Source organism: Stenotrophomonas sp. SMYL86 (genome assembly GCF_036320025.1).
Taxonomy (GTDB): domain Bacteria; phylum Pseudomonadota; class Gammaproteobacteria; order Xanthomonadales; family Xanthomonadaceae; genus Stenotrophomonas; species Stenotrophomonas maltophilia_A.
Genome location: NZ_JAWIRU010000007.1, coordinates 1 through 104789, shown reverse-complemented (window position 1 = coordinate 104789; position 104789 = coordinate 1). Strand labels below are relative to the sequence as shown.

136 protein-coding genes, 5 tRNA genes, 1 pseudogene and 1 riboswitch (1 of these 143 running past the window's edge) are annotated in these 104789 nt (G+C 66.0%); of the genes and pseudogenes, 79 read left to right on the top strand and 63 right to left on the bottom strand.

Features of this window, described 5'->3' with window-relative positions:
• Window positions 1-843: the 3' portion of a glycoside hydrolase family 18 protein gene (locus tag V3B64_RS10065; RefSeq protein WP_329914085.1), read on the top strand. 348 nt of this gene lie to the left of the window's left edge; 843 of the gene's 1191 nt are visible here — the last part of the coding sequence; the start codon falls outside the window, past its left edge; it ends in the stop codon at window positions 841-843.
• A gap of 100 nt (window positions 844-943) precedes the next feature.
• Window positions 944-1336, top strand: coding sequence for a VOC family protein (locus tag V3B64_RS10060; protein WP_032128655.1), 393 nt, complete (start codon window positions 944-946; stop codon window positions 1334-1336).
• A 129-nt stretch (window positions 1337-1465) separates the two neighbouring features.
• Here V3B64_RS10060 and V3B64_RS10055 read toward each other — a convergent pair whose 3' ends face one another.
• Genes V3B64_RS10055 through V3B64_RS10045 form a run of 3 tightly spaced genes read right to left on the bottom strand, consistent with a single transcriptional unit; the run spans window position 1466 to window position 3595 of the window.
• The gene (locus V3B64_RS10055; protein ID WP_049401220.1) at window positions 1466-3025 is read right to left on the bottom strand and encodes a PepSY-associated TM helix domain-containing protein; all 1560 of its coding nucleotides are present in this window, start codon (window positions 3023-3025) and stop codon (window positions 1466-1468) included.
• Window positions 3026-3035: 10 nt separating this feature from the next.
• The gene (locus V3B64_RS10050) at window positions 3036-3299 is read right to left on the bottom strand and encodes a hypothetical protein (RefSeq protein WP_153855896.1); all 264 of its coding nucleotides are present in this window, start codon (window positions 3297-3299) and stop codon (window positions 3036-3038) included.
• A complete protein-coding gene (locus V3B64_RS10045) occupies window positions 3299-3595 on the bottom strand; it encodes a hypothetical protein (protein ID WP_005410439.1) in 297 nt (98 codons plus the stop codon). Before V3B64_RS10045 ends, V3B64_RS10050 begins: the two co-directional genes overlap by 1 nt.
• 429 nt (window positions 3596-4024) lie before the next feature.
• On the opposite strand from V3B64_RS10045, the gene thrS reads away from it, so the two are divergent.
• The 11 genes from thrS (at window position 4025) to V3B64_RS09990 (ending at window position 12473) form a co-directional block, all read left to right on the top strand.
• Complete coding sequence (gene thrS, locus V3B64_RS10040; RefSeq protein ID WP_329914084.1) at window positions 4025-5926, top strand: threonine--tRNA ligase; 1902 nt, start codon at window positions 4025-4027, stop codon at window positions 5924-5926.
• Window positions 5927-5989: 63 nt separating this feature from the next.
• The gene (gene infC / locus V3B64_RS10035) at window positions 5990-6517 is read left to right on the top strand and encodes a translation initiation factor IF-3 (RefSeq protein WP_074725076.1); all 528 of its coding nucleotides are present in this window, start codon (window positions 5990-5992) and stop codon (window positions 6515-6517) included.
• Between the two features lie 266 nt (window positions 6518-6783).
• Window positions 6784-6981 (top strand): 50S ribosomal protein L35, encoded by a 198-nt coding sequence (gene rpmI / locus V3B64_RS10030; protein WP_005410436.1) that lies wholly within the window; start codon window positions 6784-6786, stop codon window positions 6979-6981.
• A gap of 11 nt (window positions 6982-6992) precedes the next feature.
• Window positions 6993-7352, top strand: a complete 360-nt coding sequence (gene rplT, locus V3B64_RS10025; protein ID WP_006380762.1) for a 50S ribosomal protein L20 — start codon at window positions 6993-6995, stop codon at window positions 7350-7352.
• A gap of 193 nt (window positions 7353-7545) precedes the next feature.
• A complete protein-coding gene (locus tag V3B64_RS10020; RefSeq protein WP_005417865.1) occupies window positions 7546-8541 on the top strand; it encodes a phenylalanine--tRNA ligase subunit alpha in 996 nt (331 codons plus the stop codon).
• Between the two features lie 85 nt (window positions 8542-8626).
• Window positions 8627-11008 carry a phenylalanine--tRNA ligase subunit beta gene (gene pheT / locus V3B64_RS10015; protein ID WP_329914083.1) on the top strand — a complete coding sequence of 794 codons (2382 nt, stop codon included), beginning with the start codon at window positions 8627-8629 and terminating at the stop codon, window positions 11006-11008.
• Window positions 11009-11035: 27 nt separating this feature from the next.
• A complete protein-coding gene (locus V3B64_RS10010) occupies window positions 11036-11335 on the top strand; it encodes an integration host factor subunit alpha (protein WP_005410432.1) in 300 nt (99 codons plus the stop codon).
• The gene (locus V3B64_RS10005) at window positions 11316-11672 is read left to right on the top strand and encodes a MerR family transcriptional regulator (protein ID WP_005410431.1); all 357 of its coding nucleotides are present in this window, start codon (window positions 11316-11318) and stop codon (window positions 11670-11672) included. The genes V3B64_RS10010 and V3B64_RS10005 overlap by 20 nt, the downstream gene beginning before the upstream one ends.
• A 68-nt stretch (window positions 11673-11740) precedes the next feature.
• Window positions 11741-11817, top strand: a tRNA-Pro gene (locus tag V3B64_RS10000).
• 117 nt (window positions 11818-11934) lie between these two features.
• Window positions 11935-12135 carry a hypothetical protein gene (locus V3B64_RS09995; protein WP_014037933.1) on the top strand — a complete coding sequence of 67 codons (201 nt, stop codon included), beginning with the start codon at window positions 11935-11937 and terminating at the stop codon, window positions 12133-12135.
• Entirely contained in the window at window positions 12132-12473 is a 342-nt protein-coding gene (locus tag V3B64_RS09990; protein WP_049401215.1) for a phosphotyrosine protein phosphatase, read from the top strand. The genes V3B64_RS09995 and V3B64_RS09990 overlap by 4 nt, the downstream gene beginning before the upstream one ends.
• On the opposite strand, the gene V3B64_RS09985 is transcribed toward V3B64_RS09990, so the two are convergent.
• Together V3B64_RS09985 and V3B64_RS09980 are read right to left on the bottom strand one after the other, a co-directional pair.
• On the bottom strand, window positions 12452-12889 hold the full coding sequence (locus V3B64_RS09985) for a GNAT family N-acetyltransferase (RefSeq protein ID WP_329914082.1): 438 nt from the start codon (window positions 12887-12889) through the stop codon (window positions 12452-12454). The two genes, V3B64_RS09990 and V3B64_RS09985, sit on opposite strands and share 22 nt — an antisense overlap.
• A gap of 85 nt (window positions 12890-12974) precedes the next feature.
• Window positions 12975-13484: a DUF3011 domain-containing protein gene (locus V3B64_RS09980; RefSeq protein WP_125894326.1), complete on the bottom strand. Its 510-nt coding sequence runs from the start codon at window positions 13482-13484 to the stop codon at window positions 12975-12977.
• A gap of 240 nt (window positions 13485-13724) precedes the next feature.
• Here V3B64_RS09980 and V3B64_RS09975 point away from each other — a divergent pair, with 240 nt between their 5' ends.
• Complete coding sequence (locus tag V3B64_RS09975) at window positions 13725-14120, top strand: hypothetical protein (RefSeq protein WP_012511691.1); 396 nt, start codon at window positions 13725-13727, stop codon at window positions 14118-14120.
• A 24-nt stretch (window positions 14121-14144) separates the two neighbouring features.
• On the opposite strand, the gene V3B64_RS09970 is transcribed toward V3B64_RS09975, so the two are convergent.
• The gene (locus tag V3B64_RS09970) at window positions 14145-14837 is read right to left on the bottom strand and encodes an aspartate/glutamate racemase family protein (RefSeq protein ID WP_049423866.1); all 693 of its coding nucleotides are present in this window, start codon (window positions 14835-14837) and stop codon (window positions 14145-14147) included.
• An 86-nt stretch (window positions 14838-14923) separates the two neighbouring features.
• On the opposite strand from V3B64_RS09970, the gene V3B64_RS09965 reads away from it, so the two are divergent.
• From V3B64_RS09965 to V3B64_RS09945, 5 genes are all read left to right on the top strand, one after another.
• Window positions 14924-15235 (top strand): metalloregulator ArsR/SmtB family transcription factor, encoded by a 312-nt coding sequence (locus V3B64_RS09965; protein ID WP_042358872.1) that lies wholly within the window; start codon window positions 14924-14926, stop codon window positions 15233-15235.
• A complete protein-coding gene (locus V3B64_RS09960; RefSeq protein ID WP_121504555.1) occupies window positions 15235-15585 on the top strand; it encodes a polyketide cyclase in 351 nt (116 codons plus the stop codon). Before V3B64_RS09965 ends, V3B64_RS09960 begins: the two co-directional genes overlap by 1 nt.
• Before the next feature lie 37 nt (window positions 15586-15622).
• Window positions 15623-16231 carry an ATP-dependent Clp protease proteolytic subunit gene (locus V3B64_RS09955; RefSeq protein WP_032128666.1) on the top strand — a complete coding sequence of 203 codons (609 nt, stop codon included), beginning with the start codon at window positions 15623-15625 and terminating at the stop codon, window positions 16229-16231.
• A 98-nt stretch (window positions 16232-16329) separates the two neighbouring features.
• Complete coding sequence (locus V3B64_RS09950; RefSeq protein WP_032128667.1) at window positions 16330-16971, top strand: LysE family translocator; 642 nt, start codon at window positions 16330-16332, stop codon at window positions 16969-16971.
• Between the two features lie 94 nt (window positions 16972-17065).
• Window positions 17066-17239, top strand: coding sequence for a DUF1328 domain-containing protein (locus V3B64_RS09945; protein ID WP_006380555.1), 174 nt, complete (start codon window positions 17066-17068; stop codon window positions 17237-17239).
• A gap of 22 nt (window positions 17240-17261) precedes the next feature.
• On the opposite strand, the gene V3B64_RS09940 is transcribed toward V3B64_RS09945, so the two are convergent.
• The 4 genes from V3B64_RS09940 to V3B64_RS09925 all read right to left on the bottom strand — a co-directional run bounded on the left by V3B64_RS09940 (window position 17262) and on the right by V3B64_RS09925 (window position 18797).
• Window positions 17262-17594 carry an SMR family transporter gene (locus tag V3B64_RS09940; RefSeq protein WP_005410423.1) on the bottom strand — a complete coding sequence of 111 codons (333 nt, stop codon included), beginning with the start codon at window positions 17592-17594 and terminating at the stop codon, window positions 17262-17264.
• Window positions 17595-17607: 13 nt separating this feature from the next.
• Window positions 17608-18180, bottom strand: a complete 573-nt coding sequence (locus V3B64_RS09935; protein WP_121504554.1) for a TetR/AcrR family transcriptional regulator — start codon at window positions 18178-18180, stop codon at window positions 17608-17610.
• An 86-nt stretch (window positions 18181-18266) separates the two neighbouring features.
• Window positions 18267-18500, bottom strand: coding sequence for a DUF1653 domain-containing protein (locus tag V3B64_RS09930; RefSeq protein WP_032128669.1), 234 nt, complete (start codon window positions 18498-18500; stop codon window positions 18267-18269).
• Window positions 18501-18512: 12 nt separating this feature from the next.
• Complete coding sequence (locus tag V3B64_RS09925) at window positions 18513-18797, bottom strand: hypothetical protein (RefSeq protein ID WP_071229150.1); 285 nt, start codon at window positions 18795-18797, stop codon at window positions 18513-18515.
• Between the two features lie 404 nt (window positions 18798-19201).
• Between V3B64_RS09925 and V3B64_RS09920 the strand changes: the two genes are divergently transcribed.
• The 3 genes from V3B64_RS09920 to V3B64_RS09910 all read left to right on the top strand — a co-directional run bounded on the left by V3B64_RS09920 (window position 19202) and on the right by V3B64_RS09910 (window position 20475).
• Window positions 19202-19408, top strand: coding sequence for a hypothetical protein (locus V3B64_RS09920; RefSeq protein WP_049423877.1), 207 nt, complete (start codon window positions 19202-19204; stop codon window positions 19406-19408).
• A 132-nt stretch (window positions 19409-19540) separates the two neighbouring features.
• A complete protein-coding gene (locus V3B64_RS09915; protein WP_049401711.1) occupies window positions 19541-20104 on the top strand; it encodes a DUF3011 domain-containing protein in 564 nt (187 codons plus the stop codon).
• Window positions 20105-20271: 167 nt separating this feature from the next.
• Window positions 20272-20475: a hypothetical protein gene (locus V3B64_RS09910; protein WP_005417823.1), complete on the top strand. Its 204-nt coding sequence runs from the start codon at window positions 20272-20274 to the stop codon at window positions 20473-20475.
• Between the two features lie 152 nt (window positions 20476-20627).
• Here V3B64_RS09910 and dxs read toward each other — a convergent pair whose 3' ends face one another.
• From dxs to V3B64_RS09870, 8 genes are all read right to left on the bottom strand, one after another.
• Window positions 20628-22535: a 1-deoxy-D-xylulose-5-phosphate synthase gene (gene dxs / locus V3B64_RS09905; RefSeq protein WP_049462121.1), complete on the bottom strand. Its 1908-nt coding sequence runs from the start codon at window positions 22533-22535 to the stop codon at window positions 20628-20630.
• Window positions 22536-22640: 105 nt separating this feature from the next.
• Complete coding sequence (locus V3B64_RS09900) at window positions 22641-23306, bottom strand: HNH endonuclease (RefSeq protein WP_019336875.1); 666 nt, start codon at window positions 23304-23306, stop codon at window positions 22641-22643.
• A gap of 476 nt (window positions 23307-23782) precedes the next feature.
• The gene (locus V3B64_RS09895) at window positions 23783-25573 is read right to left on the bottom strand and encodes an acyl-CoA dehydrogenase C-terminal domain-containing protein (RefSeq protein WP_329914081.1); all 1791 of its coding nucleotides are present in this window, start codon (window positions 25571-25573) and stop codon (window positions 23783-23785) included.
• A 65-nt stretch (window positions 25574-25638) separates the two neighbouring features.
• Window positions 25639-26115, bottom strand: coding sequence for an LEA type 2 family protein (locus V3B64_RS09890; RefSeq protein ID WP_049401709.1), 477 nt, complete (start codon window positions 26113-26115; stop codon window positions 25639-25641).
• Window positions 26116-26277: 162 nt separating this feature from the next.
• Entirely contained in the window at window positions 26278-26829 is a 552-nt protein-coding gene (locus tag V3B64_RS09885) for a lipocalin family protein (RefSeq protein WP_329914080.1), read from the bottom strand.
• Window positions 26830-26925: 96 nt separating this feature from the next.
• Window positions 26926-27501: a hypothetical protein gene (locus tag V3B64_RS09880; protein ID WP_107432594.1), complete on the bottom strand. Its 576-nt coding sequence runs from the start codon at window positions 27499-27501 to the stop codon at window positions 26926-26928.
• Between the two features lie 100 nt (window positions 27502-27601).
• A tRNA-Phe gene (locus V3B64_RS09875) sits at window positions 27602-27677 on the bottom strand.
• A gap of 73 nt (window positions 27678-27750) precedes the next feature.
• Window positions 27751-27826, bottom strand: a tRNA-Phe gene (locus tag V3B64_RS09870).
• Between the two features lie 334 nt (window positions 27827-28160).
• On the opposite strand from V3B64_RS09870, the gene V3B64_RS09865 reads away from it, so the two are divergent.
• Window positions 28161-29186: an NADP-dependent oxidoreductase gene (locus tag V3B64_RS09865; protein ID WP_285302356.1), complete on the top strand. Its 1026-nt coding sequence runs from the start codon at window positions 28161-28163 to the stop codon at window positions 29184-29186.
• 73 nt (window positions 29187-29259) lie between these two features.
• Here V3B64_RS09865 and V3B64_RS09860 read toward each other — a convergent pair whose 3' ends face one another.
• Window positions 29260-30102, bottom strand: coding sequence for a methylated-DNA--[protein]-cysteine S-methyltransferase (locus V3B64_RS09860; RefSeq protein ID WP_329914079.1), 843 nt, complete (start codon window positions 30100-30102; stop codon window positions 29260-29262).
• Between the two features lie 132 nt (window positions 30103-30234).
• On the opposite strand from V3B64_RS09860, the gene V3B64_RS09855 reads away from it, so the two are divergent.
• Complete coding sequence (locus V3B64_RS09855; protein WP_285302358.1) at window positions 30235-30996, top strand: SDR family oxidoreductase; 762 nt, start codon at window positions 30235-30237, stop codon at window positions 30994-30996.
• A 6-nt stretch (window positions 30997-31002) separates the two neighbouring features.
• Here V3B64_RS09855 and V3B64_RS09850 read toward each other — a convergent pair whose 3' ends face one another.
• The gene (locus tag V3B64_RS09850) at window positions 31003-31488 is read right to left on the bottom strand and encodes a hypothetical protein (RefSeq protein ID WP_121504548.1); all 486 of its coding nucleotides are present in this window, start codon (window positions 31486-31488) and stop codon (window positions 31003-31005) included.
• A gap of 161 nt (window positions 31489-31649) precedes the next feature.
• Between V3B64_RS09850 and V3B64_RS09845 the strand changes: the two genes are divergently transcribed.
• On the top strand, window positions 31650-31820 hold the full coding sequence (locus V3B64_RS09845) for a hypothetical protein (RefSeq protein WP_165929940.1): 171 nt from the start codon (window positions 31650-31652) through the stop codon (window positions 31818-31820).
• Window positions 31821-31981: 161 nt separating this feature from the next.
• On the opposite strand, the gene V3B64_RS09840 is transcribed toward V3B64_RS09845, so the two are convergent.
• The 9 genes from V3B64_RS09840 to V3B64_RS09800 are packed head-to-tail and all read right to left on the bottom strand — an operon-like array spanning window position 31982 to window position 36638.
• The gene (locus V3B64_RS09840) at window positions 31982-32224 is read right to left on the bottom strand and encodes an AlpA family transcriptional regulator (protein WP_329914078.1); all 243 of its coding nucleotides are present in this window, start codon (window positions 32222-32224) and stop codon (window positions 31982-31984) included.
• 10 nt (window positions 32225-32234) lie between these two features.
• Window positions 32235-32543, bottom strand: a complete 309-nt coding sequence (locus tag V3B64_RS09835; RefSeq protein ID WP_329914077.1) for a hypothetical protein — start codon at window positions 32541-32543, stop codon at window positions 32235-32237.
• A complete protein-coding gene (locus V3B64_RS09830; protein WP_329914076.1) occupies window positions 32540-33127 on the bottom strand; it encodes a hypothetical protein in 588 nt (195 codons plus the stop codon). Before V3B64_RS09830 ends, V3B64_RS09835 begins: the two co-directional genes overlap by 4 nt.
• Entirely contained in the window at window positions 33124-33816 is a 693-nt protein-coding gene (locus V3B64_RS09825) for a hypothetical protein (RefSeq protein ID WP_329914075.1), read from the bottom strand. The genes V3B64_RS09830 and V3B64_RS09825 overlap by 4 nt, the downstream gene beginning before the upstream one ends.
• Window positions 33809-35251 carry a hypothetical protein gene (locus tag V3B64_RS09820; RefSeq protein WP_329914074.1) on the bottom strand — a complete coding sequence of 481 codons (1443 nt, stop codon included), beginning with the start codon at window positions 35249-35251 and terminating at the stop codon, window positions 33809-33811. The genes V3B64_RS09825 and V3B64_RS09820 overlap by 8 nt, the downstream gene beginning before the upstream one ends.
• The gene (locus tag V3B64_RS09815; RefSeq protein ID WP_329914073.1) at window positions 35248-35844 is read right to left on the bottom strand and encodes a hypothetical protein; all 597 of its coding nucleotides are present in this window, start codon (window positions 35842-35844) and stop codon (window positions 35248-35250) included. The genes V3B64_RS09820 and V3B64_RS09815 overlap by 4 nt, the downstream gene beginning before the upstream one ends.
• Window positions 35841-36188, bottom strand: a complete 348-nt coding sequence (locus V3B64_RS09810; protein ID WP_329914072.1) for a hypothetical protein — start codon at window positions 36186-36188, stop codon at window positions 35841-35843. Before V3B64_RS09810 ends, V3B64_RS09815 begins: the two co-directional genes overlap by 4 nt.
• Window positions 36181-36501, bottom strand: coding sequence for a hypothetical protein (locus V3B64_RS09805; protein ID WP_329914071.1), 321 nt, complete (start codon window positions 36499-36501; stop codon window positions 36181-36183). The genes V3B64_RS09810 and V3B64_RS09805 overlap by 8 nt, the downstream gene beginning before the upstream one ends.
• Window positions 36498-36638: a hypothetical protein gene (locus V3B64_RS09800; RefSeq protein ID WP_154583161.1), complete on the bottom strand. Its 141-nt coding sequence runs from the start codon at window positions 36636-36638 to the stop codon at window positions 36498-36500. Before V3B64_RS09800 ends, V3B64_RS09805 begins: the two co-directional genes overlap by 4 nt.
• 38 nt (window positions 36639-36676) lie before the next feature.
• Here V3B64_RS09800 and V3B64_RS09795 point away from each other — a divergent pair, with 38 nt between their 5' ends.
• The gene (locus V3B64_RS09795) at window positions 36677-37345 is read left to right on the top strand and encodes a hypothetical protein (RefSeq protein WP_329914070.1); all 669 of its coding nucleotides are present in this window, start codon (window positions 36677-36679) and stop codon (window positions 37343-37345) included.
• Window positions 37346-37368: 23 nt separating this feature from the next.
• Here V3B64_RS09795 and V3B64_RS09790 read toward each other — a convergent pair whose 3' ends face one another.
• From V3B64_RS09790 to V3B64_RS09710, 17 genes are all read right to left on the bottom strand, one after another.
• On the bottom strand, window positions 37369-37626 hold the full coding sequence (locus V3B64_RS09790; protein WP_329914069.1) for a hypothetical protein: 258 nt from the start codon (window positions 37624-37626) through the stop codon (window positions 37369-37371).
• The gene (locus V3B64_RS09785; protein WP_329914068.1) at window positions 37623-38270 is read right to left on the bottom strand and encodes a hypothetical protein; all 648 of its coding nucleotides are present in this window, start codon (window positions 38268-38270) and stop codon (window positions 37623-37625) included. Before V3B64_RS09785 ends, V3B64_RS09790 begins: the two co-directional genes overlap by 4 nt.
• The gene (locus tag V3B64_RS09780) at window positions 38267-38488 is read right to left on the bottom strand and encodes a hypothetical protein (RefSeq protein WP_329914067.1); all 222 of its coding nucleotides are present in this window, start codon (window positions 38486-38488) and stop codon (window positions 38267-38269) included. Before V3B64_RS09780 ends, V3B64_RS09785 begins: the two co-directional genes overlap by 4 nt.
• On the bottom strand, window positions 38485-38775 hold the full coding sequence (locus V3B64_RS09775; protein WP_100468187.1) for a hypothetical protein: 291 nt from the start codon (window positions 38773-38775) through the stop codon (window positions 38485-38487). Before V3B64_RS09775 ends, V3B64_RS09780 begins: the two co-directional genes overlap by 4 nt.
• Entirely contained in the window at window positions 38775-40583 is a 1809-nt protein-coding gene (locus tag V3B64_RS09770; RefSeq protein WP_329914066.1) for a lambda-exonuclease family protein, read from the bottom strand. Before V3B64_RS09770 ends, V3B64_RS09775 begins: the two co-directional genes overlap by 1 nt.
• Before the next feature lie 2 nt (window positions 40584-40585).
• Complete coding sequence (locus V3B64_RS09765) at window positions 40586-40933, bottom strand: hypothetical protein (protein WP_329914065.1); 348 nt, start codon at window positions 40931-40933, stop codon at window positions 40586-40588.
• On the bottom strand, window positions 40930-41904 hold the full coding sequence (locus tag V3B64_RS09760) for a hypothetical protein (RefSeq protein ID WP_329914064.1): 975 nt from the start codon (window positions 41902-41904) through the stop codon (window positions 40930-40932). Before V3B64_RS09760 ends, V3B64_RS09765 begins: the two co-directional genes overlap by 4 nt.
• Before the next feature lie 35 nt (window positions 41905-41939).
• Window positions 41940-42356, bottom strand: coding sequence for a hypothetical protein (locus V3B64_RS09755; protein ID WP_049402478.1), 417 nt, complete (start codon window positions 42354-42356; stop codon window positions 41940-41942).
• 267 nt (window positions 42357-42623) lie between these two features.
• Entirely contained in the window at window positions 42624-42917 is a 294-nt protein-coding gene (locus tag V3B64_RS09750) for a KTSC domain-containing protein (protein WP_312738842.1), read from the bottom strand.
• Between the two features lie 85 nt (window positions 42918-43002).
• On the bottom strand, window positions 43003-43524 hold the full coding sequence (locus V3B64_RS09745) for a hypothetical protein (protein WP_329914063.1): 522 nt from the start codon (window positions 43522-43524) through the stop codon (window positions 43003-43005).
• Between the two features lie 39 nt (window positions 43525-43563).
• Entirely contained in the window at window positions 43564-43806 is a 243-nt protein-coding gene (locus V3B64_RS09740; protein WP_329914062.1) for a hypothetical protein, read from the bottom strand.
• The gene (locus V3B64_RS09735; protein WP_329914061.1) at window positions 43803-43958 is read right to left on the bottom strand and encodes a hypothetical protein; all 156 of its coding nucleotides are present in this window, start codon (window positions 43956-43958) and stop codon (window positions 43803-43805) included. Before V3B64_RS09735 ends, V3B64_RS09740 begins: the two co-directional genes overlap by 4 nt.
• Window positions 43955-44164: a hypothetical protein gene (locus tag V3B64_RS09730; protein WP_312738846.1), complete on the bottom strand. Its 210-nt coding sequence runs from the start codon at window positions 44162-44164 to the stop codon at window positions 43955-43957. The genes V3B64_RS09735 and V3B64_RS09730 overlap by 4 nt, the downstream gene beginning before the upstream one ends.
• A complete protein-coding gene (locus V3B64_RS09725) occupies window positions 44161-44442 on the bottom strand; it encodes a hypothetical protein (protein WP_049402472.1) in 282 nt (93 codons plus the stop codon). The genes V3B64_RS09730 and V3B64_RS09725 overlap by 4 nt, the downstream gene beginning before the upstream one ends.
• A complete protein-coding gene (locus V3B64_RS09720; protein ID WP_329914060.1) occupies window positions 44439-44798 on the bottom strand; it encodes a hypothetical protein in 360 nt (119 codons plus the stop codon). The genes V3B64_RS09725 and V3B64_RS09720 overlap by 4 nt, the downstream gene beginning before the upstream one ends.
• 357 nt (window positions 44799-45155) lie before the next feature.
• Window positions 45156-45836, bottom strand: coding sequence for a hypothetical protein (locus V3B64_RS09715; RefSeq protein ID WP_329914059.1), 681 nt, complete (start codon window positions 45834-45836; stop codon window positions 45156-45158).
• A 19-nt stretch (window positions 45837-45855) separates the two neighbouring features.
• Entirely contained in the window at window positions 45856-46566 is a 711-nt protein-coding gene (locus V3B64_RS09710) for a S24 family peptidase (protein WP_329914058.1), read from the bottom strand.
• 123 nt (window positions 46567-46689) lie between these two features.
• On the opposite strand from V3B64_RS09710, the gene V3B64_RS09705 reads away from it, so the two are divergent.
• The 6 genes from V3B64_RS09705 (at window position 46690) to V3B64_RS09680 (ending at window position 50911) form a co-directional block, all read left to right on the top strand.
• Window positions 46690-46857 (top strand): hypothetical protein, encoded by a 168-nt coding sequence (locus V3B64_RS09705; protein WP_329914057.1) that lies wholly within the window; start codon window positions 46690-46692, stop codon window positions 46855-46857.
• Window positions 46858-47010: 153 nt separating this feature from the next.
• A complete protein-coding gene (locus V3B64_RS09700) occupies window positions 47011-47484 on the top strand; it encodes a phage regulatory CII family protein (RefSeq protein WP_329914056.1) in 474 nt (157 codons plus the stop codon).
• 32 nt (window positions 47485-47516) lie between these two features.
• Window positions 47517-47876 (top strand): HNH endonuclease signature motif containing protein, encoded by a 360-nt coding sequence (locus V3B64_RS09695; RefSeq protein ID WP_329914055.1) that lies wholly within the window; start codon window positions 47517-47519, stop codon window positions 47874-47876.
• The gene (locus tag V3B64_RS09690; protein ID WP_329914054.1) at window positions 47869-48804 is read left to right on the top strand and encodes a hypothetical protein; all 936 of its coding nucleotides are present in this window, start codon (window positions 47869-47871) and stop codon (window positions 48802-48804) included. The genes V3B64_RS09695 and V3B64_RS09690 overlap by 8 nt, the downstream gene beginning before the upstream one ends.
• Before the next feature lie 5 nt (window positions 48805-48809).
• The gene (gene dnaB, locus V3B64_RS09685; protein WP_329914105.1) at window positions 48810-50285 is read left to right on the top strand and encodes a replicative DNA helicase; all 1476 of its coding nucleotides are present in this window, start codon (window positions 48810-48812) and stop codon (window positions 50283-50285) included.
• Entirely contained in the window at window positions 50282-50911 is a 630-nt protein-coding gene (locus V3B64_RS09680; RefSeq protein WP_329914053.1) for a hypothetical protein, read from the top strand. The genes dnaB and V3B64_RS09680 overlap by 4 nt, the downstream gene beginning before the upstream one ends.
• 5 nt (window positions 50912-50916) lie before the next feature.
• On the opposite strand, the gene V3B64_RS09675 is transcribed toward V3B64_RS09680, so the two are convergent.
• Entirely contained in the window at window positions 50917-51519 is a 603-nt protein-coding gene (locus tag V3B64_RS09675; RefSeq protein WP_329914052.1) for a hypothetical protein, read from the bottom strand.
• Window positions 51520-51566: 47 nt separating this feature from the next.
• On the opposite strand from V3B64_RS09675, the gene V3B64_RS09670 reads away from it, so the two are divergent.
• From V3B64_RS09670 to V3B64_RS09490, 37 genes are all read left to right on the top strand, one after another.
• On the top strand, window positions 51567-51950 hold the full coding sequence (locus tag V3B64_RS09670) for a Ref family recombination enhancement nuclease (protein ID WP_329914051.1): 384 nt from the start codon (window positions 51567-51569) through the stop codon (window positions 51948-51950).
• Window positions 51932-52471 carry a hypothetical protein gene (locus V3B64_RS09665; RefSeq protein ID WP_197656570.1) on the top strand — a complete coding sequence of 180 codons (540 nt, stop codon included), beginning with the start codon at window positions 51932-51934 and terminating at the stop codon, window positions 52469-52471. The genes V3B64_RS09670 and V3B64_RS09665 overlap by 19 nt, the downstream gene beginning before the upstream one ends.
• A complete protein-coding gene (locus V3B64_RS09660; protein WP_197656571.1) occupies window positions 52468-52836 on the top strand; it encodes a hypothetical protein in 369 nt (122 codons plus the stop codon). Before V3B64_RS09665 ends, V3B64_RS09660 begins: the two co-directional genes overlap by 4 nt.
• Window positions 52833-53048, top strand: coding sequence for a hypothetical protein (locus V3B64_RS09655; protein ID WP_180868429.1), 216 nt, complete (start codon window positions 52833-52835; stop codon window positions 53046-53048). Before V3B64_RS09660 ends, V3B64_RS09655 begins: the two co-directional genes overlap by 4 nt.
• The gene (locus V3B64_RS09650) at window positions 53035-53634 is read left to right on the top strand and encodes a hypothetical protein (RefSeq protein WP_329914050.1); all 600 of its coding nucleotides are present in this window, start codon (window positions 53035-53037) and stop codon (window positions 53632-53634) included. Before V3B64_RS09655 ends, V3B64_RS09650 begins: the two co-directional genes overlap by 14 nt.
• A gap of 236 nt (window positions 53635-53870) precedes the next feature.
• Window positions 53871-53955: transfer RNA gene (locus V3B64_RS09645), tRNA-Tyr, on the top strand.
• A gap of 79 nt (window positions 53956-54034) precedes the next feature.
• The gene (locus tag V3B64_RS09640; protein WP_329914049.1) at window positions 54035-54550 is read left to right on the top strand and encodes a glycoside hydrolase family 19 protein; all 516 of its coding nucleotides are present in this window, start codon (window positions 54035-54037) and stop codon (window positions 54548-54550) included.
• Window positions 54547-54876, top strand: a complete 330-nt coding sequence (locus V3B64_RS09635) for a hypothetical protein (RefSeq protein ID WP_169410782.1) — start codon at window positions 54547-54549, stop codon at window positions 54874-54876. The genes V3B64_RS09640 and V3B64_RS09635 overlap by 4 nt, the downstream gene beginning before the upstream one ends.
• Complete coding sequence (locus tag V3B64_RS09630) at window positions 54873-55088, top strand: hypothetical protein (RefSeq protein ID WP_329914048.1); 216 nt, start codon at window positions 54873-54875, stop codon at window positions 55086-55088. The genes V3B64_RS09635 and V3B64_RS09630 overlap by 4 nt, the downstream gene beginning before the upstream one ends.
• Window position 55089: 1 nt before the next feature.
• Entirely contained in the window at window positions 55090-55233 is a 144-nt protein-coding gene (locus tag V3B64_RS09625; RefSeq protein ID WP_329914047.1) for a hypothetical protein, read from the top strand.
• Window positions 55230-55706, top strand: a complete 477-nt coding sequence (locus tag V3B64_RS09620; RefSeq protein ID WP_329914046.1) for a hypothetical protein — start codon at window positions 55230-55232, stop codon at window positions 55704-55706. Before V3B64_RS09625 ends, V3B64_RS09620 begins: the two co-directional genes overlap by 4 nt.
• On the top strand, window positions 55703-55873 hold the full coding sequence (locus V3B64_RS09615) for a hypothetical protein (RefSeq protein ID WP_197656575.1): 171 nt from the start codon (window positions 55703-55705) through the stop codon (window positions 55871-55873). The genes V3B64_RS09620 and V3B64_RS09615 overlap by 4 nt, the downstream gene beginning before the upstream one ends.
• A 3-nt stretch (window positions 55874-55876) precedes the next feature.
• Complete coding sequence (locus tag V3B64_RS09610) at window positions 55877-56365, top strand: terminase small subunit (protein WP_197656576.1); 489 nt, start codon at window positions 55877-55879, stop codon at window positions 56363-56365.
• On the top strand, window positions 56280-57809 hold the full coding sequence (gene terL, locus V3B64_RS09605) for a phage terminase large subunit (RefSeq protein ID WP_329914045.1): 1530 nt from the start codon (window positions 56280-56282) through the stop codon (window positions 57807-57809). Before V3B64_RS09610 ends, terL begins: the two co-directional genes overlap by 86 nt.
• Window positions 57809-59593 (top strand): phage portal protein, encoded by a 1785-nt coding sequence (locus V3B64_RS09600; protein ID WP_329914044.1) that lies wholly within the window; start codon window positions 57809-57811, stop codon window positions 59591-59593. The genes terL and V3B64_RS09600 overlap by 1 nt, the downstream gene beginning before the upstream one ends.
• 2 nt (window positions 59594-59595) lie before the next feature.
• Window positions 59596-60729, top strand: a complete 1134-nt coding sequence (locus V3B64_RS09595) for a DUF2213 domain-containing protein (RefSeq protein WP_329914043.1) — start codon at window positions 59596-59598, stop codon at window positions 60727-60729.
• 3 nt (window positions 60730-60732) lie between these two features.
• Entirely contained in the window at window positions 60733-61200 is a 468-nt protein-coding gene (locus V3B64_RS09590; protein WP_329914042.1) for a hypothetical protein, read from the top strand.
• Between the two features lie 12 nt (window positions 61201-61212).
• Window positions 61213-62145, top strand: a complete 933-nt coding sequence (locus V3B64_RS09585; RefSeq protein ID WP_180868410.1) for a major capsid family protein — start codon at window positions 61213-61215, stop codon at window positions 62143-62145.
• Between the two features lie 45 nt (window positions 62146-62190).
• Entirely contained in the window at window positions 62191-62778 is a 588-nt protein-coding gene (locus V3B64_RS09580) for a hypothetical protein (protein WP_329914041.1), read from the top strand.
• 3 nt (window positions 62779-62781) lie between these two features.
• A complete protein-coding gene (locus V3B64_RS09575) occupies window positions 62782-63144 on the top strand; it encodes a Gp49 family protein (protein WP_329914040.1) in 363 nt (120 codons plus the stop codon).
• Window positions 63145-63146: 2 nt separating this feature from the next.
• The gene (locus V3B64_RS09570; protein WP_329914039.1) at window positions 63147-63659 is read left to right on the top strand and encodes a DnaT-like ssDNA-binding protein; all 513 of its coding nucleotides are present in this window, start codon (window positions 63147-63149) and stop codon (window positions 63657-63659) included.
• Window positions 63659-63850, top strand: coding sequence for a hypothetical protein (locus V3B64_RS09565; RefSeq protein WP_329914038.1), 192 nt, complete (start codon window positions 63659-63661; stop codon window positions 63848-63850). The genes V3B64_RS09570 and V3B64_RS09565 overlap by 1 nt, the downstream gene beginning before the upstream one ends.
• The gene (locus V3B64_RS09560) at window positions 63847-64203 is read left to right on the top strand and encodes a hypothetical protein (RefSeq protein ID WP_329914037.1); all 357 of its coding nucleotides are present in this window, start codon (window positions 63847-63849) and stop codon (window positions 64201-64203) included. The genes V3B64_RS09565 and V3B64_RS09560 overlap by 4 nt, the downstream gene beginning before the upstream one ends.
• Before the next feature lie 56 nt (window positions 64204-64259).
• The gene (locus V3B64_RS09555) at window positions 64260-65279 is read left to right on the top strand and encodes a phage minor head protein (RefSeq protein ID WP_329914036.1); all 1020 of its coding nucleotides are present in this window, start codon (window positions 64260-64262) and stop codon (window positions 65277-65279) included.
• Window positions 65269-65694 (top strand): hypothetical protein, encoded by a 426-nt coding sequence (locus V3B64_RS09550; RefSeq protein ID WP_329914035.1) that lies wholly within the window; start codon window positions 65269-65271, stop codon window positions 65692-65694. The genes V3B64_RS09555 and V3B64_RS09550 overlap by 11 nt, the downstream gene beginning before the upstream one ends.
• Window positions 65691-66101, top strand: coding sequence for a phage tail terminator-like protein (locus V3B64_RS09545; RefSeq protein ID WP_329914034.1), 411 nt, complete (start codon window positions 65691-65693; stop codon window positions 66099-66101). Before V3B64_RS09550 ends, V3B64_RS09545 begins: the two co-directional genes overlap by 4 nt.
• 9 nt (window positions 66102-66110) lie before the next feature.
• A complete protein-coding gene (locus tag V3B64_RS09540) occupies window positions 66111-66353 on the top strand; it encodes a hypothetical protein (RefSeq protein ID WP_065183278.1) in 243 nt (80 codons plus the stop codon).
• A gap of 127 nt (window positions 66354-66480) precedes the next feature.
• Entirely contained in the window at window positions 66481-66948 is a 468-nt protein-coding gene (locus V3B64_RS09535) for a hypothetical protein (RefSeq protein WP_329914033.1), read from the top strand.
• 82 nt (window positions 66949-67030) lie between these two features.
• Window positions 67031-67330: a hypothetical protein gene (locus tag V3B64_RS09530; RefSeq protein ID WP_329914032.1), complete on the top strand. Its 300-nt coding sequence runs from the start codon at window positions 67031-67033 to the stop codon at window positions 67328-67330.
• Window positions 67331-67403: 73 nt separating this feature from the next.
• A complete protein-coding gene (locus V3B64_RS09525; protein ID WP_329914031.1) occupies window positions 67404-67796 on the top strand; it encodes a hypothetical protein in 393 nt (130 codons plus the stop codon).
• Window positions 67756-68139, top strand: a complete 384-nt coding sequence (locus V3B64_RS09520) for a hypothetical protein (RefSeq protein WP_329914030.1) — start codon at window positions 67756-67758, stop codon at window positions 68137-68139. The genes V3B64_RS09525 and V3B64_RS09520 overlap by 41 nt, the downstream gene beginning before the upstream one ends.
• Window positions 68136-71201, top strand: a complete 3066-nt coding sequence (locus V3B64_RS09515; RefSeq protein ID WP_329914029.1) for a phage tail length tape measure family protein — start codon at window positions 68136-68138, stop codon at window positions 71199-71201. Before V3B64_RS09520 ends, V3B64_RS09515 begins: the two co-directional genes overlap by 4 nt.
• A gap of 27 nt (window positions 71202-71228) precedes the next feature.
• Entirely contained in the window at window positions 71229-71693 is a 465-nt protein-coding gene (locus V3B64_RS09510) for a hypothetical protein (RefSeq protein WP_329914028.1), read from the top strand.
• A complete protein-coding gene (locus tag V3B64_RS09505) occupies window positions 71690-72169 on the top strand; it encodes a DUF1833 family protein (protein ID WP_329914027.1) in 480 nt (159 codons plus the stop codon). The genes V3B64_RS09510 and V3B64_RS09505 overlap by 4 nt, the downstream gene beginning before the upstream one ends.
• Entirely contained in the window at window positions 72169-72546 is a 378-nt protein-coding gene (locus V3B64_RS09500; RefSeq protein WP_329914026.1) for a nitrite transporter, read from the top strand. Before V3B64_RS09505 ends, V3B64_RS09500 begins: the two co-directional genes overlap by 1 nt.
• Complete coding sequence (locus V3B64_RS09495) at window positions 72543-75608, top strand: host specificity factor TipJ family phage tail protein (protein ID WP_329914025.1); 3066 nt, start codon at window positions 72543-72545, stop codon at window positions 75606-75608. Before V3B64_RS09500 ends, V3B64_RS09495 begins: the two co-directional genes overlap by 4 nt.
• 21 nt (window positions 75609-75629) lie before the next feature.
• Window positions 75630-77471: an SGNH/GDSL hydrolase family protein gene (locus V3B64_RS09490; protein ID WP_329914024.1), complete on the top strand. Its 1842-nt coding sequence runs from the start codon at window positions 75630-75632 to the stop codon at window positions 77469-77471.
• 42 nt (window positions 77472-77513) lie between these two features.
• Here V3B64_RS09490 and V3B64_RS09485 read toward each other — a convergent pair whose 3' ends face one another.
• The 3 genes from V3B64_RS09485 to V3B64_RS09475 all read right to left on the bottom strand — a co-directional run bounded on the left by V3B64_RS09485 (window position 77514) and on the right by V3B64_RS09475 (window position 78968).
• Window positions 77514-77819, bottom strand: coding sequence for a hypothetical protein (locus V3B64_RS09485; protein WP_329914023.1), 306 nt, complete (start codon window positions 77817-77819; stop codon window positions 77514-77516).
• A 62-nt stretch (window positions 77820-77881) separates the two neighbouring features.
• A complete protein-coding gene (locus tag V3B64_RS09480; RefSeq protein ID WP_329914022.1) occupies window positions 77882-78433 on the bottom strand; it encodes an SOS response-associated peptidase in 552 nt (183 codons plus the stop codon).
• Window positions 78434-78713: 280 nt separating this feature from the next.
• Window positions 78714-78968: a hypothetical protein gene (locus V3B64_RS09475; RefSeq protein ID WP_329914021.1), complete on the bottom strand. Its 255-nt coding sequence runs from the start codon at window positions 78966-78968 to the stop codon at window positions 78714-78716.
• Between the two features lie 307 nt (window positions 78969-79275).
• On the opposite strand from V3B64_RS09475, the gene V3B64_RS09470 reads away from it, so the two are divergent.
• A complete protein-coding gene (locus V3B64_RS09470) occupies window positions 79276-79779 on the top strand; it encodes a hypothetical protein (protein ID WP_329914020.1) in 504 nt (167 codons plus the stop codon).
• A gap of 3 nt (window positions 79780-79782) precedes the next feature.
• On the opposite strand, the gene V3B64_RS09465 is transcribed toward V3B64_RS09470, so the two are convergent.
• The 5 genes from V3B64_RS09465 to V3B64_RS09445 form a co-directional block, all read right to left on the bottom strand.
• Window positions 79783-80991 (bottom strand): integrase arm-type DNA-binding domain-containing protein, encoded by a 1209-nt coding sequence (locus tag V3B64_RS09465; protein ID WP_329914019.1) that lies wholly within the window; start codon window positions 80989-80991, stop codon window positions 79783-79785.
• A 156-nt stretch (window positions 80992-81147) separates the two neighbouring features.
• Window positions 81148-81223: transfer RNA gene (locus V3B64_RS09460), tRNA-Ala, on the bottom strand.
• Between the two features lie 94 nt (window positions 81224-81317).
• Window positions 81318-82250 carry an alpha/beta hydrolase gene (locus V3B64_RS09455; protein ID WP_329914018.1) on the bottom strand — a complete coding sequence of 311 codons (933 nt, stop codon included), beginning with the start codon at window positions 82248-82250 and terminating at the stop codon, window positions 81318-81320.
• A complete protein-coding gene (locus V3B64_RS09450; RefSeq protein ID WP_121505047.1) occupies window positions 82240-83133 on the bottom strand; it encodes an alpha/beta hydrolase in 894 nt (297 codons plus the stop codon). Before V3B64_RS09450 ends, V3B64_RS09455 begins: the two co-directional genes overlap by 11 nt.
• Window positions 83134-83154: 21 nt before the next feature.
• A complete protein-coding gene (locus tag V3B64_RS09445; protein WP_329893874.1) occupies window positions 83155-84210 on the bottom strand; it encodes a sugar phosphate isomerase/epimerase family protein in 1056 nt (351 codons plus the stop codon).
• Between the two features lie 101 nt (window positions 84211-84311).
• On the opposite strand from V3B64_RS09445, the gene V3B64_RS09440 reads away from it, so the two are divergent.
• On the top strand, window positions 84312-84893 hold the full coding sequence (locus V3B64_RS09440) for a TetR/AcrR family transcriptional regulator (protein ID WP_049461862.1): 582 nt from the start codon (window positions 84312-84314) through the stop codon (window positions 84891-84893).
• A gap of 180 nt (window positions 84894-85073) precedes the next feature.
• Entirely contained in the window at window positions 85074-87404 is a 2331-nt protein-coding gene (locus V3B64_RS09435; RefSeq protein ID WP_032130294.1) for a TonB-dependent receptor, read from the top strand.
• 88 nt (window positions 87405-87492) lie between these two features.
• On the opposite strand, the gene V3B64_RS09430 is transcribed toward V3B64_RS09435, so the two are convergent.
• Window positions 87493-89532: a DUF4034 domain-containing protein gene (locus tag V3B64_RS09430; protein WP_329914017.1), complete on the bottom strand. Its 2040-nt coding sequence runs from the start codon at window positions 89530-89532 to the stop codon at window positions 87493-87495.
• A 150-nt stretch (window positions 89533-89682) separates the two neighbouring features.
• Window positions 89683-90762 carry a ribonuclease D gene (gene rnd / locus V3B64_RS09425; protein ID WP_329914016.1) on the bottom strand — a complete coding sequence of 360 codons (1080 nt, stop codon included), beginning with the start codon at window positions 90760-90762 and terminating at the stop codon, window positions 89683-89685.
• 84 nt (window positions 90763-90846) lie between these two features.
• On the opposite strand from rnd, the gene V3B64_RS09420 reads away from it, so the two are divergent.
• From V3B64_RS09420 to V3B64_RS09410, 3 genes are all read left to right on the top strand, one after another.
• Window positions 90847-92733: a formylglycine-generating enzyme family protein gene (locus V3B64_RS09420; RefSeq protein WP_329914015.1), complete on the top strand. Its 1887-nt coding sequence runs from the start codon at window positions 90847-90849 to the stop codon at window positions 92731-92733.
• 89 nt (window positions 92734-92822) lie between these two features.
• The gene (locus V3B64_RS09415) at window positions 92823-93719 is read left to right on the top strand and encodes a M48 family metallopeptidase (protein WP_049401698.1); all 897 of its coding nucleotides are present in this window, start codon (window positions 92823-92825) and stop codon (window positions 93717-93719) included.
• 559 nt (window positions 93720-94278) lie between these two features.
• Window positions 94279-95232 carry a DUF1028 domain-containing protein gene (locus V3B64_RS09410; protein ID WP_329914014.1) on the top strand — a complete coding sequence of 318 codons (954 nt, stop codon included), beginning with the start codon at window positions 94279-94281 and terminating at the stop codon, window positions 95230-95232.
• 73 nt (window positions 95233-95305) lie between these two features.
• Here the strand turns inward: V3B64_RS09410 and V3B64_RS09405 are convergent, their stop codons facing one another.
• A complete protein-coding gene (locus V3B64_RS09405) occupies window positions 95306-97180 on the bottom strand; it encodes a patatin-like phospholipase family protein (RefSeq protein WP_080355338.1) in 1875 nt (624 codons plus the stop codon).
• A 127-nt stretch (window positions 97181-97307) separates the two neighbouring features.
• Window positions 97308-97523: riboswitch (cobalamin riboswitch) on the top strand.
• Between the two features lie 175 nt (window positions 97524-97698).
• On the opposite strand from V3B64_RS09405, the gene V3B64_RS09400 reads away from it, so the two are divergent.
• Window positions 97699-98370, top strand: a complete 672-nt coding sequence (locus V3B64_RS09400; RefSeq protein WP_032128203.1) for an epoxyqueuosine reductase QueH — start codon at window positions 97699-97701, stop codon at window positions 98368-98370.
• Between the two features lie 55 nt (window positions 98371-98425).
• On the top strand, window positions 98426-99052 hold the full coding sequence (pncA, locus tag V3B64_RS09395; RefSeq protein WP_032128204.1) for a bifunctional nicotinamidase/pyrazinamidase: 627 nt from the start codon (window positions 98426-98428) through the stop codon (window positions 99050-99052).
• A gap of 346 nt (window positions 99053-99398) precedes the next feature.
• Here pncA and purU read toward each other — a convergent pair whose 3' ends face one another.
• A complete protein-coding gene (gene purU / locus V3B64_RS09390; protein ID WP_032128205.1) occupies window positions 99399-100250 on the bottom strand; it encodes a formyltetrahydrofolate deformylase in 852 nt (283 codons plus the stop codon).
• 114 nt (window positions 100251-100364) lie between these two features.
• Between purU and V3B64_RS09385 the strand changes: the two genes are divergently transcribed.
• Complete coding sequence (locus V3B64_RS09385) at window positions 100365-101276, top strand: LysR family transcriptional regulator (RefSeq protein ID WP_049399772.1); 912 nt, start codon at window positions 100365-100367, stop codon at window positions 101274-101276.
• Between the two features lie 3 nt (window positions 101277-101279).
• Here the strand turns inward: V3B64_RS09385 and V3B64_RS09380 are convergent, their stop codons facing one another.
• The 3 genes from V3B64_RS09380 to V3B64_RS09370 all read right to left on the bottom strand — a co-directional run bounded on the left by V3B64_RS09380 (window position 101280) and on the right by V3B64_RS09370 (window position 103757).
• Window positions 101280-102380, bottom strand: a complete 1101-nt coding sequence (locus V3B64_RS09380) for an NADH:flavin oxidoreductase/NADH oxidase (RefSeq protein ID WP_329914013.1) — start codon at window positions 102378-102380, stop codon at window positions 101280-101282.
• Window positions 102381-102493: 113 nt separating this feature from the next.
• Window positions 102494-103300 (bottom strand): NAD-dependent protein deacetylase, encoded by an 807-nt coding sequence (locus V3B64_RS09375; RefSeq protein ID WP_121505111.1) that lies wholly within the window; start codon window positions 103298-103300, stop codon window positions 102494-102496.
• A 55-nt stretch (window positions 103301-103355) separates the two neighbouring features.
• Entirely contained in the window at window positions 103356-103757 is a 402-nt protein-coding gene (locus V3B64_RS09370) for an acyl-CoA thioesterase (RefSeq protein ID WP_004153688.1), read from the bottom strand.
• A gap of 152 nt (window positions 103758-103909) precedes the next feature.
• Between V3B64_RS09370 and V3B64_RS09365 the strand changes: the two genes are divergently transcribed.
• Window positions 103910-104545: a LysE family translocator gene (locus tag V3B64_RS09365; RefSeq protein ID WP_032128209.1), complete on the top strand. Its 636-nt coding sequence runs from the start codon at window positions 103910-103912 to the stop codon at window positions 104543-104545.
• 28 nt (window positions 104546-104573) lie between these two features.
• Here the strand turns inward: V3B64_RS09365 and V3B64_RS09360 are convergent.
• A pseudogene (locus V3B64_RS09360) lies at window positions 104574-104789 on the bottom strand (IS110 family transposase); the annotation flags it as partial.

Below are 104789 nucleotides of genomic sequence, written 5' to 3'. Positions count from 1 at the left end.
CGCCTGGTCGACTCATGCATGGCGCTGTTCTTCGATCGTCATGCTGGCAGTTTCGATGGCGTGGACATCGACTGGGAGTTCCCGGTCAGTGGCGGGCCAAAGGAGCTGGCACACCGCCCGCAGGACCGCGCCAATCTGACCCGGCTCGCGCAGGCGTTCCGCGTGGCCCTTGATGCGCATGGCCGCAAGGCGGGGCAGCCGATGCTGTTGACCGCCGCACTGGCCGCCGGTCGCCTGCAGACCGATGGCCCCTACGATCCAGCCGCAAGCTATGACCTGCCGGCGCTGGCCAAGGTGTTCGATTTCATCAACCTGATGAGCTACGACATGGGCACCGGCTTCTCGGCGGTGTCGACGTTCAATGCGCCCCTGCATGAAGTGCCAGCTGATCCGCTGGCGCCGGAACTGCGGCGCTGGAACAACGTCGCCGGCGCAGTGCAGTACTACCGCGAGCATGGTGTGCCGGCCGACAAGCTGGTGCTGGGCGTGCCGTTCTACGGGCGCGGCTTCAAGGTCACCGGCGATGCACCGGACGGTCTGTATCAGGCCTACAGCGCACCGGCCGATGCCGGCGATTGGCGGGTGATCAAGGCGCGTTATCTCGACCAGCCGGGCTGGACGAAGCACTGGCAACCACAGGCGCAGAGCCCGTGGCTGTACAACGCCGAGCAGAAGGTTTTCATCAGCTATGAAGACCCGCGCTCGATCGGCCTGCGTGCGCAGTTCGCCCGTGAGCAGGGCCTGGCCGGCGTCTTCATGTGGGAGCTGACCGGCGACGACGAACAGGCGAGCCTGCTCAACGCCATGCTGGGTCCCTGGCAGAAGGCACGCATCGGCGATTGAACCTCGCCTGGCTGCGGCGGGTCATGCCTGGCGCAATGCCGCAACGTCATCGACCCGACACCGCACACTACCGCCACGTCCGCAGCGCTACGCTGCGGGCATGATCCATCTCGAACGCCTGGACCATCTGGTCCTCACCGTCGCCGACATCGACCGCAGCTGTGATTTCTACCAGCGCGTGCTCGGCATGCAGGTCGTGCACTTCGGCGCGGGCCGCACCGCGCTGCAGTTCGGCCAGCAGAAGATCAACCTGCATCCGGCCAGCGCCCCGCTACAACCGCATGCGCTGCGGCCCATGCCGGGCAGCGCCGATCTGTGCCTGGTCACGCGCACGGCGACGACCGATGTGCTGGCCCACCTGCAGGCGCAGTCCGTTGCAGTGGAGGAGGGGCCGGTCGCACGTACTGGCGCGCTGGGGCTGATCGAATCGGTGTACTTCCGCGACCCGGATGGCAACCTGATCGAAGTGAGTCGTTACCCCGGCGAGGCATGATCCTGCTTGGGTAGCGTCGAGCTTGCTCGACGGAGCTTGGCGCGAAATCAACAGCTGTCGAGCATGCTCGACGCTACAGGGGGCGTTGCGCGTAACGGTCGGTAGCGCCGGGCCATGCCCGGCGACGGCTCAGTTGGCCCAGACGCTGTTGGGGTCGCCGTTGCGGGCGCGGCGTTGGCTGGCCACAGCCAGGCGGGCGAAGCCGAAGGCCATGGCCAGCGCGATGGCATCGACCCAGAACAGCGGCCAGTGGCCACGCGCGGCAGCACGCCACAGCCAGTCACCATTGAGCGCGCCATGCAGGATCGGCACCAGTGCGGTACTGATCGCCGCCGCCCACAGCAGTTCGCGTGCCGCCTGCGCCGGGCGTCGCAGCGCGGCCCACAGCGCACAGGCCGCCCAGCTGCCGAAGCAGGCCCAGCGGATGCCGTGGTCGACCGCGGACGGTGCCAGCCGCTCCAGCACCAGCGCGGTGACGAACGCGACCGAAATCGCAACGCACAGCCCGATGCAGACGCCGACCGTGGCCCGTGCCATGTTCACCCCGGCACGCGGTTGCTGCGGCTGGCGACGCTTGCGCCGCGATTCGATCCACAACAGGTTGCCGGAGTAGAACAGGAAGGCACCGCCAAGGCCGAGCAGGAAGTACAGCCAGACCACTACGCCGTTGCCGAACTCGCCGAAGTGCAGGGCATAGGCCGCGCTGAGCGTGGCGTGGTTGGCGTCGCGCTGGCCGGGCAGCTGCGAGGCCAGGACGTTGCCGGTGGCCACGTCCAGTGCCACCGCGCCGAGCGGGCCGAGCGTTCCGGTGGATTCGCCGGTGATCTCGATGGTGGCGTTGGCATCGCCGGCGTTGGCCAGCTTCAGGTAGGCCGGTTCGAAATTGGCCACGCCCTGTGCGCGGGCCACTTCAAGCGCGCGTGCATGCAGCACGCGCAGGCTGCCCGGCGGTGCCGGGATGCCGCTGGCGTCGCGCACAGGCGCGGTGTCCATTGCGGTCGGTACCGCCTGCAGGGCCTTGCCGTCGTAGATCAGCGGGTTGAGCAGGGCCATCTGCACGAACACCAGGCAGAGCAGGGCGCCAGTGACCGCGAACATCAGGTGGAAGGGCAGGCTGAGCACGCCGATCACGTTGTGCGCGTCCTGCCACAGTTGCTTCAGGTTGCGGCCCGGACGCAGTGCGAACAGATCACCGAACAGCTTTGGCAGGTGGATCACCAGGCCGCTGAGCAGTGCCATGCCATACAGCAGGCTGACGATGCCCATCACGTAGATGCCGGCCACCGGCAGGCCGAGGCTGTAATGCAGCTCGTTGACCAGTTCGGCCAGCCCGGTCTGTGGCGGCGTCGGGCTGCCGGCGATCTGTCCCGGCCAGGCGTAGCGCCAGCTGCCGTCATCGGCCTGCCAGTAGGCCAGTGGCTGCGGGTGTTCGGTGCCGGGGAAGGTCATGCCGACGTGGCGGCGCGCTTCCGGATGCGCGGCAAGCACGTCTTCCAGCAGGTACTGCGCGTCGTCCAGGCCGGCGGGGAGTGCGGTGGCTGCACCGGGCGTCTGCCACAGCGGCAGGTCGTGGTGGAACAGGGTCAGCGCACCCGCGTAGAAGGCCACGAACAGGCCGAAGCCGGCAACCAGGCCGACCCAGGTGTGCAGGGTGGTGAACGTGCGCAGCGTCTGCGAACTGAACTTCATGGGAAAGGTCTCATTGCACCGCGCCGGTCAGGCGCAGCAGCCCGAGCACGGCAAAGCCGGCGGCGGCGCTGCCGGCCAGCACCAGCCAGGCGCGCAGCGCGCTGCGGAAACTGAACGCCCACAGGGCGGCCAGCATCCATAGCGGGATGAAGGCGATGAGGGTCGGCACCAGCGCCCGTTGCCACGGGCCGGGCGGCAGCCACGCCAGCAGGCCGGTGACGGCGGCGGCCAGGAGGAAGCCGACCACGATGCCGGCGAAGGCGCGCGGCCACATCACGGCGACTCCGTGCCGGGGCGGTGCCAGGCCGCCAGCGCCGGCAGCAGCATGGCGGCCAGCATCCAGGTGCACAGCATCGCCACCAGGCCGGCGGCAAAACCAAGCTCGGCCATCCACAGCCACAGCGCGGCGGCAGCGGCGACCAGGCCGATCTGGCGGCCAAGGCGGCCGGCACGGCGCAGGCGCGGCCAGCGGCAGTGTGGCGAGGCGGCATAGAAGGCCAGCGCCGAGAACATCGCCGCCAGCATGCCCAGGCTGCAGAAGCCGAGCGTGGAAAGGCCGACGGTGATCATCGCGGGCGGCCAGCGTGGCAGCGGGCCGGCGAACGCGGGGCACGGGCGGGGCCGGCGGGAGCCGGTCGGAGCGGGTGGCGCATCACGGGGTCCTGGGGGAAAGCGGGCAGGCTGGCACAGGGCGGCCTGCGCCGACATGGTAATCATTGCAATTTCACGCCGCCAGCGAGGCCCATTCAGCGGACCGTACGGTAGCCCTTGGGCTTTCCGCCGGGCTGGTTTAAGATCATCGCAGAACCCTGACTGGAACAAGGTGGCCCGCGCCCAGCGCCGGCCGAGCGTGCGACATGAGCACTACCACCGCCCACTGTTGACCTGCCCCCGAAGGCCCTATGTTCCAGGCGCCCTCGCGGCGCTTTTTTATTGCCCGGGCGCCGCCCCGGGAACGCTTTCCAGCCCGCCCAGCGGGCCCCGCACGAAGCCACTGCGATGATCAACATTACTCTTCCCGACGGCAGCCGCCGCGAATTCGAAAATCCCGTCAGCGTCATGGAGGTCGCCCAGTCGATCGGCGCCGGCCTGGCCAAGGCCACCATCGCCGGTTCGGTCGATGGCGTGCTGGTCGATGCCAGCGACGTCATCGACCACGATGCCAGCCTGCGCATCATCACCGCCAAGGACGAGGAGGGCGTGGAGATCATCCGCCACTCCTGCGCCCACCTGGTCGGCCACGCCGTCAAGCAGCTGTACCCGGACGTCAAGATGGTGATCGGTCCGGTGATCGCCGAGGGCTTCTACTACGACATCTACTCCGAGCGCCCGTTCACCCCGGACGACATGGCCGCGATCGAGAAGCGCATGGGCGAGTTGATCGCCCAGGATTACGACGTCATCAAGAAGGTGACGCCGCGTGCTGAAGTGATCGAGATCTTCAAGGCCCGTGGCGAGGACTACAAGCTGCGCCTGATCGAGGACATGTCCGACGACATCCAGGCGATGGGCATGTATTACCACCAGGAATACGTGGACATGTGCCGCGGCCCGCACGTGCCGAACACGCGCTTCCTGAAGGCTTTCAAGCTGACCCGCATCTCCGGCGCCTACTGGCGCGGCGACGCGCAGAACGAGCAGCTGCAGCGCATCTACGGCACCGCCTGGGCCGACAAGAAGCAGCTCGAGGCGTACATCAAGCGCATCGAGGAAGCCGAGATGCGCGACCACCGCCGCATCGGCAAGCAGCAGGACCTGTTCCACCTGCAGGAAGAAGCGCCGGGCCTGGTGTTCTGGCACCCGAAGGGCTGGGCGCTGTGGCAGGTGGTCGAGCAGTACATGCGCAAGGTGTACCGCAAGACCGGCTACGGCGAAGTGCGCTGCCCGCAGATCCTGGACGTGAGCCTGTGGCAGAAATCCGGCCACTGGGACAACTACCAGGACGCGATGTTCTTCACCGAATCGGAGAAGCGCACCTACGCGCTCAAGCCGATGAACTGCCCGGGCCACGTGCAGGTGTTCAACCAGGGCCTGCACAGCTACCGCGACCTGCCGATCCGCTATGGTGAGTTCGGTGCCTGCCACCGCAACGAGCCGTCCGGCGCGCTGCACGGCATCCTGCGCGTGCGTGGTTTCACCCAGGACGACGGCCACGTGTTCTGCACGGAAAACCAGGTCGAGGCGGAAGTGACCGCGTTCCACCAGCAGGCGCTGGCGGTCTACCAGCACTTCGGCTTCGATGAGATCCAGGTCAAGATCGCGCTGCGCCCGGAATCGCGCCTGGGCGATGACGCCACCTGGGACAAGGCCGAGGGCGCGCTGCGCTCGGCACTGTCCAGCAATGGGGTGGAGTGGCAGGAGCTGCCGGGCGAGGGCGCCTTCTACGGCCCGAAGATCGAGTACCACCTGAAGGACGCGATCGGCCGTACCTGGCAGCTGGGCACGATGCAGGTCGACTTCATGATGCCGGGCCGCCTGGGCGCCGAGTACGTGGACGAGAACAGCCAGAAGAAGCACCCGGTCATGCTGCACCGCGCCATCGTGGGCTCGATGGAGCGCTTCCTGGGCATCCTGATCGAGCACCATGCCGGCCAGTTCCCGACCTGGCTGGCGCCGACCCAGGTGGTGGTGGCCAACATCACCGACGCCCAGGCCGACTACGTCTCGGGCGTGACCAAAACCCTTGCGGAGCAAGGCTTCCGCGTCAGCTCGGATTTGCGTAACGAGAAGATCGGCTATAAAATCCGCGAGCATACGTTGCAGCGCGTGCCCTACCTGCTGGTCATTGGTGACCGCGAGAAGGAAAATGGGGCTGTGGCGGTGCGTACGCGTTCTGGCGAAGACCTGGGCAGCATGAGCCTGCAGGCCTTCATCGAGCGGCTCCAGGCCGAGGGCGCGTAAGCAAAGGTCCGGTCCGGGGGCACAGGCACCCGGACCGGTTCGATACCCTTGGGAGAACGTAATATCAGCACCCCTGACAACAAACAGAACCGCAAGAATCAGGAAATCCGTGTGCCGCGCGTCCGCGTGATCGGCAGTGACGGAGAAATGATCGGCGTGTTGTCGCGCGACGAAGCGCTGTCCATGGCCGAAGATGAAGGCCTGGACCTGGTCGAAATCCAGCCGCAGGCCGATCCGCCGGTCTGCAAGATCATGGACTTCGGCAAGTTCAAGTTCGAAGCGCAGAAGAAGGCCAGCGAGGCCAAGAAGAAGACCAAGCAGGTCGAGATCAAGGAAGTGAAGTTCCGTCCGGTCACGGACGAGGGCGACTACCAGATCAAGCTGCGCAAGATGCGCGGGTTCCTCGAGGATGGTGACAAGATCAAGGTCAACATCCGTTTCCGTGGCCGTGAAATGAGCCACCAGGAACTGGGCCGCGAAATGGCCAACCGGATCGAGACCGATCTGGGCGAGGACATCGTCATTGAATCCCGTCCGCGCCTGGAAGGGCGTCAGATGGTCATGATGATCGCGCCGAAGAAGAAGACCTGAGGCCTGACGGGCCGCCTTCCGGGGCGCCTGGCTGAATGGTTCAGGGTAGAGGGACGCCATGGGCGTCCCTTTGCTTTTGCAGGAAGCCGGTGAATTGCCGGCGAAAGGGTTGCAGGGGCTGGTGGCAGGGCGGTTTTGCCTGTATCATGCCCGGCTCGACCCACCCAGGACGGGTCGTACGCCGATCATGGCAGGACGGAAAGAGCGGCCCAGGCCGCCGCCAGATCAGTCAGAAACCAGGGTCATATCCCATCAAGGACATTGCAATGCCCAAGATCAAGACCAACCGGGCAGCGGCCAAGCGTTTCCGCAAGACCGCCTCGGGCAAGTACAAGTGCGGCCACGCCAACCGTAGCCACATCCTCACGAAGAAAGCGACCAAGCGTAAGCGTAATCTGCGTCAGACGGGCCATGTCCGTGCAGAAGACGCAGGCCGTCTGGACCGCATGCTCCCTTACCTCTGAGGAACTGAAAAATGGCACGAGTTAAGCGTGGCGTACAGGCGCGTCGCCGCCACAAGAAGATTCTGGATCTCGCCAAGGGCTATTACAACGCCCGTCGCAAGGTCTTCCGCGTCGCCAAGCAGGCGGTCATCAAGGCACAGCAGTACGCCTACATCGGCCGTAAGCAGAAGAAGCGCAACTTCCGTTCGCTGTGGATCACCCGTATCAATGCGGCTGCCCGCATCAACGGCCTGAGCTACAGCCGCTTCATGAACGGTCTGCTGAAGGCCGGCATCACCCTGGATCGTAAGGTCCTGGCTGACATCGCCGTGCACGACGCAGCCGGCTTTACCGCGCTGGCCGAAAAGGCCAAGGGCGCGCTGGCGGCATAAGTCCTTCCCGATGCCGTAACCGTTCACTCGGAACGGTGTCAGGTCAAGGCAATGCATGGGGAAGGGCGCAAGTCCTTCCCCATTCTTTTTTGGGTCCCGGCGAGGCCATGGCGGCAGCGCGGGGACGGCGGTGGCGACAGGGGTCGGCCCTTCGCGCATCGCGATGGCAGATCGACTGGAGTTCCGGCCCCCCATGAGCGACATCCAATCCCTCACCACCCAGGCGCTGGCCGATGTGGCCGCCGCACAGAGCCCCGACGTGCTGGAACAGCTGCGCGTGGCCCTGCTTGGCAAGAGTGGCAGCATCACCTCGCAGCTCAAGCAGCTCGGCGCCCTGCCGGCCGACGAGCGCAAGGCCGCCGGTGAAGCGATCAACCAGGCCCGCGACGCGCTGACCCGCGCGCTGGGCGAGCGCAAGGCGCTGCTGGAAGACGCGGCACTGGATGCGCGCCTGGCCGCCGAAGCCATCGACATCACCCTGCCGGGCCGCAATGGCGACCGCGCCGGCCTGCATCCGATCACCCGCACCCTGGAGCGCATCACCGGCATCTTCGGCCGGCTGGGCTACGAGCTGTCGGAAGGGCCGGAGATCGAGGATGACTGGCACAACTTCGAGGCGCTGAACTTCCCGCCGCACCATCCGGCGCGTGCCATGCACGACACCTTCTACTTCGGCGACGGCCGCCTGCTGCGCACGCACACCTCGGGCGTGCAGGTGCGCTACATGGGCGACCACGCGCCGCCGCTGCGCATGATCGCCGCCGGCAAGGTGTACCGCAGCGACAGCGACCAGACCCATTCGCCGATGTTCCACCAGGTGGAAGGCCTGCTGGTGGACGAGCATTCGACCTTCGCCGACCTGAAGGGCACGCTGGCCGAGTTCGTGCGTGCGTTCTTCGAGCGCGACTTCGAGATGCGCTTCCGCCCCAGCTACTTCCCGTTCGTTGAACCGGGTGCGGAAGTGGACATCGCCTGGCAGCAGCCCGATGGCAGCACCCGCTGGCTGGAAGTGCTCGGCTGCGGCATGGTCCATCCGAACGTGCTGCGAAACGTCGGCATCGATCCGGAGCGCTACACCGGCTTCGCCTTCGGCATGGGCGTGGAGCGCTTTGCGATGTTGCGTTACGGCGTCAACGATCTGCGCGCGTTCTTCGAGAACGACGTGCGCTTCCTCAAGCAGTTCGCGTAAGCGCCGGTCCGTAGAGTCGAGCTTGCTCGACTGCTTCTAAATTCGCAGGCCCAGGCGCATGCGCCGGGCCCACCAGGGTGACACCATGAAATTCTCCGAAAACTGGCTGCGCAGCCACGTCCCGACCCGCGCTTCGCGCGATGAACTGAGTGCGGTGCTGACCGCCATCGGCCTGGAAGTGGAAGAAGTGACCGCGCTGGGCGAAGGCCTCGAGCACGTGGTCGTGGCGCGCATCGTCGACGCCGTACGCCATCCGGAAGCCGACCGCCTGCAGGTGTGCAAGGTCGATGCCGGGCAGGGCGAGCTGCTGCAGATCGTGTGCGGCGCACCGAACGCACGTCCGGGCCTGGTTGCGCCGCTGGCGATGGTCGGCGCGCAGATTGGCGAGCTGAAGATCAAGCCGGCCAAGCTGCGCGGTGTCGAGTCCAACGGCATGCTGTGCTCGGCCAGGGAGCTGGGCCTGGACAACGATGCCTCCGGCCTGCTGGAGCTGCCGGATGACGCACCGGTCGGCCAGGCTCTGGTCGAGTACCTGGGCCTGCCGGACGCCAGCATCGAGATCAAGCTGACCCCGAACCGCGCCGACTGCTTCAGCCTGCGCGGTATCGCCTACGACGTCGCCGCCGCCACCCGCAGCGACGTGCTGGATTTCACCACCGAGACGATTCCCGCCATTGGCAGCCGTGAGCTGGCCATCCAGCTCGATGCCGGCGCTGAGGCGCCGCGTTACCTGGGCCGTGTCATCGAAGGTGTCAACGCCGCTGCCAAGACGCCGTTGTGGATGGCCGAACGCCTGCGCCGCAGCGGCGTGCGCCCGGTCTCGCTGCTGGTCGACATCACCCAGTACGTGATGCTCGAGCTCGGCCAGCCGATGCATGCCTACGACCTGGGCACCCTGCAGGGCAGCATCGCCGTGCGCCGTTCGCGTGCCGGCGAGAGCCTGAAGCTGCTGGACGGCCGCGACGCCGCGCTGGACGACAGCTTCCTGGTCGTGACCGACGCCGATCGTGCGGTCGGCCTGGCCGGCCTGATGGGCGGCTTCGACACCCGCGTCACCGACGCGACCACCGCCGTGTTCCTGGAAGCCGCGCACTTCGCGCCGGCCGCGATCATGGGCCGTGGCCGCAAGCTGGGCCTGCACACCGATGCCGGCCACCGCTTCGAGCGCGGTGTCGACCCGGCACTGCCGCGTACCGCCATCGAGTACGCCACCCGCCTGGTGCTGGACCTGGCCGGCGGTACCCCGGCGCCCGTCACCGAGGCCGTGCGTGAGGCCGATCTGCCGCAGCCGGCAACCATCGTGCTGCGCCGCGCCCGCATCACCCGCGTGCTCGGCATCACCATCGAAGATGCGGAAGTGGAGCGCATCCTGCGCGCGCTGGGCATGGACGTGGTTGCCACCGCCGACGGCTGGCAGGTCACGGCGCCGAGCCGCCGCTTCGACATCGCCATCGAAGAAGACCTGATCGAAGAGCTGGCCCGCATCCACGGTTACGAGCAGATCCCGACCACGCTGCCGGGCGGCGCCTCGCGCGTGGCGATGCCGAGCGAGACCCAGCTGGACGCACTGAGCGTGCGCCGCCAGCTGATCGCCCGTGACCAGCAGGAAACCGTCAATTTCGCCTTCGTCGACGATGCGCTGCTGACCCAGTGGCAGCTGCGCGACGGCCTGGTACCGCTGGCCAACCCGCTGTCGGCCGAACTGGCGGTGATGCGCCCGTCGCTGCTGCCAGGCCTGGTCGCCACGTTGGGCCGCAACGCCGCCCGCCAGATCGGCCGCGTGCGCCTGTTCGAACTGGGCCGCGTGTTCGCCCAGCAGGCCGGCGACGGCCGGCCGGCGCCGCTGGAAACCCCGCGCGTGGCCGCTGCGGTCTGTGGTGATGCACAGGCACTGCAGTGGGGCCTGCCGGCCCGCAAGGTCGATTTCCATGACCTGAAGGGCGATCTGGAATCGCTGGCGGCTGCCAGTGGTGCGGTACTGGAGTTCCGCCCGTCGGCCCGCCCCTACGGCCACCCGGCCCGTTCGGCCGAGGTGTTCCGCGATGGCGTGGCGATCGGCTGGATCGGTCAGATCCACCCGCGTCTGGCCAAGGCAATGGACATCGAAGCCGACGTCTACGCCTTCGAACTGGACCTGGAGCCGCTGACCGCCCGCCGCTTGCCGCGTGCCGGCGAGCTGTCGCGCTTCCCGGCAGTGCGCCGCGACCTGGCATTCCTGGTGCCTGAACAGGTGGCCTGGGCCGATCTCGCGGCCACCGTCCGCCAGGCCGCTGGCCCGCTGCTGCGCGACCTGAACCTGTTCGACCGCTACGTCGGCCAGGGCGTCGAGCCGGGATTCAAGAGTCTCGCTATGGGCTTGATTTTGCAGGACAAGTCGCGCACTCTGACGGACCGCGACGTGGATGCGGTGGTGGCCGAGGCGGTCACTGCCATCGAGCGTGAACATCACGCCCGGATCCGCGGCTGAGCGGGCAGCACTCGGGGGTAGCAGGCAATGGCATTGACCAAGGCGGAGATGGCGGAAAAGCTGTTCGACGAAGTCGGTCTGAACAAGCGGGAAGCCAAGGAATTCGTCGACGCGTTTTTCGATGTGCTGCGTGAAGCATTGGAACAGGGACGTCAGGTGAAGCTGTCGGGCTTCGGTAATTTCGATCTGCGGCGCAAGAACCAGCGCCCGGGTCGCAACCCCAAGACCGGCGAGGAAATTCCGATTTCCGCCCGTACGGTGGTCACCTTCCGTCCGGGCCAGAAGCTCAAGGAGAGGGTGGAAGCTTATGCTGGATCCGGGCAGTAACCGCGAACTACCGCCGATCCCGGCCAAGCGCTACTTCACCATCGGTGAGGTCAGCGAGCTGTGCGACGTCAAGCCGCACGTCCTGCGCTACTGGGAAACCGAGTTTCCCAGCCTTGAGCCGGCCAAGCGCCGAGGCAACCGCCGCTACTACCAGCGCCACGACGTGCTGATGGTGCGGCAGATCCGCAGCCTGCTGTACGAACAGGGCTACACCATCGGTGGTGCACGCCTGCGTCTGGATGGCCCCGATGCCCGCGAGGAATCGGCGCTGAGCAACCAGATCATCAAGCAGGTGCGCATGGAGCTGGAAGAAGTGCTGCAGTTGTTGCGCCGCTGATCCCATTTCCATCGTAATCCGCTATACTTCACGGCCCGCCGCACTGGCGGGCACATCGCAGCATCAGTCGGGGCGTAGCGCAGCCTGGTAGCGCATCTGCCTGGGGGGCAGAGGGTCGTCGGTTCGAATCCGGCCGTCCCGACCACTGTGATGAATCAAGAAGCCTGCGCAGCGATGCGTGGGCTTTTTTGTGCGTGCGGTGTATGCTGCGCGCCACTCGTACTACCGCGGCTGCTGAACCCGGTACTCACGAGAACACATCATGGAATCTGCAAGAAACCGTGCCTGGCGTCGCAGCCAGGCGCGCAACCGTGGTGGCGACCGCGCCACGACCGCCTACAGCTACAAGCCCGAGAAGAACTGGAAGCTGCTGTACACGCGCGATGCCAAGCTCGCGCGCGCACGCCAGCTGGGCTTCACCTATCCGGTGCTCAGCGCCCGCCAATTGCAGGAACAGGAATGATCAACCTGCTGTTCGTCTGCAGCCGCAACCAGCTGCGCAGCCCAACCGCCGAAGCCATGTGGCGACGGCGGCCCGGCTTCACTGCGCGGTCGGCCGGCACCAGCCCGCATGCACGACGCCCCATCGGCCCGGCGGACATCCGCTGGGCCGATGTCATCTTCGTGATGGAGGCCAAGCATCAGCATCGACTGCAGGCCGCGTACGCGCGCCTGCTGGAACACAAGCGCCTGCATTGCCTGGATATCCCGGACGACTATCGCTGCATGGATCCCGTGCTGATGGATCTGCTGGACACCAAGGTGACCGCGTATCTCGATCAGCTGCCGGCAAAGCGGTAGATCAGCTCCGGGTCGCCGTCATCCAGTCCATGCACGATGCCGCTGTCGATGAAGCTCGATGCAACGAGCAGGCGCTGCATGGCGATGTTGGAGGCATTGGTCGAGGTGAACAGCTTGCGCTGTCCACGCTGTGCGATCGCGTGCCGCAGCAGTGCGGCGCCGACGCCCTGGCTGCGCCGCTCGCGCGCGACCATCAGCATTTCGACGAAGCCTTCGCCGAAGAAGTGCTCATGGAGGGTCATGTAGCCAACGATCTCGCGCTCCTGCTCGGCAACATGCACGTTGCCCCGCGCCAACCACTCGCCAATCTGTTCCGCCCGTCGAGGGTCGCTTGCCGCCACGCTGTCGAGTGCGATCAGCGCAGAGGCATCGGCGGGCGTCGCGTCGCGGACGCGCGGCGCAGTCGCAGCGGGCATGGTCGGGCTCCTGACAGGAGGGGCCAGTCTATCGGCTATGCCACAGGTGCAGTCGCACCCGCCGCAGCCAGCGCGTGCTCGGCAGTCAATACACGCGGAACTCGGCCCGGCAGCCGTCGCTGACCCACACGCCGCGTCGGTCCCAGCCCCAGTTCTGGTCCTCGATGCAGGCCGTCACCGACTTCTGCTTGACCAGGCGCACCTCGTGGCGCACACGGATACGGCATTCCTTGTCCTTCTTTTCGTAGGACTCGCAGACCAGGCGCTCGCCATCATCGTCACGGTCCCTGCCGCGGCCCGGCCAGCGTCCGCGCCCATAGCCGTCGGCGACGAACTCGGCGCGGCAGCCGTCGGTCACCCACAACGTGCGGCGGCTCTGGCCCCAGTTCTGGTTCTCCACGCAGCGGGTGACCGACAGTTGCCTGGCCAGGCGCATCGGGCCCTCGATCGGGCATTGCGCGGTCTTGTTGAACTGCGATTCGCAGCGCAGCGCCGGAATGTGATCGGTGTCGTAGTCCTGTGCGGCCACGGTGGTGGCGGCCAGCAGCAGGGCAAGGGAGGTGCCGGTGATCGTCAGCAGCAGGCGATGGGACATGTGCAGGCTCGGTGGGGATGGGGCGGCAAGAATGGCCCAGTCCGGGGCTGCCGGAACGCTTCGTTCCGAAGATGGCTCAGTGGCGGTTTAGTAGTACGCGCGGGCCCATGCAGAGGCTTACATCCCGTATCATCGCTGCACATCCGATCGCATCGGTTTACACCCTCTTACATGTCTCCCACGCCGGTCGGCACAGCCTGTGGCTGTTGTCACTGGCATGCGGCCGGCGCGTGGAGGAGGATGCGCGGACCACGACGACCACAGGGGGTTGCGTTGATCAGCAGTACCGTCATTCATCGCTCGGCCGACGCAGGTGGCGCCGAGGTGCGGGTCCTGGACACCACGTTCAAGGGCAAGCATGTGTTCATTGCCTGGGGCCTGCGCGGGCCGGAACTGACCCGCAGCGCGGACCCGGCTGCCACCGTGGCCGCACGCAAGGCGCTGCACGCGGTTGCCGGCCACAGCGAGGGGCCGCGCAGCCCGGAAGTGTTCATCGCCAACCAGTCGGCGGTGGCGATCACGGTCTATCGCCTGCTTACCGAGGCGCGCTCCGGCGATGCCATCTTTTTCCTGTGCGATTCACAGGCGGTGGTCGAGTGGCTCATCACCGCGCTGGAAGTGCAGGGCGCGGACTGATTCCGCGCTCCGGCGCGCATCGATTCACGCCAGCGCCGCGTCCACCGCAGCCCGTGCGTGCAGTGCAGTGGTATCGAACAGCGGCACTGCGCTGTCTTCCGGTCGTACCAGCAGCATGATCTCGGTACAGCCCAGGATGATGGCTTCGGCACCGCGCGCCACCAGCCTCGCGATCACGCCGGCGTAGACCTGTCGTGAGTGCTCGCTGACCACACCGGCGATCAGTTCCTGGTAGATGATGTCGTGCACGCTGCGACGATCATCGGCTTCGGGAACCAGCACCTCCAATCCGAAGCGATCCTGCAGCCGGCCGCGGTAGAAGTCCTGTTCCATGGTGAAGGCGGTACCGAGCAGGCCCACCTTGCGTGCGCCTGCCTGCACGATGGCCTGGGCGGTGGGGTCGGCGATATGCAGCAGCGGCAGTGGGCAGACCGCCTCGATGCGGTCGGCCAGCTTGTGCATGGTGTTGGTGCAGATCAACAGCAGATCGGCGCCACCGGCCTGCAGGCGCCGTGCAGCGTCGGCCATATGGTCGCCCAGCGCATTCCAGTCGCCGTCATGCTGCAGCTGCTTGATGCCGGCGAAATCCACCGACCACAGCAGCAGCTGCGCCGAATGTGCGCCACCGAGGCGCTGCCGCACGTCCTCGTTGATGAGCCGGTAATACTGCGCCGAGCTTTCCCAGCTCATGCCGCCGATCAGGCCAAGGGTCTTCATGCACAGCTCCATGCCGGGGAGCCGTCATTGCAGCACAGCCGATGCGGGAGTTGCACTACACATTAGTGATTGCTAATGTGTTGGTCATGATCGAGAACGCCCTCTTCAAAGCGCTGGCCGACCCCACCCGCCGCCACATCTTCGAAAAGCTGGCCGAGGGCGGGCAGCATGCCAGCGCGCTGCGCGAGGGCATGGCGATCAGCCAGTCTGCGATGTCCCAGCACCTGGCGGTGCTGCGCGATGCCGGGCTGGTGAGCGAACAGCGCCAAGGCCGCTTCGTCCACTACGAGGTCGATCCGCGCGGGCTGGCGCACATCGGCAACTGGCTGCAGCGCTACCGGGCCTACTGGCCCGCGCGGATGGATGCCTTGCAGGATCTGCTGAAGGAGATGGACTGATGGACGATGTTCTGAACGAAGCGGCTCCCGCGTTGGTGATGGAGCAGTGGCTGCCAGCGCCACCGGAACGGGTCTGGCGCGCACTGCGCGATCCGGCGCTGCGTGAGCGCTGGATGCCTGCGGCCGATCTTGCCGATCCGCAGCCCTGCCTGTGCGAGGAGGGGCGGGAGCTGGGGTTCCGCCTGCGCGATGCGCAGCCTCCGCATCTGCACAGCCTGGTGTGTTTCCAGCTGCGCGCGGATGACGGTGGGGGGACGGTGCTGACCATCGTGCATCGGCTCACCGACCTGCGCGCGCTGCTGCCGTTGGCCGCCAACGACGATCATCGCACCATGATGCGCGCGGCCTGAGCCGGCGCCTGGATCAAACGCTACAGGGAGCAGGCACATGCGGGACAGAATGCAGCTGATACCGATGGTGGTGGAACGCAGCGAGCGCGGTGAGCGCTCCCATGACATCTACTCGCGGCTCCTGCGCGAGCGCATCATCTTTCTCAACGGCGAAGTCGATGACACTGTGTCGGCGCTGGTCTGCGCGCAGCTGCTGTTCCTGGAATCGGAAAACCCGGAGAAGCCGATCCATCTGTACATCAACTCGCCGGGTGGAGTGATCTCCAGCGGCCTGGCGATGTACGACACCATGCAATACATCTCGGCCCCGGTGCATACGCTGTGCATGGGCACCGCGCGGTCGATGGGTTCGTTCCTGCTGATGGCCGGCGAGCCCGGTCACCGTGCGGCGTTGGCCAATGCCAGCCTGCATGTGCATCAGCCGCTGGGCGGGGTGCAGGGCCAGGCGTCGGACATCTTCATCCATGCCGAGGAAATGCAGCGCACCAAGCAGCGCATCACCCGGCTGTATGCGCAGCATTGCGGACGCAGTGTCGAGGAGGTCGAGCAGACCCTGGACCGCGATCGTTTCATGAGTGCCGAGCAGGCATGCGAATGGGGCTTGATCGATCAGGTACTGGTACGGCGCGACGCGCTCGCGGCCTGATCCTGCCTCTGTAACCACCGCATCCATGCTGCGCTGTGTGTGCCGCGCCAGGCCGGCGCACTCTATGCTGGTGGGATCTTCTGAAGTGGATGTCCGATATGGCCCTGCATACCTGGTGGTGGTTCCTCGCCACGGTGTTCGTTCTGTGTGGTACGCCGGGGCCGAACATGCTGCATATCCTCGGTCGCAGCGTCGGGCTCGGCTTTCGCGGTAGCGTGCCGGCGATGGCTGGCTGCCTGCTGGCGATGCTGCTGGTGCTGGCGGCCTCCGCAGCAGGCCTGAGTGCGCTGCTGCATTCCTCGCCGATGCTGTTTGAGGTGCTGCGCTATCTGGGCGTGGCCTATCTGGCCTGGCTGGGCCTGAAGGCATGGCGTGACAGTTGCCGGCCGGCACCACCGGTGACGGTCGATGCCGCGCTGCCGGTTGCGGCGTCGCTGGGCGCGTGGAAGGTGTTCCGTGGTGGCCTTCTGGTGGGCCTGAGCAATCCCAAGCTGCTGCTGTTCGCTGCGGCGTTCCTGCCGCAGTTCGTCGACCCGTCGCGTGGCCAGGCGCTGCAGTACAGCGTGCTGGTCGCCACCTTCGCCGGCTGCGAACTGTTCTGGTACGTGATGTATGCCGCCGGTGGCCATGGCCTGCGCCGATGGTTGGCCAAACCCTTCGCGCGGCGCTGGTTCGAGCGGCTGGTGGGCAGCGTGTTCCTGGCCTTTGCGGTGGCCCTGCTGCGTTTCCGCCCGCGCTGATTCACGCCGTGCACGCGGCCTGTTCACGACTGCCGCATCGGCTACGGCCTAGCCTGATCATCCAGTACGCAGTCCCCACGGGGAAAGGTTTGACATGATCAAGTGGGCCATCATCTTCGCCATCATCGGCGTCATTGCGGGCGTGCTCGGCTTCGGCGGCATTGCCGGCGCCGCGGTCGGCATCGCCAAGTTCCTGTTCTGGGCCGGCATCATCATCGCCGTGGTGCTGTTCCTGCTCGGCATGACCGTAGCGAAGAAGGTCAGCTAGCGTTGATCGCGCAGCAGCGTACTCAGTGTGCGCTGCTGCGCGAGAACAGATTGATCACCAGTACGCCAGCACAGATCAGGCCGATGCCGATCAACGCCGGTGCATCCAGGCGCTGCTTGAACACCACCAGCCCGATCAGCGAGATCAGCACGATGCCGACGCCGGACCAGATCGCGTAGGCGATGCCGGTCGGGATCGACTTCATGGTCATCGACAGCAGGTAGAAGCACAGTCCATAGCCGACCAGCGCGCCCAGTGTCGGCGCCAGCCGGCTCATGCCGTCGGATGCCTTCAGCAGCGACGTGGCAATTACTTCCAGCACGATGGCAGCGGCAAGGTAGAGGTAGGGATTCATTGAGCGCTCCTGCTTACTGCGGGTCGCATAGTTTCAGGGCCTGTTCGGCCATCGCCAATGCGTTGGCGCGTTCTTCCTCGTCCAGCGGTCGCCCATAGGCCGTGGCCCAGTAGCCATCGGCAGCGCAGCGCGCCGCATACAGTCGGGGATCGTTGGCTTCGCCGGCGAACTCGGCCAGCATCGCACGCTTCCAGGTACGCCAATGCGCGAGCAGGGCTGGTTCCATCAGGTTGCCCAGGGTCAGGCCGATGTCGTTGTCCTGTTCCTGCTGCAGCAGATGCTCGAAATTGGCCTGCACATAGGCGCGGCTGAAACGGCCATGCCGTTCGGGGTTTTCCTGCAGCAGGGCACGCACCCGCGCTTCGAATTCGCCGATGAGCGCTCCGATGGCTTCATCCACCAGTGCCTGCTTGCTGCTGAAATGATGGAACAGCGCACCCTTGCTGACACCGGCGGCCTGTGCGACGTCCTGCACGGTCAGCGCGGCCAGGCCATTACGGCCGATCACTTCAATGGTGGCCTGCAGCAGTGACTGGCGCACGCTGTCGGGCGCCTTGCGGCGCGAACGGGAGGGGGATGCGGACATGGCGGGAAGAAACCGACTGGACGGTACGATTGTAACGCAGGCCCGTGGTGTCACCGCGCTGCCGGCCAGGGCCGGCAGCGGAACCGTCATGCGTCGATGCGGGCGAAACGCGGCTGCGGTCCGTGTTCGCCCGGTACCTGTTCGACGAACATGGCATACGGGCGCACCCACAGGCCGCCTTCGCCATAGAGCGCGCGATACAGCACCAGTGGCTCCAGCGTCTCGCTGCTGCGGACGATATCGAGCACGTCGTACTCGCCGCCCTTGAAGTGGCGGTAGCGACCCGGGGCCAGGGTGGGTAGCGGGCTCAGCTCAGCCATGGGGTGCGCGCCTCACTTGCGTGCCGGGCTGGCCGGCTTCGCGCAGTAGGCATCGATGGCCTCGGCGGTATTGGCCAGGCCCTGTGCCTGTGCCAGTTCCCACGGGCGTTCGCAACGCTGGCTGTGCTCGCACCACTGGTAGCCGGCCGAACCAATGCATCCGTGGGCATCGCGATCGCCGCCCACCTTCGGTATCGCAGACGAGGTGGGCGCCGCATCGGCATGTGCGGCGGCGTCGTGCTGGTTGGCGCACGCGGTCAGCACCAGCAGGGCTGGAATCAGAAGAAGCGCTTTCATCGGGCGGGCTCCGTGCCTAAAGCGACAGTGTCTGTCGCAAATAGCCCTCCAGCAAGCGCTCAGTGCATGGCGGCGCGGATCAGCTCTTCAATCAGCACCAGATAGCTGGCCACGAAATAGAACTTCAGCAGCGTCCAGCGCTGCTGCGAGAAGAAGGTGCGCATGTGGAAGGGGCCCCTGTTGGTGACGGTAGTGTGAAGCTCCGTCAACTCCGTGACAAGGGTCACGGAACGCCTTCACTAAACAGCCTCAGGGATGTGAGGGTTGGGAAGCGCCCGACCGAATCCTGAGGCGTTTTCGTACAAATCTGATGGGCCATCTCCGACGCGATCGATAGCCTGAGGGTGTACTGGCACGTGGCCCTGCCGCCTGTCACCGCCTCTTTCCTTCCGCAGGAGCTTCTCATGGTCTTTACTGTCCAATGCACTGCCCGGCACTGGTCCGTGTTGCATCCGAAGGCGGGTGACGCCACCCGTTACGCCCGCGGTGCCGATGCCTTCGACGCGGCCGCTGCGCTGGCCCTCGAGCACCATCGTCGCACCGGCCAGCGCAGCACGGTCCGGGTCGAGGCGCTCGGCAGCACCGTGGATGCGCTCCATATCGGGGAGTGACGCCACCGGCCGAGGCGCAGTCAGCCACGGTTGAGTTGTTTGAATGGGGAAAAAACCGCCGTGGGGCGCCCCCCTGTGCGCCGCGCCACGAATCCCGGATGCTTGCGCCATCGTATTCATCCGGAGATTCCGATGGGCAAGGCACTCACCTGGCGCACCCTGGCCTGCACGCTGCTGCCGATGCTGGCGGCCGCAGGCGGCGCGCAGGCGCAGAGCTATGGCTACGGTTATGACGACGATCGCTATGGCGGTCGTGATGGCGGCGGCATCGTCCGCTGCGAATCGATCAAGAACCGCAGCAATGAATGCCGTCTGGAAGGCCGTGCCCGGATGATCCGCCAGTTGTCCGGTTCGCCGTGCGTGGAAGGCGAGACCTGGGGGCAATCGCGCTACGGTGTGTGGGTCACCCAGGGCTGCCGTGCCGAGTTCGTTGGCGAGTACCGCCGTGGCGGTGGCTGGGGTGGTGGCCATGGCAACGGCTGGGGCAACGGTGGCAATGGCTGGGGCGGGGGTGAGGTGATCACCTGCCATTCCAACGGCCACCGCCAGGAGTACTGTGATGCCCGCATCCGTCGTGGTGTGCGCCTGGTGCGTCAGGATTCACGCAGCGCCTGCATCGAGGGCCAGACCTGGGGCTGGAACCGTCGTGGCATCTGGGTCAGCGACGGCTGCCGGGCGCAGTTCCAGGTGAATTGAGCTCGCCCATCGAAAATCAGAATAATCTGATACAGCTCACATTTTGAACGTCGTATCTTCTGTGATCAGGGCACCCCTGCGTGCCCCTGATCCGTCGCGATGAAGTCTGCCGTAACCGGCACGCCCGTCCCGCCACCGTCGATACGCTGCCTCAAGGAGTGAGCTGCATGTTGATCCGCCTGCAATGCGAGCAACGCCAATGGCGCGTGCTGCACCCGGACCGGCCGGAACCGATCGAGTTCCGCGATGGTGCCCGGGCCTACGATTTCGCTGAAACCCTTGCACGCCTCCACTTCGTCGACACCGGGCAGCGCGCTGCGGTGCGGGTGGAGGCCAGCGGTGCGTTCGTGGAAGCGGTCAGCTACGGCTGAGGGTTGGGGTTTCCGGCCAGATCATCGTTCCGGAGCCCGCTAGCCACGCACGGCGTGGATCTACTTTGCATCTGTCTCCACGCATGGCGTGGATCGACCCCTGTTCCGCAGTAGATCCACGCCATGCGTGGATCTACTGGTGGTGACCGGCCTCAGCCTGCCGCGCTGAGCGGCGGGGTCCCGGCAGCCAGCTGCGGCCAGCGCTTGAGCACCGCCGCGCGGATGCCCGCCGCATCGATACCGGCTTCGGCCAGCAGGTCCTCACGGCTTGCGTGGTGCTGGTAACTGTCGGGCAGGCCCAGGTGCAGGATCGGGCGCAATACGCCTTCGGCGTTGAGCAGTTCGCCGACGCCGGAGCCGGCGCCGCCGGCCACCACATTGTCTTCGATTGTGACCAGGCCCTCGTGCTGGGCGGCCACGGCCAGCACCAGCTCGCGGTCCAGCGGCTTGATGAAGCGCATGTTGACCACGCTCAGGCCCAGTTCGCGGCCGACCTGTTCGGCGGCGGCCACGGTGCTGCCAAAGGCGAGCAGCGCGACGCGGCTGCCCTGCAGGCGCAGCTCGCCCTTGCCGATCGGCAGGGTCGACAGGTCGGTACCGGCGGCAACGCCGGTGCCGGTGCCGCGCGGATAGCGCACGGCAGCCGGGCCCGGATGCTGCAGGCCAGTGCTGAGCATCTGCCGGCACTCGGCTTCATTGGACGGAGCCATCACCACCAGGTTCGGCACGCAGCGCAGGAAGCTCAGGTCGAGGTTGCCGGCATGGGTGGCGCCGTCCGGACCGACCACGCCGGCGCGGTCGATCGCGAACAGCACGTCCAGGTCCTGGATGGCCACGTCATGCACCAGCTGGTCGTACGCACGCTGCAGGAAGGTCGAGTAGATCGCCACCACCGGCTTGCCACCCTGGGTGGCCATGCCGGCGGCGAGGGTGACCGCGTGCTGCTCGGCAATTGCCACGTCGAAATAGCGTTGCGGGTATTCCTTGCTGAAACGCACCAGGCCGGAGCCTTCGCGCATCGCCGGGGTGATGCCGTACAGGCGTGGCTCGGCAGCGGCGGCATCGCACAGCCAGTCGCTGAACACATCGGTGTAGGTCGGCTTCTTGGCACCGGCCTTGGCCACCAGTCCCTTGTCCGGATCGAACGGGCCGACGGCGTGGTAACCGATCTGGTCGCCTTCGGCCGGCTCGTAGCCCTTGCCCTTGGTGGTCATCACGTGCAGCAGCTTCGGGCCCTTGGAGGCGCGCAGCGTCTTCAGCGTGGACAGCAGGGCCGGCATGTCGTGGCCGTCGATAGGACCGGTGTAGTGGAAGCCCATTTCCTCGAACATCGTGGACGGCACGAACATGCCCTTCCAGTGTTCTTCCCAGCGCTTCACGAAGCGCGCCGGGTTGTTCTTCTTGTCGCCGAGGATCTTCTTGCCGCCTTCGCGCAGCGCATTGAGCGTGCGGCTGCCGGTGGCGCGGCCGAGCATCTTGGTCAGACCGCCGACCGCCTCGGAGATCGACATGTTGTTGTCGTTGAGGATCACCAGCAGGTTCGGCTCGGGCTCCATGCCACCGGCGTGCATCAGCGCTTCGAACGCCATGCCGGCGGTCATTGCGCCATCACCGATCACTGCAACGACCTGGCGGTTGTCGCCTTCGGACTGGCGGGCGATGGCCATGCCGAGTGCGGCCGAGATCGAGGTCGAGGAGTGGCCGACGCCGAAGGTGTCGTACTCGCTCTCTTCGCGCTTCGGGAACGGCGCGACGCCGTCCTTCTGCTTGACGGTGTGGATCTCGTCGCGGCGACCGGTCAGGATCTTGTGCGGGTAGGTCTGGTGACCGACGTCCCAGACCAGCTGGTCCTGCGGAGTCTGGTACAGGTAGTGCAGGGCCACTGTGAGTTCGATCACGCCCAGGCCGGCGGCGAAGTGGCCGCCGCTCTTGCCCACCGACTCGATGAGGTAGGCGCGCAGTTCGTCGGCGACCGCCCTCAATTCGGATTCGTCGAACGTGCGCAGGTCATCCGGTGTCTGGATGCGCGCGAGGCGGGGATAGCGGGCAGAGTCGATCATCATGTTCGCACTTGTTCTGAACGCCCATTTTCGCCCTCAAACGGGGGTGGGGCAAGCAAACGCCGCCGCCCGTGACAGGACGGTGAGGGTTGCATTTTCAGCGATTCAGGTGCTCAGTTTTGACCGCTTGGGCAATTGCGCCTTCAGGAAGGCCATCTGGTCGGCCAGGATGTTGCGGTTGGACAGGATCAGGTGCTCGATCCAGCTGGGCCGGTAAGGCACCGCCAGCAACGGCATTCCGGCCTGCTGGGGGGTGCGGTCGCTCTTGCGCGAGTTGCAGTGGAAGCAGGCGGTGACCACGTTTTCCCAGCAGTCCAGGCCACCCTTGGACAGCGGCATGACGTGGTCGCGGGTGAGCGTGGGGCGGTTGAACTGCTGGCCGCAGTACATGCACAGGTGTGCGTCGCGGGCGAACAGGGCCGGGTTGGTCAGGTTCGGCGTGGGGTCGATCGCGCGGGAGCGGGCGTGGCCGCGGGCGGCGATGATCGGGTGCAGGTCCATGCCGCTCTGCAGGCCGCTGAAGCGGTTGGTGCCGCCGTGGATGTGCAGGCAGGGATCGCCGAGTGTCCAGGCGACGGCTTCGCGGGCGTAGAGGCACGCCGCATCCTGCCAGGTGATCCAGTCCAGTACGCGTCCGTGGGCATCAAGCGAGAGCAGCCGGACCGAACCGGGGCGATGCAGCGTCGTGGCGTTGGGCGATGCTTCGGCGCCCGGAGCAGAAAACGGAGCTCCGGCTTCGATCAGACCCAAGCGTGTAGTGTCTGTCTCCATCGGGAGAACAGCTTATACCTGAATGTTGACGATTTGTGTATCGCCTGTCGGCGATACGCAAATCGCAACGATTCAGGTCCGCGCATTCCGCATCCCAGCCCGCCGATGGCGGGTTGGGATGCCCACGCATTCCTCCTATCCCCTGCGCCGTCGGCGCGCCCCCCCTTAACAAAGGGGGGCTCTTCTCCAGAGAGATCCCGGTGGTTTCCATCCACGCGTGGCGTGGATTTACCGTGTCGACCAAGGTCGACACCTGCCAACAGCCGAGTGAACCTGTCAGAGGCGGGGCGGTGTGGGGTGGCAGGACCGTTGGCGCCATGGATGGCGCCATCGAGCCCCCAAGGATGGGTTTACGGCGTGTCCTGCCAGGCCACACCGTCACGCCATCCCCCGGAATGCAGTTGTTGCCGTTGATGTTGCTGTTGCGGTGGCCGGCCAGCGGCCGGCACTACCGCGGGTGCCGGGCGCAGTCCGGCTCAGGCGCCGAAGCGCTCGTCGTCCATCGCCATCAGCGGGGCGGCGCCCGCCTGGATGGCGGCGGCGTGGCTGAGGGTGCGCGGCAGCACGCGGGCGAAGTAGAACCGTGCGGTCTCGCGCTTGCCCTGAGCGAAAGCGGCGCCATGCGCGCTGGCATCGGCGGCGGCCACGCTGCGGGCCCACCAGTAAGCCAGCACCACGTAACCCGAATAGAACAGGTAGTCGTAGCTGGCCGCGCCGAGTTCGTCCGGATTGGAAGCCGAACGCTGCAGCACATCCATGGTCAGCTTGCCCCATTCGGCGGCCTTGGCGCGCAGCGGGCCGATGAACTCGGCCAGCGCTTCGTTGCCCTCGTTGGCCTTGGCGAAGGCTTCGATCTCGGCCAGCATCAGCTTCAGGCCGGCGCCCTGGCTGGACGCGGTCTTGCGGCCGATCAGGTCCAGCGCCTGGATGCCGGTGGTGCCTTCATACAGCGTGGTGATGCGCGCATCGCGGGCCAGCTGCTCCATGCCGTGTTCGCGGATGTAGCCGTGGCCACCGAAGCACTGCAGGGCGTTGTAGGTGTTCTCGATGCCCCATTCGGTCTGGCAGGCCTTGGAGATCGGGGTCAGGAAGCTCACCAGGGTGTCGGCGCGCTCGCGCTCGGCGGCATCCTCGGCGTGGTGGGCGACGTCGATCAGGGTGGCGGCGTGCAGGGCCAGCAGGCGGCTGCCCTCGACCAGTGACTTCACCGTCAGCAGCATGCGGCGCACATCCGGATGGACCAGGATCGGGTCGGCCGGCTTGTCCGGGAACTTGGCGCCGCTCAGGGCGCGCGACTGCAGGCGCTCACGGCTGTACTTCAGTGCGTTCTGGTAGGCGCGCTCGGACAGGCCGATGCCCTGCAGGCCGACGCCCAGGCGCGCGGTGTTCATCATGGTGAACATGGCCTGCAGGCCCTTGTGCGGCTGGCCGACCAGGTAGCCCTGCGCACCATCGAAGTTCATCACGCAGGTGACCGACCCCTTGATGCCCATCTTGTGCTCGATCGAGCCGCAGCGCAGTGCGTTGCGCTCGCCGACGTTGCCTTCGCGGTCGACCTTGAACTTCGGGGTGACGAACAGCGAGATGCCCTTGGCACCCGGAGGGGCGTCGGGCAGCTTGGCCAGCACCAGGTGCACGATGTTGCCGGTCAGGTCGTGCTCGCCGGCAGTGATGAAGATCTTGGTGCCGGTGATCGAGTAGCTGCCATCGGCATTCGGCTCGGCCTTGGTCTTGAGCAGGCCCAGGTCGGTGCCGCAGTGCGGCTCGGTCAGGCACATGGTGCCGGTCCAGCGGCCCTCGATCAGCGGCTTCAGGAAGGCCTCGTGCTGCCAGGCCTCGCCGTGCTGCTTCAGCGCTTCGATGGCGCCGTGCGAGAGCAGCGGGAAGTTGCCCCACGCCAGGTTGGCGGCGTTGATCATCTCGTTGAGCGGCACGCCCAGGGTGTGCGGCAGGCCCTGGCCGCCCAGCTCCGGCGAGGCGGTCAGGCCAGTCCAGCCGCCATCGACGAACTGGTCGTAGGCCTGCTTGAAGCCGGGCGGGGTGGTCACTTCACCGGAGGCCTGGTCGAGTACGCAGCCGATCTCGTCGCCGACGCTGTTGAGCGGGGCCAGCACGGTGGCGCTGAAGCGGCCGGCTTCTTCCAGCACGGCATCGACCACGTCGGCGGTGGCGTCGGTGAAGCCCAGGCGGGCGAACAGGGGTTCGACCTTGAGCACATCGTGCAGGGCGAAACGGAGGTCGGAAAGCGGGGCGGTGTAGCTGCTCATCGGTACGTCTCGATTTGATCAGGGACAGGGGGAGCGGCGCCGGGCGCCGCGGCGGAAAGCGGGAGTCAGCGCAGCACGCCCGGCAGGCCCGGGGCCTGGTTGAGGGTGCTGCGGCTGCTGATGTCGAAGCTGCGCTGCTTCTTTTCCTGCGGCGTTGCTGCCACCGTTCCCTTCAGGCCATAGGCCAGGGTGCGGTTGCTGGCCAGCGCATCGGCCACCACCAGGCGTGCGGCCGAGCTGGGCACCAGATCGACCTGGATGACGTCGGCCGAGGTGCCGCCGATGGAAATGCCCGGCTTGGCCTGCAGGGTGCCGGCGTCGCTGTCGCCGACGGTCAGCGCCAGCGCGACGTCATCGAAAGTCATGGGCATGGAGCTGTAGTTCTGCAGGCGCAGGGCCACGGTCCAGTTGCCGTCGGCGCGCACGGTCAGCTGCTGCAGGCTGGCCGCCGGTTCCGAAACACGCTTGACGATGCCGTTGTTGCAGGCAACAAGGGCGAGGGTGCACAGGACGATCAAGGCGATACGGAAGCGGTGGAGCATGGGCGCAGGTCCTCTGGAGGGGTGCGTTGGATAAGCATACTACGGCGTATGGTCGTTTGGATCGCCTGTGGCGACCCGTCGCAGAGGGTAGCGCGTGAAGATGGCGGCCGGGCGTGCGCGGCGCCGGATGGCGCGCGCGTGGTGCGCCGGATGCGGCACGGTTCAGTCGGCGGGCGTATCGCGAATCGGAGCCATCAGGCGCAGTGGGCCGAGGTCGTAGCCCATCGTCTCGGCTTTCTCTTTCAACTGTTCGAACCGGGTGCGATCCATTTCCGGCAGGCGCGAGAGGATCCACAGGTACTTACGGTCCGGCTCACCGACCAACGCCCACTGATAGTCCGGGTCCAGTGCCAGGACCCAGTAGTCGGCCCAGACCAGCGGCACCCAGCTCAGCCAGTCCGGCACGAAGCGCACCTGCAACTGGCCTGGATGGCCGGCAACCGGGCGTGCAACGCCTTCAGCAACCACGCGTTCTCCGTCGCCGTTGCGGCAGGCATTGGTGACACTGATGCGGCCATCGCGGCGCAGCCCGTAGTTGGCGGTGATCTCGCCGACGCACTGCTTCTGGAACGACACCGGAAGATGCGCGATCTCGTGCCACTGGCCTGCGTAGCGGTCGATGTCCAGCGTGTCGACTGCGCGCACCGGTTCGGCGGCGATCACCGGGGAGGCGGCCAGCAGCAAGCAGGCGAGCAGGGCGGGGCGCAGAGGCATCGGCAGGCTCCAGGCAGGAGTCCTGAGCTTAGGCGAGCGGCCACGGGCGCGTGTAAAGGTTCCATGCGCCGGCACCATTGCCGTCGTCAGTTGCGGCTACTGCTCGAACGGGCGTTGACTGCGCTCGTCGCCGTCAAAGGTAAGTGTCCGCGTATGCAACGTGCCGCTGCCCATATCCCATTTGAAGGTGTCCAGCCCTCCGCCGCCAGTTCCCTTGGAATGCAGGCGTACTGCGCCGCGGGTCAGATTGTCGGTCAGCAGCAGTTGCGCGGAGCCGTCGGCGTCCACACGGAGTCCGGCCCGGTCCCGCCACCGGTCCTCGCCCTGTCCCTTCGGGGCGTCCAGAGCAAGAGCGACGCTGTTGTCCTCGAACGTGCTCAGGCCGCCTCGCTCGGCGCCGGAAGCGTCGAAAATCAGGATGCCGGCAGCGCGGCTTCGTCGCCCTTCTTCTACGCTGTCCTGGCCAATCTCCACCCGTACCACGCCGTGCTCGTCGAGTACCTGCAGCTGCCGCGTGCTCAAATGATCGACGTGTAATGGGGCATCGCGCTGCGAAAGCAGCCAGGCCGTGACTGCGGCCAAGCCAAGCAACAATACGGACAGCCCGGCAACCAGCCATTGCAGGCGACGCAGCGATTGCCGTAGTTGGGACAGGGAAGGGGTGTCATCCATGTCATCAGTGCTCCATGCAGTGAACCAAGGACGGTACTACAGAGACGGCAGGCACGATCGCGCAAAAAAAAAGACCTGCATTTCTGCAGGTCTCTGAAGATGGTGGCCGAAGACGGAATCGAACCGCCGACACGGGGATTTTCAATCCCCTGCTCTACCAACTGAGCTACTCGGCCAAATTGTGTGGCAACCGTGATCAAACCCGGTTTCCGGAAAAAAAAGACCCGCATTTCTGCAGGCCTTCGAAAGTGGTGGCCGAAGACGGAATCGAACCGCCGACACGGGGATTTTCAATCCCCTGCTCTACCAACTGAGCTACTCGGCCACATGTTTCGTTGCAGCGAGGTCGCTGCCAAGGACGCGTATATTACGGAGGTCGGCTGCCTTCGGCAAGCGTTTTGCCAAGATTTCTTCACATTGCCGTCTGCGCGCTCGCAAGTGCTTGATCCTCCGTTCTGGGGCGGGGCGTGGCCAGTCGATCATCGTCTGCGGTGGAAATCAGCAGATCGCCGCGATCGCCAAAGCTGCAAGGGCAAGGGCTGCGCCGGACCTGCGCCGGTCCGGGCGATGGAACGCTGTTTTCGTGGCCGCCATCGGGGATGGCTGCGGCGTAGTGTCGGCACTCCTTTCCTGATGCTGGCAACAGCAGAGACCTGGCCATGTCCGATCCCTCGACCACCTCCCGCATCGTGCTTGCGTCGCGTCCGCAGGGGGCGCCAAGTGCAGCCAACTTCCGCCTGGAACAGGTTGCGTTGCCGTCATTGGCCGATGGCGAGGTGCTGCTGCGCAACCGCTACCTGTCGCTGGACCCGTACATGCGTGGACGCATGGACGAGGGCCCCTCGTATGCCGCGCCGGTGGCGGTGGGCGCGGTGATGGAAGGGCAGACCGTGGCCGAGGTGCTGCAGTCCAACGCCGAGGGAGTAGCCGCAGGTGAGCTGGTGCTGGCGCCGGGGGGCTGGCAGACCCACGCGGTGCTGCCGGCCAAGGCACTGGGGCGCCGCCTGGACCCGGCCGGACTGCCGCTGAGTACCGCGCTGGGCGTGTATGGCATGCCCGGCTTCACCGCCTATTCCAGCCTGCATGAAATCGCCCGTTTGAAGCCGGGCGAGACGCTGGTGGTGGCTGCCGCGACCGGGCCGGTGGGCGCGACCGTGGCCCAGCTGGCCAAGCTGCAGGGCGCGCGCGTGGTCGCCATCGCCGGCGGCGAAGCCAAGCGTGCCTATCTGCAGACGCTGGGCGTGGACGTGGCGCTGGATCATCGCGCCGCTGATTTCGCCGCGCAGCTGCGTGCGGCGGTGCCCAGGGGTATCGACGTGTATTTCGAGAACGTAGGCGGGCACGTGCTGGATGCAGTGCTGCCGCTGCTCAACGACTTCGCCCGCATTCCGGTGTGCGGCACCATCGCCACCTACAACGAGCGGGGCGTCGAGCAGCCCGGCCCGGACCGGTTGCCCGCACTGTTCAGCCAGATCCTGCGCCAGCGCCTGACCGTGCGTGGTTTCATCGTGCACGACTTCAACCACCTGTGGCCGGAGTTCGAACGCGAGATGCCGCAATGGCTGCGCGACGGCCGCGTCCAGTACCGCGAGGATGTGGTGGAAGGGCTGGAGAATGCGCCGGATGCGTTCTTCGGGCTGTTGCAGGGGCGCAACTTCGGCAAGCTGGTGGTGAAGCTGGATTGAGGCCTTGGCGGTGTGCCGACCAAGGTCGGCACCTACGGGAAGCTGGGTGTGCCGACCAAGGTCGGCACCCACTTCAGGCAGTCGAGGCCTTTTCCCGGCGCAGCAGTTCGCGCTTGCGCGCTACGCCCCAGGCATAGCCGGACAGGTCGCCATCGCGGCGCACCACGCGGTGGCAGGGCACGGCCACCGCCAACGGATTGCTTGCGCATGCGCGTGCGACGGCACGGCTCGAGCGCGGCGCGCCGATACGCGCGGCGATATCCGCATACGAGGCAGTCTGCCCGCGCGGAATCTGCTGCAGTGCCTGCCACACCCGTTGCTGGAACGCGGTGCCACGGATATCCAGCGGCAGCGTGGCGCCTCGCGAAGGATCCTCGACCAGGCCTACGACCTGTGCCACCAGTTGCTCGTAGCCCTGGTCGGCGCCGACCAGTTCGGCTTGGCGGAAGCGTTGCTGCAACGACTGCAGCAGTGTCTCCGGATCGTCGCCGAGCAGGATCGCGACCACGCCGGTCCCGCTGCTGGCCACCAGCACGCTGCCCAGTGAGCTTTCGGCAAGCGCGAAGTGGATGACTTCGCCGCGCCCCCCTGCGCGCCATTGCTTGGGCGTCATGCCCAGCAATTTCGGTGCGTTCTCGTAGAAGCGTCCACTGGAACCGAAGCCAGCATCGTGGAAGGCGTCGGTGATGCGTTCCTGTTGTTCCAGCCCAGTGCGCAGGCGGTCGGCGCGCAGCGCGGCGGCGTACTGCTTGGGGGTCAGCCCGGTGGACTGCTTGAACAGGCGATGCAAGCGCGTCGGGCTGCAGCCAGCGATATCGGCCAGTTGCTGCAGCGAGGGTTCGTCGAGGCTGGTCTGCAGGTGGCGGCAGACCCGTTCGATGCGGTCATCGAGGGCGGTGGTGGCGGTACTGTCCATGGCCGGATTCTGGCACGTGCCGGTGCTGCGGAAACTCCGTTTCCTGCACTCACCTGTGAGGCCCGGAAACGGAGTGTTGGCGGGCCGAAGGCACGGCATCGTGGCGGCCACTTCACAACCGGTACCACGACCATGCGCCTGAACAACAAGATTGCTCTCATCACCGGTGCCAGCGCCGGTATCGGCCGCGCCAGCGCGCTGCGCTTCGCTGCCGAAGGAGCAAAGCTGGTGCTCAACGCACGGCGGCCGGAGCCGCTGCAGGCGCTGGCCGAGCAGATTCGCGCTGCCGGTGGCGAAGCCGTGGTGCACGCCGCCGACGTGGCCAACCCGGGCACGGCGCAGGCGCTGGTCGATCTGGCCCAGCAGTCATTCGGCGGCCTGGACATCGCGCTCAACAATGCCGGCATGCTCGGCCCGGGCGTGCCGGCGGCGGAGTTTCCGGTGGATGCCTGGCGCGAGGTGATGGCCACCAATCTCGACGCCGCCTTCCATGCGGCACGCGCGCAGCTGCCGGCACTGCTGGCGCGCGGCGGCGGCTCGCTGGTGTTCGTCGGTACCTTCGTCGGCCACACCGTGGGATTCCCGGGCATGGCGGCCTATGCGTCAAGCAAGGCCGGGGTGATCGGCCTGAGCCAGGTGATCGCTGCCGAATACGGTGCGCGCGGTGTGCGCAGCAACGTACTGCTGCCCGGTGGCACCGATACGGAGATGGGCCGGCAGGCCGCACCGACCGGCGATGCCCGCGACTTCGTGCGCTCGCTGCACGCACTCAAGCGCCTCGCCGAGCCGGAGGAGATCGCCAATGCGGCGCTGTTCCTGGCCAGCGATGAGAGCAGTTTCGTTACGGGCACCGCGATGCGCGTGGAGGGTGGGGTGTCGATCACCCGTACCTGAGCGCGGTCACGTGCGTGGTGAGTAGCGAATGCCGCTGCTGGCCATGAAGCCTTTCGGATCGAAACGGGCCCAGGCTTCGCCCCAGTTGAACCGGGCGCAGCCGCCGGCCAGTTTTCGCCCCAATGCCGTGGCCAAGGTGCGGCGCATGAACGCGACTTCGGCATCGATCGCTGCCTGGGTTGGCCAGCCGTCTTCCAGTGTTGCACCGGGTAGATCGACGCCCATCGTCACCATGTCGAGCTGTTGCCCGTGGAAGCACAGGCTGATGCCAGCGGGCGCACCACCCAGGCTGAGCCGGTGCAGGCTGAGCCAGTGATAGCCGGTGCCGACGTCGTGCTCCCCTCGCACCAGCGTGGCGAACGCGATACGCGCCTCATCCCGTGACAGGGTGGGGCCGATCAGTGTCGGCAGATTGCCGAGCTGGATGCTGCCGTCGGTCGCATCGAGGCGCATCGGCACGGCGTGTGCTGCGTGCTGGGCAGAAGAGGGCATGGCATACCGGTGGGCGTGGTGCCTCGGATTCTGGCTGCACGGGGGCCGCAGCGGCAAGCCAGTGCCTGCACATGACGTTGGCACAGGACTGACCTGTGGCTTACCCGGCAACCTCTAGCGTGATGGGCAACGTTGGCGTTCCGCCGGCGAGGGAGATTTCAATGAACGAGCGAGGCAAGGATCAGGACCCGAAGCAGGGCATCCAGGAAAGCCGCCAGGACAGGAAGCAGGACGACGTGGCCAAGCAGCGGCCGGGGCAGCGCGATCAACAGGTGCGCGATACGCACTCGCGCAGCCCGCAGCGCAAGGACGGCGGCGAGGAGCCGGCCTGAGCCGCGGGCGCTGAAAAGAAAAAACCCGCAGATCACGGAGATCTACGGGTTCTTCTGAATAGTGGTGGAGCCAAGGGGAATCCCGTTAAACGGCAATCCCCTTGTGCTGCAATGGTTCCGGCGCGCTGGATTGATTGGATGCCCCCAGATGTGCCCCCGCATCATGCGGCACTGGGTAGGCCGCGCCCATCTACGTTCCTTGCGTTCATTTTTGACAGAATCCACGCGTCAATTTCGTCCTCAGACCAAGCCGAGCAGTTGCCGCCGAGGTCGATTTGCGCAGGAAACTCGCCCCGGCGAATTCGGTCATAGATCGTGTTCTTGGCCAGGCCGGTGCGCGCGCTGACCTCCTTCAGACGAATCAGCTTAGGGGCTCGAGGTGTGGGGGAAGCGAAGTCGCTCATGGTTTCTCCTTCAACGGTTGGCCAGCGCCGCGCGCTGGTTCTTCGGTTTGCGCTCGGCCAGACCGAGCTGGAACTGCAGCACGTTGTCGGTCGCCTCAGGTGCAGCGGCCAGGCGCGCGCTGCGCGCGGGGCGGTTCAGGCGGCGCCACGCCTCAATGGCCTTCTCCGGATCGGCATGCTTGCTGGTCGACCTGCAGGCGCACTCAACCAGGTGGCCACCGCCGGCGGACGCGCAGCGCTTGTCGTGGATGTGGCGCGCGCGGTGGCCAGCGGCGCAGTTCGGCAACCCTTCCGGGTGGCTGATATGTTCCTGGGTCATGGCTTGTTGCACTCCTCGATGTGGGCTTCGAGCTTTTCGATCAGGAAGGTGGCTTCGGTGGCCCTGCGGCGGCGTTCGTGCGTGCTGACCGGCGCAGGGCCGGCGTCCCGGATCCACTTGAGCGGCTCAAGGAGCCAGCTCGCCTCTACCGGGAGCCGGGTGCGCGGGTCGACTTTCTGGATCAGCGGCTCACAATCCGGCCCGGCCCAATCCTCGCTGTCGCCGCAGCGGACGCACACGCGCCCTCGGAATTCGTGCAGCTTCTCCGGTTGGATCACGCGCGGGGTTTCGAATAGGGCGCGGACAACGAGCCCACGCTGGTGGGCGGCGTACACGTGCCCTGCATCGGCCTGGACCCAACAGCCTGGCGCGAAGTCGTCCTTGCGCCGGTACTCCCAGCGCACGGGCTGCGCGCTGTAGAGCGCTTTCAGGAGGGTGTCGGCCCAAGCGTGCACCTGGTTGGCGGCAACGGCGCCGCCGGCGGGATCGACACGCCGCATGGCAGCGACGACCGCAGCGACAGGCGACGATGCTTTGGTGGCCTCGACAACGGTGGCCGGGGAAATGGGCAGTGGTGCGGTCATACGAACAGGTCCAGTTGGGCCGGCAGTGCCGGCGGCGAGGGTGGGGCAGCGACGGCCAAAGGCGCGGGCCTCACGCGGATCAGGCACTCACCCTCGCCACGCATCTGCCACGGTCTGCCGGCGATGGGCACAAGGTCGTGGTAGCCACCACCACCGCCCACCCGGTCCTTGACCTTGACCTGGTAGTAGTCGCGGCCACCGAACTGCGTGTGGTGCCCGGCGCGTGGCTGCACCGAAACGACAGTGAAAATCGGGATCAAACGATGCCACTCACTGGCCCGCACTTCGTCTTCGTATTGCCACGAGCCATCCAGATGGCGGTCCATCGAGAGAACCTGGTCACCCACCGCGAAAGGCTCCAGGCTATCGACATCGCCGTGTGCCGACTTGTGGACCGGAGGGAAAAAGTCGCGGATGGCGAAGAAAAGCCCGCGGCCGTTCGCGTCAGTGAATTCGGCAATGGGGAAGTAGGCAACAGCGATGCCGCCTTCCCGCAGCAGGTAGAAGGCGGTGCCGCACGTGGTCGGCCCAGCCGCCTCATGCTTCCGCAGCGACTGGCGCGACCAGCCGCTTTCCAGCAGGTCGAGGACGACACGCTCTGCGAGATCCATTCCGATCTCCCGATGCATCACGCGTTCGCGCTGGTCGAACACGTGGACCATTGCAGCGGTGAGCAGCTGGTCAGCCATTGCCCGCCGCCTCGCTATCGACCAGATACATCTCGTGCGCAACGCGGTTGTCGGCCGTTTCCGTGCGCTCGTCGCGGTACTTAGCGCAATCGAGCCATGTCTCCATATCGGCGCGGCTGGGCTTGTGCGCTTTGGTAAAGAAGGTGTAGCCACCGCAGCACTGATAGCCATGCCAGCCACCGGCATGCGGTTCCAGGCGGATGGCGAGCGCGGACGCGCCGTCGCCGTATCGAACCAGGTCGCCCTCGCGCGGCCAGGCGTCGGTGGCGGCGGGATCACCCGGCAGCGGAGTGTCGAAATGCAGGGCGTTCTTTGCCTCCTGCTTGGCGCGGATCTTCGCCATCACGTCGGGCTGGTTGATGCGAGCCAGCTCTGCATCACCAGCTGCGTGCATGTCGATGCCCCCCACCCAGCAGTAGCCGGCAAGGGTGACCATGACGCCGCCGACTTCCTGCGCAGGCTCGCCGACCGGGCGACCGAACACGTAGTCGACCAGCGTGGGCACGCGCGCCCTGTCGTAGCCGTGGGCCTGCAGCAGCTCCAGCACCTCTTCCAGCAGGCGGTCGCCGCGCTCGGTCATGTTGCTGTAGAGCGATGGGAGGAAGCACTGGCCCATCCATTCGGCCACGCCAGCCTGGAAGCTCGGCCCCAGGTCCACGGCCTGCGCGGGCGGGGCGGTGTAGAGCGGCATGTCGAACAGGCCGCCCTTTTCGATGCGCGCCGGAATGCGAGCCCCGAAGGACGAAGTACCGTTGCGGAATTCTTCCAGCTGACCAGGATTCACCCAAGCCACCGGCTCCCCCACCGGCTGGCGGGCGGCATCAACATCCAGTTCTCCGGAATTTCCGGACGGCTGATTTGATGCCACCGGCTGGCTGGCCACAACGGTACAGGTTCGATCCTGCCCATCACGGAAACCTTGCTGATAGGCGTCGGCTTCGGACACCGGCTGGCGGGCGGCGAGCAGTGCGCGCAGCGTTTCCGCGCTCATGATCACCGGGCAGACAAGCGACTCAGGGAAGTCGTGCCCGTCCCCCTGCCAATGCCAAACCTCGCCATTGCGTATCTGCAGCGGCAGCGCGGCACGCTCGCGTAGGCCCGCCAGCACGTAGTCGCTGACCCATGTGTGCCCTTCGTACACCGGCTGGCGGGCGGCGATGGCGGCCACGGCGGCGCGCACTGCAGCACGGCGCGCGATGCCTTCAAACTGCAGCCCCTCTGCGCCAGCCGAATAGGCATCGGCCAAGATCATGTCGACCTCAGGCCAAGGCCCATCCCCCTGACCGGCCGGGGAGGGCTGGGCGGAGAGGGCGGCTTGCCATGCTGCCCATGCGATTTCGTAGGGGAATGCGGAGCCTTCAAGCGGGCGAGCGGCATCCAACCACGCTTTGAACCTACCGCGTTCTTGCAAGCTGTATTTGTCTTGGGCGCTCACTTGGAAATCTCCTTCGCAGAGTCGATGATTCGGATCAGCTCGCCGCTCTGCCGGATGAAATCTCGGCGTGGATCGGTCTCGGGCAGCTGAATCGCCTGCCATGCAGCGAAACCAATCAGGTCCTTGAACCTGGACAGGTCCTCAATCGGGAATGGCTTCTCGTAATAGGCAGTGAGCGGCCGCGCATAGCAGAAGGATTCCTCTACTGCACGATCAGGGTCTCGCGTGAAGAACTGAATGTTGGCGTTCTCGGCGAACTGAACCCACAGTGCTGCGCGCTGCTCACGCACTGGCTGGCTAGCGGGGATGACGGCAACGGCTGCACGCGCCAGATCCATCCAACCCTCAACCTCGATGGGCGAACAGTCGGCCCAGGTCCAACCCGATTGCGCCTGCTCCGAAGCCTGCATGGCCTTCGCAACTCGCTCGATCGTTTGCTGGTCGTGGGTAGGGGCTGCATCCCCCAGCCTCACCCTCCCACCGGGCCGCACGTCCGCCAGGGTGGCGCGCGCTGCAGGCGGGTTGGGGGCGTCGACCGGGCCCATCGCGTCATAGGGTTCACGGACGGGGGAGGTGTTCTTCTCGGTGGTCATACGCTTTTCTCCAGCAGGAAGTTGGTGTCGATCTGCCAGCCGGCCTCGCGGGCCCCGAGCAGGCGCAGTTCGTTGGTGTCGAACTCGTCCAGGCCGAGCATCTTCGCGGCCAGCTCGATGTGCTTCGGCGAGATGGGTCGGTCGCGGTAGAACAGGTCGTAGACGTTGTGCTTTGAGCAGCCCCACACGTCGGCCAGGTCCTGCATGCGCTTCCCTTCTTCCAGAAGGTGGCGCTTCAGGTGCGAGCGCACGCTGTCGATCGAGCGGGGGATGCGGATAGGACGGCCGCCGGCGGCCATGCCGTTGTTGGCGTGCTGGCGTCGGATGCGGGTGATCTCAGCCATGATTCTCTCCAGTCAGTTCGGCGCGCAGCTGCTCAACGCGCGTGCGCCAGTAGTCGATGGTTTCGTCGCTGCTGCTGCGCAGCGTTTCGTGGTGCCCGAGGGCAGTTGCGGCGGTTACCAGGTCGGCGACAAGACTGGGCCGGGTGGTGCTGGTGCTGCCGCCGGCGCGCAGCTCGGCCACCTCGGCCTGCAGCTGCTCGATGTTGTCGTTCGCCTGGGCCAGCCACTGCCGATAGGCGTCCTTCGTCGGCTGCCGCATGCGAGACGGAACGCCCGGATCCTTCGGCGCCGGCACCAGCACCAGGCCGCTCACCCCCGGGCCTCGCGGCGGGCTTCGGCCAAGATCTCGCGCAGGTCGTCCTGCACCTTGCGGTCCTCGCCTTGGGCGACAGCGGCGGCCAGGGCGCGCTCCAGCGCGTAGACCCGGTCGTTTGGATGGATGTAGGTCATGGCAGAATCGGCTCCAGGACAAAGGGGAGGACCACGGGATGGCTTTGGGATTTGCTGAGTGCCTGTCTATGAAGGCGGAGTGCGCGACGTTCTGGGCGGGATGGGGCGTGCTGGCCACCGGCGCGGTTGGACTTGTGACAGTGCTGGTAGCGGTTCTTGCCTGGCGAACATCTCGCCAAGCGGCAAAAATTGCGGCTAACCAACATCAGGACGCGAGCGCACTTAAAAGAGCTCAGGCCAGAGTGGTGGGCCGACTGCTCCTGCATGAGATAACAGCGCTTCCCGAGAAATTGCGATATCACATCGACACGCTTGAAGCGGTTTACACCGACACCGAGAAGAGCGTGTTGCGGCTGAGAGACCTTCGTAGCGCGGTGAGCGCCTTGACCGAACCCCTCCTCCCTAGCGCGGAGGCTAGCGCCGAGCAAATTCACTACCTGCCCGACTGGATGGGAGCGGACTTGGCCACGATGATCAGCCATAGTCGAGACATCAATGCTGCGGCACGTCACATCAGTGCGCATATCCACACGCGTAGCCACGGCGGCATTCAAGGTATGCGTGCCACCTACAGCTACACGGGCAGGGCCAACGCGCTGCCTGCGTTGCGCGGACAGCTTGAGTTCGTCGCCTCCATTGCTCCTAAGTTTGTTAAGGAATTCACAGAAGAGGTTGTACGAATGCGGGAACAAGAGACCGATTTCTGACCTAGTCGGAGTTCGACTGATACTCACGCCGCCACCCCCATCGCCTGCAGATCGATGTCGTCCACCTTGTCGCGCAGGTAGCGACGCGCGCGGCGCAGGTGGCCGGCGATCACGGCGCGATCGTCATGCGCGAAGAAGGTCAGCACGTGCATGTGCAACGCACGGCGGTGGTCTCGGCGGTACAGGCGCCAGGTGACGGCGCTGCCGTCCGTGGTCGGGAACCGGCCCCAGGCGAAGCCTACGGTTTCCTTTGGCGCGCGGCGGGCGATGTGGCGGCTCATGGCGTCACCACCTTGAAGCTGACAACCCACACCCATGGATTCCCGGCCCAGTCACCACCGGTGCTGGTCCACAGCGTCTGGAAGCTGAGGCGCGGCGTCAGTGATTCATGCATGCCGCCGTTGAAGGTGAAGCGCCCATTGAGATCTTCGATGCCCTCAGCCAGCGCATCGGCCTCGCTGATGGCCTGCAGGCGCTCCACGCGCACGTCTGTTACTTCCAGCACCAGGCGGCAGGCATCCCGCGGCATGTGGATGCTCGGCCGCCACTTGATACCGAAGTCCTTCCGGGCCATGTCGCCGTGCGAGCCAGGCAATGTGTCTGCCGAGTACGCATAGCGCTGGATCGGGCCTGACGGGTCGGGCCGGTGTTCGATGCCCGTTCCACGCAGGTCGGTGAAGCTCTCCCGCACCCACAGTCGGTCGCCGGGCTGGCCGAAGGGGCAGGTAAGCAGATTCACGCCCTTGAACGTCGCGACAAGCAGCCGACCTTCTTCATCGAACCTCGGCTGATACGCGCCTTGGGCGTCGAGAAAGCTTGCCTTCAAGGGCTGCGGCTTGATGGCGCGCCGCGTCTGCGTCTTCGCGCCGGCCAGGATGGCGCGCACCATGGCGCCGTTGAACAGAATGGGGCGTTCCCGGATCATGCCTGGGCTCCTTTCTTCCCAGCGCGGCGGCCGTGGCCACCCTCGACCACCTGCCGGCGGCTGATCGTGCTCTTGTCGATGCCGGTGGTGCCCAGGACCTGGACCTGCCCGCCGGCGGCTTCGAAGCGCGCCATGTCTGCCTCAAGCTTCTGCCGGGCCTGGTCCTTCTCGCGGTCGGTCGCGCCACTGAAAGCGGGCTTCACGTGGATGCTGGTCATGCTGCTGCTCCTTCGTAGACCCAGCGGCGCACGGTCCCGAATGGGACGCCCAGTGCGGCGCTGATCTGGTTGACGGTGTTGCCGCTGGCCCGGAGCTGCCGGGCGCGGCGTTTGGTTGTGACCGGCCAATACCGGGCGTGAGGCTGGCGCGGTACCGGCATCCCTTGGCAGCGGGCCATGTCCTGGACCGCGCGGGGCGAGCGCCCGAGGGCAGCCGCGACGGTCATCGCGTCGCGGCCCTCCATCTGGCGCAGGGCCCGCAGTTCGCTGGTGCGCCAGAACTCCATCACGCGGCCTGCGCGTAGGTGTCGGGCAGCGGCTGCTGCAGGTGGCGAATCATCGCGCCGCGCATGGCATCGATCTGACTGGCGTCGTAGAGCTTCGATCCCCGCTCGGTCGAGACCGGCTCGAACCCCAACTGGCGCAGGCCTTCGGCATCGATCTTCAGCGGGGCAATCAGGTCCACGACCTGGCCCAGCTTGATCTTGACGACCTCGCGCGGCGCGGCGGCGGCCGGGGCGGCAGCCTGCGGTGCTGGGGCAATATCCGGCAGACGATGGTGCTGCTCGAACCGCGAGGCACCTTCCTGCTCATGCAGCGCCTGCGCCGCCGGCGACAGCTCTGCACCGCTGGACGCCTTGGCAGCAGCCAACTCGGCCTTTGCCACCTCTGCCTTCGCGGCTTCCTCGGCCTGAGCCTTCGCGCGAGCATCTTCTTCGGCCAGCTTGCGAGCGCGGTCCTCTTCTTCCTTGCGGATCTTCTCGCGCTCGGCGTCCAGCCGCTTCTGCTCGGCCTGCTGGTGCTGGGCAATGCGGGCGGCCATGAGGTTGCGCAGATCTTCCGCCGACTTCGTGGAGCACAGCTGCACACGGTCCGGGAACAGTGCGGCGTGCGTGCCCACCTCCATCTCCATGACACGGATGTTGGCGCGGATCCGCTCGGCCGATTGGCTGGCGTCGACCTTGGCGTTGGCAGCCACCGTGTCCACCGCTTCCTGCATGCTGGCGAACGAGCGCTTGCCCTTCATGGCGTCGCTGATGTCGGCGATCAGCGTGGCCGGCATCGGGATGGCGTGCTCACCCAGCGTCTCGTTGATGGCCAGCACGTGCTGTTGCACCGCGCGGCGGGCGCCATTGCCGATCTCGGTGCGGCGCTCGTCCTTGCGGGTCTTGACGCGCTTTTCCAGTGCCAGGCGCTTGGAGCGGGCTTCCTCGGCGATGGCGTCGATGGTCTTGAACAGCAGGTCGATGCTCTGGGTCTGGCTGAGGGCGTTCTGCTTGGCAGCCTTCAGCTGGTCCTCGATGTCGCCGCACCACTTCACCGTCTTCTCAGCGTCGGCAAAGTCCTGGTCGCTGACCAGCTCGGTGCTGATGCCCTGGAACACGGCGATGGCCTGCTCCTTCCACTCGGCCAGATTCGACGCGGTGACCATGCCGGTCACTTCGATGCGCAGGGCCGGCATCTGGTCCGGAGCCCGGCCTGCGGCCACCGGCTCGGCCACCGGTGCCGGTTCATAGGCCATCACGTCGGCATCGAACTGGGCCCAGCCGGCCACGATCTTGGCGCGCAGTTCGGGGTTCGGGATGTACCAGCAGTGGCGCTCCTCGACCAGCTCGTCGCCGTTCCACTTCGATGCCATGAACAGCACGCTCTCGGCGCCGCTGACCATGGCCTGGTGTTCCATCTGCACCTGGTAGTGCAGCGGCAGGCAGGCGTCGCCACCGTCCACCGGCATGGCCAGGCGCAGGTCGTCGTTGAGCGACTTGTGTTCGAAGGCCTTGTCCTCCAGCAGGGTCAGGCCGTCGAAGCTGGCCGAGTACTTGCCGTCGACGCCGACGCAGGGATACAGCTCCTCGCCGATGATCTGCTCGGCCAGCGGCCGGGCCAGGTCTTCGAAACGGTGGCCGTCGGCGAAGCGCTGCAGCGTTGCCGCGTCGTGCTCGATGGTGGCGCCGGTGGCGAACTCGCGCAGCAGCTGGCTGCGGGTCTTGTACGGGCTGCAGCCCATCATCGCCGGCGCATCGCTGGCGTTGAAGTGGGTGGCGCGATGCTGGTGCCACGCATCAGTGCCTTGAATCAGGTCCACGGTAAGCATGCTCAGTACTCCAATGCAGTCTGGGTCAGGCCGCCGGCAGCGGCAGCAACATCACTCTGGGGTTCGCCTTGATCGGCCCGCTGCAGCCGTTCGATCTCGGCGACGATCAATGCGCCAGCCTTTACAAGTTCCCTGACACGGTCATCGGGCGAAGGCTTCCACCAACTGGCATCCCAAGGCCACGAATCCGGAGGATCAGGGCAGTAGTGCTCGCCGGGAGGGATGGCATAGCAGGAGGCGGCCATGGCAAGTTCGCCGGCCAGGTGTTGGTCGTCTCCGTGAAGCGACCAGCCTTCCTGTTCGATCTGGCGCTGGCGCTCATCGGCAATGAGTTCGATTGCAGTCTTCATTCGGCAACCTCCTCAGCCACGGCCGGGCCGGTCTGCTGCGCACCTTCGGGCTTTTCGGCCAGGGCGAGGATCTGCTTCTTCTGCGCGTCGTTGAGCGTGCCCTTCGTCTGCGCCATCGTGATGATGGCCTCGGGCGTCTTCTTGCCTGCCTTGATGGCGGATTCCCACTGCGGCAGCGCTGCGGCGAACGCTTCATCGGTGTAGGCCGCCAGCGTCTTCTTCTGGGGGGCGGGCGCACCTTCGGTGGCAAAGGCATCTTCCGGCGTGGTGTCGCCTTCCTTGATGGCGGTGACGATGCCGCGCAGCAGGACCAGGTGCTCCAAGCCGATGTCTTCGACGCCAGCCACGCCCAGCTTCGCGCAGACCTGTTCAGCGGTGATGCCGAAACGCTGGAAGAGGGCGAGGGCATCAGCGCGCCGGTTGGCCAGCGTCTTGATGTCGCCCATGATCACCTTCCGTGCTTCGACGTACATGTCCTCCCAGAAGGCCTTGGGCACGCCCTTCAGCACCGCGTTGCGCAGCGCGATGGAGCAGGCCGCATTGGCGGTCACGCCGATCATGTCGGGCTTGAAGCGGCGGCCCTGTCGGTCCACGATCCGGCGCTGCACCTCGTAGGTGATGGCGACGTTGCGCTCGAGGTCGTGGAACACGCCCTGGGCAATGATGAACTCGCCCTTGTCATCGATGACGCGGGCGCCGGCGCGGTTGTTGCCCCATGCAGAGGCGATCACCTCGGCGAAGCGGGCGGAAGGGCCTTCGATGGTCTTGCCGTCGCGCGGCAGCGCATACACGCACTGCTCAGCGATACTCTGGCTAAGGGTGACCATCTGGATGGCTTCGTCGCGGAACTTCTTCAGCGAGCGGGGAAAGCGGCGGGCGGTGCTGATCTGCTGCTCGATCTCCGAGCGGTTGATCATCGCGGCCATGCCCTCCTCGGGGACGAGCTGGCCTTCCTGTACCTGGGCGTTCATGTGATTCCTTTGGGCTATGGGTTGCGTGGTGTAGATCAGTCGCGGCTTTCAGGACTGATCGTCAGGCGCCACTTGATTGCCTCGGGGCTGAATGCACCCGCTGCGAGACCCTCCGCGATCTGCTTGATCAGAGGGGAGTTCTTCTTCGTGAGCTGGGCGACCATCTGTTCCTTCAGCGCCACCTGCAGCGTTCCGATCTGCTCTTCGATAGCCGCACGCGCAGCTTTGCGAATGGCGTCCCCGATGGCCCAGTCAAGCCACGTCTTATGGGAGGAGTGGTGGTAGTTGCTCGGCTTTCCTTCGCTGTCCACCTGCGTAGCGAGGATCGTGCTGACGGCCTTCTCCAGCACGTTTGCGCTGCCACCCAACGCCTGCGAGATGGCTGCAGTGATGTTGGCCTGGATGATTGGCTCGATGACGTCCTGCGGGATCTGGAGAGTGGGTGCTGCCATGAGAAATTCCTTTGCCGGAGCAACCGGCCTTTGGGTGGGCGGTAGGTGCTGCGATCCATCCGACTGCGGCCTACCCGAGCTTCTTACGGGCGCCTTGCCCAGCACCGGCGGGGCAACGCCGGCAGGCCGCATGCGGATGGATGCCGGTCTTTCCCGGCTGTCAGCGGCGTTGCATCCGCACCACTCGTTTACCCATGAGCTTTCGCTGGGGCGGGTTACGTCTCCCGCGCGGCCCGCTGCTGCAGCAGCCCCGCCGTCTGGGTCCGGTCAGGCGGCCTGCTGCTGCTCGGCGACCTTGTGGTACGGGTACTTCTCCGGGAACGGCTTGATGTACGCGCCGAAGTGCTTGCCGATGGATTCGGCGTCCTTGAACGCCTGGAATTCCTCGGCGCTGAAGTTGGCGTAGTGGTAGACCGAGCCCGGGCCACGCGCAGCGCCGCTGCCGCGCTTGAAGCAGATGGCGAGGGTGTTGGTGGCGGCGTCGTGGCCGATGCTGTGGATCTGCGAGCTGTCGACGTCGAACAGCTGGATGCGGCCGGTGGCCGGGGTGGTGCTGGTCATGTTGTGCTCCAGGGCGGGTAGAGGGGTGCCCGTCTTTCCGGGCTGTCAGCCCTGCGCCACAGGGGGGAAGCGCAGGGCGGGGTGATCAGGCAGCGAGGTCGTCCTGCTGCGTGGTGTCGTTGGCCTGGCCGGGCTGCAGGGTCAGCACCACGGACTGGCGGATCAGTGCCTCGGTCAGTTCGGCGACTTCATCGGGCGTGACGTTGGCCGAGGCCTTGAAAGTCAGGTCGACCGTTCCGCCTTCTTTGGCGGCTACGCCGAACTTCTTGACCTTCACGTCGGTGAGGAAGATCGGCTGGGTGCTGTCCAGTTCGCCGTCCAGCTGAAGCTCGTAGCCCTTGAATTCGTGGCTGAGCTTGATCGGCTCCAGGCCAGGGTGCTTGATCTCGGTCAGCGTCTCGCCGATGGTCGGCAGCGACTGCTGCTCGCCCTTGCCTGCCTTACGGAACAGCGACTTGCGCAGGTCCTTGTCGAAGTAGTCCAGCACGTTGTTTCCGGTGCTGACAGAGAAGTTGATGTCGATCGCAAGATTCCGTTCCTCGCCGTGCTTCTCGATGCGCACGTTGAGGTTGGTGATCGTCGCGACCTTCTTTTCGATCTTGAACATTGGGACCTCGTCGGTTGAGCCGGCCGGGCCGGCAGTGGCTTACTGCAGGTCTTCCGCCGGCTCGGTCGCGGCGGGGCAATGGCTGCTGGTGGAAGGGGACAGCAGTTCGATCAGGTGAATCCACGCGCCGCAGATCACCCAGACCACCCATGCGGCGAACGCGCCGGCGGCGAAGACGGTGGCGAGCACGTCGCGGAAGATGAAGATGGCGGCGATGGAAACGCCCAGCAGCACGCCCAGGGCGAACACGGCCAGCACTGCAGCAAGCTGAGCGCGGCTCACGACAGCACCGCCCGGACCATGTCCTGCAGGATCAGCGTGGCGGCGATGCCGACAATCAGGCCGATCACCGCGCCGTAGGCCATGAACTCGACCGACATGCTGGCGGTCTCCGCCTTCAGCAGATCCTCGAACTGGGACGTTTCCTCGCTCATGCGGCCTCCGGGCCAGGTTGGTTGGTGAATTCGTCGCGGAACTGGCGGCGCAGGCGCAGGGCGTTGTCGACCACGGACAGGCCACGGTTGCCGCGGCGCTGCTCAGCATTGAGGCGGCGGAACAGCGGCGCCGGGCTGAGGCCGGTGCTGGCGATCGCATCGCGCACGGCCTGGAACTCGCGGATCTGGCGAACGTTGGTGTTCATGCGGTTTCTCCTTTGACGCGGGCGAGGGCAGCGACGCGGCGCGTCCACGCTTCGCGCGCCGCGAGGAATTCGTTGTGCTTGGAGTGGTCGGCGAGCCATGCCGCGCGGGCACGGTCGTATTGCGAATCGGCAGCGATCAACTCGGCGAGCGCGGCGCGCGCCTGTTCGAAGTCCTGCACGCACTGGATGTCACCGGGCAGCATGGTGGCCGCGGCTACGGCTTCGAGTGCCAGCCCGGCGCGGTCCAGAATCTCCGAGACGGGGATGGGGCCGCTCATGCAGCCACCTGCACGTCGGCGCCCAGAGCGAACGGGTTGGGCAGGGCGCGGCAGGTATCGATCAGCGCCTGGCGGCGCGTGCGCATCGACTCGGCCTTGCTCAGGTCAAGCCCGGCGTCGGAGATCTCATCGGGGAAGCCGATCATGGCCAGTTCGTGGCGGCGGGCCGCTTCCCAGGCCATCTCATCGGTGGCACCAGCGAACAGAGCCGCACGGTATGCGGTATCCACGCCGGGCATGTGCAGGCCCGAGTTCTTCAGGTTGCCGATGACGACCGGGATGTTCCGGCGCTGGCGGCGAACGTCTGCCTCGGGGTGGAGGTCCTGGGCGGCTGGGTTGTGGGCGGTTTGGTCCATCTCGGGCTCCGGCGGTCCAGCACGGTGCTGGTCGACGGGGTGAGATTAGTAGGCTAAACGGAGTCTGTCAAGGGCGCTAAACCCGTGAGCTAAACGGCTAGTTCGGCACCCCTACTTCGGTGACCCGGATGCATGGCAGTTGAGCTGCCCTTAGGCGGTTGTCGTATTGACCGATGCCAGACTGACCGCAACGCAATCCTGGCGTCGCACCTATTGGTTGTCCGCGGGGAGAGGCTGACAGAACGGCCGGTTGCTGACTTCAACGGATTAAACATCTAGCCAAAAAAAAGACCCCGCGTGTGCGGGGTCTCTTCGAATGCTCAGCCGGAGCAAACGCCAGCAAGAAACGCGGCTGCCTTAAAGAGCGGAGTTCTCTTTCTTCTTGAACTCTTCAGCACATTGCTCGAAGTTCTTGTACTCGTAAGCCACCCTGATCTGTCCGATCCCGCTCACTCCGTTGTCCGCACTGGCCTCAATGAGGATCGTGGCGAGGTCATTGGGGAGATCGAGCTTAGATGCAGACCATATCGAGTTAAGGTGTCGCTCTCCTTTAGAAAGCGCCATCATGAAATCTTCTGGATCATTCCAAATCGACCCACGCATGAGTCTGTCCATGCCATCGGTGGGGGTGCCATACTTGGTGGCCAGCGCATCCCTGACTTCTTCGAACTTGCTTCTCAGTTCCATCCCATAGCGGTTTGTACTGACATCACTGTAGGCAGAGAGCTTGCAGAGCCCATGCGTGCTAGAGACGACGTACGCGTACTGACTGAAGCCTGGATGAGGATTTGGCGCAGATCGGTACATGTAGAAGTAGTCATCCTGGTGCTCAGGTGACGCACCAATTGCCTTCTGCAACGCATCTGCTGAAATACCCATCTCTGTGCCAAAAGGTCCCGAGTACGTCTTCTTGGGCTCCTTCGCGGCGACCTCCGTCTTCCCTTCCGGTTTTGAAGGTAGTTCAGATGTGCCTGTCGGCTCTCCCTTGCTGCACGCAGCCAAGAAGACGATAAGCGTCAAACATCCAACTCGTTTCATGACTTCCATTTCCCCCTGCTTAGAATTCTTCGCCGCGCCGCATGATGGCACCGCCGACAACGCGTCCAGCGACGTGAAGAGTGTCGATCTCGTCCGCGGGCAACACGGCGCTTTGATACTTTGCGTTGGTGCTTACGATGTGCAATCCATTTGGCAGCATTTGCAATCGCTTCACCATGGTGTAGCCGTTGAGATTTATCAAGTAAACGCCATCGCCGTCGAAGTAACTGCGGGCGGTGTCGACCATCATCACATCACCTGTCCGGATGTCCGGGTACATGGAATCCCCATGCACTGTGATGAGTTGAATGCGACCTTCCTCTGGAAGAAATCCGATCTGGCTTCGCACCTGCCACTCAGCGATATCAACCTCGCGAAGTACTGCAGGGAAGTCTTGATTCACTACGCCACCTCCGCCGGATGCCTGACCTTCCATCATGTGGAAGCGAACATACCCCGCGGGAATCTCAGGCGGGGAGACTGCCGGTGGCGCTGCCGCCTCTCCACGCATAGGCAGCTCACCGTACAGGAGCCAGCGCGGCCGAACAGCTAGCGTGGAGCAGATGCTTTCAACAACGTGGGCCTTGATGTTCTCGGGCTGCACCTTCCCCTCGGTTTGCCACTGACTCACCTGGCCCTTGGTGGTGCCGGCGAGGGTGGCAATCTCTTGAAGTGAGCGGCCAGACTCACGTACAGCTAGAGCCATGCGGGCGGCGAATGTATCTCTCATTTAGTGAGCTTAACGGCTAGTGCGTTTAGTGTGCTTGTACGAAGAGGTTTAGCGAACTACACTGCGCGCATGGACATGACTAAACGCGCAGTACGGGAGGCCCTCGGCGGCAAAGACGCTGACGTGGCTCGCTTCTTCGGGGTGACGGCCGGCGCGGTTTCGCAATGGCCCGATGACGACTTGCTGCCAGAAGGCCGGCAATGGCAGGCGAGGGCGCTGCGTCCGGACCTGTTTGGCGACTTCCGACAGCCGCCGGCGAACGATCCCGAGGCCCACGACGTGGCGGCCTGAACTTGTTCCATGTCCCTCTCCAGCATTCCCGTGCGTGTGGTGACCACGGGTTTGGTGCTGGAGAGGGGCGCCTTTCTTCCCTGAGTTGATTTCGTCCATGGCGGCAATGGTGCGCCGCAGAAGTCCGCCAAACCACGTTTAGAGAATCCGCCCATGAACGTACTTGATGCCGCGTATGACACTGTCCACGACTACCCGGGCGGTGCTGGACCCTTGGCGGAACGCCTTACCCGCCTGAACAAGGATGGGGAGCGTGTGCCGATGTCGGAGGCCGTGCTGAACAGCAAGGTCAACCCGAACACCACATCGCACCACCTCACCCTGGCAGAGGCTGATCGCCTGATGGGCCTGACCGGGGACTATCGGATCCTGCACGCCCTCGCGGGGACGCATGGTTTCGTGGTCCAGCGGGTGGAGGCGCCAGAATCTGGCTCGATCATCCATGCGTTGCTGGCCGCCGCCGCCGCCAAGGGCGACTTGGCAGAGACCATCGCCCAGGCCATGGCCGACAACCGCATCACCGGCAACGAGTCGGATCAGGTCTCCCGCGATGTCATGCGGGTAATTGCTGCGCTGGTGCAGGTCAGCCATCACGCTGAGGCTGCGGCAGAGCGGGGTGGGGTATGAGAGGGGATCGGGTCCGCGACTACAAGCGCGCCGTGAAGAAGCTTCTACTCGAACGTTCTGGCGGTCGCTGCGAGTACTGCGGGGTGCAGATCAAAGATGCAGCAGCGCAAATCGACCACGTCGATGCCCTGGGACCAGACTGTTTCACCAACTACCGAATCGCGTGCGCCAGCTGCAATGGCTCGAAGGGCAAGAAGTCGCTTGAGGACTACCGGCAGGCATGCATGGTTCAGGGCCTGCGTTCGGAACTGCCGGAACTTGGCTTCTCCACAGCTCAACTGATCTGGTTGAACAATCAGAATTGGTTTCCACAGCGGACCTCGGAGAGGCACCTGTTCTTCTTTGAGCGCAGTGCGCCTGCCTGCGTGAGCGAGGGCGAGCGCCATGCGTGACTATGCCAAGGTCGTGCCGAAGTTCTGGACAGGCGACACCTGCAAGGCGCTTCGCAAGAAGGGCCCGGAGGGGCTTGTGGTTGCTCTCTACCTGATGTCCGCGCCGGGCTCAAACATGCTGGGTCTGTACTACCAGCCGATCCTGTTCATGGCGCACGAAACCGGTCTGGGCTTGGAAGGGGTTAGGAAGGGGCTTGCCGACTGCATTGATAGCGGCTTCTGCGTCTATGACGAAGAGTCGGAAATGGTTTGGGTGATGGAGATGGCCAAGTACCAGATCGCCGAGGCATTGAAGGCTTCCGATAACCGTTGTGTCGGCATCCAGAGGGACTACGACAGCATTGCCACGAACCCGTTCCTGAGCCGTTTCTTCGACCGCTACAGCAGCGCGTTCAACCTGACCAATCGAAGGGGTGTTGAAGGGGGTAGGAAGCCCCTCCCAAGCCAAGAACAGGAGCAGGATCAAGAACAGGATCAAGAAAACACCCCCCATACCCCCCAGGCTGACGCCCGGGGGGCGGAAGGCGGCAAATCCGATTCGGGGAAACCTGCCAAGCCAGAACGCCCGAAGCGGGAGAAGATCACCTTCACCGCCTTCATCGACGCCTGCCGCGCAGCCGGCGAGCGCCCCATCCGCACCGATGACCCGATCTTCGACTTCGCCGAGGATGCTGGCATCCCACGCGAGTTCGTGGCGCTGGCCTGGCGCGAGTTCGCCATCAAGCACCGGGACAGCGGCAAGCTGCAGAAGGACTGGCGCGCCCACTTCCGCGATGCCGTGCGCCGGAACTGGTTCAAGCTCTGGTGGTGCCCGCCTGCCGGCGGCTGCGAGCTGACGACCAGCGGTGTGCAGGTCAAGCGCGAGCGCGAAGCTGAGCGGGAGCGTGACCGCCAGGATCAGCAGGCCCAGCAGGAGCAGGCGGCGTGAGCGCGATGCCCGACTACCTGGACAACGTTGCCCACCTGCGCGTGCCGCCACATTCCGTGCCGGCCGAGCAGTCGGTCCTCGGCGCGCTGCTGCTGGTGGGCGAGTCGCTGGCCCAGATCCGCGACCAGCTGTCCCCGGAGGACTTCTACCGCCGCGAGCACCAGCTGATCTACCAGGGCATCTGCGGCGTGGCCGACCTGAAGCGCGAGGTCGACGTCGTGACCGTTGGCGACTGGATCACGGCCAACGTCGAGATCGGCGCGCAGGAGCTGGTGGCCACCGTCTACGACCTGGCCGGCAGTACGCCGTCGGCGGCCAACGTCCGCGCCTATGCCGAGATCGTGCGCAACAAGGCGCTGCTGAGGCAGCTGATCGAGACCACCACCGACATCGCCGACAGCGCCTACGGGGCCAGCGACGACGAGGCGGAGGAGGTTGTGTCTGCCTCGGCGACGAAGCTGGCCAGCCTGACCGTGAAGTCCAGCGGCAGCGGCGGGCTGGTGATGGTGCGCAGCGGGGTGCAGAAGGCCTGGGACGAGATGGAAGCCCGGTTCCACGGTGAGGGCACGCAGGGCCTGGTGCCGAAGTGGAGCAGCGTGCGCCGGAAGATCCCGTATCTGGAGCCTACCGACCTGATGGTGCTGGGCGCGCGCCCATCGATGGGCAAGACAGCCCATGCCCTGAACTGGGCAGAGGATGCTGCTGCCGGCGGCAGGAACGTCGCGGCCTTCAGCCTGGAGATGTCCGCTTCCCAGTGGAGCCTGCGCCTCATGGCGGCGCACGCCGGCGTCGACCTCAACCGCATGCGCGAGAAGGGTGCGCTGAACAACGACGAATGGGCGCGGCTCTCGCAGGCCCGGAACTACATCCAGTCGCTGCCGCTGGCGATCGATGATTGCGGCGCGCTGTCGGTCGACGCCCTGGCGGCGCGAGCCTCGCGCATGCACGCCAAGGTGCCGGGCGGCTTGGGCCTGATCGTCGTGGACTACCTGCAGCTGCTGACCGGCAAGGCCAAGTCGGAGAACCGGAACGACGAGGTGACCTACATCTCCCGCCGCCTGAAGGGGCTGGCCAAGGAGCTGAACTGTCCGGTGATGGCGCTGTCTCAGCTCAACCGCGGCGTTGAAAACAAGACCGACAAGCGCCCCGGCATGGCCGACCTGCGCGAGTCGGGCGCCATCGAGCAGGACGCCGACGTGATCGCCTTCCTGTACCGGGACGACTACTACAGCAAGGAGGCCTGCGGCGCGCCGGGCATCTCCGAGCTGATCGTGGCGAAGAACCGCCAAGGTGAAACCGGCACCTGCTACCTGCAGCACCGCCTGCAGTGCAGCGCGTTCGATGACTACGCCGGCCCCCGGCCGAACTACAGCCTCAAGGGCGTGGCCACTGCCGGCGGTGGCGACGATGACTTCGACGTTCCCTCGCCGGGGCGCCGCCGGCGCAGCCGCCGCGACATGGCCGCAGGAGACGATGCATGACCGCGATGACAGCAGCTGCGCGGAAGATCCGCGCGAAGCGGGCCAGCCGGCCCATCTACGCCATCTGCCTGCGCCTGGTCGATCCGGCCACGGGCGAGGAGGTTGGTGCGTTTGCCCCGAGCAATGACATCGATCGCAGGCTGGCCAAGGACCGCGGCTACCGCGTCGGCCATGAGTACCGGCTGGAGATCAAGGCCTCTCGCAATGCCGCGTTTCATCGGCTGGCCCATGTCATCGGGAACCTGCTGGTCGACAACGTCGAGGCGTTCCGTGACCTGGACGCGCATGCAGCGCTGAAGCAGGTGCAGCTGGAGTCGGGCATCTGCTGCGAGATGGTGGAGATGGACGCAAGCCCGGTGGTGAAGGCGCTGCTGGATGCCGCAGAGACGGTGTTGGGCGCCGGCGCGCGAAAGGTGCTGTCGGGCGTGCTGCCGGAGATCCGCACCATTCCGGTGAAGGTGGCCCAGTCCCTGGCCTTCGATTCGATGGAGGAGGAGGACTTCGCCGCCTTCTTCAAGGGCATCACCGCCTGGATCGGTGACTACTACGCGCAGGTCATGCTGGACGACGTGCGCGCGGAGTACTGGCGGATGGTCAACGGCCGGCAGCAGGGGAGGGCGGCATGACGAATTCAGCCGCTGTTTTGATCGAGTATCTCGTCGAGAGTTTCGTACAGGGCATCGCAAAGGTCATAAGCCGTGCGCGCAAATTTGCGATAGGCCGGCCTCAATGCGTCGTCGATCGAGCCATCGATGACCTGATCGTCTGCTGCCGACGCAAAGTTAACTGCTCCGAGAAGTTGCGCTCCCACAATTGGCAGCTCCCACGCTTCGTGCAGGAGCGCCTCCACTTCGGTGGTCGCAGTGGGCGAATGCGGCGGGATGCCCCAACCAATTCCGTTTGCATAGTGCTCGGCGACGTTGAGGTTCTCCCCGATCCGCTTCTGAAACGCCTCCGTGGCGCGTCGGATCCTAAAGCAGCGCTCGCGAATCAAGCGCCTCTCCTTGCGAGCTTCCTCGGTACTGACAACGTGCCGCTGCCAAATTGGAACGCCGATACCAATCATGAGGGCTGCGATGCTTCCGATTGCCTGGACCCACGCAGCCCACTGCTCCGAAGTGAGCTTCGGCCACGCATGGCTATCTGCGGTGATCGCCCAAGTAATCAGAACTCCCGCGCCGAACGTCATAACCGCGACAACAGCCCAATCTCTATCGCTCCTTCCTTGCTTCATGGCTTCCCCCTTTTCGTGGCCGGGATTCTACCGCTCGAGGTACGTGCATGAAGCGCGGGAGATCGACCGGCAAGCCCACCGCCGCCCAGCAGCGGCGTATGGACGTCATCACCGAAATCGGCTGCATCGTCTGCGATGCCCTCGGCCACGGCTTCATGCCCTGCCAGGTTCATCACCTGCTGGTCGGAGGAAAGCATGGCCAGAAGCGGCGAGGCCACGACTTCACCATCGGCTTGTGCCCCTGGCACCACGTCGGTGAGCCCATGGCCGGCCTCAGCCATTCCGCATGCACCGACCGGTATGGACCCAGCTACGCCCGCGAGCCGCGCCGGTTCCGGCAGGAGATAGGCACCGATGACTACCTGCTGGACCTGCAGAACACTCTGATCGAACAGCACCTGGAGAAGACCTCATGGCGACCCGCCGACTGATAATCAGCATCGACCCCGGCCGGACCGGCGCCATCGCCGCGCTGGTCGACGGAGCAGCAGGGCCGGTGATCGACATGCCACTGCTGACCATCGGGGAGAACCAGGAGGTCGATGCCCGCGGCATCGCTCTCTTCATCCGTGCGGCGAAGGACCTGAACCCCGGCGCCGAGGTAGTGGGGGTGATCGAGCGGGTGCGCGCGATGCCGCCCAGGAAAGGGCCGGACGGAAGCGAGGAGCGCAAGGCCGGCCCGCAGTCGTCCTTCAACTTCGGCGACCACTACGGGAAGGCGAAGGCTGCGTTCGAGCTGTTGGGCATCAGGTACCTGCGCGCCGAGCCCGCCAGCTGGAAACGCCGCTTTGGGCTGACCGGGCAGGACAAGGACGCAGCCCGGCTGCTGGCCATCCAGCGTTTCCCGGCGGCCGCCCATCTGCTGAACCTGAAGAAGCACAACGGCCGGGCCGACGCGCTGTTGATCGCCCTGTGGGCCGAACACCAGCTGGCCATGGGAGCGGCTGCATGAGTGACGACAATGTCGTGCTGCTGCCGGTCAAGCCGAAGAACGCCACGACGCGTGAGCTGACCATCGTTAACCGCTACGGCGGTTGCCAGCACAGTCACTTCCTGGTTGATGAGCGCGCATCGGAAGTGACCTGCCGGGACTGCGGCGAGAAGCTCAATCCTGTCTGGGCCTTGGCGCAGCTGGCCCGCGAGGACAGTAGCCTCATCCAGCGCTGGTCTCTCCTGTCGGCCCACGTTCGCCTGCTGCAGGGACGCACGAAGGTGAAGTGCACCAGCTGCCAGAAGATGGTCACGATCCCCAGCGGGGTTTCCGATTGGAAGGTCAGGGACTTGGCCGAGCGCATCCGTAAGGAGGAGGGTCTGTGACGCCGGCCGAGCTGCGCATGCAGAAGCGGTACCGGTCCTATGTGCAGAAGCACGGCCGCTGCTCCGTCTGCCAGTTCCGCGCCACCGGCACCGAAGGTTTTCACTGCAAGGGCTGGCCCGACCGGGCCGGCACCTGCGACACCGACAGACAGCTGCCGGTTTTCCGATTCGATGACGCCGTACTGGAGGGCATGCGCGATGCGCAACACTGATCCGCTGACCGAAGAACTGCGCCGATGGGGACATGCCCAGGTGAATCGGTTTGCCCTGAGCCGCGCCGACCGCAGCGCGCACGTGCTGGAGCGGGCGCGGGACATGGCACCGAAGACCCCCGAGCGTGCGATGCGAGATCTAGTTGCGCGAGACGGTGCCGACCGCCGACGCCTGATGGCCGCCGGGAGCGGCGTCAAAGGCCTGCGCATCGTTCCTCTGTGGGCAGCGGATCCGATCCGGGCAGCCAACGACGCAGACCGCCCCCACGACAATCCCGAGATCGCGGTGGATGTCGGTGTCCCCGATGAGCTGCGCTGGGTGGATCGTGCGCTCTCCTCGCTTCAGCGGCAGAGCCTCCTGAGGTCGATCATCGTCAGGGTGGAGTTCACCAACTCAGTGAGCCAGGCGATCAAGGCTCGGATGGCATGCGAGCTGTTCGAGAAGGAGATGGCGCAGCGTCTTGGGATTGAGCCAGTTGTGCGACAACAGGGCGACCCTGTCGTTCTGACTGCGCGCCAGTACCGATACGAGCTGTCGAGGGCGATGGATCTGCTTCGAGGGATGAGGTGGGCTGAAGCCGCTTGACAGTGACGGCAGCAAATGGTCGAATTCTGCAACTGTCAAGAATTGTCCCTGAAGCCCCGGCCCTGCGCTGGGGCTTCTGCGTTTCCGGGACCCAGAACACCGATCAACCACCGCGCCGAAACCCCCTCCGCTCGCCGTGAGGCGATTGGGGCTGGCGTCAACGCAGGCGGGCGGTCTGCGCACGGCCCTTGGAGGCCGGGCAGCGCCTAGGCAGCGGTGGTGATCGGCCCTACATCGGGATGAGTTGCCAGATGGGCGCTGGGCCGGACTGTAAATCCGGCGTCTTCGACTCGCGTGGTTCGACTCCACGTCATCCCACCACCTACGCCCGCAGCCCCCCGGACCAACCACACCGCGCAGCGAAGCCGGTCGAGGGGCGGGCACCTATTCCGGAGACACCATGGTGAGCACCGAAACCGTAGCAGCCGCCATGGGCGCTGGTCAGTACGCGCAGGCGCTGGAAGATGCCTGCATCCAGTTCGGCATTGTGACCGCGCTGCAGAAGGCGCACTTCCTGGCGCAGGTCGCGCACGAATCCGATGGCTTCCGCACGGCCACCGAGTACGCCTCGGGCCGCGCCTACGAAGGCAGGGCCGACCTCGGCAACGTGCAGCCGGGCGACGGCGTCCGCTTCAAGGGGCGGGGCCTCATCCAGCTGACCGGGCGCGAGAACTACGCGACTTTCAGCAACTCCATGGGGCAGGGGGACCTCTTCATCCGCTCCCCCGAGTTGGTCGCGCAGCTGCCGTGGGCAGTGGTTGCGGCTGGCTGGTTCTGGAAGCGCAAAGGTCTGAACGCCCTGGCTGACCGCGACGACGTGGCGGCGGTGACCCGGCGCATCAACGGCGGCACCAACGGGCTGGAAGATCGAAAGCACCGCCTGGCGCAGGCGAAGAAGCTGTTTGGCCTCGCATGACGGCCGCGAAGAAGAAAGCCCCGAAGCTATCGCCGGTGAACCAGCTGCAGGGCGTGCTGGTGGTGCTGGAGAGCCGCAAGGCCAAGAACCCGACTGCGGAGCTGCTGCTGGCCATCCGCGAGATGGTCAGTGATGCCTTGGCGGTCCTGCAGGAGCCGGACCCGACCAAACAGCGCATCGCCTTCGTGCTGCTGGCGGTCCAGCAGTCCACCCAGGTGGCGGTGAAGGAGGTGCGCGGTAAGCGCCTCACCCGCGTGACCATCATCGACCAGCCCCTCTACCACTGGGCGCTGGAGGAAATTCACTCACTGGCAGGTGCCGCATGACCTTCGCGACCCGAAACGTTGGCGCCGCACGCGTCGGCATCGCCGTGCTGGTGCTGTTCCTGGTCGGTATGGCCATGGCTGCCCTGGTATCCATCTCGATCCCCGAGGCCAACAAGGATTCGTTCGGCATGCTGATCGGCGGCCTGAACAACGCCACCGGCATGGTGATCGGCTACTTCTTTGGCATGACCCGCAGGGGTCCTGGAGCCTGACATGTACGGCGGAGACGGCAACTGGTTCATCGGCGGCATCGTTCTGGCGATGATTGTCGGCGCGGCCCTGATGGGCATCCTCTTTTGGCTGGTCCCTCTGCTATGGGGCCTGATCAAGCCCTGGTTGCACATGGTGACGGCATGAACCGCGCAGCCGTATACGTGCTGCTGTTAGTCGCCTGGTCCGCCGGCATGTTCGGCGCCGGCTGGGCCTGGCGCGGTGACCGCGCCGAGACCAAAGCAGCCCGGCATGAGGCCAGCACCAGCGCCGGCCAAGTCCAGCAGCTCACCGAGACCCGTGCCGTCGAGCACAGCCAGGCCGAGTCGCTGGCCACCATCGGAGCCAAGCATGAAGAAGCCCGCACCGCGGCCACGGCCGTCCCTGCTGCTGTTGCTGCTGGCGTGCGTGATGGCAGTCTCCAGCTGCGCGACGACCTCGCCACCTGCAATACCGCTCGCCTGTCCCAGGCCGCCGCCGGCGCCGTCGAACGTGACCAGGCAGCCCAACTACGAGCAGAGGTCGCGGGCGCTCTTGTTCAAATCGGACGAGACGCGGACGACCACATCCGTGCCTGCCAAGCCGTGATCGCAGCAGACCGGACGGGAGTTAACCAATGAGCCGATTCGAATGGATTGCTTGGGGCATCGCGCTGGTGCTGATCATCTTCGGCCTATGGCTGGTTGATCACAGCTTCGTCGGTGCGCTGCTGAGCATCGGGATGGCCCTGCTGGCAATGATTTGGTCCATCGTGAGCCCGCATCCCAAGGTGGACGCGGGGAACTGAGCCATGGGCACGAAGAAGACCTCTGCCGCAAAGGCGAGCGGCCTGACGCCGAAGCAGCAGCGGTTTGTCCAGGAATACCTGCAGGACCACAACGGAACCCAGGCGGCCATCCGAACCGGGTACAGCGCGAAGACCGCGAAACAGCAGGGCTCCCGACTACTGGCCGATCCGCGAATCCAGGCCGCAGTGCGCGCAGGGCAGAAGAAGGTGGCGAAGAAGGCCGAAGTCACCGTTGACAGCCTGATGGCTGAACTCGAGCAGGCCCGAAAGCTGGCGCTGAAGGAGGGCCAGGCCAGCGCGGCTGTGACCGCAACGATGGGCAAGGGGAAGCTGGCCGGCCTGCTGGTGGAGAAGCACAAGCACAGCGGCGCCATCGGCACCTACGACCTGAAGAATCTCTCAGACGATGACCTTGACCGCCTTGAACAGATCCTCGGTCCGCTTGCCGACGCTGGCGGAGATCCGGGCGGAGCGGGCGAGGAGGGCGGCTGACGCCGAGCGCGAGCGCCTTGCGCGTGACGGCGAGGCAATCCGGCAGCGCTGCACCACCCTGGCTGGCTTCATCCGTGAGGCCTGGCCAGTTCTGGAGCCGGCGCAGCCCTACGTGCATGGCTGGCACATCGACGTCCTGTGCCAGCACCTGGAGGCCATTACCGACGGGCAGATCACCCGGCTGCTGATCAACATTCCGCCGGGCACGATGAAGTCGCTGGTGGCCAGCGTGTTCTGGCCGGCATGGGAATGGGGGCCGCGCGGTCTGCCGTCGATGCGCTACCTGACGACGTCCTACGCGGAGAAGTTCGTCAAGCGCGACAGCCGGCGCATGCGCGACCTGGTGCAGTCGGAGTGGTTCCGCAGTCTCTGGCCGGAGATTGAGCTGAACCGGTCAGGCGAGATGTCCTTCGCCAATTCGAAGATGGGAAATCGCGAGGGTATGGCGTTTGCCAGCCTGACCGGCGGTCGCGGCGACCGGGTGATCATCGATGATCCGCACTCCACCGAGACGGCAGAAAGTCCGGCTGAGCGCGCGACGACAACCCGCATCTTCCGCGAGTCGGTGCCGACCCGACTGAACAACCCGGCCACGTCAGCCATCGTGGTCATCATGCAGCGCCTGCATGAAAAGGACGTCTCGGGCCAGATTCTGGACTTGGGGCTGGGCTACGAGCACCTGATGTTGCCGATGGAGTTCGAGCCGGAGCGCCGGTGCCGGACATCCATCGGGTTTGTGGATCCGCGCACCGAGGACGGCGAACTGCTGTTTCCAGAGCGCTTCCCGCGCGCCGTCGTGGAGCGCGACAAGAAGATCCTGGGTAGCTACGCGGTTGCCGGCCAGCAGCAGCAGCGACCGACACCCCGCGACGGCGGCAAATTCAAACGGGACTGGTTCGAAGTGGTGGAGGCTGCACCGGCCATCCTGGCAGCACGGAAAGTGCGCCGTTGGGACTTCGCGGCGACCGATCCGAAGCTGCAGAAGAAGAAGGGCGACCCCGACTACACGGTTGGACTGCTGCTGGGTGAAGCCGGCGGCGTCTACTACATCCTCGACATCGTACGCGACCAGAGGTCGCCGGCCGGCGTTGAGACGATGTTGAAGAACACCGCGCTGCAGGACGGCAAGGCGATCAAGGTCCGGATCCCGCAGGACCCTGGCGCTGCAGGCAAGAGCAACGCTGCGCACCAGATCAAGCTGTTGGCCGGCTGGGACGTGAAGGCGGCGCTGGAATCCGGATCCAAGGAGGTCCGGGCAACGCCGGTCGAGGCTCAGGCCGAAGCCGGAAACATCAAGCTGGTGAATGGCCCATGGGTGGCGGCGTTCTTGGATGAGATCGCCGAATTCCCCAACGCCAAGCACGACGATCAGGTGGACGCGCTGTCTGGCGCGTTTGCTGAGCTGGTCACCGGCAGCACCTACAACCTCGGGGACGCACTCTGATGGGCAAAATCGCACAGATCAGGGACGGCCTCGTCAACCTGGTTGCCAATCTAGGAACGCCGCGCGACAAAGCGGCGTCGACGTTCTACGGCCTGCCGACCCTGTCGGAGCAGGAGGCAGACAACGCCTACCGCGGCACCTGGCTGGCACGGAAGGTGATCGATATTCCTGCGATGGACAGCTGCCGAAAGTGGCGCGGCTGGAGCGCAGACCAGAAGCAGATCACGGCGATCGAGGCCGAGGAGAAGCGTCTTGGCGTGCAGCAGAAGCTGCTCGATGCGTTGATCCGAGCGCGCCTCACCGGCGGTGCTGCGCTCTACATCGGTACCGGTCAATCCGATCCCACCCTGCCGCTGAAGCCAGAGTCCTTGGGGAGGGCCGGTATCCGCCACCTCAACGTGCTGTCCAAGCGCGTGCTGACGGCAGGGGAGCTGGATCGCGACCCGGAGTCGCCGGGCTATGGTCGGCCAGCGTTTTACACCCTGAGCAGCGGAACCGCCGGGCAGTTGCAGATCCATCCCTCGCGGCTGGTGATTCTGCAGGGCGCGGTGAGGCCTGATCCGGAACTGGACACCGGCATCGGCTGGGGCGACTCGGTGCTGTTGGCGATCAGCAAGGCAATCAAGGACGCCGATGCCAGCGCTGCGAACATCGCCTCCTTGGTGTTCGAGGCGAAGGTCGACGTCATCAAGATCCCGAATTTCATGGCGAGCCTGGCCGACCAGGAGTATGAGAAGAAGGTACTGCAACGTCTCACCCTCGCGGCGATGGCGAAGGGCGTAAACGGAGCGCTGCTGCTGGATGCGGAGGAGGAGTACGAACAGAAGCAGGCTCAGTTCGGTGGCCTGGTGGACCTGCTGATGGGGTTCATGCAGCTGGTGTCGGGCGCGTCGGACATCCCGATGACCCGCCTTCTCGGCCAGTCGCCGGGCGGCCTCAACGCCAGCGGCGAGAGTGACCTGCGGAACTACTACGACCGGATCAGCAGCAACCAGGAGCTGGTGCTGCAGCCGGCGCTGCAGGTTCTGGACGAGTGCCTGATCCGATCCGCGCTGGGCAACCGCCCGCCGGAGGTGTTCTACAACTGGCGGAGCCTGTGGCAGACCACGGACACCGAGCGCGCAGCTATCGGCAAGACCACCGCCGAGACCATCAAGACAATTTCCGAGACGCGGCTACTGCCGGATGAGGTGATGTCCACGGTGGCAGTGAACATGCTGACCGAGGCCGGCGTCGCACCGGGTCTGGAAGCCGAGATGCTCGAGTACGGCAAAGCCACCCCGCAGGAATCCACCGGTGAGGATGACGACGAGCAGCGCGCCGCCGCAACGCCCGTGACTGACGGTCAGCCGCGATCGCTGTACGTCAGCCGCAAGGTGGTGAATGCCGACGATATCGCGGCCTGGGCGAAGGAGCAGGGCATCGGAGAGCTGCAGGACGACCTGCATGTCACCGTCGCTTACTCGCGCCAGGCCTTCGACTGGATCAAGGCCGGCAACGCCAACGAGTGGAGCAACGGCGGCAAAGATGAGCTGGTCATCCCCGAGGGCGGCCCGCGCGCGGTTGAGCCGTTGGGTGGAATGTCGGCTGTGATCCTGTTCGCGTCGGCGCAGCTGTGCTGGCGGCACGAAAGCATCATCCGCGCGGGCGGGTCGCATGATTACCCGGATTACACCCCGCACATCAGCCTGACCGAGGCGACCGTCGACCTGTCGAAGGTCGAGCCCTACCGCGGCCGCATCGTGCTGGGCCCGGAAATCTTCGAAGAGATCCGCGAGGACTGACCATGGTGTTCCTGACTGATCGTGTCTCGGTGTCGGCTCCACGCCGCACTGCGGACGGATACCTAGTGGCCGATGCCTATGTGGCCCGCACCGGCATCCAGGAATACCTGGGTGAGGAGCTGGGGCGGCCCGACCTGCTGAAGGTGAAGGTTTACCGGCCACCGGAGGAAGTCTTCTCCGACGCCACGCTGCGCAGCTTTGCGCACCGGCCCATGACGAATGACCACCCGCCGGAGATGGTCACCGCCGACAACTGGAAGAAATACGCGGTAGGGCAGACCGGTGACGAGGTTTCGCACGACGAAACCCGCGTGCGCGTCCCGCTGGTTCTGATGGACCAGGCTGCCATCGCGGACTGGGAGTCTGGCAAGCGCGAGCTCTCCCAGGGGTACTCGGCCGAGATCGTATGGGAGGACGGCGTAACGCCGGACGGCGAGGCCTACCAGGCCAAGCAAATCAACATCCGCAACAACCACCTGGCCATGTGTCGTCGTGGCCGGGCTGGTTCCCAGTTTCGCATCGGGGATGGGCGCACCCCCGGTGCACCGGATCCGAGCGCCCATCCCAAACCGCAGGAGAACCACATGAGCAACCAGCAGACTCGCATCGTCGTGGTCGACGGCCTGCCCGTCGAGTGCACCGACGCGTCGGCCGCAGCCATCGCCAAGCTGCAGCAGCAGCTCCAGGACGCACACACCGCCGCTGGCACCGCGGCAGCTGCCCACCAGGCGACCATCACCGCCAAGGATGCCGCCATCGCCAAGGCCGAGGGCGAGCGCGACGCGCTCAAGAGCCAGGTCCTCAGCGATGCTGACCTGGACCAGCGCGTCCAGCAGCGCGGCGACCTGGTGGCGAAGGCCAAGGCCGTGCACGACGCCGACTACAGCGGCAAGAGCGACGCCGACGTCCGCAAGGCGGCCGTGGTGGCCAAGCTCGGCGACGCGGCCGTCGCCGGCAAGCATGAGGCCTACGTCGAGGCACTGTTCGACGGCCTGTATGCCCAGGCAAAGCCGCGCGACCCGGTGGCCGTGGCCCTTGGCGACCGTTCCACCCACCGCCAGCCCGTGCAGGACAACGGTTACGCCGCGGCCGTCGCCGCCCTGGATTTCCGCACCGCTGGCCAGAAGGAGGCCTAAGCCATGGAACTGCAGATCAACTACCCGGATACCCAGCCGGTCGCCATCGCTGGCGCGCCGGCCACCATGCTGCCCGCTACCGAGATCTCCCGCACTGTCGAAGGTGCCGCAATCGCCTTCGGCAAGGCCGTGGAGCAGGGCGCCACCGACAAGTCGGTGAAGGCCTTCGCCGGCGGCAAGTACGTCGGCATCGCGATGCTGGATCGTTCGGCATCGGGCCTGACGGTCACGGCGGGCCAGGTCACCGGCCGAGCCACCGACGCGTTCGGCGTGGGCGAGTCCGCCCGTGTCCGCACCAAGGGCGACCTGTGGGTGACCGCCGCAGTGGCGGTGGCCGCAGGCGACGCTGTCTACCTGACGGCCGCCGGCGCGTTCACCAACGTGGCAACCGACAACACCGCCATTCCCGGCGCCCGCTGGGACACCAGCACTACCGCCGCCGGTCAGCTGGCTGTCGTCTATCTCGGCTAAGGAGCCCACCACATGAGCGCAATTCCCCTGATCGACGCCCAGGCAGCCCTGGGCTTCGTGATCGCCCAGGCCTCGATCATCGAGCCGGGCATCTACCGCACCATCTACCCGGACGTGCAATACCGCACCCTGGTGCCCGTTGACACCACCGGCAGCGAGTTCGCCACGTCGGTGACCTACATGTCGCAGGACCAGTACGGCAAGGCCGACTGGATCAACGGCAACGCCGATGACATCCCGAAGGCTGGCACTGTCCGCTCGAAGTTCGAGACCCCGGTCTACACCGCTGGTATCGGCTACGGGTTCGGTTGGGAAGAGATCGGCCGCGCCCAGATGCTGGGCATCAACCTGTCGACCGAAGATGCAGCCGCCGCACGCCGTGCGTCTGAAGAAATGGTCGATCGCGTCGCGCTTCTGGGCGATGCCAGCAAGGGCTTCACCGGCCTGTTCAATGCCGCTGGCGTGATTCCGACTGCTGCCCCGACTGGCAACTGGACGGTTTCTACCGACTCCGAGCTGATCGTGGGTGTGCTCAACCAGGCGCTGCTCAACGTGTTCAACGGCACGAACACGGCGTCGATCGCGAACACGCTGCTGCTGCCCTGGACGAAGTTCAACCTGCTCGCCACCCGCAAGATGAGCGAGCACAGCGACAAGACCATCATCCAGTGGTACCTGGAGAACAACCTGTACACCGTGCAGACCGGCCAGCAGCTGACCCTGCGCGGCGTGCGTGGCCTGGACACCGCCGGCGTCGGCGGCACCACGCGCCTGGTGGCGTACCGCAACGATCCGCAGGTGCTGAAGCTGCACATGCCGATGCCGCACCGCTTCCTGCCGGCCTGGCAGAGCGGCCCGCTGCGCTGGGACATCCCGGGCGTGATGCGCCTGGGCGGCCTGGACGTTCGTCTGCCGAAGGAAGTCGTCTACCTCGACGGCATCTGATCCGCACGGCCCCGGCCACGCGCCGGGGCCTCACTGGAGCGAAGCATGAAGATCACGAACAACCACAAGGGCCCGCTGGGCCTGCCGGACGGCACCATCCTGCCGCCGGGCGAGGCCACCTCGATCGCGAACTGGGATGCCCTGAAGAGCAACGCGGTGGTGCAGGGCTGGCTGAAGGGCAAGATCCTCAGCGCCGAAGGCGGCAAGCCCAGTGCACCAGCACAGGAATCGCTGCTCGGCTCCAACGTGCTGCCGGCCAACATCGAGCTGGCCGATGGCGTCTCCGTGCAGTTGGGCGAATTGGTGCGCCAGGCCTTTGAGCACACTGGCCTGACCGTTGCCGACTGGAACGCGCTGGAAGAGGGCGACCGCGAAGCGGAGCTGGCGGCAATGGTGCGCGAGCTGCAGTCCCGTGCAGAAGCCGAGGCCGAGGCCAAGAAAGGCGCCGCGACCGCTGACGATGAGAAGGCCAAGGCCAGCGGCGCCACGGGCACGCAGAACCCGCCGGTCGCCGACAAGGATGCGCTGCTGGTCCGCGCCAAGGAGCTGGGCATCGAAGCGAAGGGCACCTGGGGCGTGCTGAAGCTGCAGGCGGCCATCGCCGAGGCCGAGGGCAAGAAGGGAGAGGGCTGAACCATGGATCACATCGAGAGCGAAATCCAGGCCAAGGGCCTGACCGCACCGCGCGTGACGCCGGACGCCATCGAGGCAGAGATCGACGGCGAGTACTACTTCACCGCGCAGGACGGTGTCCAGCAGGCCTTTCACAAGCAGGACGAGCTGACCCGCCTGACCGGGGCGCATGACGCGCTGGCGCTGCTGACCTTCTGCGTTCTCCACCTGCGCAACGGCTTCACCGTTACAGGTGAATCGGCCTGTGCCAGTCCGGAGAACTTCGATCCCGAGATCGGCCGCAAGATCGCGCGCCAGAACGCAGTCCAGAAGATCTGGCCGCTGCTGGGCTTCCGCCTGCGCGACAAGCTGGCGAGCGAGGGCTGACCATGTACGGCACGCTGGAAGGCGCGGATCTGTACCACCAGGCGCGCGGCAATGCCGCCTGGGCTGCCGGCACGAAAGAAGCCCGGACCGGCGCACTGGTGCGCGCCACGGACTACATCGACGGCCGGTACCGGATCCTGCTGGCATCTGGCCGCTGGGCGTCGATGTTCCCCGGCGTGCGTACGGCCGGGCGGGGCCAGCCGAACGAGTGGCCCCGCACCGGTGCGGTCGACTATGACGGCGACCCCATCCAACCGGATGAGGTGCCCGACGAGGTGGAGCGCGCAACCTACGAGGCCGCGCTACGCGAGCTGACCAACCCCGGCAGTCTGTCGCCGGACTACGTGGCCACCGAGGCTGTGACCAAGGAGAAGGTCGGTCCGATCGAGGTTACCTACGCCGACGCCAGCTCCGCCGGACAGGTTCCGAACCGGCCGGTGGTGCCGGCCATCGATGAGATCCTGGCGCCGCTGCTGCGGACGCCGCCAACTTTCCCCGCAGTGAGGGTTGTCTGATGGACGAGAAGAAGATCGTTCGGATCTACTTCGAAAACAACATGCCCGGTGCCACAGATGAGCTGAAGGTCGTTGTGGGCGAAGAGGTCATTCCCTACGTGAACAAGATCGAGCTGGGCGAGAACGGTGAGCTGGTGCACGGCAATTTCATCATGGCCCGCATCACGGTCGCGGTGAAGCTTGGGAAATGAGCGCCTTCTATGACCGCATGCAGGCCACGGCCGAGCGGCTGATTGCCCGCTTCGGCTACGCCACGCAGCTCGAGCGCGACGGCGCACCGACGGGGCCGCCGCACAACCCGCAGCTCGGTCCCGCCACGCAGCACGACTGCACGGTGGTGGAGCTGGACTACAGCCTGACCGACCGCGACACCACGCTGGTGCAGCAAGGCGACAAGCTGGGCCTGATCTCGACCGCAGTGGACATCCAGCCCGGCAAGGATGACCGGCTGCTGCTGGGTGGCCAGCTGTATCACCTCATCGACTTGCAGCCGCTCTCCCCGGGTGGCCAGGTCCTTCTCTATGAGTTTCACGCCCGACGCTGATGGCCAACCTCACACCACGCGAGTTGGAACTGCTGGCACGACGCCTGGAGCCGGCCATGCGCCGCGCATTCGAGCAGGCCATCGCAGGCGTGCGCTCGCAGGTGCAGCTGGACCTGCTTGCGAGCCTCCTGCAGGCCGGGCAGGTGGACGCTGTACTGGAGGCGCTGGGTTTCGACGGCGAGCGCTTCTCGCCGCTGGCCGAGCAGGTGCGCCAGGCATTCGCAACTGGTGCTGAGGTTGGCATGAAGGAGCTGCCCACTCTGTCGCTGCGGCAGCAGGTGCGCGGGCGGTACAACCCGGCCAACGACACGCCGCTGCTGCGGTTCGGGTTCGACATGCGCAACCGCGGCGTGGAGAGCTGGCTGCTGTCGAATTCCTCGCACCTGATCACCGGCATGGTGGAGGACCAGCGAACGCTGGTGCGCCAGCACCTGGTGCGCGGCATGGCCGCCGGCACCAACCCGCGCCAGACGGCGCTGGAGCTGGTCGGCAGGGTGGGCGAGACCGGCCGCCGCAGTGGCGGTATCGTTGGCCTCACCGCGCAGCAGGCGCAGTTCGTGGCCAACGTCCGGCAGCAGCTGGCCAGCGGTGATCCGGCGCAGATGGCGGAGTACTTCGGCCGCAAGCGGCGCGACAAGCGCCTGGATGGGATCGTCAGCCGCGCCATCAAGGCGGGCCAGCCGGTGGCGCCGGTAGACGTGGAGAAGATCGCTGCGCGCTACGCGGACAGGCTGCTGGCGCTGCGCGGCGAGATGATCGCGCGGACCGAATCGCTGACGGCCATGGCGGCTGGTCGGGAGGAGGCGTTCCGGCAGCAGATCGAGAGCGGTCGCCTGGCGCCGGAGAACGTCGAGGGCACCTGGTCAGCCACCGGTGACGACAGGACCCGCCACAGCCACCAGGCGATGAATGGCCAGGTGCGCCGGTTCGGAGAGCCGTTCCAGACGCCCAGCGGCGCGCTGATGAGGTTTCCTGGCGACACCTCGCTCGGTGCTGGGCCGGAGGAAACCATCGGCTGCCGCTGCATGAAGAAGTACCGCGTGAACATGGCGGCGGAGGTGAAGCGTGGCCAATAAGTTCGGGAGCCAGGTCCGTGCCTTCACGGAGAAGGCCAAGGCCATGCAGGGTGCAATCTTCCGCGAGTCCGCCACCCGGCTGATGGAGGAAGCCGGCACGCCCGAGGGGCAGGGCGGAAGGATGCCGGTCGACACAGGCTTCTTGCGCAACTCTGCAGCTGCATCGGTCGAGGGCATGCCATCGGATAGCGCGCAGGCCCCGGAACTGGTGTTCGCCACCATGGAGCTGGGGCAGACCGTGTGGGCCGGCTGGACAGCGAAGTATGCGATGCGCATGGAGCACGGCTTCTACGGCGAAGACAGCCTCGGCAGAACCTATGCCCAGGCCGGCAAGGGCTTTGCGCGCGCGGCGGCTCAGCGCTGGGACTTCATCGTGGCCGAGGTCACGGCGAGCGTGAAAGGACGGATGGGATGAGCGACACCGCGATCTATGACGCATTCGCCACGCTGGTGGGGCAGTTCGCTGCGGCGCAGGGCCTGGGCTGCTCCTACCCGGGGCAGGGGTTCAAGCCGCCCACCGGCAACGGTGCCCGCTGGTTGGAGCTGCAGTGGTTCCCGAATCGGACCGAGAACTACGGTATCGAGGACGATGGCCCGTTCCTGATGCAGGGGTTCGGCCAGCTGTCGGCGTGCTACCGGCCGGGGCAGGGGATCATGGTCGGTACTGCGATCACGGACCAGATCATCGCCGCCTTCGCCAAGGGCACGGCTTTCGGCGGGGTCTCGGTGCAGCGCCGGCCGTGGACCTCCAGTCTGATCCAGGACCCGGAGCGGATCATGCACCCGGTGACCATCCCCTGGCGGGGATTCGTTTCGGGGTAGACTCCGGCCATGAGCCCCAAGCCGCCCAACCTGCACCTGGTCAGCAGCAACGAGATCCCGAACGAGGGTGAGCTGCAGGCCATGCGCGATGCCATCACCCGCATGAAGCGGAACCGGCAGCTGCTGGACGAGTTCTGCGCCGAGCAGGCGCGGTTCGTACGGGCGGAATACCTGGCCTATGTCGAGGCGGGATTCACCCGGCCGCAGGCCATGCAGCTGGTAGCGGCAAAGCTGGGCCCAGCCAAGAAGTAACAACAGAACCGACCGCAAATTATTCCCGAATCTATTCCACAGGCCCGCCCACCAGCGGGCCTTTCGCTTTTCCAACGACCCCGCCCCGTGGCGGGTTTTTTTACGCCCATCGCGAGGAGACACGGCTATGACCGAAGCAAAGACCAACTCAGGTACCAAGTTGCACATCTGCGTAACCCCCCAGAACGAGGATCTGACCGTCGCCGAGTTCGCGGCCCTCACCTACGTGCAGGTGAAGAAGGTTGGCAGCATTGGCGAACGCGGCATCAACACCAACATCGTCAGTTACGACACGCTGGACACCCTGGTGTCGATGAAGGGCAAGGGTATTACCAACGCCGGCGACCCTCAGGTGGAAATGGCCGAGGACCTCGCGGATCCGGGTCAGGTGGCCATGCGTGCTGCTGGCGCGCCGGATGTCCCGGATGCCTACGCGTTCAAGATCGAGAACACCGATGGCACCGTCGAATACCTGCGCGGTCTGGTGGCTGGGCCGAACAAGCCTGGCGGCCGCAACGAGGACTTCCGCCTCAACACCTACACCATCGCGCTGAATCAGCAGCCGATTGATGTGGCGGCGCCGGTTACCCCCTGACGGATCCGGGCCAGCTGCCGGCGCCCGGGTGGTGTCCAACCCGCATGGGATACCATCGCCCCTTTCGGCGAAGGAGCTTTCCATGAAGAGGATTCTGGCAGGGGCGCTGGCGCTGGCCATCGCAGGCTGTGCGACCGTGGGCAAGGAAATCAGTGATGAGTCCATCGCGGCCATCACGAAGGGCAAGACCACCGAAGCGCAACTCGTCGCGCAGCTCGGCCGCCCGACTTCTACGGTTACCAACTCCGATGGAACCAGGGTGCTGGTGTGGACCTACGCCAAGGCCAACGGCCTGGGCCGCGTGAAGGGGAAGTCCGTCAGCGTGGTGCTGAGGGATGGTGTGGTGGATAGCCACTCCGTCGCCGAGGTCACCACGCCCTAGAGCGCACCGAGAAACCGAAACCCAATGAGGCCCGCGCAATGCGGGCCTTTTCTTTTCCCAGGATGAGAGAGACATGACTGACCTGAGCACCATCGTCGCCGCCGCGCGCACGATCGACATCAAGCACCCGGCCACCGATGCCCCTGTGGGCCTGGTGCTGACCATCCTCCCCGACAGCAGCCCGCAGGTACGTGCTGCGTCACGCAAGCTGACCAACGAGCGCATGCTCGGTCGTGGCAAGCTGACCGCAGAAAAGATGGAGGCAAGCCGCATCGACATGCTGGTGGCCTCGGTGGGGGGCTGGGAGTGGAAGGGGGACCTGACCTTCCACGGCGAGAAGCCTGCCTTCGAAGAGAAGACCCTGCGCACCCTGTTCAAGGATCTGCCCTGGGTGGCCGAGCAGGTGGACACGGCGCTGGGCGAGCGTGCCGAGTTCTTTCGAGGAACTGACCAGGAAGCTGGCTGACGCGATCTACCTGACCGTCAGGTACGACGTTCCGGACAGCACAGGGGATACCCGTCGCACCCGCAACGAGCGATTCGGAGAGCAATCCCCAGAGGTGAGGGTCCCCGAGAGGGGTGAGCACGTCTGGGATTGGTTCTGGCAGCTATCTGCACGTCGAAAGAGCGGCCCGGAGGCGTTGACGTTTGCTGACGTCGGGGACTGGAGCCGGCTTCTGCTGGTCGATCCACTTCCGCAAGAGGTGGAGATGCTCATGGCCATGGATGACGCCTACCTAAAGGCCGTGCGGGAAGACCAAGCGGCGGCCCGGCAGCGCGCCATAGAAGAAGCGAGGAGCAGGAAATGACCGACATCGCCGAGCTTGGCTACAAGGTCGACAGCAGTGGCCTGGTGGAGGGCACCAAGGCCCTGGACGAGAATGCTGCGGCTGCTGACAAGGCCGGTGCTGCTGCCGACCGCCTGGAGAGTTCGCAGAGTGCTGCCAGCAAGACGGCGTCTTACTGGGCCAACGAGCAGGCCAAGATCAACGCCCGCGTGCAGGAGATGGAGAGGATCGAGCAGAGGGCGGCGGTAGCCACGCGACAGGCGGCCACCGCAACGGAGGCGCAGGAGCTGAACCTGCAGCAGCTACTCGGGCAGATCAACCCGACAGTGGCAGCGCTGAACAAGTTGGCTGGGCAGCAGGACCGGCTGGCGCGGGCACGGGATCTGGGTCTGCTCAAACCCCAGGTGTGGCAGCAGTACCAGGCCAACATCGACGCGACGCGCGCTTCCATCCTCAACGCCACCGGCGCGCAGAACGGCATGGGTATGTCCGCGCGGCAGCTGCAGAACAACCTGCGCATGATCCCCATGCAGGTGACCGACATCACCACCAGCCTGATCAGCGGCCAGCCGGCGTGGATGGTGGCGATCCAGCAGGGCGGACAGTTGAAGGACCAGTTCGGGGGCATCGGGCCTGCCGCGCGCGCCGTCGGCGGCTACGTGCTGGGGCTGATCAACCCGTTGACGCTTGGTGCGGCAGCTCTGGCGGCCCTGGCCATCGCTGCCAAGCAGACGGAAGACCAGCTGTTCGATTTCCAGAAGGCCCAGATCCTGAGCGGGCAGGGTGCTGCCATCGGCGCAGCGGGCTTCCTTGAGTTGGCCAGCAGCATTGATCACCTGCAGGGCGTGTCGCGAGGCGGTGCCGTGGCGGCGCTGACCGAGACAGCCAAGGCCGGCCGCTATGCTGGCGAGCAGTTCGAGATGGTGGCCGCCGCCGCTGCGCGCATGGAAGCGTCGGCTGGGCGTTCTCTCTCGGCTACGGTCAGCGCGTTCGACACCATTGCCAAGGAGCCAGTGGAAGGCCTGCTGAAGCTCAACGACGCGGAACGGTTCCTGACCGCCGCGCAGCTGCAGCGCATTACCACGCTTCGGGACGAGGGACGGTCACAGGAGGCCGCCAACGAGGCGATCCGGATCTATGCCGATCACCTGGACGACGTGGCCAACCGCACCGAGGCGGTTATGCCGGCGATGTCCAAGGGCTGGCGGGACATCAAGGACGACATCGGCGGTGCATGGGGCGCGCTTGGAAACTTCACCAACGCTGTGGTGGCACTCGCTGGAGAATGGGGCGTCTTGGCTCGGCTACCGCGTCTGAGCGACGTGCTGGGCCTCGGTTTGGCCGGTGGCACCTTGGTCAAGAACCTCGGCCTGCCATCCTTCACTGATGCGCTGAACGGCTTGGCTGCAGGCATGCGCGGCCTGCCGCCGCTGCCCAAGCCCATCGATGAGGGGGGCGCGCTGGATCCGCAGACAGCGCGTGACCTCGCTGCGGTGACGCAGGAGCGGGCCACTGCCGAGCAGGCCGCCGCCGAGGCCATCAATGCCCAGGTGGCAGGCCTAGATCGGGCCAGTGCGAAGGAAGCGGCACGACTGAAGATCATCGCCCAGTACAACAAGCTGGCCGATAACGATGCCCGGCACTTCGACGGGTCCATGCAGCGGCTGATCGCGAAGGCCCAGGCTGACGTCGACAAGTCGTTCAACCGTCGCGACGGCGTAGGTAAGCGCAACGGTGACGACAGCGCCGCTCAGAACATGCTGGCCTCAGCGCAGCGGCAGATCGAGGCCAACAAGCAGTTGGTGGAGACCGGCGTCAAGGTGACCGAGAGCGAGCGCCAGGCGATGGCGATCGAGCAGGTGCTGGCCAAGAGCAAGAACACCATGACGGCGTCCACACGGGCACTGCTGGTGGCGGCCAGGGAGGAGCTTCTGGCCTCTGGCCAGAAGGCCGCCGCATACACGAAGGAGAAGGAGGCGGCCGAAGCGCTGGCCAGGCAGCAGGCGATCCTGGCTCAGGCTAGCAGCAACCGAGACCGGTCCAACGAACTGGATCTGCTGGGCATGAGCGGCGGATCCGACGGCGTGGCGATGCTGCGCCGGCAGCTGGACATCCAGCGCGAGTACCAGGACGAGCTGAAGCGGCTGGGAAGCCGCGACGTTGCCCAGGACAAGGCAACATGGGACCTGCTGGCGGCCAACGCCGACGCCTTCAGAAACCGGGAGCTGGAAAAGGAGAGGGTGTTCCAGGAGCAGCGGCTGGCGATGCTGGGAGACTGGCGGCTGGGTGCACAGGTGGCATGGCAGAACTACGCGTTCGACGCCACCAACTACAACCAGCAGGCACAGGATGCTGTGCAAGGCACGCTGGCGGCGACCACGAGCAGCGTGGCCACCCAGATCGATGCCATGGTGCGCGGCAACCAGTCCTTGGGAGAGTCGCTGAAGAGCATCGCGGTGGACATGGGGAACGCTGTCATTGGCGCCCTCGAACAGATGGCCGCTCAGTGGTTGGTGTATCAGGCCGTGCAGCTTGCCACCGGCAAGGCGACTCGCGCGGCAGCGATTCCCGCGGTAGTGGCAACTGCGCAGGCGACGGCTCTGCAGGCGCAGCTCGCTGCCTTCGCCTCCACAGCGGCGATCCCCATCGTGGGACCGGCACTGGCACCTGGTGCTGCGGCTGCAGCTGCAGCTGTGTCCCAGAGCTATGTGGCGGCGATCTCCGCGTTGTCCTTGGCGGGCATGGCCCACGACGGTATCGACTCGGTGCCCACGGAAGGCACGTGGCTGCTGAACAAGGGCGAGCGCGTGCTGACCGCAGGAACCGCGGCAAAGATGGACGCGACGCTGGACCGGATTGCGGCATCGCGAGCGGGCGGTCCCGGCGGTGGCGGCGACGTGTATGCCCCGACCATCAATATCAACGGCGATCCGGATGCCCGGACGTTGGCCATGGTGGAACAGAGCGTGCGCCGCGGCATGCAGCAGAACTACGACCGCATCTCCTCCGAACTGACCACAGGACAGGGTCGGGTCGGGAAGGGCTTGCGCAGAGGAAACAACGTGTCGCGTCGGGTCAGCTGACCTGACGCAACCATTGCGAGGCCCCACATGGCAGCTGCAGTTCCTTATCCGGCATGGTTACCCCTGCCGCTCCGCGACGGCTATGGAATGAAGCCGGTCACCCCGTTGGTGACCTCCCGTTTCCAGAGCGGCGCATCAATGACCCGTCGGCGGTCCACCAGCACACCCACGATGGTGACCCTGTCGTGGGTGCTGAAAGATCGTGTGGCTGCGATGTTCGAAAAGTGGGTGCAGGAGGATCTGGTCGACGGATCTGCCTGGTTCCTTTGCAAGCTGAGGACCCCCATCGGCGATGACTACTACCGAGCTCGCTTCACCGCTGATTTCTACAACGGCCCGTATCTGGTCGACGGTGACTTCTGGCGATTCGATGCAACGCTAGAGATGTTCAGAAGGCCGCTGCTGGCGGATGGCTCGACGGCATATCCGGACGCGATCTTCAATTCCGACATTGTTGATCTCGCAGCGAACAGGGAGTGGCCCGAAGCATGAGCATCCTCGAACGCCTGTATTCGTCTGGCGGCCGCGAGGTGGAGCTGGAGACCCTGGCTATCCAGATCGGCGCGCAGACCTTCTACCTGACGAAGGGGTGGGATGACTTCACGGCCAGGCTAGAGACGGGTGAAGCCGCGACGTTCACCGCCTGCGGCATGGACATCGCCAAGCCCGCGCGCAATGCGGATGGCGTGCAGGACCTTCGTTTCGCCCTCAGCAACATCAATGGCGTTGTCAGCACCCAGCTACGAGCTGCGCTCGCCGCCAAGCAAGAGATGGTCGCCACCTTCCGCCTCTACCTCAGCACGGACCTGCTGGCGCCGGCAGAGCGGCCCTTCATCGTCAAGGTGAAAGGCGGCCAGTGGACGGCCACCGAGGTGCAGATCACCGCCGGCTTCATGAACGTTCTGGACACGGCGTGGCCGCGCGATCGCTACGTCCTATCGAAGCATCCTGGGCTGAGGTACATGTGATGAAGATCAATCTTGAGAAGTACCTTGACGTGCGCTGGGTGCGTGGCGGCCGCCAGTTTCCTGAGCTGGACTGCTACGGAGTGGTCAATGAGGTGCGTAGGGATCTGGCCTTGGATGCTTGGCCAGAGTACGCCGGCGCCACGGCGGAGGAACTTCCAGGTCTCGCCGCCGGCGCAGCCACCGAGCGCAGCGGTAGCGACTTGCGCCAGGGCGCCGTTGCGTTCTGCTACCAAGGCAGTGTGGTCGAGCATGTTGCCGTGCTGATTGAGGCGGATGGTCGCCTGTGCGCGCTGGAATGCAATGAGCACCACGACGTGACGGTCCTACCCCTGGCGCGCTTCGAACGTCGCTTTACCCGAGTGGAGTACTACGCGTGATCCGAATCTATCCGTCGCGTATGCCCGGAGAGCCGCTGGAAACGCACCCCCATGGCCGGACCACTGTTGAGGGCTGGCTGCAATCCATGGTTCCGAGCTTCATCCAGGAAGGGCCGCATCCGATTGAGGTCGAGCTGGATGGTGTGCCGCTGCCGGCCGAAGCCTGGGCAACCACCTGGGTGGACGGTGATGCTGACGTCCGCATCTACCCAGTCGCCTATGGCGAAGGTATTGCTGCAGTCGTGTACTGGGTGGTTGTGGCGGTTGCAGCGGCCTATGCCATCTACATGGCCAGCAACATGCCCTCGGGTAGCCGGTTTGGCCAGGGCGACTCGCTCAGCCTGGACACCGCGCGTGCGAACAATGCGCGTCTGGGCAGCCCTATCCGTGAGGTGTTGGGCCGCTATCGCGTCTATCCAGACTACTTGGTGCAGCCGGTGTCGCGATTCGTAGGCGAAAAGTCCTACCGCACCCACATGTTCGTCTGTGTTGGCAAGGGGCAGCACATCATCCCGGTCGGCTCGGCGCGGCTGGGGAATACGCCCATCAGCTCGTTCGGCAGCGACGTGCAGATGACCATCTACCCACCGGGTGCGGATGTGAGCGGCGACGTGCGCTCCGAGAACTGGGTGAACTCCACCGAGGTCGGGGCGACGGCCTCCGGCACAGCCGGCCTGGATCTGAGCGACACGGCAGACGTGTCTACGGGAATCAACGCAGACTCGGTGACGGTATCGGGGAACGTGCTCACCCTGAACAATGCAACGGTCACCGACGCGAACGGTAACGAGCGGCCGACCAGCTCCGTGCCAAGCAGTTGGGTTGTCGGCGCCGTGCTCACGCTCAAGATTTCTGCCTCCTTCACCGCGACCACGAGCGGCCTTTACTCGATCATCGCCGGCAGTGCTGTGGCAGAGTTGGCGCCCTACGTGGGCATGCCGGTACTGCTGACCTACAACGGCGCCGACTATGCACTGTTCGTGGCCAGCTACGCCCCAGGCTCGCCCGCGGTGCCCGGCGTAGGTGGAAGTGCTGCCCGCGTGACGGGATCGGCCGCGGCGAGCAACTTCGATTTCAGCGGCTCTCCGGTCACCTTCGGAATCAGCTGGCGCGGCATCGCCTACAGCGTTGCTCTGGAGGCAAACTACATCACCTTGGGCGTGCTTCTGACGGCCATCAACGACCAGTTGGTGGACAGCGGCTTGGTGGCGACGCAATCCGGCGGTGTGGTCACGATTGCGGAGTCGGCCAGCCCGTTTGCTGGTGGGAGCATCACCTACAGCGGACTGCCGGCGTCAGTCTTCGGCAGCAGTCCAACGTCTACTGCGGGCGTGGCCACGAGCGGCGGAACACCTGCGACGCAGCCCCGTGTGACGTTGGCCTACGACGGCCCGGCCGGAACTGCTTTCGGCGGTCTACCACCCGGTGTGGTGTCGCTGGCAATGTCGCGCGGCCAAAGCGACTATCGAATTGCGGCCGTGTCCGGGCTCACCTTGGCGGTGGAACGGCTTACAGAGTCTGGCGTGGTCGACACGAGCTGGCCGGGCTGGACCAGCCGGACGGCCACTGACTACAGCGCCACCGGGTTCCAGGAGGGCGAGGAGTGGTTGGGACCGTTCCTGGTGTGCCCGAACGGCGAAACCACCGATGCGTTTGAATACGACTTCAACTTCCCCAGCGGACTGATCTGGTACACCAGCAAGGGTAATAAGCGCACCTTCACCGTTTCTCTGCGAGTCGGCTATCGCGTGTTCGGCTCCGGCGCGCCATGGACCGTGCGCACACACACCTACACCGGATACTCCGAGGATGCCGTCGGCTTCACCGAGCGCATCAACCTGGGGACGCCTGGGCAAGTCGAGGTGCGAGTTCGGCGGGTGACCGAGCGCGGAGGCAATTCTGCACGGGACGCGTGCTACTGGCAGGGCCTGCGCGCGCGCCTGTCACAGCGGCCAACCCGCTACGACGACCTGACCACCATCGGGCTTACCGTGACCACCGGCACGAAGCTGGCGGCGCAGTCGGATCGGCGATTCAACGTCATGGCGACGCGACAGTACGAGGGCAGTACCGCGCGGACCATCAGCGGCGCCATGAAGCACGTGCTGCGGTCCCTGGGGCTGCCGGAGGACCAGATCGACAGCGCTACGCTGGACCACCTGGAAGCTACCTACTGGACGCCGCGCGGGGAGTTCTTCGACTACAGCCCCGAGCAGTCCGGCAGCAGCGCACTGGACGTGCTGCAGTTGGCTACGCAGGCGGGCATGGGCTACTTCCTGCTGAGCGACGGCATGTGCTCGGCGGGGCGTGAGGGCATCAAGACCTGGCGCGGCGCAATTTCTCCCCAGCGGCAGTTGGAGCCGCTGGCCACGTCGTTCAATGCACCGGGTCCGGATGACTTCGACGGGGTAGACGTGACCTACATCGATGAGGTCACCTGGGCGGCCGAAACCGTGGAATGCCGCATGCCAGGTAGCGATACGCCGGTTAAGGTGGAAACGTTCGAGCTGAAGGGGGTAGGGAGCCGCACCAGGGCATACCGGATCGGCATGCGCCGGCTGATGAAGTACCAGGGACAGCGGTTGACCTACACCACAAAGACGGAGCTGATGGGCCTGCGGTTCGACTTCGGCGACCGCGTCAAGCTGACCGACGACATCCCCGGGTCCAGCACCACCAGCTGCGTGATCGACCATGCCGAGCTGCAGGGCACGCGCGTGCGGATCGAAGTGGGCGAGTACCTGGACTGGAGCCTGGCTGCGCCGCGCTGCCTGATTCGGTTCCAGGACGGCTCGGCGTCGGCGGTGATCGTGCCCACGCGGGTGGACGATCACACGCTGACCATCTCCGCTTCGTCTCTGCCGGCTGAGCACGCCTTCAGCACATGGATCCTCGATGACCCGACGATTGACCCGCCAGAGCTGATCTTCTGCGACAGCTCTCGGGTTGGCTATGACGCAGTGCTTTCCGAGATCACCCCCGGCGACGACGGCTCGGTGGAGATCTCCGCGCTGCAGTACGACCCAGCCTTCTACCAGTACGACGACGCGAACGCGCCGTAACACCAACGGAGAAACACCAAGATGACGACTCACAACACTGGGAATCCGGTGCCGTCGGCGGCTGTCAAAGATTTGTACGACAACGCGGAGAACTTGGACAAGGGCATCAACGGTGACGCGCCAACGTGGCAGGACCGGCGCGGATTGACGCGCAGAAGCTGGTCGGGCCTCGAATCGGAGTTTGACGACTTCATTTCGGGTAATGGCCTGAAGCGCTACTCCAGTTGGGCAGCCTTGGCGGCCGATACGTCGAGGCCCGACGGTTTCGCCGCGGACGTAATAGGAGACGCGGGTTTCCACACTGATCCCATTACAGGCCAGTCCGTGACCAACTCGGGTCAGTTCCGTGCATCCGGAGGGTCTTGGCAATGGATGCGTGCAGACTCGATCGATTCGATCAATGACCGTACCCGTCTGACCCCAGATACTGAAAAGACCCTGTCGGTGTTTCAGGCACTGAGCAAAGCAGGAGGCCCCGGCTTCTACGTTGACCGGACCACTGGTGCGCTGGTGGCCTCGGCAAACTTCTTCTACGCCTATTCCGCAATTACAGGGCAGGAATCGGCGATCAAGGTCACTGCCAGCCTCAGTCAGCCAGTTCAGGCGCTTGCCGTTTACAAGGACGGAAACGGCGCTTATCTGGGCTTTGAGGTGATGGGTACTTCAACTGAAACCCTGTATCAAGACTATGAGCTGAAGGCGGTTCCTGCTGAGGCTAGGGCTGTTTACGTTTCTTCGCGAAGGAACAATATTGAGATAAACGCTTCCTACATTGCCGCAGGTGTCGCAAAGCGCCTGACGACTGCCGAACGCAACGCTCAGGAATCGGCCGCGTCGTTGGCTGACCTGATCCGGCAGAACACCACGGACGTTCCTGGCTACTACATCGACAAAAGCACCGGAGCTGCAGTAGCTAGTTCGGCGTACAACTACTCCTCACTGCCTTTGAATGGCGATGAGGGGTTCGTTTACTTCACGACCTTTGTCACGGGAACTACGACCACTCCGCTAGCCTTCTTTGGCGAGGGTGGAGCGCTGATTTCTATTGTTGGCGCGGTCGGAACCCAATACACGGACGAGCGCGTAGCAGTTCCTCCGGCTGCCCGGTCCGTAGCCGTCACTGCTCGTTCGGGCAACCCGATCATAATCAAACTTGAGCAGGTATCGCCGGACGTAGCCAAGCGACTTGCAGTCCTCGAGGCCAGCAGCTCTTCATCTCTTAGCAGATGGCGCGATCAGGCCGTGGCCTCGTTCGGTGACAGCCTGGTTGGCCAGGGGCGATGGCAACAAGTTGTGGTTTCTGAGCATGGAATTGTGCATACCAACTGCGGAGTCGGTGGCAGCAAGGTTGCAAAGCCGGACTCAGGCCCGCAGGCGGTATCTATGTGTGACCAGGCGAGAATCGACGCAATTCCAGCCGGCAGCGTGGCTGTGCTGTTCGAGGGCGGCACCAACGACTGGGCGCAGTCTGTGCCGCTTGGCGAGTTCACTTCCACTGCTGAAACCGAGTTCTACGGCGCACTTCATTCAACGATCGGGAAGCTGTTGACTCGATTCCCGCAGGCCAGAATCTTCTGCATCACGTCTCCGTATGCTGAGAGGATCACAGTTCCCGGAGACTGGGCCAATGGATGGACCAACGCGATAGGGCTGACTGTCCGGGCGTACGCGGAAGCTACCAGGCGCGTTGCCGAGCACTATGGCCTGCCGGTCATTGAATGGTCGCGGGAGTGTGGGTGGAGCCACTCGAACGTTGCGCAGTTCCTGGACAATGACGGGGCCTACTTCCATCCCTCGGTCGCGGCCGGAGCCCCGCTTCTGGGGAGGATCGTGAATGGTCGCCTCTGGGACATCCAGCGGTAAATCCAGAGAGTGCCGGGGGGCATGACTGCCCCCCAGCATTTGTTAGCGACGATTCTTTGCGCGAAGGATTTCGGTTTTGATGTCCAGGATCTCGCCTTCGATGCGACTCAAGCCGCCACGACCAAAATCGATCAGGTCGAGTTGGCGCTGTTCGAGCTGGCTGCGGTCAATAGCATCCATGTCTTTGCCGTTCTCTTCCAGCTCCTGGGTGACCTCGCCGAGCTCTTGATCAGAGCGGTTGTCGTGTTCAACAAGCTGGGCGTGGCTCAGCCCCGCCCGAAACGCTGCAACCTCATCCCGGCGTGTAGTGTAGGTCTCAAGGTCTTCTTCCAGCTGCCGCAGTGACATGTGATTCTCCCGTGTGGAGGTAACCCTATGGGGCTCCATCCGGGGAATCCCAAGAGAGGGGCCTATCCTTCGGCTTGAATCAATGACTTGCTGTTGTTTCGGGGCGTGTTGACCGCGCGGCTGACCCGATATGCCTCCATGGACGGGGGCTCGCTGGCCAGCAGCATGGCCATCGCATCGTCCGGACTAGCGGCCATCCACTCATCGATCTGGCCTGCCTGCAGCCACACCGGCATGCGGTCGTGGATGTCGGCGGAGACGCCGCTGCTGTCGCCGGTGATGATGGTGAAGGTGCCCAGGTTTCCCTCGGGCAGGAGCGGGCTGGTGTCCTCCCACAGGCCGGCGGCCAGCAGCGGCCCGGTGGCGTGGATGAACCAGGGGTCCTTCCTCTCGTCGATCGGGCTCACCGACCACTCGTAGTAGCCGGCCATCGGGATGACGCAGCGTCGCTTCTTGAACGCCGTCCGGAAGGCAGGCTTGGTGGCCACCGTCTCGATCCGGGCGTTGATGGTCGAGCCCTGCAGGCCCTTGGCCTTGGCCCAGAAAGGCAGCAGGCCCCACGCCAGCCGAGTTACCTGCCGGCCTTCTCCAGAGCAATGGGCGCCACCAGCCATTCAAGCCTGATCGAGATTGCGCGGGGGCGGGTCGGGCAGCGCAGGCTTCCCTACTGGCCTATGCGTTGCATCCCCCTGTCGCCGCAAGAGCTCGTACAGCTGGTGCGGGCCGATTGGACTTCCTTCCTGGAGCGGGGAGGCGATCAATCTGGCCCGGCCACCGCGATGGAGATGCTAGTGGCACTGGTCGAACCATTCGCCGAGGCTGCATAAGCAGCGCCGCGCTCGCTGTGGGCCTCCATCGTCGGCGGCTCGCCGGGCGCGGTCAGCTCAGTAATGCTCAGGTCTTGAATGGCTTCTTACATCTCGGGCACTTAGCTAGGTGTCCGGCTGTCTGCCAACCAACTACGGCACCCATTATTGCGAGGGGAACCGTTGCTGCCATACCGAGACCACGTCCGACGAGACCTATCTTCTTCCCGAAAATGGCACCAGAGATGCCGCCAGCTGCTGCAGCACCGGCCCTAGCGCCATAGGCGCTTTTGCTGTTCGGATCAAAACTGTGTGAGCAGCTCGGGCAGATGATCTTTGCCATGGTCATTCCTTGATGTAGTGCCTACGCATGATCGGCGTGGCGAGAAAAAACTTTAGCCTTGGCGTATGGGCTGTCGCTCCCCCAGCAGGTTCAACTTCATCGCAGACTACGCGTATCCAAGGCCGCAGGCAGCTCAACCCGGGCGCGCTGGAGCAGCGCCTCGCCGGCACCCCGCAAGACGATTCGGGCGAATTGACGATTTCGTCAAATCGCCGATGCAGCGCTTAACAATTCCTTCCCCGAACGATTCAGGCAGGTCGCCACCGCGTTCGCAGGATCTGCGACGGCCGGTCGTATCCTTCCGGCCATGCGCTCTTCCCAAGGCTTCCGCACCGCCCCGATCCCCTCTGGCTGGGTCCAGACCGGTGAGCGCTGGGCGCTCTGGTACAACGGCCGCGAGACGGCCAGCGTCACGCCTGATGACGGCCCTGGGGTCCGGCTATGGATGGAAGGCCAGAAGATGTGGCAGGTGAAGGAAGTGCGGGCCGCCAATGTCCGACAGGCAAAGCGCTACGCCGAGCGCTGGTGCGCCGCCAGGCTGTATCCCGAGCTGCCGCTGCGTGAGGCCGTCGCCCGACTGACCGATAGCACGCCGATCCAGTTGCCCCCACCAATGCCTGGCCTGCCTCCGACCCGCGAGCAGCAGCAACAGGCCCGGCGCCTGGCCGAGGCCGGGGCGAAGGAGGTCGAGCGGATCAAGGCGGCGCTTGAACCGCGCAAGCCGCCGGCAGAGACGAAACCCCGAGCGAGGGACGTCCGCAGCAAGGCATGGGTGAGTGCAGGGCTGCGGCAGCTGCGCCGCGGCGTGTAGGCATCAGGCAACCCGCAGCTGCACCACGTTGCCGTCGCGGAGCCGGTCCAGGTAGTCCGCCCATTCCTGCATCATCCTGGCGCGCTCCTCCAGATGCTTGGTCCGGTTGTACGCCCGGCCATCCGGATCCTTGACCATGTGCGACAGCTGGTGCTCGATGATGTCGGGCCGGAACCCCAGCACCTCGTCAAGGATGGTCCGCGCAGTAGCGCGGAAGCCGTGCCCGGTCATCACGTCATCCTCGAACCCCATCTTGCGCAGCGCGGTGTTCACCGTGTTCTCGCTCAGCGGTCGCTTCGGGCTGTTCCGCCCTTGGAAGACATACTGCCCTTTGCCTGTGAGCGGCTGAATCTCGCGAAGGATGGCCAGGGCCTGCCTCGAAAGCGGGATCAGGTGCTCCCGGCGCCGCTTCATGCGGACGGCAGGGATCAGCCACTGCCCGGCGTCCAGATCGAATTCCGACCATTCCGCCTTCCGGAGTTCGCCGGGGCGCACGAACACCAGCGGCGCCAGGGCCAATGCCCAGCGTGTGACCTGCCTGCCGCGGTATGCGGGGATGGCGCGCAGCAGCGGCACCAGCTCGCGGGCCTCGGTGATCGCTGCATAGTGGTTCCGTGGCGTCGGCTGCAGTGCGCCGCGCAGGTCTGCCACCGGATTGCGCTTGGCCATGCCGCAGGCGATGGCGTACCGCATCACCTCCCCGCACTTCTGGATGACCCGGTGCGCTGACTCGATGGCGCCGCGCTTCTCCATCCGACGGGCGAGTGCAAGGAAGTCGGGTGCCTCCAGCTCAGCGGCCTGCCGGCTACCGATCCACGGCAGAATGTCGTTCTTCATCCAGGCCTCGACCTTTACCCGGTAGTCGTCGGACCAGATCCGGCCATCCATGAACTCGCGCGCGATCGCGCCAAAGGTCTGAGCCTCCATGCCCGCCTTCGCCGCGGCGGCCTCCTTCTTCTGCTGGTTCGGGTCCACGCCCTGGGCAAGCAGCCGCCTCGCGTCTTCGCGACGGTTCCGTGCCAGCTGCAGGGGCACCTCGGGGTAGACGCCCAGCGCTAGGCGCTTCTCCTTCCCGTCGAAGCGGTACTTCATTCGCCACCAGCGGCTACCGCTCGGGGAGATCTCCAGGTAGAGCCCGCCGCCGTCGAACAGCTTCTGGGTCTTTCCAGTCGGCTTTGCGCGCCGAATTGCGAGGTCGGAGAGTGGGGGCATCGATCTTGGGGGCATTGGGCGGATGCCCCAAAATATGCCCCCACCGTCTCACCAGCTGCAACGCATTGGACCGGTCTGCACCGTGCAACGAAAAAGGCCGGAAGCCCTGTTATTTCAGGAGTTCCGGCCTTCTGAGTGCGTTGCCGCACTGAATAGTGGTGGAGCCAAGGAGGATCGAACTCCTGACCTCGTCATTGCGAACGACGCGCTCTCCCAGCTGAGCTATGGCCCCACGGCAGGCTTTCAGTGTAGCGCCGCCTGCCGGGCTTGCCAAGCGCCGGACCGGGACGGCGGCAGGCGTGGATCTGCCGCCGTCCCCAGCCGGTTCAGGCCAGCGCCTGGCGCAGCAGATCGCCCGCGCGCTGTACCGCCATGCCGGTGGAAACAGCCACGTCCTGCAGGTGGATGCAGGCGTGGATCATCCCCGGCAGCCGCTCCAGCGTGCAGTCGACACCCGCAGCCTGCAGGCGGTGCGCGTACTGCTCGGCCTCGTCGCGCAGCGGATCGTGCTCACAGCTGAGTACGGAGGCAGGCGCCAGCCCCTGCAGGTCGGTTGCGTGGGCGGGCGAGGCCAGTGCCGGCGGTGGATCCAGATCCATCCCACTCAGATAGGCCTGCCAGCAGCGCTGCATCAGTTCGGCGCTGAGGTAATAGCCTGTGGCGTAGTCGCTGTAGGAACCGCTGCCCATGCCGGCATCCAGCGCCGGATACAGCAGCAGTTGGTGGCACGGTTGCGGCAGGCCCTGTTCGCGCAGCAGCAGGCAGCCGGCGGCGGCGAGGTTGCCGCCGGCGCTGTCGCCACCGATTGCCAGCCGCCGTGGGTCCAGGCCGAGGCGCTCGGCGTTGTCCTGCAACCACTGCCAGGCGTCGGCGACGTCATGCAGTGGAACCGGGAACGGGTGCTCCGGCGCCAGCCGGTAGCCCACGGCGACAATCACGCAACCGCTGGCATTGGCCAGCGCGCGGCAGGGGCCGTCATAGACCGCCAGCGAACACTGGAACCAACCGCCGCCGTGGGCGAACAGCAGAGCCGGTACCGGTCCATCGGGAAGCCCTTCCGGCGTGTAGAAACGCAGCTCCAACGCATGCCCGTCGCGCGCGATTACCGTGTGCTCGGTCACGTGTGCGACGGCCTGTGGTGCTCCCTGCAACTGTGGCAGCGCGTTCTCGCTGATCGCCCGCAGTTCGCGCAGGTCTTCCGGCAGCGCATGGGCGGCGACGGCGTCGACGAACTGCTGCAGCGCCGGTTCAAGCAGCATGGCGTGCCTCCTGCAGGAACGGCAGCAGTTGTGCAAGGAATGCCTGTGGCGCTTCTTCCATGATGAAGTGGCCGCAGCCCGGCACGATGCTGCCGCGGACATCATCGGCATGCGGTTGCAGGGTCAGCATCGGGGCATCGCCAGTGGCGTGTTCGGCGCCGATCGCCAGCACCGGCATCGGCAAACGGTGCTGCGCACGCAGCTTGTTCTGGCGGATCGTTTCCGGAATCGCGCGGTACCAGGCGAAGCCCGCCCTCAGGGCGCCGGGGCGGCTGTAGGCGGCAATGTAGGTATCGGCGGCCACCGCATCACGGCGGTACGACCAGCGGTCGAACATGAATTCCAGGTAGGCGCGCTCGCGCCCCGTAATCAGTGCTTCCGGCAGGTCGGCCACCTGGTTGAACATGAAGTGCCAGAGGAAGATGTTGTCAGCCGGTGCGGCGAAGATGCCCGGTTCCGGCGCCAGGCCGGGAATCACCGCTTCGGTGACCGCCAGCTGGCGCACGGCCTGCGGCTGATCGCTGGCCAGCGCATAGGCGATCCACATGCCGATGTCATGTCCGACCACCTGGTAACGATCGTGGCCCAGTGCCTGCATGGTCTGGTGCAGGACGGCGGCGGCACTGCCGGTGTCGTAGCCGTGGGCGGGGCGGTCGGATTCGCCGATGCCCGGCGGATCCACGGCAATCGCTTCGAAACCGGCTTCGGCCAGCGCATGCAGCACGTGGCGCCAGGCATACCAGGTCTGCGGCCAACCGGGAATCAGCAGCACGGGTTCACCGTGACCCGCGGAGACGCAATGCACGCGTTGGCCATCGATGCGCAGGTAGTGGTGGCGCAGGGCGTCGTCGCCGGCAGCGCCAGCGGAAAGGGAAGTGGTCATGAGGGAGTGCTCCGTTGGGGTTCAGGCGATGCCGAGCATCTGCTGCATTTGTGCGGTGCTGATCGGTGCACCGGCGAAGTCGTCGAAGATCTTGTCGGTGACCGGAATGATGTGGTCGCGGATGAACGCGGCACCTTCGCGCGCGCCGGCTTCCTGGTCCTTCAGGCAGCACTCCCATTCCAGCGTTGCCCAGCCCTGGTAGTCGTACTGGGCCAGCTTGGAGAAGATCGACTTGAAGTCGACCTGGCCGTCGCCCAGCGAGCGGAAGCGGCCGGCGCGCTCGGTCCAGTCGGCATACCCGCCATAGATGCCCTGGCGCCCGCTCGGGCGGAACTCCGCATCCTTGACGTGGAACATGCGGATCAGCGGGTGGTAGATGTCCAGGTACTCCAGGTAGTCCAGCTGCTGCAGCACGAAGTGGCTGGGATCGAACAGGATGCGGCAGCGCGGGTGCTGGTCGACGCGTTCGAAGAAGCGCTCGAAGCTGGTGCCGTCATGCAGGTCTTCGCTGGGATGGATCTCGTAGCAGAGGTTGATGCCGTTGTCCTCGCAGGCATCGAGGATCGGCCGCCAGCGTCGTGCCAGTTCGTCGAACGCCGCGTCGATCAGGCCCGGCGGGCGCTGCGGGAACGGGAACAGATACGGCCAGGCGAACGAGCCGGAGAAGGTGCCCATGTCCTGCAGGCCGAGACGGCGTGACGCGCGGGCGGCCAGGTGCAGCTGCTGCTGCGCCCATTCGCTGCGGGCCTTCGGGTTGCCGCGCAGTGCTTCGGGGGCGAAGCCATCGCAGAGTTCGTCGTAGGCCGGATGCACGGCCACCAGCTGGCCGAGGATGTGGGTGGTCAGTTCGCTGACCTGCAGGCCGTGCTCGGCCAGGGTGCCGCGGAGGTCGTCGCAGTAGTCCTGGCTGTCGGCAGCCGTGGCCAGGTCGAACAGGCGTGCATCCCACGCGGGAATCTGCAGCGCCTTGAAGCCGTGGCCGGCGGCCCACGCGGCAATGCCGGCGAGGCTGTTGAACGGGGCCTGGTCGCCGGCGAACTGCGCCAGGTGCAGGCTGGGGCCCTTGAGGGTCTGCATGTGTTGCTCCAATTATTTGTTGATCAACAAAGAATAGGCGCGACCCTCGCGGTGGTCAACACCCGCGTTACACTGCGCGCCTCACTGGAGCAGGCAGGCAGATGGCAGGGCGACCGCGCGAATTCGACAGGGACCAGGCGTTGCGCAAGGCGATGCTGCTGTTCTGGCAGCACGGCTATGAAGGCACGTCGATGTCGGCACTGGTGGAAGCACTGGGCATCGCCTCTGCACGCATCTATGCCGCGTTCGGCAGCAAGGAGCAGTTGTTCCGCGAAGCCGTTGCGCTGTATGAGGAAGGCGAGGGCGGCTTCGCGCCGCGCGCGCTGGAGCAGGCCACGCTGCGCGAGGCGATCGGGTCCATGCTGCGTGACGCCGTGTTGACCTACACCCGGCGCGGGCGGCCACACGGTTGCCTGGTGGTGTCCTCGGCCAGCAGCGTGTCGCCCGATGGCGAGGGCGTACGGGACTGGCTGGCCAGCCATCGTCGCCAGCGTACGGCGGCGATCATTGCGCGGCTGCAGCAGGCGCAGGCCGAAGGGCAGCTGGCCGGCGATGTGGCGGTGCAGGCACTGGGCGATCACTTCGCCACGGTGCTGCACGGCATTTCGGTGCAGGCCCGTGACGGCATCAGCCGCGAGCGGCTGCTGGCGATGGTCGATGTGGCGTTGACCCCGCTGCCCTGAGTCAAGCCTTCGGGGCGTGCCGAATGCCCGGTGACTGTGCCGAAACCGCTTGTTTCGCCGGGTTTGGGTGCTGCGCAACGAAATCGTAACAATTTGGGGGATAATGGCGGCTTGCGCAGTTATCCTCCTTTTTGCCGCCCGGCTCGCGCAGGCCGCACGGACGCCTCCTCAGAGCATTTCATGCCCTCCCATTCCGATTCCCGCCGCCTGTCGGGTATGTCGTCTTCCTTCGTTTCCTTCCGCCGCCATCCGCTGGCCCTGGCCTGTGCCGGCCTGGCCCTGGTCGGCAGCTTCGGCGCCGCCGCACAGGACAGCGCGCCGACCCCGACCGGCCTGGACACGATCACCGTGACCGCCGAACACCGTGAGCAGAACCTGCAGGAAGTGCCGGTCTCGGTGGGCGTGGTGCAGGGCGAGCGCATGCGCGACTTCACCGCCGGCGGCGACGACACCCTGCTGGCGCTGTCCGGTCGTGTGCCGAGCCTGTATGCGGAAACCACCACCGGCCGCATCTTCCCGCGCTTCTACATCCGTGGCCTGGGCAACATCGACTTCTACCTCGGTGCCTCGCAGCCGGTGTCGATCATCCAGGACGACGTGGTGCTGGAACACGTGGTGCTGAAGTCCAACCCGGTCTATGACGTGGACCAGGTGGAAGTGCTGCGCGGCCCGCAGGGCTCGCTGTTCGGCCGCAACACCACCGCCGGCATCATCAAGTTCGACACCCTGAAGCCGACCCAGGACTACACCGGCCGCGTCAGCGCCAGCTACGCGTCCTACAACAGCGTGTCGATCGACGGCGGCTTCGGTGGCCCGATCAACGACATCGCCTCGTTCCGTGTGTCGGCTCTGTACCAGCACCGCGACGATTACGTCGACAACACCTACAAGGGCCCGAGCGCCGACGGCACGGTCAGCCCGAAGAAGAACGCCATGGGCGGCTTCGATGACCGCAACGTGCGCGCCCAGCTGCTGCTGACCCCGAGCGACCAGTTCTCGATCCTGGCCTCGGCCCACGCCCGTGATTACGAAGGCACCTCAACCCTGTTCCTGCGCGGTGCGCTGACCAAGGGCTCGAACAAGACCGACGTGCCGCGCGACAAGGTCGCCTACGACGAAGCCGGCAACAACCCGCAGGCGTACAAGACCTATGGCGGTTCGGTGAAGGCGCGTTATGACTTCGGCGCGATCGACTTCACTTCGATCACCGCCTACGAAACCACCTCCGGTTACAGCCGTGGCGACACCGACGGCGGCGCCGCGGTGAACTTCCCGGTCAACGGCGTGCCGAACGGCTACGGCCAGTCGATGGGCCGCATCCGTGATCTGGACCAGTGGACCCAGGAATTCCGCCTGGCCAGCCATGACGACAGCGCCCTGCAGTGGCAGGCCGGTGCGTTCTACTTCAACGGCAGCGACACCACCGACTTCTACCAGCGCGCCTGGTTCCTGCAGGGCGCGGCCCGCAACCCGAACAACTGGGTGCGCCTGCGTAACAAGAACACCTCGTGGGCCGGGTTCGGCCAGATCAGCTACGCCTTCACCGACAAGTTCACCGTCACTGCCGGCCTGCGCCAGACCAAGGACGAGAAGCACACCCGCCTGCTGAAGACGGCTGACACTGCCGCTGGCGTGGTCACCTACAAGGGCCGCACCGACGTCAAGATGTCCGACACCACCCCGAGCTGGGATCTGAGCGCGATGTATCAGATCACGCCGGACGTGAGCGTCTACGCCAAGGTCGCACGCGGCTTCCGCGGCCCGACCATCCAGGGCCGTTCGGCGGTGTTCAATGCCGACTTCACCACCGCTGATTCCGAGACCATCCTGTCCTGGGAAGCGGGCGTGAAGAGCAGCCTGTGGGACAACCGCCTGCGCCTGAACGCCACCGCGTTCACCTACACCGTCAACGACATCCAGCTCAACGGCAACGATTCGGACGGCAACGGCGTGCTGTTCAACGCCGACAAGGCCAAGGCCTACGGTTTCGAAGCGGACATGGAGCTGCGTCCGATCCCGAACCTGACCCTGAGCGCCGGCCTGAGCCTGCTGCACAGCGAGATCAAGGACAAGCGCGTGTACGCGCAGGTCTGCGGCCTCAATGGCCAGGTGGTCTGCACCGTCGGCGACCCGACCATCAAGGTCGGTGCCAACACCTTCGCGCAGATCGACGGCAACCCGCTGCCGAACGCGCCGAAGTACAACGTCAACCTGGCGGCCCGCTACGACTTCCCGGTGAGCGACGCCGGCACCATGTTCGTCTCCACCGACTGGAACAAGCAGGGTTACACCAGCTTCGTGCTGTACGACAGCAAGGAGTTCAACTCCAAGGGTGACTTCGAGGGTGGCCTGAAGATCGGCTACTCGGGCAACTACGGTGCCTACGAAGTGGCGCTGTTCGCGCGCAACATCACCAACGAGAAGAACCTCAAGGGTGTGATCGAGAACTACATGGCCGCGGTCTACAACGAGCCGCGCACGGTGGGTGTCTCGCTGAACATGAACTGGTAATGCGCTGTCGCGATGGCGGGCCAGCCTGCCATCGCACTGCCTGAATCAAGAGGGCGGCCCGGTGATCCGGGCCGCCCTTTTCGTTGCGTCAGACCGCAGTGAGGTCGCTGTCCTGGCTGCGCTGGCCGAAGGTCAGGGCCCAGGTGGCGCTGTCCACCTGCTGGCGGTCCTGTTCCTGCTGCTTGCGTGCGCGGCTGGCACCGAACCAGCGGCCCTCGCCGTTGATCAGCGGCGCCATGCGCACCACGTCCACATACTCCGGATCGATCTCGCTGGCGCGCTGCAGCCAGGTCAGCGCCAGGAACGCATTGGCCGGGACGCCGTTGCCGAAGTGGTAGACGTCGGCCAGGTAGCCGGCCGCCCACAGTTTGTCGTCGTCCTCACCGCGCCACCACAGCGGAATCAAGGCGCGTTCGACCGCTTCGCGCTTGTGCGCGTCGCTCTGGCCATCGAATGCCAGGCAGGCCAGGTTGCGGCAGGTCGGGCCCCACACGCGCTCACCGGCGTCGGCTTCGCGCAGGCAGCGCAGGTACAGCTCGCGCGCACGCGCTTCATTGTCCGCGCCGCCTGCAGCGACGAGGCGCACGGCCAGGTTGTAGGTGGCGATCAGGTCGCCGCCTTCGACGGCACGCTCCTGCCAGTACAGGGCTTTCTGGGCATCGACGAAATCCGGCTGGTCGCGGCCGCCCAACCGGCCTTTGTACAGGTCGCACAGCGCGGCCATCGCACCGGCGTCGCCGTCGTCGGCCATGCGCTGCAACAGCGACAGGCCTGCGGCCTGCGAGACATCGCAGAACAGATTGGAAGCGAAGGTGACCGTGGACGTCTTCTGCTGCGCCGCCAGTTTCAGGGCGCGCTGCAGCAGGGGGTGCGCACGTGCCGGATCGGCTGCCTGGCCGAGCAGCCCATGCTCGATGGCGGTTGCGGCCCAGAGCAGGCCGAGCGCGGAATCACCTTCGCGCGCGGCGTAGTCCACCACCTGCGCGAACAGCGCTTCGGCGCCGTCAACATGGGCGAACCAGGTGCAGGCTTCCAGGCTGCTGAAACCTCCGTGCAGGACCATGTCTCGATCCAGCACCCAGGCCTGCTGCAGGTCCTCAAGCACGGCCTGCATGCATCCGGCATCCCATTGCACCTGGTCTTCGATCTCCTCGATGCGCCCGAGATGAAAGCGGAGTGCAGCACGCTGGGTCAGGACTTCAGCACGCACGTAGCCCTCCAGGTGCCAGTCAAGGATCTGTGCATACGCGCGCTCATGCACGGCTATCTCTTCGGCATCCCCGCGGCGCGGCAGGTCTCCCATCCAGTCCTGTTCCTTGCACCAGCGCAACGCATTGCGCTGTGCCAGCTCCAGGCCACGACACCAGCCGCCCTCGATGAAATCCTCCATCGCTTCGTGACTGCCGCCCCAGCGCGGGTACAGGTAGTAAAGGGTGTCTTCCAGCGTGCCCAGGTCGTCCGGCCGCTGCTCCAGCACCAGGCGCATCCAGTACGCGAGAGGCGCATCGAAATCGTCCTCGCTGCGATCGCGCAGCAACGTGGGCAGCATATCCGGCAGCGTCTGCAACGGGGCACCGAAGCGCGAAAGCAGCTGCAATGCCTGCGGCCAGGCTTGCGGATAGTGCTCGGCCAAGGCGGCTTCATCGGATTCCGGCGATTGCCCCGCCTGCAGTGCGCGCAGCCAGTTTGGCTCGCGCAGGTAGCTGGTGATGCGCTTGATGCCATCCAGCGCCAACGCCGGGCGCTGCGACAGCGCGATCGCCTGCAGGTAGGCATGCACGGCGTGGTCGCGTGCCTGCTGTGCGGCCAACCACTGGCTGTCTTCCACCAGTGCGGCCACATCGGCGCTGCGCAGGGCGCCAGCGGCCGACTCCCAGCAGGCACCCAGGCGCAGGTGTGCGTAATAGCTGTTGGGAGCGGCGGCAACCCATCGTTGCGCCTGCTGCAGGCGCTCATTCAGGGGCAGCGCCGTGTCCTGCAGGTTGCGCAGGCGCCAGCGGATGCCGGGCAGCGGCCGGGTGCCGTTCAGCCAGGCCTGTTCGTGTGGGGCAAGCAGCGCCTCAAGTGCTGCATGGTCGTGTTCCTGCAGCGCGGTGCGCGCCTGCGCGCGCCAGGCCAGGTCGTCCATGGAAAGGCCGTCTTTTACAAGTCCATTTGTCATCTGATGCAATCCAACAATAGCGGGGACGCTATTGGACAGGCCCGCGCCCGCGTCGGCAAGCATGGCAGATGCTCATGTTTGCGGCGCCGGCGCCGGGTTGCCCGGCGCCGGTTGATCTCAGTGTGCGGGCAACAGTGCCTGCAACCGCGATTCCAGTTCCTGCTGGCGCCAGCCGGCCAGTGCTGCCGGCCATTGGCGGCGTTCCAGATAGCTTTCCAGATGCTTGCGGGAGGCCAGCACGCCATCCGGCAGGCCCAGCTCGCGGCTGCGCTCGGCCACCGCGTCTTGAAGCTTCTTCACCGCCTGCTTGTTGCTGTCGTTGGCGGGTAGCGCCAGCGGTGCCCCGGCCTCATCGGCCAGCGGTGTGGACAGCGCCTGCCAGACCGCGCCGGCAAGCTTGCGCGGTGCCTTCGGGAACTGCTCGAACAGCTTGCCCAGCGCAGCCTCGTCGGCCGGTGGCGTGCGCGCCAGGGTGGCGGCCAGTTCGTTGTCCAGGATCCAGCTTCGCGGGCGGTCGCTGTTGCGTGCCTGCACATCACGCCAGCACAGCAGGCGCAGCAGGCGGTGCTGTGCGGCCGCGTCGAGGAACTGCGCCGAGCGCATCGCCAGATGCGGCCAGCGGTCTTCGTCATTGGCGACGCTGGCCAGCAGGCGCTCGCCATCGTCATGCAGCCACTGCTGGCGGCCGAGTGCCTGCAGCTTGGCATCAATGGCGTCATGCAGCGCGAACAGGTGCTCGACGTCGTCGGCGGCATACTGCAGCTGCGACTCTGAAAGCGGGCGGCGCATCCAGTCCGAACGGGTTTCGCCCTTGGCCAGGGCGACGCCGGTGATTTCCGCCACCAGCTTCTGGTAGCCCATGCCGCCGCCGATGCCGGCCAGCGCAGCACCGATCTGGGTGTCGAACAGCGGCCGCGGCAGCACGCCGCAGGCCCACTTGAAGGCGACCAGGTCTTCGCTGGCGCTGTGCATCACCTTGGTGATGGATTCATCGCCCAGCCACGGCGCCAGCGCCTCGGTCATGCCGGGAATCAGCGGGTCGATCAGCAGGATGTCCTGCCCGACCGCCATCTGCACCAGGGCCAGCTGCGGCCAGAAGGTGCGTTCACGGATGAATTCGGTGTCCAGGCCGATGCGGGTCGGGCGCTGCTGGAAGTACGCATCCAGCTCGGCGGGGGTGGTGATCCAGGTTGCCACGGGTCAGGGCCTACTACTCGGGTTTGCTCAGGCAGGGGAGAATAGCCTAACGTCGGTGCGCGTCCGTGCCGAAGGAGGCTCTGCTTGCGTTTTTCGTTGTCGCCCGTGCTGTGCACCGTCCTGGCCTTGGCCCTGGCCGGCTGCACGCCGTCGCCCCCCACGGCAACGAACCGGAGTGCCGGGGAACAGGCGCGCCCGTCCGCGGACGCAGACAGCGACGAGCGCCCGCAGGCCGGGCAGGGCAGCGTGACCATCGCCGGTGAGGATGCCGCCGAGGATGTACAGCAGTGGACGCCGCCGCGGGTGGACCGCCAGGGCCGCAGCCTGGCCCAGTTGCGCCGCGCCGCCGAGCAGGCGTTCGCCGAAGGACGGCTCTATGAGGATGCCGATGCCGCCATCCCGCTGTGGCTGGCGGTACAGGAAGAGGATCCGGATGACCGCCAGGCCCGCCAAGGCCTGCAGCGCGCCCGCCAGCGCCTGCAGCAGCAGGCGGATGCGTTGCTGGTGCGGCCGCTGAAGCAGCGCGAGGCGCTGGCCGAGGCCAGCCGCCAGGCGCTGGTGTTGCTGACGCTGGCGCCAAAGGACGAAAAGGTGCGTGCGCTGCAGGGACGGGTGGAGCTTGCCCAGCGTGTGGTGGCCTATAACCGCGCCGGCGAAGAGGACCTGCGCTCGGACCGGATCGGCGAGGACGGGGACGGGGCCATCGGCAACTTCCGTGAGGCACTGGCACTGGATGAGGACAACAGCCGCGCACGGCAGGGACTGGCCGCGGCCGAAAGTGGACTGATCCGCCGCGCCGAAGACGCGGCACGCACGCGTGATTTCGCCAGCGCCGGCACCTGGCTGGCCGAAGCGAGCAAGGTGCGCGACTCGTCGCCCACCATCGCCGACGCGTTCGAGCGCATCGAGCAGATCCGTGCGGCGGCATTGCTGCAGCTGCGCGATGACGGCCTGCGCGACCTGTCCACGCCGCAGGGCCTGAAGCCGGCGCGCGAGAAACTGGCCGAGGCCCTGCGCATCGCCCTGCCGGGAGACGCGGTGGTGGCCCAGCTGCGTGAGCGTATCGACCTGGCCACCCACTACGGCAGCTTCCGCCCTGGACAGGTGTTCAGCGACGCCATGCGCGATGGCGGACGCGGGCCGCAGATGGTGGTGGTGCCGCATGGCGGTTTCCAGATGGGCGCCGGCGATGCCGAGCCGGGCTCGAGCGATGCCGAGCGACCATCGCACTATGTGCGCTTTGATCGAGGCTTTGCGATGGCGATCACCGAGGTCACGGTCAGCGATTTCCAGCGCTACGTGAAGGCGACCAATGCGCGCCCCCGGGCGACGCGGCGCGGCCATTCGGTGGTCTATGACGAACGCAGCGGCAACTTCATCCGCCGCAGCGGCGTGGACTGGCGCTCGGATTACGACGGTGGCCGCGCGATGGCCAATTCGCCGGTGATGCACGTCAGCATCCGCGATGCCGAAAACTATGCGGCGTGGTTGTCCGAGCAGACCGGGCGCAGCTACCGGTTGCCCAGTGAAGCAGAGTTCGAGTATGCGCTGCGCGGTGGCAGCAGTGGTCGCTACCCCTGGGGCGATGCCGGCACGCCGCCGCCGGGCAGCGGCAATTTCACCGGCAGCAAGGACGTGTCGCCGACCGGGCGGCATTGGCACAACGCCTTCATCGGCTACGGCGATGGCTGGTGGGGGCCGGCACCGGTAGGGAGTTTCCAGGCCAATGCCTTCGGCCTGCACGACATGGGCGGCAATCTCAGCGAATGGGTGGCCGATTGCTGGCATGCCAGCTACCGGCGCGCGCCCTCCGATGGCGCCGCCTGGTTCAACCCGGGCTGCCGCGCACGGGTGATCCGGGGCGGCAACTGGGCCAATGCGCCGGAGCAGACCCGTGCCGCCTGGCGGCAATCCCAGGACTCGGATACCACCAACGCGCGCATCGGCTTCCGCCTGGTACGCGGCATCTGATCGGCGGCCGGCTTCACCCGTTGCTGGCATCGGCGCACTAAGATTGCGCCGTGCCCGCCGGCCGGCGGGGCCTGCTGGAAGCCGACCCGATGCGCAATGATCCCTTCTCCCGCTCGCCGCAAGGCCCGCAACGGCGCGGCCTGTTCGGCAACATCCGCTGGTGGGTGCTGTTGCTGGCCGCCGGCTATGCGGTCTTCTACTGGTTTTCCAACCGCACGGTGGATCCGTATACCGGCGAGAAGGTGATGATCGACAGCAGCCTGGATGCGCGGCAGGAGACCGCTTTGGGGCTGCAGGCCTACCAGCAGATCCTGTCGCAGGAACGGCCGATGGATCCCAATGCGCCGATCGCGCGCGATGTGCGCGACATCGCCCAGCGGCTGATTGCCAAGGTCGATGTGGTGGAGACCGCGCTGGCCCAGGAGCACGGCGTGCAGCCGGCGCATTTCGCGCGTGATTTCCAGTGGGAAGTGAACGTGATCCCGTCCGAGCAGGCCAATGCGTTCTGCCTCCCGGGCGGCAAGATGGCGGTCTACACCGGGCTGGTGCCGGTGGCGCGCACCCGCGATGCGATGGCGGTGGTGATGGGCCATGAGATTGCCCATGCGCTGCTGCGCCACGGTGCACAGCGGATGGCCCAGCAGAAGCTGACCCAGATCGGGCAGGTGGCCGGCGCCGCCAGCGGCATGGATGCGCAGCAGCAACAGATGATGATGTCGGCAATGGGTTATGGGTATCTGCTGCCGTATGCGCGCAGCCACGAGACGCAGGCCGATGAAGTGGGGCTGATGCTGGCCGCAGCGGCGTGCTTCGATCCACGCGAGGCGGTGCCGCTGTGGCAGCGCATGGGCCAGGCCAGCGGTGGCCAGTCACCGCCGGAATTCTCCTCGACCCATCCCAACCCGGGTACCCGCATCCAGAACCTGCAGGCGTTGATGCCGAAGGCGCTCGAGTACCGGCAGAAGTTCTGCGAGCAGGCAAAGTAGAGGGTTGTTCGGCAGGGCTGCGCCCTGCACCTGCCGAAGCAACAGCAACAGCGTGCATTCCGTGGGATGGCGGGGTGGGTCCGGTTGCGGGGGCCGCTGCAAGTCCCCCTCCGGGGCCCGGCCCAGCCGCTGGCGGCTGTGCGTTCGGGCGCTTGCGAAGCAATGCTTCGCAAGCAAAGCGCCCTCACCCATGTAAGCTCGGTCGCCGCTTGCTCGTGTGCGCAGTCCTGCGCACACGGCAAGACCGGGGTTGGGCGTCCTGCCCAACCCGCCCGAGGCATGCCTCGGGCCCATGCGGCTCACGCCCCCGCAACCGGACCCACCCCGCCTTCGACAGTTTCCCGCGGCTGTTGGTGGGTGCTGACCGTTGGTCGGCACGCTGCTGTTGGTGGGTGTCGACCTTGGTCGACACGGTAGATCCACGCCATGCGTGGATGCGTTTCGATGAAGGTTCGAAATATTCGATCTCGATCGGATTCCATCCACGCATGGCGTGGATCTACTAAACCTTTCGTGCGTAGGCTGCATCCCATTGCAATGCCTGCCCACGGAGTTGGCCATGTTCCTGCTGCGTTCCTGCCTGGTCCTGCTGCTCGCTGCCTTCGCTGCGCCGGCGTGGGCGACCTTTTCCATTGCCGCCTGCAACGAGGCCGGCGACTGCGGGGTGGCGGTGGCCACGCACAATCTGGCGGTCGGCGGCGTGGGTGTGCCGTGGGCGCAGGCGAAGGTGGGTGCGGTCGCCAGCCAGTTCGAGACCAACCCGACCTATGGCTCCAAAGGCCTTGAACTGCTGGCCAAAGGCCGCACGCCTTCGCAGGTGCTGAAGCAGCTGTTGGATGAAGACGGCAACTTCGATGGCACCACCCTCGCCGAGCGCCAGGTGGGGCTGGTCAGTGCGCGCGGCGGCAATGCGCAGTACACCGGCGCCACCGCGCAGCAGGCCAGCTGGGCCGGTGCGCACGGCGACGGCATGTTGAGCGTGCAGGGCAATGGCCTGGCCGGACCGGACGTGCTGGCGGCAATGCAACGTACCTTTACGGCTTCGCACGGAGCGCTGGCCACACGCCTGCTGGCGGCGCTGGAAGCCGGCCAGGCCGCGGGCGGCCAGCGCAGTGGGCAGTGGTCGGCCGCGCTGCTGGTGCGCACGCCAGGAGGCGACTGGCAGGACACCGACCTGCGCGTGGACGCCGACCCGCGTGCGGTCGCGAGGCTGCGCGAACTGTACGACATGCGCCTGTCCAACGAGGCGATCATCCAGGCCGAGCAGCGTTGGGAGAACGGCGATGTGGCAGGTGCGCGCGCTGCGCTGGCGTCCTCGTTGTCACTGGCCCACGGCTGGGACCGTACCTGGGCGCGCGCTGCGCGCCTGGCCATGCGGCAAGGTGATTTCGCGCTGGCCCGCGAATACCTGGCCGGCCTGCGTGCGCTCAATCCGGGCTGGGTGAAGCAGGAGCTGGCGCTGCCGTTGTATGCACCCTTGCAGGGTGATGCGGTGGTTGCACCCTGGCGATGAAGCACCGCAGGGAGCAGATCATGCCGACCAAGGTCGGCACCCACCAGAACAGTTCAATCGGCCGCGGCGGAGATCAGTAGATCGGCGTCACCTTCATCTGCGGCAGCGGGCGCGGTGCGCCGTCGGTGAGGTCCGGGCCGAGGTCCTCCCAGGTACGTCCCTGCTCGACCATCAGCCCCCACAACTGCTGCGATGCCAGCCGCTTGTCTTCCGAGCCCAGCTTGTACGACGGTGGCGTCGGCTGGCCACTGGCAACCATCGAGTACGCTGCGCGGTAGGCCAGCACTTGTTGCGCCGGGTCGTCGGTGCGCGCCACTTCCAGCGTGTAGCGCTGGTAGGCCGAGGCCAGGTTGCGCCAGCGGATCCAATAGTGGTTCTCGAACGAGAACGAACAGAAGCGCGCACCGGCCAGGCTGCCCTTGTCGGCGATGCGGGTCAGCACCTCCTGTGGCATGTCCAGGTTCATGCCGCCTTCGTCGCCCTGCAGGCTCACATGCACGATGCGGTCGCGGTAACCCGGCGCGCGCGCCTGCAGCAGGTCGCGCCAGTTCTGCATGGTCGCCACCACCGCGAACAGGAAACGGCCCAGCTCCGCAGCGGCCAGCGGCGTAGCGATCGACTGGTAGGTACGCTGCCAGCCGTGGCGGTTTTCGGTGGGCAGGAACACGGCGTGTTCCAGCGCCTGGCGGCCACTGCTGCCGTGGCTCACGTCTTCGGCGTGCTGCGGGTAGACCAGATTGATGGCGAAGGTTGGCCAGCGCGGCAACGCGGCATCGAACAGGTGGATCGGGAAGTTGCTGCTGATGCCACCATCGGAGAACCAGCAGATGCGGAATGCGGTGATCACCGGGCCACAGGTCTGCCCGGCACTGGTCAGCCCTTCCATGCTGTCGGCGACGTTGTGCTCCTGGTCGGCCGCAGGTGCGGTCGGTTCGCAGCGACGCTCGCGGCGCGAGGGCTCATGCAACGGCACCGCGCTGATCAGCAGCGGGAAGCTCAGGCTCATGCGCGTGGCCACCAGCACCGGCAGCTTCGGGCCCTGCGGCAGGTGGTAGTACCGGCGCCCTTCCACCTCCAGCGGCGGGCCGGCCTGCGTCACCAGCCACTGCACCACGCTGGCCGGGAACAGCTGCTCGAACTCCTCGCGCAGGAACCAGAACTGCGCGCCGCCCAGCGGCAGCGTGCGCGGCTCGTTGTGCGACACACAGGTGGTGATCATCTGCAGGCTGATCGCATGCGGGCTGTCCGGCTCGCCGGCATAGCGCGGCGCATCGTGCAGATCGGCGAACGTGAGCGGTGCATCCAGCGGCTTGCCGGACAGCTGCTGCAGGCATTCATGCAGCCACTCGGTCAACGCCGGCGTGCATGCATCGCGGCCGAGGCCGCTGCACAGGCCCAGCAGGTTACGGCGCGCCACCCGCGCTACCCGCAGCGCGGCACCGGCCACGCCGGCACCGTACGCGCACAGCAGTGATGGCAGCAGCGTGGCGGCCACGCCGCTCCAACCGCCGCCCCACCAGCCCAGGCCGAGCAGCAGCGCCAGCGACACCAGCACCTCCAGTGGCGCAATCTCGAACACCGCGATGGCCAGGCACAGCAGCTTGTGTGGCAGGCGGGCATTGCCGGTCAGCACCACCAGCAACCGGTAGGCGGCGCGCGCGCCCCGTGCCGGCTGGAACAGGCTGTAGATGAAGCCGCGCCGCGACAGCTGCGCCGACACCGCCGACAGCCCGCCGTAGCCGGCATCGCCGGGCAGGTGTTCACCCGCCTGCTGGCGACGATCACCGCACGCCGCCGCGGCCGCCACCGCCGCGGCGATGGCGCCGGCCGAGGTACCGCCGATGCTCTTGAATCGATACTCGCGCGCCAGCGCCAGTACCGCATTGGGGTACACGATGCCGCTGGTGATGCCGCCTTTCATGACCAGATCGCAGTACTTCGCCGCCACGAGCCACCTCCCGTCTGTCGGTGGCCAGTATGGCAAGAGGCGCTCTCACAGCCTGAGAAACGAGCCACAGCCCTGCGCTTTCATTGGCCCTTGACCATTGCCCTCGACGCGTCCACCGTGGGCACGCCGAAGGTATCCCTGCCGTGGCGTTGATGGCGGCAGGGATTTAAACGGGAATCCGGTGAAGGTGCCTCGCGCGCCCATTCCGGAGCTGCCCCGCAGCGGTGAATGGAAACGAATCCTGCCAACAGCACTGGGCTCACGCCTGGGAAGCGGCGGGTAGTAGGTGGGCTGCGGCCCGTGTCCATCAGCCCGAATACCGGCCCCGGCCGGGGGACACGACCGTCCCCTGACTCGACCTGGAATCTCCGCGGGGAGGTTGCCGGGGCCGTCATTGTCCTGCGCGTGCAGGCGGTGCGGCCGCGTGCGTCCTGTTCACGGTATCCGGCCAGACCTGTTCACCCACGCGCTGATGCATGGGCCACCGCCGTTGCCGGCGGTCCATGCGGTACCTGACGATGACCGAGCTCCAACGCCCCACCCTGTCCCTGCCCGAAAACGGCCAGCGCCTGCTGCTGCACTCGTGCTGCGCCCCCTGCTCCGGCGAAGTGATGGAGGCGATCACCGCCTCCGGGATCGACTACGCGATCTTCTTCTACAACCCCAACATCCACCCGGTGAAGGAATACGAGCTGCGCAAGCAGGAGAACATCCGCTTCGCCGAACAGCACGACATCCCGTTCATCGACTGCGACTACGACACCGACAACTGGTTCAGCCGTGCACGCGGCATGGAAAACGAGCCCGAACGCGGCATCCGCTGCACGATGTGCTTCGACATGCGCTTCGAGCGCACTGCGCTGTACGCGCACGAGCACGGCTACGACACCATCAGTTCGTCGCTGGGCATCTCGCGCTGGAAGAACATGGCGCAGATCAACGACTGCGGCATCCGTGCCGCGTCGCGCTATGAAGGCCTGCAGTACTGGGACTACAACTGGCGCAAGGGCGGCGGTGCCAGCCGCATGATCGAGATCAGCAAGCGCGAGCAGTTCTACCAGCAGGAATACTGCGGCTGCGTGTACTCGCTGCGCGATGCCAACCGTCACCGCCGCGAGAATGGCCGCGAACGGATCAAGATCGGCCTGCTGTACTACGGGCAGGACGCTGAGACGCCGCAGGGCGATTGACGTGTGGGCATGGGGCGGCCACGCTGGTCGCCCCTTCTGCTGTACCGGAACTGCCATGACCGCCCTGCCCGCCGATGTCGCCCTGCTGGTGATCGACCTGCAGCCGGACTTCATGCCCGGTGGCGCGCTGGCCTGCGACCAAGGCGATGCGCTGGTGGCACCGATCGCCGATCTGCTGGCACAGCGCCGCTACCGCACCGTGGTGGCAACACAGGACTGGCACCCGGCCGACCATGCCTCGTTCGCCAGCCAGCACCCCGGCCAACGCCCCTTCGAGACCATCCTGCTGCACGCGCAGCCGCAGACCCTGTGGCCGGACCACTGCGTGCAGGGCAGCGCCGGTGCCGCGCTGCATCCGGGCGTGGACTGGACCGTGGCCGACCTGATTCTGCGCAAGGGCACGCGCCAACAGGTGGATTCATACAGCGCCTTCCGCGAGAACCATGGCCCCGATGGCGAGCGCCCGGCCACCGGCCTGGCCGGCTGGCTGCACGAACGCCGCATCCGCGAAGTGCACGTGTGCGGCCTGGCCCGCGACTACTGCGTGCTGTGGAGCGCGCAGGACGCGGTGAAGTCCGGCTTCCGGGTGAAATTCCTGTGGGAGCTGACCAAGCCGGTGACCGACGCCAACGACGCGATGGTGCGTGAAGCGCTGGGCAAGGCGGGGATTTCGATCGCCTGAGGCGTGACCGCCGGGCATGGCCCGGCGCTACCGCGCACGTCGCTTATGCCGCTTGCGCGCTCCTGCCCACGACAACACAATCGATTCATCCAGCCCCCTAACTACGCCCCCCTACAGATCGCGGGACGGCCGAACCGGGGGCTTTTCATTGGATGAAATCAGGATTCGGTAGTGCCGGCCGCTGGCCGGCAACCTCGGGATCTCTGCAGTTGCCGGCCAGCGGCCGGCTCCCGCCCGCGCCCGCCCCCCCCCCCCGCCCCCCCCGCGGGCCCCCCCCCCCCCCCCCCACTACCGGATAGCACCCGTGGTAGCGCCGGGCCATGCCCGGCGGACGCGGGAGGGGCGATTACCGGAACACCACCGTTCGGTGCCCGTTGAGCAGGATGCGGTGCTCCACATGGCGCCGAACGGCGCGGGCCAGCACCAGCGATTCGGTATCGCTGCCCAGCCGCACCAGCTCGCGCGGCGCCATCGCGTGGTCCACGCGGGCCACGTCCTGTTCGATGATCGGGCCTTCGTCCAGATCCTCGGTGACGTAGTGCGCGGTGGCGCCGATGATCTTGACCCCGCGCGCGTGTGCCTGGTGGTACGGCTGCGCGCCCTTGAAGCTGGGCAGGAAGCTGTGGTGGATGTTGATCGCACGGCCGGCCAGCGCGCGGCACAGCGTGGGTGACAGGATCTGCATGTAGCGCGCCAGCACCACCAGATCGATGCGTTCGCGCTCGACCAGGTCGATGATCTGCTGTTCCTGCACCGCGCGCGTATCAGCGGTCACCGGCAGGTGGTGGAACGGCACCTGGTAGGACGCCGCCAGCGGCGCGAAGTCGGCGTGGTTGGACGCTACTGCGGCAATGTCCACCTTCAGCTGGCCGCTGTGGGCACGGAACAGCAGGTCGTTGAGGCAGTGCCCCTGCTTGCTGACCAGCACCAGCAGGCGTGCACGGCGGCGGCCATCATGCAGCTGCCAGTCCATGCCGAAGCCGGCGGCGAGCGTGGCCATGGCGGCGTGCACGGTCTCCAGCGGCAGGCCGGCATCGCGATCGAAATGCACGCGCAGGAAGAAGCGGCCGCTCTCCTCGTCGCCGAACTGCTGGGCGTCGAGAATGTTGCAGCCGTGGTCGAACAGCAGGCCGGATACGCGGTAGACGATGCCGGTACGGTCGGGACAGGACAGGGTGAGGATGGAATCGGGGCGCATCGCCCGAGTGTAGGGCAGCAGCCTGTCCTCGGGATCGATGGTCACCGATGCAACCGACCTGCTTGGTTCAGTCCCAAGCGATACTTGGGTTTCTCCATGGCAAGCTGGTCGGTCATGAACCTGTTGCAACTGATCCGCAGCTTCACCCGCACCGCAGAGACCGGCAGCATTGCCGCCGCGGCCCGCATCCTTGGCATCAGCGCCACCGCAGTCGGCCAGAACATCAACCGGCTGGAGGCGCATCTGGGCGTACGGTTGCTGAACCGAAGTACGCGGCAGCTGGCGCTCAGCGAGGCCGGCGCGCTGTACCTGGCGCAGGTGCGCCACATCGAAGCCGACCTGGCGCGTGCACAGGCGATGGTCACCTCTGGTGACATCGAACCGGCCGGGCCACTGCGCATCGCCAGCAGCAGCGCCTTTGGTCGCCACGTACTTGCCCCCTTGCTGCCGTCGCTGCAGCAGCGCTACCCGCAACTGCAGCTGGAGCTGCGCCTGACTGACCGGGCCGTGCAGCACGGCCCGGAAGCGGTGGATGCCAGCATCCGCATCGGTGCACAGCTGGAGGACGGGGTCGTCGCACGGCAGCTGGCGCGCGTGCCGTTCGTGTTCTGCGCCTCGCCGGCCTACCTGAAGGCACACGGCACCCCGCAGCAACCCTCCGAGCTGAGCGGCCATCGCGGGCTGCTGCACCGCTTCCCCACCGATGGCCGGCCGCTGCGATGGGGCCTGTTGAAGGATGGCCAGCGCGTGGACGCCGCACTGCCGCCGAGCATGGTCTGCGATGACATCGATGCCCTGGCGACGCTGGCCGCAGCCGGTGCCGGCATCACCCGGCTGGCCGCATTCGTGGCAGAGCCGTACCTGCGCGATGGCCGCCTGCAGGCGGTGTTCGGCGCCGACACTGCATGGCGCCCCGAACCGATGGAAGTCTATTTCTGCGTCAGCGACCGCCGCGATTTCACTGCCAAGATCCGCGCGCTGTTCGAGCACCTGCAGGCCGGCATGGCGCCGGCCTGGCGGGTGTGAGCCTCAGCGCGTCTTGAACACGCCGCGCGCATCGTGCGGCTCGCAGCGCAGGTACTGCGGCGCCGGTTCCACGCTGTCGCGCAATGCGGCGGCGGCATGCCACGGCCAGCGCGGGTCGTAGAGGATGCCGCGCGCCAGGGCTACCGCATCGGCGTGGCGATGGCGCAGGATCGATTCGGCCTGCTCCGGTTCGGTGATCATGCCCACGGCGATGACCGGCATGCGCACCTTGGCCTTGATCGCCGCCGCGAACGGCACCTGATAGCCCGGGCCGACGGTGATCTTCTGGCGCTCGTCCAGGCCACCGCTGGAGACATGCAGGAAGTTGCAGCCGCGCGCGTCCATCACCTGCGCCAGCGCTTCGCTCTGCACCAGATCCCAGCCGCCATCGACCCAGTCGCTGGCGGAGATGCGCACGCCCACCGCGACCTTGTCGGACACTGCCGCACGCACCGCATCGAACACCTCCACCAGCAGGCGCAGGCGGTTCGGCAGCGAGCCACCGTAGCCATCGGTGCGGCGGTTGCTCAGCGGCGACAGGAACTGGTGCAGCAGATAACCGTGCGCGGCATGCAGCTCGATCAGCTCGAAGCCCAGGCGCTCGGCGCGCACCGCACTGGCGGCGAAGGCGGCGATGACCTCGGCGATGCCGGCCTCGTCCAGTTCCTGCGGTGCCGGATCGGCGGCATGGAACGGCAGCGGCGACGGCGCCACGGTGGCCCAGCCACGCGCATCGTCGGCCGGCAACTGGCCACCACCGTCCCACGGACGCCTCACCGAGGCCTTGCGGCCGGCATGGCCCAGCTGGACGCCCAGCGGCATCGGCGACCAGCGGCGGACGCTGGCCAGCACCTGCGCCAGTGCGGCCTCGGTGCCGTCATCCCACAGGCCCAGGTCGGCCCAGCTGATGCGGCCGCGCGGTTCGACCGCGGTGGCTTCCAGGATCAGCAGGCCGGCACCGGACTGCGCCAGGTTGCCCAGATGCATGGCGTGCCAGTCGCTGGCGCGGCCATCTTCGGCGGAGTACTGGCACATCGGCGCGATGACGATGCGGTTGGACAGGGTCAGGGGGCCGAACGAGATCGGCGAAAACAGCTGGCTCAAGACGGTGATGAACGACGTAGGGGGTGCGTATTGCACCGCCGCACGGCCTGCGAATCAACCGTCTGGATGGATCGCTGTTTCGCGGTGGGCGTGCAGCCGAGCGCGTGCTCGGCTCAGGACGAAGCCCACGCGGCCAGCGCCTCGGCGCAGTCCCGTTCATCCTTGAACTGCAGCAGGTCGTCGGCGCGGGTGCGGCCACGGTTCAACGCCGCCACCGGCAGCCCTGCCCTGGCCGCCGCCTGCACGAAGCGGAAGCCGGAATAGACCATCAGCGATGAACCCACCACCAGCACGGCGTCGGCCTGCTGCAGGTGCTCCTGCACCGCCTGCACGCGCTCCCGCGGCACGTTTTCGCCGAAGAACACCACATCCGGCTTCAACACGCTGCCGCAATGCGGGCACTCGGGCACCACGAACGCGGAGAAATCGGTCTCCAGATCGGCATCACCATCGGGCGCGATGCCTGCCTCCAGCGCGTCCCAGCCGGGATTGGCGTCCAGCAGGCGCTGCTGGAAATCCTCGCGGCCGCTGCGACGCTCGCAACCCATGCAGCGCACCAGATCCAAGCGGCCATGCAGGTCGATCACGTTGTGGCTGCCGGCACGCTGGTGCAGGCCGTCCACGTTCTGGGTCAGCAGCACCTGCAGCGTGCCTCGGCGTTCCAGCGCGGCCAGGGCCTGGTGGGTGCCGTTGGGCCGGGCCAGGCCGAAGCGCGGCCAGCCGAGCAGGCTGCGCGCCCAGTAGCGCTGGCGGGTGGCCGCTTCGCCCATGAAGGCCTGGTAGGTCACCGGCGGCGTGCGTTTCCACTGGCCGTCGGCATCCCGGTAATCGGGAATGCCCGAGGCGGTGCTGCAGCCGGCGCCGGTCAGCACGAACAGGCGCTGGGCACGGTCGATGAAGTCGGTCAGTGGCAGGGTCATGGCTGCCAGATGGGGGCGCGGTGGCGCCCCCACAAGCGCCGGTCCGTTGGCCGGGTCAGGCCGCCGGCAGCGGCGGTACCGCGATCGGGTGGCCTTCCTCGTCCAGCGCGATCATCACGAAGTGGCCGCGGGTGCACAGCTTGCGCTCGCCGCTGTGCAGGTCTTCGGCGACCAGTTCCACCTCCACCTTCATCGAGCTGCGGCCGACTTCGACGATGCGGCCGATGGTTTCCACCATCTGGCCGATGCGGATCGGCAGCTTGAAGTCGACCTGGTCGCTGCGCGCGGTCACCACAGTGCGGCGCGAGTAACGGGCGGCGGCCAGGAAGGCGGCCTTGTCCATCCACGCCAGCGCCTGGCCACCGAACAGGGTGCCAAGGTGGTTGGTGTGGTTGGGAAAGACGATTTCGGCCATGCGCACTTCGGTGGGCGGCACGGTCTCGGGGATGGGGGTCATGGGGGGGCTTCGGTGTGGGGTGCTGCGGATTCTAAGCGACCGGCGTGATGGCCATCGGAATGCACGTGCAACGGTCACCCGGCAGCGGTGCCTGCGCAGGCCGCGCCTGCGGCAGGCGTTACACTGCGCCACGCCCACTGCCAGGACCGCCCATGCCCGCCACTTCCGACCTGCTGGCCTTCGCGCTGGTTTCACTGGCCATGGTGCTCACGCCCGGGCCGAACATGATCTACCTGATCTCACGCTCGATCTGCCAGGGGCCGATGGCAGGCCTGATCTCGCTGGGCGGGGTGGCGCTGGGCTTCGTGTTCTACATGCTGTGTGCGGCACTGGGCATCACCGCCCTGCTGATGACCGTGCCGTTCGCCTACGACGCGCTGCGCATCGGCGGCGCGCTGTACCTGCTGTACCTGGCCTGGCAGGCGCTCAAGCCCGGTGGCCGTTCGCCGTTCGCGGTGCGCGAACTGCCGCAGGACAGCCCGCGCAAGCTGTTCACGATGGGCTTCCTGACCAACCTGCTGAACCCGAAAGTGGCGGTGATGTACCTGTCGCTGCTGCCGCAGTTCCTGCATCCGGACGGCGAGGGCAGTGTGCTGATGCAGTCGATCGTGCTGGGCTCCACCCAGATCGCGGTGAGTGTGACCGTGAACGGCATGATTGCGCTGACCGCTGGCAGCATCGCCGGTTTCCTGGCCGCGCGCCCGACCTGGCAGGTGGTGCAGCGCTGGCTGATGGGCACGGTGCTGGCCGGGCTGGCGGTACGCATGGCGGTGGAAGGGCGACGCTGATTGTAGAGTCGAGATCCTATGTTCGTGGTCAAGCCTGCTGGAAGCAGGCTTGACCCACCTTCAGCATGGCCGGATCGAAGTCCCGGCCGCTTTTGAAGACACCCCAGGCGATCCTGACCAGCTTTCTGGCCAGGATGTTGAAGACGGCGGTGCTGGGGTGACCGCGTTTTGACAGCTCGTCGTAGAGCGGTTGCCCCCGACGACACCGCTTGAGCCCCATGGCGGCCATGTAGAGCATCTGGCG

What these genes read in the sequence shown, in the direction of transcription:
- V3B64_RS10060 (WP_032128655.1), top strand. Translation starts at nt 944, where the DNA reads ATGATCCATCTCGAACGCCTGGACCATCTGGTCCTCACCGTCGCCGAC.
- V3B64_RS10055 (WP_049401220.1), bottom strand. Translation starts at nt 3,025, where the DNA reads ATGAAGTTCAGTTCGCAGACGCTGCGCACGTTCACCACCCTGCACACC.
- V3B64_RS10050 (WP_153855896.1), bottom strand. Translation starts at nt 3,299, where the DNA reads ATGTGGCCGCGCGCCTTCGCCGGCATCGTGGTCGGCTTCCTCCTGGCC.
- V3B64_RS10045 (WP_005410439.1), bottom strand. Translation starts at nt 3,595, where the DNA reads ATGATCACCGTCGGCCTTTCCACGCTCGGCTTCTGCAGCCTGGGCATG.
- thrS (WP_329914084.1), top strand. Translation starts at nt 4,025, where the DNA reads ATGATCAACATTACTCTTCCCGACGGCAGCCGCCGCGAATTCGAAAAT.
- rpmI (WP_005410436.1), top strand. Translation starts at nt 6,784, where the DNA reads ATGCCCAAGATCAAGACCAACCGGGCAGCGGCCAAGCGTTTCCGCAAG.
- rplT (WP_006380762.1), top strand. Translation starts at nt 6,993, where the DNA reads ATGGCACGAGTTAAGCGTGGCGTACAGGCGCGTCGCCGCCACAAGAAG.
- V3B64_RS10020 (WP_005417865.1), top strand. Translation starts at nt 7,546, where the DNA reads ATGAGCGACATCCAATCCCTCACCACCCAGGCGCTGGCCGATGTGGCC.
- pheT (WP_329914083.1), top strand. Translation starts at nt 8,627, where the DNA reads ATGAAATTCTCCGAAAACTGGCTGCGCAGCCACGTCCCGACCCGCGCT.
- V3B64_RS10010 (WP_005410432.1), top strand. Translation starts at nt 11,036, where the DNA reads ATGGCATTGACCAAGGCGGAGATGGCGGAAAAGCTGTTCGACGAAGTC.
- V3B64_RS10005 (WP_005410431.1), top strand. Translation starts at nt 11,316, where the DNA reads ATGCTGGATCCGGGCAGTAACCGCGAACTACCGCCGATCCCGGCCAAG.
- V3B64_RS09995 (WP_014037933.1), top strand. Translation starts at nt 11,935, where the DNA reads ATGGAATCTGCAAGAAACCGTGCCTGGCGTCGCAGCCAGGCGCGCAAC.
- V3B64_RS09990 (WP_049401215.1), top strand. Translation starts at nt 12,132, where the DNA reads ATGATCAACCTGCTGTTCGTCTGCAGCCGCAACCAGCTGCGCAGCCCA.
- V3B64_RS09985 (WP_329914082.1), bottom strand. Translation starts at nt 12,889, where the DNA reads ATGCCCGCTGCGACTGCGCCGCGCGTCCGCGACGCGACGCCCGCCGAT.
- V3B64_RS09980 (WP_125894326.1), bottom strand. Translation starts at nt 13,484, where the DNA reads ATGTCCCATCGCCTGCTGCTGACGATCACCGGCACCTCCCTTGCCCTG.
- V3B64_RS09975 (WP_012511691.1), top strand. Translation starts at nt 13,725, where the DNA reads ATGCGCGGACCACGACGACCACAGGGGGTTGCGTTGATCAGCAGTACC.
- V3B64_RS09970 (WP_049423866.1), bottom strand. Translation starts at nt 14,837, where the DNA reads ATGAAGACCCTTGGCCTGATCGGCGGCATGAGCTGGGAAAGCTCGGCG.
- V3B64_RS09965 (WP_042358872.1), top strand. Translation starts at nt 14,924, where the DNA reads ATGATCGAGAACGCCCTCTTCAAAGCGCTGGCCGACCCCACCCGCCGC.
- V3B64_RS09960 (WP_121504555.1), top strand. Translation starts at nt 15,235, where the DNA reads ATGGACGATGTTCTGAACGAAGCGGCTCCCGCGTTGGTGATGGAGCAG.
- V3B64_RS09955 (WP_032128666.1), top strand. Translation starts at nt 15,623, where the DNA reads ATGCGGGACAGAATGCAGCTGATACCGATGGTGGTGGAACGCAGCGAG.
- V3B64_RS09950 (WP_032128667.1), top strand. Translation starts at nt 16,330, where the DNA reads ATGGCCCTGCATACCTGGTGGTGGTTCCTCGCCACGGTGTTCGTTCTG.
- V3B64_RS09945 (WP_006380555.1), top strand. Translation starts at nt 17,066, where the DNA reads ATGATCAAGTGGGCCATCATCTTCGCCATCATCGGCGTCATTGCGGGC.
- V3B64_RS09940 (WP_005410423.1), bottom strand. Translation starts at nt 17,594, where the DNA reads ATGAATCCCTACCTCTACCTTGCCGCTGCCATCGTGCTGGAAGTAATT.
- V3B64_RS09935 (WP_121504554.1), bottom strand. Translation starts at nt 18,180, where the DNA reads ATGTCCGCATCCCCCTCCCGTTCGCGCCGCAAGGCGCCCGACAGCGTG.
- V3B64_RS09930 (WP_032128669.1), bottom strand. Translation starts at nt 18,500, where the DNA reads ATGGCTGAGCTGAGCCCGCTACCCACCCTGGCCCCGGGTCGCTACCGC.
- V3B64_RS09925 (WP_071229150.1), bottom strand. Translation starts at nt 18,797, where the DNA reads ATGAAAGCGCTTCTTCTGATTCCAGCCCTGCTGGTGCTGACCGCGTGC.
- V3B64_RS09920 (WP_049423877.1), top strand. Translation starts at nt 19,202, where the DNA reads ATGGTCTTTACTGTCCAATGCACTGCCCGGCACTGGTCCGTGTTGCAT.
- V3B64_RS09915 (WP_049401711.1), top strand. Translation starts at nt 19,541, where the DNA reads ATGGGCAAGGCACTCACCTGGCGCACCCTGGCCTGCACGCTGCTGCCG.
- V3B64_RS09910 (WP_005417823.1), top strand. Translation starts at nt 20,272, where the DNA reads ATGTTGATCCGCCTGCAATGCGAGCAACGCCAATGGCGCGTGCTGCAC.
- dxs (WP_049462121.1), bottom strand. Translation starts at nt 22,535, where the DNA reads ATGATCGACTCTGCCCGCTATCCCCGCCTCGCGCGCATCCAGACACCG.
- V3B64_RS09900 (WP_019336875.1), bottom strand. Translation starts at nt 23,306, where the DNA reads ATGGAGACAGACACTACACGCTTGGGTCTGATCGAAGCCGGAGCTCCG.
- V3B64_RS09895 (WP_329914081.1), bottom strand. Translation starts at nt 25,573, where the DNA reads ATGAGCAGCTACACCGCCCCGCTTTCCGACCTCCGTTTCGCCCTGCAC.
- V3B64_RS09890 (WP_049401709.1), bottom strand. Translation starts at nt 26,115, where the DNA reads ATGCTCCACCGCTTCCGTATCGCCTTGATCGTCCTGTGCACCCTCGCC.
- V3B64_RS09885 (WP_329914080.1), bottom strand. Translation starts at nt 26,829, where the DNA reads ATGCCTCTGCGCCCCGCCCTGCTCGCCTGCTTGCTGCTGGCCGCCTCC.
- V3B64_RS09880 (WP_107432594.1), bottom strand. Translation starts at nt 27,501, where the DNA reads ATGGATGACACCCCTTCCCTGTCCCAACTACGGCAATCGCTGCGTCGC.
- V3B64_RS09865 (WP_285302356.1), top strand. Translation starts at nt 28,161, where the DNA reads ATGTCCGATCCCTCGACCACCTCCCGCATCGTGCTTGCGTCGCGTCCG.
- V3B64_RS09860 (WP_329914079.1), bottom strand. Translation starts at nt 30,102, where the DNA reads ATGGACAGTACCGCCACCACCGCCCTCGATGACCGCATCGAACGGGTC.
- V3B64_RS09855 (WP_285302358.1), top strand. Translation starts at nt 30,235, where the DNA reads ATGCGCCTGAACAACAAGATTGCTCTCATCACCGGTGCCAGCGCCGGT.
- V3B64_RS09850 (WP_121504548.1), bottom strand. Translation starts at nt 31,488, where the DNA reads ATGCCCTCTTCTGCCCAGCACGCAGCACACGCCGTGCCGATGCGCCTC.
- V3B64_RS09845 (WP_165929940.1), top strand. Translation starts at nt 31,650, where the DNA reads ATGAACGAGCGAGGCAAGGATCAGGACCCGAAGCAGGGCATCCAGGAA.
- V3B64_RS09840 (WP_329914078.1), bottom strand. Translation starts at nt 32,224, where the DNA reads ATGAGCGACTTCGCTTCCCCCACACCTCGAGCCCCTAAGCTGATTCGT.
- V3B64_RS09835 (WP_329914077.1), bottom strand. Translation starts at nt 32,543, where the DNA reads ATGACCCAGGAACATATCAGCCACCCGGAAGGGTTGCCGAACTGCGCC.
- V3B64_RS09830 (WP_329914076.1), bottom strand. Translation starts at nt 33,127, where the DNA reads ATGACCGCACCACTGCCCATTTCCCCGGCCACCGTTGTCGAGGCCACC.
- V3B64_RS09825 (WP_329914075.1), bottom strand. Translation starts at nt 33,816, where the DNA reads ATGGCTGACCAGCTGCTCACCGCTGCAATGGTCCACGTGTTCGACCAG.
- V3B64_RS09815 (WP_329914073.1), bottom strand. Translation starts at nt 35,844, where the DNA reads ATGACCACCGAGAAGAACACCTCCCCCGTCCGTGAACCCTATGACGCG.
- V3B64_RS09810 (WP_329914072.1), bottom strand. Translation starts at nt 36,188, where the DNA reads ATGGCTGAGATCACCCGCATCCGACGCCAGCACGCCAACAACGGCATG.
- V3B64_RS09800 (WP_154583161.1), bottom strand. Translation starts at nt 36,638, where the DNA reads ATGACCTACATCCATCCAAACGACCGGGTCTACGCGCTGGAGCGCGCC.
- V3B64_RS09795 (WP_329914070.1), top strand. Translation starts at nt 36,677, where the DNA reads ATGGCTTTGGGATTTGCTGAGTGCCTGTCTATGAAGGCGGAGTGCGCG.
- V3B64_RS09790 (WP_329914069.1), bottom strand. Translation starts at nt 37,626, where the DNA reads ATGAGCCGCCACATCGCCCGCCGCGCGCCAAAGGAAACCGTAGGCTTC.
- V3B64_RS09785 (WP_329914068.1), bottom strand. Translation starts at nt 38,270, where the DNA reads ATGATCCGGGAACGCCCCATTCTGTTCAACGGCGCCATGGTGCGCGCC.
- V3B64_RS09780 (WP_329914067.1), bottom strand. Translation starts at nt 38,488, where the DNA reads ATGACCAGCATCCACGTGAAGCCCGCTTTCAGTGGCGCGACCGACCGC.
- V3B64_RS09775 (WP_100468187.1), bottom strand. Translation starts at nt 38,775, where the DNA reads ATGGAGTTCTGGCGCACCAGCGAACTGCGGGCCCTGCGCCAGATGGAG.
- V3B64_RS09770 (WP_329914066.1), bottom strand. Translation starts at nt 40,583, where the DNA reads ATGCTTACCGTGGACCTGATTCAAGGCACTGATGCGTGGCACCAGCAT.
- V3B64_RS09765 (WP_329914065.1), bottom strand. Translation starts at nt 40,933, where the DNA reads ATGAAGACTGCAATCGAACTCATTGCCGATGAGCGCCAGCGCCAGATC.
- V3B64_RS09760 (WP_329914064.1), bottom strand. Translation starts at nt 41,904, where the DNA reads ATGAACGCCCAGGTACAGGAAGGCCAGCTCGTCCCCGAGGAGGGCATG.
- V3B64_RS09755 (WP_049402478.1), bottom strand. Translation starts at nt 42,356, where the DNA reads ATGGCAGCACCCACTCTCCAGATCCCGCAGGACGTCATCGAGCCAATC.
- V3B64_RS09750 (WP_312738842.1), bottom strand. Translation starts at nt 42,917, where the DNA reads ATGACCAGCACCACCCCGGCCACCGGCCGCATCCAGCTGTTCGACGTC.
- V3B64_RS09745 (WP_329914063.1), bottom strand. Translation starts at nt 43,524, where the DNA reads ATGTTCAAGATCGAAAAGAAGGTCGCGACGATCACCAACCTCAACGTG.
- V3B64_RS09735 (WP_329914061.1), bottom strand. Translation starts at nt 43,958, where the DNA reads ATGAGCGAGGAAACGTCCCAGTTCGAGGATCTGCTGAAGGCGGAGACC.
- V3B64_RS09730 (WP_312738846.1), bottom strand. Translation starts at nt 44,164, where the DNA reads ATGAACACCAACGTTCGCCAGATCCGCGAGTTCCAGGCCGTGCGCGAT.
- V3B64_RS09725 (WP_049402472.1), bottom strand. Translation starts at nt 44,442, where the DNA reads ATGAGCGGCCCCATCCCCGTCTCGGAGATTCTGGACCGCGCCGGGCTG.
- V3B64_RS09720 (WP_329914060.1), bottom strand. Translation starts at nt 44,798, where the DNA reads ATGGACCAAACCGCCCACAACCCAGCCGCCCAGGACCTCCACCCCGAG.
- V3B64_RS09715 (WP_329914059.1), bottom strand. Translation starts at nt 45,836, where the DNA reads ATGAAACGAGTTGGATGTTTGACGCTTATCGTCTTCTTGGCTGCGTGC.
- V3B64_RS09710 (WP_329914058.1), bottom strand. Translation starts at nt 46,566, where the DNA reads ATGAGAGATACATTCGCCGCCCGCATGGCTCTAGCTGTACGTGAGTCT.
- V3B64_RS09700 (WP_329914056.1), top strand. Translation starts at nt 47,011, where the DNA reads ATGAACGTACTTGATGCCGCGTATGACACTGTCCACGACTACCCGGGC.
- V3B64_RS09690 (WP_329914054.1), top strand. Translation starts at nt 47,869, where the DNA reads ATGCGTGACTATGCCAAGGTCGTGCCGAAGTTCTGGACAGGCGACACC.
- dnaB (WP_329914105.1), top strand. Translation starts at nt 48,810, where the DNA reads ATGCCCGACTACCTGGACAACGTTGCCCACCTGCGCGTGCCGCCACAT.
- V3B64_RS09680 (WP_329914053.1), top strand. Translation starts at nt 50,282, where the DNA reads ATGACCGCGATGACAGCAGCTGCGCGGAAGATCCGCGCGAAGCGGGCC.
- V3B64_RS09675 (WP_329914052.1), bottom strand. Translation starts at nt 51,519, where the DNA reads ATGAAGCAAGGAAGGAGCGATAGAGATTGGGCTGTTGTCGCGGTTATG.
- V3B64_RS09670 (WP_329914051.1), top strand. Translation starts at nt 51,567, where the DNA reads ATGAAGCGCGGGAGATCGACCGGCAAGCCCACCGCCGCCCAGCAGCGG.
- V3B64_RS09665 (WP_197656570.1), top strand. Translation starts at nt 51,932, where the DNA reads ATGGCGACCCGCCGACTGATAATCAGCATCGACCCCGGCCGGACCGGC.
- V3B64_RS09660 (WP_197656571.1), top strand. Translation starts at nt 52,468, where the DNA reads ATGAGTGACGACAATGTCGTGCTGCTGCCGGTCAAGCCGAAGAACGCC.
- V3B64_RS09650 (WP_329914050.1), top strand. Translation starts at nt 53,035, where the DNA reads ATGCGCAACACTGATCCGCTGACCGAAGAACTGCGCCGATGGGGACAT.
- V3B64_RS09640 (WP_329914049.1), top strand. Translation starts at nt 54,035, where the DNA reads ATGGTGAGCACCGAAACCGTAGCAGCCGCCATGGGCGCTGGTCAGTAC.
- V3B64_RS09635 (WP_169410782.1), top strand. Translation starts at nt 54,547, where the DNA reads ATGACGGCCGCGAAGAAGAAAGCCCCGAAGCTATCGCCGGTGAACCAG.
- V3B64_RS09630 (WP_329914048.1), top strand. Translation starts at nt 54,873, where the DNA reads ATGACCTTCGCGACCCGAAACGTTGGCGCCGCACGCGTCGGCATCGCC.
- V3B64_RS09625 (WP_329914047.1), top strand. Translation starts at nt 55,090, where the DNA reads ATGTACGGCGGAGACGGCAACTGGTTCATCGGCGGCATCGTTCTGGCG.
- V3B64_RS09620 (WP_329914046.1), top strand. Translation starts at nt 55,230, where the DNA reads ATGAACCGCGCAGCCGTATACGTGCTGCTGTTAGTCGCCTGGTCCGCC.
- V3B64_RS09615 (WP_197656575.1), top strand. Translation starts at nt 55,703, where the DNA reads ATGAGCCGATTCGAATGGATTGCTTGGGGCATCGCGCTGGTGCTGATC.
- V3B64_RS09610 (WP_197656576.1), top strand. Translation starts at nt 55,877, where the DNA reads ATGGGCACGAAGAAGACCTCTGCCGCAAAGGCGAGCGGCCTGACGCCG.
- terL (WP_329914045.1), top strand. Translation starts at nt 56,280, where the DNA reads ATGACCTTGACCGCCTTGAACAGATCCTCGGTCCGCTTGCCGACGCTG.
- V3B64_RS09600 (WP_329914044.1), top strand. Translation starts at nt 57,809, where the DNA reads ATGGGCAAAATCGCACAGATCAGGGACGGCCTCGTCAACCTGGTTGCC.
- V3B64_RS09595 (WP_329914043.1), top strand. Translation starts at nt 59,596, where the DNA reads ATGGTGTTCCTGACTGATCGTGTCTCGGTGTCGGCTCCACGCCGCACT.
- V3B64_RS09590 (WP_329914042.1), top strand. Translation starts at nt 60,733, where the DNA reads ATGGAACTGCAGATCAACTACCCGGATACCCAGCCGGTCGCCATCGCT.
- V3B64_RS09585 (WP_180868410.1), top strand. Translation starts at nt 61,213, where the DNA reads ATGAGCGCAATTCCCCTGATCGACGCCCAGGCAGCCCTGGGCTTCGTG.
- V3B64_RS09580 (WP_329914041.1), top strand. Translation starts at nt 62,191, where the DNA reads ATGAAGATCACGAACAACCACAAGGGCCCGCTGGGCCTGCCGGACGGC.
- V3B64_RS09575 (WP_329914040.1), top strand. Translation starts at nt 62,782, where the DNA reads ATGGATCACATCGAGAGCGAAATCCAGGCCAAGGGCCTGACCGCACCG.
- V3B64_RS09570 (WP_329914039.1), top strand. Translation starts at nt 63,147, where the DNA reads ATGTACGGCACGCTGGAAGGCGCGGATCTGTACCACCAGGCGCGCGGC.
- V3B64_RS09565 (WP_329914038.1), top strand. Translation starts at nt 63,659, where the DNA reads ATGGACGAGAAGAAGATCGTTCGGATCTACTTCGAAAACAACATGCCC.
- V3B64_RS09560 (WP_329914037.1), top strand. Translation starts at nt 63,847, where the DNA reads ATGAGCGCCTTCTATGACCGCATGCAGGCCACGGCCGAGCGGCTGATT.
- V3B64_RS09555 (WP_329914036.1), top strand. Translation starts at nt 64,260, where the DNA reads ATGCGCCGCGCATTCGAGCAGGCCATCGCAGGCGTGCGCTCGCAGGTG.
- V3B64_RS09545 (WP_329914034.1), top strand. Translation starts at nt 65,691, where the DNA reads ATGAGCGACACCGCGATCTATGACGCATTCGCCACGCTGGTGGGGCAG.
- V3B64_RS09540 (WP_065183278.1), top strand. Translation starts at nt 66,111, where the DNA reads ATGAGCCCCAAGCCGCCCAACCTGCACCTGGTCAGCAGCAACGAGATC.
- V3B64_RS09535 (WP_329914033.1), top strand. Translation starts at nt 66,481, where the DNA reads ATGACCGAAGCAAAGACCAACTCAGGTACCAAGTTGCACATCTGCGTA.
- V3B64_RS09530 (WP_329914032.1), top strand. Translation starts at nt 67,031, where the DNA reads ATGAAGAGGATTCTGGCAGGGGCGCTGGCGCTGGCCATCGCAGGCTGT.
- V3B64_RS09525 (WP_329914031.1), top strand. Translation starts at nt 67,404, where the DNA reads ATGACTGACCTGAGCACCATCGTCGCCGCCGCGCGCACGATCGACATC.
- V3B64_RS09515 (WP_329914029.1), top strand. Translation starts at nt 68,136, where the DNA reads ATGACCGACATCGCCGAGCTTGGCTACAAGGTCGACAGCAGTGGCCTG.
- V3B64_RS09510 (WP_329914028.1), top strand. Translation starts at nt 71,229, where the DNA reads ATGGCAGCTGCAGTTCCTTATCCGGCATGGTTACCCCTGCCGCTCCGC.
- V3B64_RS09505 (WP_329914027.1), top strand. Translation starts at nt 71,690, where the DNA reads ATGAGCATCCTCGAACGCCTGTATTCGTCTGGCGGCCGCGAGGTGGAG.
- V3B64_RS09500 (WP_329914026.1), top strand. Translation starts at nt 72,169, where the DNA reads ATGAAGATCAATCTTGAGAAGTACCTTGACGTGCGCTGGGTGCGTGGC.
- V3B64_RS09490 (WP_329914024.1), top strand. Translation starts at nt 75,630, where the DNA reads ATGACGACTCACAACACTGGGAATCCGGTGCCGTCGGCGGCTGTCAAA.
- V3B64_RS09485 (WP_329914023.1), bottom strand. Translation starts at nt 77,819, where the DNA reads ATGTCACTGCGGCAGCTGGAAGAAGACCTTGAGACCTACACTACACGC.
- V3B64_RS09480 (WP_329914022.1), bottom strand. Translation starts at nt 78,433, where the DNA reads ATGGCTGGTGGCGCCCATTGCTCTGGAGAAGGCCGGCAGGTAACTCGG.
- V3B64_RS09475 (WP_329914021.1), bottom strand. Translation starts at nt 78,968, where the DNA reads ATGGCAAAGATCATCTGCCCGAGCTGCTCACACAGTTTTGATCCGAAC.
- V3B64_RS09470 (WP_329914020.1), top strand. Translation starts at nt 79,276, where the DNA reads ATGCGCTCTTCCCAAGGCTTCCGCACCGCCCCGATCCCCTCTGGCTGG.
- V3B64_RS09465 (WP_329914019.1), bottom strand. Translation starts at nt 80,991, where the DNA reads ATGCCCCCACTCTCCGACCTCGCAATTCGGCGCGCAAAGCCGACTGGA.
- V3B64_RS09455 (WP_329914018.1), bottom strand. Translation starts at nt 82,250, where the DNA reads ATGCTGCTTGAACCGGCGCTGCAGCAGTTCGTCGACGCCGTCGCCGCC.
- V3B64_RS09450 (WP_121505047.1), bottom strand. Translation starts at nt 83,133, where the DNA reads ATGACCACTTCCCTTTCCGCTGGCGCTGCCGGCGACGACGCCCTGCGC.
- V3B64_RS09445 (WP_329893874.1), bottom strand. Translation starts at nt 84,210, where the DNA reads ATGCAGACCCTCAAGGGCCCCAGCCTGCACCTGGCGCAGTTCGCCGGC.
- V3B64_RS09440 (WP_049461862.1), top strand. Translation starts at nt 84,312, where the DNA reads ATGGCAGGGCGACCGCGCGAATTCGACAGGGACCAGGCGTTGCGCAAG.
- V3B64_RS09435 (WP_032130294.1), top strand. Translation starts at nt 85,074, where the DNA reads ATGCCCTCCCATTCCGATTCCCGCCGCCTGTCGGGTATGTCGTCTTCC.
- V3B64_RS09430 (WP_329914017.1), bottom strand. Translation starts at nt 89,532, where the DNA reads ATGGACGACCTGGCCTGGCGCGCGCAGGCGCGCACCGCGCTGCAGGAA.
- V3B64_RS09415 (WP_049401698.1), top strand. Translation starts at nt 92,823, where the DNA reads ATGCGCAATGATCCCTTCTCCCGCTCGCCGCAAGGCCCGCAACGGCGC.
- V3B64_RS09410 (WP_329914014.1), top strand. Translation starts at nt 94,279, where the DNA reads ATGTTCCTGCTGCGTTCCTGCCTGGTCCTGCTGCTCGCTGCCTTCGCT.
- V3B64_RS09400 (WP_032128203.1), top strand. Translation starts at nt 97,699, where the DNA reads ATGACCGAGCTCCAACGCCCCACCCTGTCCCTGCCCGAAAACGGCCAG.
- pncA (WP_032128204.1), top strand. Translation starts at nt 98,426, where the DNA reads ATGACCGCCCTGCCCGCCGATGTCGCCCTGCTGGTGATCGACCTGCAG.
- purU (WP_032128205.1), bottom strand. Translation starts at nt 100,250, where the DNA reads ATGCGCCCCGATTCCATCCTCACCCTGTCCTGTCCCGACCGTACCGGC.
- V3B64_RS09385 (WP_049399772.1), top strand. Translation starts at nt 100,365, where the DNA reads ATGAACCTGTTGCAACTGATCCGCAGCTTCACCCGCACCGCAGAGACC.
- V3B64_RS09375 (WP_121505111.1), bottom strand. Translation starts at nt 103,300, where the DNA reads ATGACCCTGCCACTGACCGACTTCATCGACCGTGCCCAGCGCCTGTTC.
- V3B64_RS09370 (WP_004153688.1), bottom strand. Translation starts at nt 103,757, where the DNA reads ATGACCCCCATCCCCGAGACCGTGCCGCCCACCGAAGTGCGCATGGCC.
- V3B64_RS09365 (WP_032128209.1), top strand. Translation starts at nt 103,910, where the DNA reads ATGCCCGCCACTTCCGACCTGCTGGCCTTCGCGCTGGTTTCACTGGCC.